We start from the raw sequence: 109,589 nt of genomic DNA, 5'->3' as shown, positions 1-109,589 counted from the left end.
TCCAACATCAATTGATGACCAAGATGCTGATAAGATAAGAGAAAAAACAATTTTTAGTGTTTTTTTTAGTGAAGATAGTTTATTGAAAAGCAAATATCACATAGATGAATTTCATACTTGGAAAAATGGTAAAATGATTGTTAAGTAGTAAATAAAAGTTATCAGGAAAATACCCTCCCTTTGGTCGTTGGTTAAGCGAAGCGTTCCTACGCTCCAAAAGATAGAAGAGCATCACGCATGTGATTGGCAAATTCAACATGAAGTGGAGAGTTAAGTGTAAGTAATTATACCCCGTTGGCAGTTGTAGGTCAACGGGGTTTTGTGTATAATTGTTTGGGCTTACGAATACAATATCAAAGACCATCTAGGTAATGTACGAGTATCATTCAAGAGTAATTCAGGTGTATTACAACAGGTAGAAAGCACCAATTATGACCCATTTGGTATAGAACTCAATGGTACAGGAACGGCAAATAGTGTTGAGAACCGCTTTAAGTATCAAGATAAAGAAAGCCTAACGCTCTTTGGATTAAGTGGCATCAATGATTTTGGAGCGAGGTATTATGATAAGACTGTTGGTAGATGGTGGGGAGTTGATGCATTGGCGGATATGATGCCAGATTGGTCTCCTTATAATTATGTGTTTAACAATCCTGTTCAATTTATAGACCCATTTGGATTAAGTCCAACAACAGGAGCAGATGGACTAACCAATGACCAATGGATGCAAGCTTCCAATCCTGCCAACCATGGTAGTGAAGCGTTTGGAGGAAGTGGGCTAACCACTCAATACAGACAAGATAATTGGTATAATGAAATCCATGAAAAAAGAAATAAGTTTCCCGAAGGTGAATGGGACTGGAATGCTCCAGGAGCTACTGATGAAGAGGTATTTAGGATTTATGGTATCAATAATATGGTACATATTTATTACAATAATGGCTTAAAAGCTAGATTTAAGAAAAATCAATTAGACCCATCTACCATTGGACATAATATTTTTGGTTTGACATATCCTGGCGGTAATAACCCTATGACCTATGGTACGAAATACGACTATTCCTATGTTCCAGAAAGTGCATCAGAGTATCCAGCGATTGGACACGATAGAAGATATGATAGATTAGGTACAACCGGGGGAATAGGATTAGCTACAGATACAAGAGCGATTGGTGCAGATTATAGATTTGTGTATGAAGAGGCTGTTGTTTATAACGCTAGTATTCTAAGGGGTAAATATAAGGATGCAGGCTATTCACTGTTGTTAGGTACAGGCTTAGGGTTATTTGCACTTCCCAAAACACTATTTAAATTGATGAGTCACGGGGTAGGTCCAGGCTCAATAAATAAAGCAATGTCTGAAATTATAATTTGGTATAATTATAGTAGTATAGACGTAACTAATAAACCATCTAAATAATGAAAAAGAATATTCTACCAATTATTGTATCAATCGCATTAGTGACCTTTTGTTTTTATAAGTTAGGGAGTTTATTTAGTCCAGGGTCATATCCATATGCTGAAGTTTATGAAATAGGAATAAGGGACTCATTATTGATTGAACGCATCAAAACATTCAAGATAAATAATCCCTCTTATGATATTTCCTCAAAAATAGGATTAGCAGACGATATTTTAGGACAAGAAAAAAAGTGGGTTATGTGTTATTTTTATTATAAAGAAGAGAATCAAATTATTGCAACATGGGTAAGAGAATTGGATAATAATCATTGTCAATTTGCCCTTGTAAGTGTGAATAATGGGATAGAGTTAGGAAAATGGAAATATGTAAATCATGATTATGGTTTTTTTGACTCTATCACCGAACGAGCAAAATTTGAAGACAGAATTCTAAAACCTTTAAAAGTAAGTTATAAAAGGCGTTCATTTTTTTAATTTGAGAATTGTAGTATACATAAAAATACGGTTATACACTACAACACAAAATAAGCTGATGCTTTTATCACTTCAGTTAAACCACAAGAGAGACACCATCACCCGTTGGCTATAAAAAAACGGGTGATGGTGTCTGTAAGAAAATGCGTCCTCTATCTAAGTAAAGTATATGTTTCAGGTAATACTTTTGCTTCTTTAATTGGAGCGGTATCAAACTCAGGGACAAACGATTTAACTATAAACCAATTTAGTAAGTCTGATGGAACTTCTCCTGACCCAAGCAAATCACATAAAAGTGGTCGAAATGGAGATCTACGGTATTTAAGGACTGATGAAGGTGGCAGTGCGGTTATTCTTGGAAGCCCTAATGTAGCTGTTGGGAGACAAAATCAGCTAAATAATTCATTACATTTATTTGGATGGAAAGATATGATTTCAGGAAGGTTTAACGGAGGTTTATTAAATCATATATCATCCTCAAAAGAACGTGGAATTAAATCAGACCATTCTAATCATCTCCATTTACAAGGCTATTCTCCCAATGTCCAGGTTGATTATTTGGGAGGGACATTACCAGAGGTAGTTGTTAAACCCAATAACGAACAATGATAAAAATATTTAGGTACTTACTTTTTTCTTTATTTGCTTTTATACTATTTGAATGCCAATCACAAGATAAGGTTTTAATACTTTATCAAGGCAACTACACAGAAGAGACAAAGTATAAAATTCTAAATTCTGACAAATCACAATTTGCTGAAATCAAATCTGTTGATGGAAATGAGCCATCTTGCTCAAAATTAAAAGGGAAAATATTAGCGTACTTTGATGATTATTATATTTTTCATTTTCGAGCAAAGCAAAGTATTCTGCCTAATTACTTTGAAGTTCAGATAGGTTCTGTTCTTAAATTAATAGAAAAGTCTAATACAATGATGCTTCTATCCTTAGAAGATTACATTTTGAAATATTATTGTAGTGCATCAAAGCAAAATCCTTTGAAAATCTCTCCAAATGAAAAATCTAAATCCATATCCGTCAATTTTGAAGATGTTGGTTTTATCTGTTTAGAAATAAAGGGGGATTGGGTAAAAGTTAAATGTAATAAAGAGTGCGAAAGTTGCCCCAATGGTAAAAACATTGAGGGCTGGATAAGGTGGCGAAGAAATGATAAAATAATTTTGAAACAATATTACAACTGCTAGTTAAAAAGCCCCAAATAGGGGCTTTATGCTTACTCTAACTCTTCAGTATTTCCTTCAATTCCTTTTCAGAAATATTGTCTTTTACTTGCTTGTCGTAGATGGTCAGTAAGATAACTTCCTCATTATCAGTAATTAATTAGATAATCAACGAAGCTATATTTTAGTTATGATTATGCCAAACGCCTTAAATCAGCCGTTTACACAGGTATTGGCCCCGAAAATTATGGAATATCAACAATTACCTATGATAAAAATGGAAATATTACTACCTTACAACGCAATGGCAAGGTAGGTAGTAGCTATGGCCTAATGGACAATCTGACCTATACCTACACTGGCAATAAGTTATACAAGGTAGAGGATGCCATCTCGGGTGATAATATTGTAGATTTTGTAAATCGAAATGCAGTTACCAACGATTATGATTATTATAGCGACGGCTCGTTAAAAAAAGACCTTAATAAAGAGATAAGCCAAATAGACTATGACCCGTATTTAAAACTTCCTAAGCAAATCAGCTTAACGAATAATCGATGGATAAAAATAACTTATGCTGGTGATGGAAGAGTCTTAAAGCGAACCTACTCGACAGGCGAATATTGGGAATACGACGGGTCGATGGTTTACAAAAATGGGCAACCGTATCAGTTATCTACGCCCGAAGGGAGAGCTACCTATGTGAGTAATGCTTGGTTTTACGAATACAATATCAAAGACCACTTAGGTAATGTACGAGTATCATTCAAGAGTAATTCAGGCGTATTACAACAGGTAGAAAGCACCAATTATGACCCATTTGGGATAGAGTTGAATGGCACAGGAACGGTAAACAGTATTGAGAACCGCTTTAAGTATCAGGATAAAGAAAGCCTAACGCTCTTTGGATTAAGTGGCATCAATGATTTTGGAGCTAGGTATTATGATAAGACTGTTGGTAGATGGTGGGGAGTTGATGCATTGGCGGATGTATCAAGAAGGCATTCGCCATACCAATATAATTACAATAATCCTTTAAGATATATAGACCCTGATGGGATGGCAAGTGAAGAGATGGTTGGGGCTGATGGATTGACTAATAGCCAATGGGCGGCGGCAGGTGGCAATTTTCAAGAAGAACAGGAAGCCAAAAAGGAAAACCAGAAAACGGAGAGACAACAAAGAATTTATACTTATAAAATTGGTTCGCTTTTAGGTAGTGATGGAGATTTAAGTCGTAGCCCTATAGATGGTGTTGCAGGAGATGAGGAAGATGAAGATTCTGCCTTATCAACTTTTCTAAGAAGTTTTAACACTGGAACACGTTTTGAAAATACATCTGATGGACAAACACTACTAAAACATTTTTTGAATGGAGGTGGTTCTCAAATGAATTTCCATACAAATTCCGACATGGCAAGAATTATCTCATATAACAATACATTTAAAGAATTTATTGCTAATTATGGAAATGTAGCAATAAATTATTTTATAGTTAAGGGTTCAATGGAAGGGTTTAAAGGTAATGATTATCTAACTGCACTTAAACCTAGTTATATGAGTAGTAATTTGTTTTCGTGGACAGTCATGGGAGGTTGGCAATCTCTAAGAGTTGATATTTTAAAAGTAACAAAGAGTAGTGTGGTAATGGATGTTATTATCGGAGATATATTTGGAGCAGGTAAAGGTGATGCTAATAGTAATTTGCCTGGGTTATCTGAAATGTACAACTTACAACATAATTACTCCAAAGGAAGTAAATATAATCCTTTTCCTTGGACAGTTAAAATTCATACAAGTCATTCTAAATAATAATAAATATGAAATTACAACTTGTTAAGTTTTCCTTTTTCATTCTTTGTATTTTGTTAATTCAAAACTGTAAGGAAGATAATAGAGAAGGTGTTAGTAAAAGTAGGACTTTTATTTTTCACTATGATATAGAGACAGAGCATCTCATAAAATCTTATATGCATTATATCTATATTGGCAATTACACCGTAAAAACAAAAGCTGATACATTATTTTTATTAAATAAGGCAATGGAGTATGTTGATAGTGTTCGATATGCAACACCAGTAACCGGGATAGTGTTTGTTAATAGTATAGATGATTTTCCAACATCAATTGATGACCAAGATGCTGATAAGATAAGAGAAAAAACAATTTTTAGTGTTTTTTTTAGTGAAGATAGTTTATTGAAAAGCAAATATCACATAGATGAATTTCATACTTGGAAAAATGGTAAAATGATTGTTAAGTAGTAAATAAAAGTTATCAGGAAAATACCCTCCCTTTGGTCGTTGGTTAAGCGAAGCGTTCCTACGCTCCAAAAGATAGAAGAGCATCACGCATGTGATTGGCAAATTCAACATGAAGTGGAGAGTTAAGTGGAAGTAATTATACCCCGTTGGCAGTTGTAGGTCAACGGGGTTTTGTGTATAATTGTTTGGTTTTACGAATACAATATCAAAGACCACTTAGGTAATGTACGAGTATCATTCAAGAGTAATTCAGGTGTATTACAACAGGTAGAAAGCACTAATTATGACCCAGTTGGGATAGAGTTAAATGGTACAGGAACGGCAAATAGTGTTGAGAACCGCTTTAAGTATCAAGATAAAGAAAGCCTAACGCTCTTTGGATTAAGTGGGATAAATGATTTTGGAGCGAGGTATTATGATAAGACTGTGGGGAGATGGTGGGGTGTTGATGCTTTGGCGGATGTATCAAGAAGGCATTCGCCATACCAATATAATTACAATAATCCTTTAAGATATATAGACCCTGATGGGATGGCAAGTGAAGAGATGGTTGGGGCTGATGGATTGACTAATAGCCAATGGTTGGCAGCAGGTGGGGATGCTGGTAAAGAGAAAACATTTAATCAAGAAAATAAAAAAGAAGAAAAGAGTACTCAAAAAAATACAATACAAATATATAACAGAGACGATGGAGGTCAAAATTCAAAATTATTTTCAAATGAGACAGAAGCCTATAGGTATATGTGGGCAATTGCTTTGTTAAAAAAATGGGGTATTAGAGGAAGAGAGGTTGGAGCTATTTTAACTAATAAGGGAGTTTTAGTAACTCCATATGCAAACAACGAGTATGCAGATTCTGGTTCCGGTTTTTTAGAAGCAGGACTTAAAAAAAATAATGATTATATCTCATTTGAGGGTGGACAATTATTTATGTTAGGTGTTATTCATACTCATCAAGCACTTAGTTTAGATGGTTCTCCTTGGGCACTAGGTTATAAACTTTCTGGTGAAGATAAAGATTTTGCATATAAAATGATTCCAGGGAAACCAATTTTTGCAATTGGTAGGGATGGTAATTTGTATGGATATGCTTGGGCTAATTATGGAAAAAAAATAATGAAAGGGGATGAAGGTTTTTGGACAGGTCATAATACAGCAGAATTATTTGATGGAAGTTTTAGATTAATACCGTCATTAAAACAAATATTTAACAAACCATGAAACAATTTAAAGTCGCAGTCTTTTTTATGATGGTTTTATCATGTCATTCTAAATATCAATGCCAAAAAGATATTAATCCAATCGTGGTAAAAAAAATAGATGAGCATATTAAGTATATTCAAGATGAAGTTAAACATAAAAAACAATCCAAAATGTTGATTTGTGTATACGAAAAGGTTGTTTTGGATACATCATTTGTTACTATTGAATACATAGATAAAAAATATTATTTAGATGATATTTTAAAAGAATTTCACCCAACTTGGCAAATAATATCAGATTCATTAGCAATTATTGGCTTTGAAAATAAAACTGTTATCCAAAGTAGAGAAAATAATAACCTTAATCTAACTGATTTTATACCAAAAGAAGAAGCGAAATATTTGACAAATGAGTACTACCCAGTTGAATTGATATTCGTAAAAGGGGAATTTGTCAGAACAAGGGTTTCAGACCTTCAATTCAACCCATTTTGGCAAGCTTTTGAGCGACATAATCCACCTCCTAAAAAGTTTTTTTGATTTTAGACGTTGTAGTACTTCACTGAGTCGTTGTGTTAGTAAATCTTATCTCTCTGGCCGTTGGTTAAGCGAAGCGTTCTTACGCTCCAAAAGATAGAAGAGCACGCTCGTGATTGACAAATTCAACATGAAGTGGAGAGTTAAGTATAAGTAATTATACCCCGTTGGCAGTTGTAGGTCAACGGGGTTTTGTGTATAATTGCTTGGGCTTACGAATATAATATCAAAGACCATTTAGGTAATGTACGAGTATCATTCAAGAGTAATTCAGGTGTATTACAACAGGTAGAAAGCACCAATTATGACCCATTTGGTATAGAGTTGAATGGCACAGGAACGGCAAATAGTGTTGAGAACCGCTTTAAGTATCAAGATAAAGAAAGCCTAACGCTCTTTGGATTAAGTGGCATCAATGATTTTGGTGCGAGGTATTATGATAAAACTGTGGGTAGATGGTGGGGAGTTGATGCATTGGCGGAAGCAGATGAAGACTTTTCACCTTATCTATACACCTCTAATAATCCCGTACTCAATATCGACCTTTTTGGTTTAACAGATGTTAATGGCGATGGTAAAGATGATAGTACGATATTACCTCAAGTTACCGTTATAGCCCAACGAGATGAAAGTACGCTCAATAATATACAGCTTACGCTAGATGGCATAGGTCTTTACCCTGGAGCAGGCACATTAGCAGGAGTTGTTAACGCAGGTATTGATATTTATAGGGGTAATTATGGTAGTGCAGGCCTAAATTTACTTTCAGCAGTCCCTGTTTTAGGAACAGCCATGAAGGGTACCAAGTTGGCTGTAATGGGGACTAAAGCCATTAGTAGTATGGCGAAGATGAAGGGGGTGAAAAGTGCATTGGTAGTAGTTAGGTGGAATTACAAAGGTATGCCATCAATATTTGGTATGGAGAAACATCATCTATTGCCTCAATCAAAAAGATTTATGCAAGAATTTGGTTCTGATTTAAAATCAATAAAATTTAATATTAATGAAGGCTACAACATCAAATATCTTGACAAAGCATTTCATGGGAATGCTCCCGAATATGAATACAGAGTTGCTGAAAAATTAAGAGAGATGCAAGCGAATAATACATTAACTAAACAGAATATTTTGGACTTAACCAAAGATTTACGTAATCTTTTAGATGAAGCTTACAACGATTTCAAAACATTAAATGGCCCTACCTTAAACGAAGCTTTTAGATGAAAATACCATTCAGAACTATTAATTACAGTATTGACCCTTCTATTGTAGGAGTGAAAGGAGGGATGGGTAATTCCTATTTATCCGACGATTTTTTTAAAAAAAATGTAGGTTATAGCTCTATCTTTTTAAGAAGGGAATCTAAGTGGTGGAATACATGGAGTAACTGGCAATTGTATGGGTCGGATTTGGTAGAAGTAGATTTGGAAAAAAGAGGGAGACTGACAGATTTTATAAAACCAGGAAAGCTTTTAAGAGGATTCTTTGTAAATAATAAACTTAGAAATATTTTAGAAAAATCTATATTGCCTAATCATCATTTTTTTGAGGTAACATTTAATCAAAGTGGGAAAATTATAGATGGTTACTGGTGGTTTTGTTTTGACTACGAGACAGGGGAACAGAATATTGATTTTTCAAAATGTGAATATGATTTATCGTTTCATCTGCGAAATATTAACAAGGATTTTAACCCCATAATCAATACTTATTCTGACTATATTAATATAGTATCAGAAACGGATGCAGCCATAAAAACGACGAAATTGGTATTTAATTCAAATTTTAATAGTGACATTGATATTTTTGGCACACAATTTCTAACTAATGATATATATATATCGGAAAAGTTATATCATAATTTGAGAGAACAAAATGTTACAGGTTACAGGGTTGAATACCCTATTGTAGAAATGGAGTTTAATTATCCCGTTCACTAGGTTTGCGACAGTAACTACCATTAGGATATTAATTTAGTATATCTCTCAGGTCGTTGGGTAAGCAAAGCGCTCTTACGCTCCAAAAGATAGAAGAGCATCACGCACGTGATTGGCAAATTCAACATGAAGTGGAGAGTTAAGTGGAAGTAATTATACCCCGTTGGCAGTTGTAGGTCAACGGGGTTTTGTGTATAATTGTTTGGTTTTACGAATACAATATCAAAGACCACTTAGGTAATGTACGAGTATCATTCAAGAGTAATTCAGGTGTATTACAACAGGTAGAAAGCACCAATTTTGACCCATTTGGCATAGAGTTAAATGGCACAGGAACGGCAAATAGTGTTGAGAACCGCTTTAAGTATCAGGATAAAGAAAGCCTGACGCTCTTTGGATTAAGTGGCATCAATGATTTTGGAGCTAGGTATTATGATAAGACTGTGGGTAGATGGTGGGGAGTTGATGCATTGGCGGATAGATATTTATCAAATTCGCCATACTCATATGTACTAAATAACCCACTTAGATTCGTAGACCCCGATGGTATGAAGGTAGATGTAAGTGAGTTAACAAAAACAAATGAGGGACTTTACACATTGATACAAACGATGTTAGACTTGTCTGATATTACTGGTACAAACATTTCGTACAACAATGGAATGCTTGATTATGCAAAAAATGAAGATGGCTCAATGAAAATAAATACTACCGATGATGGGAAAGAATTGGGAAGTAGTGGAGCAAGAAATTATTTGAAAGGACTTATCACTAGCGATTTGACAGTTAAAGTATCAAATGATAATTCACAGGGCACTAAGGGCGGTGGCGCTGGTAATGTTAATCTTAACTCTGACCAAATTGATAATAATACGTATGCGGTTAGTAATGCAGGATTAGATTCTCGTACATTTTCATATGGCTTTTCATTCTTGCATGAAAGTTTGCATACTGCTACTGGAACAAAAGTAGTTAATCCTAATGCCACAGAAGCATATGCAGACGCACCTAAAAGTGATGCTGGAGTAACAACAAACCCAGGTAGTGTGGAAAAAATATTAAATCAATACAGAAAACAGTTAGGCACATCATGGGGGCAACGTGTTGATTATTGGTGGCTATCGGAATGTTCCACTTGCCCCAAAAGTATGTATTGGAGTAAAGGTGGGCAAACAATAGGAGTTACGGAAGCTAAGATGCCAGATGGTCAAAAGCAAAAAGCACGAGAATTGATTCTCAGTATAGGTAGAAACATTCCATTTTTAAACTTACCAAAATGAAATATGTAGTCTTTTTTTTGATGTTTATTATAATTCCTGTTTTTGGGCAAAAAAAATGGATATATCCTTGTGCATTAAACAATATATTAAAGTCTAATCAATTAGCAGAGTATGTAACAAGTGAGAGTTCATCATCTAACAGACATCTTTGTTTCCAGATAGATACAATTAAATTAAACTGTAACTTTGCTGTTTTTGCAACTGAAATTTTAAAAAATAAGGGTAAAGACTTATGGAAAGAAAATGTAAAACCTGACTTGATAAACCAAATTGAAGATTCTTTAAGCAAAGTGTCTATCAAGTTTAACAGAGATACAAATGCACCATTTATTTTATCACAAAAAACTTTCGATTGCTCTCAAAAAACAGAATACTTGTTGATAACTTTTACAAACTATTCTAATGATTTAGGTATAGTGGCTAGAATTAGAATGATAAATAATAGAGTGGCAGAGATTCAGGGCAGAGATTTATTTATGTATATAGAGTTTGACAAAAAAAAACGAATAAAAAAGTACTCTCAGTACAAGTATTCAATGACTAAAATTTCAGGATATTCCTCTGGTCGCTGGTTAAGCGAAGTGTTCTTACGCTCCAAAAGATATAAGAGCATCACGCACGTGATTGGCAAATTCAATATGAAGTGGAGAGTTAAGTATAAGTAATTTTACCCCGTTGGCAGTTGTAGGTCAACGGGGTTTTGTGTATAATTGCTTGGGCTTACGAATACAATATCAAAGACCACTTAGGTAATGTACGAGTATCATTCAAGAGTAATTCAGGTGTATTACAACAGGTAGAAAGCACCAATTATGACCCATTTGGTATAGAACTCAATGGTACAGGAACGGCAAATAGTGTTGAGAACCGCTTTAAGTATCAAGATAAAGAAAGCCTAATGCTCTTTGGATTAAGTGGCATCAATGTCGCCTTACCAATATAACTACAATAATCCTTTACGCTTTATTGACCCTGATGGGATGGCAAGTGCTCTATTATCATTTATAGACTCTCTCTTTATCAGCATCCCCATGTGCTACCGCCCATTGGCTATTAGTCAATCCATCAGTCCCAACTATCAGAGATATTGAACTCAGTGAGACATTAATTGCACACTGGTGTAAATCTTAAAAAATTTAAAGGAGTAACTTGTACAAATTGTTCTGTTGGCAAAGACCACGCATTCGTAGTAAAAGCATTAGCATCATTTCTTTTAAATAAAATTAAATTTCGTGGTGTTGAGCCTGTATCTTGATATATCAGATATGACAAAATCAAAGCAAGTTATATTTTGGGAGTTTAAATAAAAAACACATGAAAAAAATATTAATCATTTTAGTTTATAGTATTATAATAACGTTATTAGTTTTGTTCATTTTGGTACAATTAAACCCTATTTATATAAAGCATATTTTGATTTTTTTTAGAGACCAAAGAGGAACTCTTCTTTATGAGGGAGAAACTGAAGGGCGGGAAAACATGACTATTTTTTTTGGAATAATTATACCTCTTATTTTTTCTATCTCGCTTGGTTTAGTCATTTCATGCTTATTCATAATACGGAAATTAAAAAAATAGAGTTTTTTGTCGTTGTTGGAGTTTTTTCGACTATCCTCGAAGGTTACAATTTCGTGGCATAAATAAAAATACAGTCTAAGACTGCAAAACAAAATGAGTGGATATTTTTGGGGATTCAACTAAACCTCCAAAGTATAATTACCAACCCGTTGGCTATATCAGATCAACGGGTTTTTCTGCATAATGCTTAGGGCTGGGAAATGTAAGAGTATCATTTAAAAACAATGCAGGTGTATTACAACAGGTAGAAAGCACCAACTACGCCCCATGGGACACAGAACTAAACGGAACAGGTTTAAACAATACAGTTGAGAACCGCTTTAAGTATCAAGATAAAGAAAGCCTAACGCTCTTTGGATTAAGTGGCATCAATGATTTTGGTGCGAGGTATTATGATAAGACTATTGGTAGATGGTGGGGAGTTGATGCTTTGGCAGATGTATCAAGAAGACATTCGCCTTACCAATATAACTACAATAATCCTTTATTGACCCTGATGGGATGGCAGCGAAAGATAAGACCAAAGAAGAAAACATTGGAGCTGATGAATTAACGAATGACCAATGGTTAGCCTCTAAAGGTGATACTGATAGAGAAAACGAATTTAAACAAGATAATAAAGACAAAGATAAAAAGAAACAAGAATACAGTATTCAAGCTATCAGATAATGTAGTAAACATAGGTAGAGTCCATGAACCGCCATTTATTATCAAGTGATAGAATCTTTCAATATAATAAACATTAGACTTTTATGGACATTAGGAAAGCCTTACCCAAAGAAGAAAAGCTTTTGGAGTATTTGATTTTAAAAGCTTCTATAGCTATTCTATATGATTGGGAAAAAAAAATGTTAGTATCTCCAATGAATGATGGTGGAATGGGAAGCCTTAAGTTATATCCTGAAGGAGTAATGTCTGAACAACGTCAATTTGGGAAACAAGCTAGTGAATATATTTTCTTAGATGAAGATGGTATAACTGTGATAGCATCTTTGTATTTAGATAAAAAAGAAAGATTATTCGAACTTGATATTTGGAAAACAAATTATTCACCATTGATTAGTCTGCCTTCTAATTATGATGATGTTTTTTCATAGATGAACGGTACTCTTTCCATCTGGCGTTGGTTAAGCAAAGCGTTCTTACGCTCCAAAAGATAGAAGAGCATCACGCTCGTGATTGGCAAATTCAACATGAAGTGGAGAGTTAAGTGGAAGTAATTATACCCCGTTGGCAGTTGTAGGTCAACGGGGTTTTGTGTATAATTGTTTGGTTTTACGAATACAATATCAAAGACCACTTAGGTAATGTACGAGTATCATTCAAGAGTAATTCAGGTGTATTACAACAGGTAGAAAGCACCAATTATGACCCATTTGGGATAGAGTTGAATGGTACAGGAACAATAAATAGTGTTGAGAATAGATTTAAGTATCAAGATAAAGAAAGCCTAACGCTCTTTGGATTAAGTGGTATCAATGATTTTGGGGCAAGGTATTATGATAAGACTATTGGTAGATGGTGGGGAGTTGATGCTTTGGCGGATATATCAAGAAGGCATTCACCTTACCAATATAACTACAATAATCCTTTACGCTTTATTGATCCAGATGGGATGCAAAGCTAAGCCATTTATGATTTTAATGGGAATGCACATGAGATTGGAAATGCTGATAAGACTACCATTTATCAAGCAGCTGATGAAACTCAACAGCTACAAGACGATGGCAATGGCGACGGAGGTAGTAAAACTGTGATGGTTGTATTTAGTGGATTAGATGCAAAAATGAAAGGTAAAAAAGGTGTTGCAGGAGAAATAGTCGAAAATCTAAATCAGTGGTCTAAAAAGAGTAAAAAATCTTTTATAGGGAAAGCCATTTCATCCTCCTGGAGTGATTCTAAAAATTTACGTGAAGCTATAGAATTTATTCGTGCAAACTATACAATAGGTTCAAACGATAAACTCATAATATACGGTTTTAGCTAGGGAGGGGATAATGCTATGGAATTATCCCATATTTTAGATGAGTTGGGTATAACTGTCGAACAGTTAATAACAGTAGATGCTGCTATTGGTTTTGCTTCTGATGTAGCAGGAGCATCAACAGATTTTGTTGATAGAAATAATACTTCAAACGTAAAAATAAATTCTAATCATTATCAATCAAATTCTAGTTTTCCAGTATGGTCTCAAGGTGGAAAAAATACAGCTAATGGCTCAACAATTATGTATAATATACAGGAACAGGTGTTAATCATTATAACATAGATATATTGACAACGCAAAAAATTATAAATTATTTAAAAACATGGATAAGCAATCAAAAATAAAACTTATGAAAATAGGCATCATAACTAATTTTATAGCAAGTCTATTTTTTGTTTATTACCCATCTGGAAGCATTATTATAAATAATGTTTTTATTTCAATATTACTATTTTTTATTCTATGGTTATTACCTATTATTATTTTGCTTTTTGTAGTGTATATAGTAATCAATAGCTGGTTTAAATATAAAAAGGAAGAATTATTTTTTTTTGGATGGGTTTTATTTCATATCATAGTCGTCTTTGTATGGGTTATTCATATTGCTGAAGATGTATAAGAATACCTCTATGGCGTTAGTTAAGCGAAGCGTTCCTACGCTCCAAAAGATATAAGAGCATCACGCACGTGATTGGCAAATTCAATATGAAGTGGAGAGTTAAGTATAAGTAATTATACCCCGTTGGCAGTTGTAGGTCAACGGGGTTTTGTGTATAATTGCTTGGGCTTACGAATACAATATCAAAGACCACTTAGGTAATGTACGAGTGTCATTCAAGAGTAATTCAGGTGTATTACAACAGGTAGAAAGCACCAATTATGAACTATATAGTGTTAAATATAGATTCAAATATTGGAATAGGGAGATGGTAGTGAACGGTCAGTATTGGATATAAATATATAAGATTTTTGGATTAGAAGAATTGAGTGAAAATATGATCTTCTAATCCTTTTAATCTTTTCCTGTAAATCTAAATTTTTAGAAAAACCTTATTTTTATACAATATATACAGCAAAATAAGCTGAGTGATCGTTACTGAACATGCTGTAAAAACAGGTTGCCATATCTCGGGAGTATGGGCAATAAGACCTCCAAAAAGAAAGTTGGCTGTAAATCCAAAGTTTACCATTCCTTCAGATGCCATATAAATCAAGATTGAATTTGAGCCAATCCAGATAAATGGCAAAGCCCATTTCTGCCAACCCCAAAGGTCGATAATGAGGTAAAAAATAGCCAAAAATAAAACACAAAATCCTCCTACAAAGCATACAAATGAGCTAGACCAAAGACGTTTGTTGATAGGGAATGAAATGTCCCAAAGCAAACCTAAGCCTATGAGTGTTAAACCCGCCACTAGCATTATTGCTATTTTCTGATAAGCCGAAAATGTATGATTCCCTTTGAGAAATGTAGCCGTAAAGGTGCCCAACATGGCTGTGCCGATGGCAGGGATTGTCGACAAAATTCCTTCTGGGTCGTGTACTTTGCTGTGGAGTCTTCCTGGCAACAAAATACGGTCGATATACGATTCTAGCGAACCCTCTTTGGTGAGTACGCCTGCTCCAAAGCCCGGAACTGGTACGTATTTCATGATCAGCCAATAGCCTACCAGAATAAAAATAAACCAGTAAATCTGTTTGGTAGTGTCAAAATTCAGGTAAATAATGCCTGCAAAAAACCACGCCAAACCAATACGCCCTAGTACACTTGCTATACGGGTTTGTTCGTAGCCATTCCACTTGAATAGACCATTGACTACAACGCCTAGTAATATCAAAATAATAGTTCGCTTCAACATGCTTAGATACAGGGACTTCTTTGCTACATGAGGTAGTTGGTAGGCGGCCTTTACCGATGATTCGCTTACTTTTTTTTGCATAGAAAAAGGCATAGAGGCTCCTGCAATAAAAAGAAAAAGCGGGAATATCATATCGTAAAAAGTAATGCCATTCCAAGCTGTATGATGTAGCTGTTCTGACATCCATTCAAACAAAGGAATATGTGTTGTTTCGGCCAAAGCATGAATAATATGCTCGCCACTCATAATCCAAAACATGTCAAAGCCTCTGAGTGCATCTAAAGAAATAAGTCTTTTGGGGGGCATAGTTTTATGTAGTTTTGAGTTTAGAATGAAGAGAAACTTTTGTTGATGAGTTTATTAATTGATAATGAAGTTGGTAATTGAATAAAATCTTTGTTTGAAACTATTTTGGCTTAGGAAAATACGTAAGAGTGCAAAATACTTTTAAGCGTTATGTTTTTTAGTCAATCACTTAAAATTATCACTTAGCACTCTTACAGTGCCATCATTCATTTGCTCAATGACTCAATTTTCTGTATTTATTATACATTTTTTGGGCTACCAGATGACTATTACCTTTGGTGGCAACAGGGAAGTTTTTTTGTGTTTTTACCCAATTCCATTCCCATTCACGGATTTTTTGGTCAAATTTTACTAAATCGGGTTCGTTTTGGTTGCTCAAAGCCATACTCAATTCACTGAAAAATTGTTGCCATCTTGGTTTGTAGAAATCATTGAGTAAGCCACTCCACTGGCGGTTGGCATATTCGTGCAGAGGACTATTGGCATCGCCCCAAAGCGTAATAATATCTCTGGCATTTTGTTCGTAAAGAGCTTTTTCTTGGGCTGTATTGCCCCAGCTTCTTGCCGAGCTTATCCATGGCCCAAGCATAAAATCTTTGCGTGTAGCCAGAAGTTCATCCATATCGGCTATCAAATCAATAAAAGCCTGAGCGTCTTTTTTGAATTGAGCTTCGTCTTTTGCTTTATACGAAGTTTTCCATTTTTTCTGTAAAACAAGAGCATAATTGGCCAAAACTTGTCGGGTAATGTCGACTAAATCATATTGAAAGCCATCTGAATCAATGCCTTTTTGCGACGCTTGCACAAATAAATCCCAAGCCTTTAACAAATCCTTGGGGGCATAATTCAATTTAGTTCTTGTCCAAACCGTAGTAGAATCAAAGGTTGGTCGACCTGTAACAATAGACTCAGCACCATCACGTATATCCTTGCCGTTATAAACGGTTTGTCTGAGTATCTGCCAAGCATCTACCAATGATTTGTCAGCTGTTTTGTAGCGATTTTTGGTATATTTGGCCAACCAATCGTTCAAATCAATGGGCGTATTTTGCCAAGTATGTTGCATCATCAACTCATAGATAACAGGGTTTTGTTCGATGGCCTCCATTGTGAGTCCTATACCTTGTAAATTCTTTGAGTTGGGGTCATTCAAGGCCATAGCTGGGCCACTGGCCACGCCGTCCATACGGCCAAATAAATTAACATTTCCTCCAAAGTTATTGAGCATATTCCAGATCCAAGGCTTGCCATAAAAAGCCTCGGTTCTTTTCCAAACGGGTTCAATTTCGGTAGCTAGGTCGAGTAGCAACATTTTGTTGTTGGGTACAGCATTGAGCAAAGCCTCAATTTGGGGGGCTTTCCAGAATTTTCTATCGCTATAAAAAAGCCATCCCTGCATCACCCAAATAGCTTCGGGGTCTGCTTGTCGCATACCTTCATAAATCCTGGCACTAAGCTTTGATAAATAGGCTGGCTCATCGGTTGGAGGCTCGTTTTCGTTGAAAGTATCGGCCGAATATAGGTGGTCAGAGCCAAATAATACAGTTTGTTTTTTGATAAATCGTTTCCCTATTTCAGCAAAAAGAGGGTCTTCCGAATCCAAAATATAAGTATCGCCAAAACCATTAGTCCAGTTGGTTGCTTTTAGCTTGGCTTGTGGGTATTTCTTTTTAAAAGCCGAAGGTACGTGTCCTGTAAAGGCAGGCAAGACGGGTTTCATCCCCAAAGCACGTTCTCGTTGTAAAATTTTCACCTGTAAATCTTTGTGCGACTTCATCCAGCTCACTGGCAGAGGGCCGCCCCATCCGTCGAGATTTCCCATCCAAAACCATGAAAAATAAGCTGGACCACTAAAAAAATCCGATAAATCATTGTCCGAAAAGCCCATTTCGTGGTACACTTCTCGCCAAGTAAACTCTTCTCCTGTAATGGCCAAGGGCATATTGATACCGTGCATAGCCATCCAGTCAATTTCTTTTTGCCATCTTTCCCAGTTCCACCACGACATACTGTAGTTGAAAGTACAATAGTTGAGATAATAGCGATATTGGTAAGGAGTTTGTTTGATAATTTTGGTTGAAAGTTGAGGAAGTTTGGAAGGCAAAGCCAAATTGCTACCATTCCAAGTAATTTGACAGTGGCAGTATTCTGTTAAATAATAATAAAGTGCAGAGGCCACAGCAACACCGTTGTTACCTCGTAGAATGATTTTTTGATTTTTACTTTCTATTTCAAAAAGGTCTTTAGGAGCAGTATTGTCGAGAGCCTCTACCACAAAAAAATGTGCTTTTTGAGGAATTACCCGTCCAATAAGTGCGGTTGCTTCTTGTTTATTGAGCTGGGCATCGACCCAATGGCTACAAAAAAGCCCGATAATGGCCGTTATGTACCGAATGTGGTGAGAGATTTTTTTCATAAATAAAATGCGTTTTGTAATGATGAGGTAGTGTTGTTAGACACTACCTCACAAAGAAATAAAAGAAGCGTAATATAATATTGCTATTAACGATATTAGGTATACGTTGATGGCCTATTGCTGTTTTTCAAAGAATGAAGGTTGACAACCAACACGAGTACTAATACCCTGGATTTTGTTTCAGGTTTGGATTAAGTTGTAACGCAACACGTGGAATTGGGAATATTCTGCGATTGGTATTTGCATCGGTTTTGTATCCCCATTTACCTTCAAATTTTCCGAAGCGAATCATATCATTTCTGTGCCATCCTTCATACGCAAATTCTCTAACTCTTTCTGCATAAAGACCTTCTAAATCGATAGAAGTAAAAGCCGCAGAAGTAGTTCTTTGTACTTTTATTTGATTAACCAAAGAAAGAGCCGTGTGTCCTAATGTGGCTGCACCACCTCTTAGAATGGCCTCTGCCTTCATTAATAGTACATCAGAATAACGGAAAACAGGAATATCATTATTTTGATTTCTGCTCAACGAAGTGCCATCTGCATAAAACTTGTTGTTACGATAGCCCATATTCCAAGCAATTTCGTCGTTTCCTGCATCAAAAGCTGCTACATCTTGGCGAAGAATTACCTCAGGAGTTAGGTTTACATGATAAGTAACCGATGCCGAAGGGTCGCTTCCTTTATAAAATTGGTCAACACCTAGTTTGGTAGTTTTTACAGTAATGGGCGTACCATCGTCCATATATTGTAATCCTGTAAGCCACTGACCATTTCTTACGTCGTTGGCATCGTTGAAATAAGCGTAGTATTCTGGCAAAGTACTTTCGGGGCCACTTGGCGTAAATGGTAGCTTAAATTTGGCACGCATACTTCTTGGAATAGCATAACGAGCGTGCAGGTTGGTTGACCTAAACGGGAAGCTATTGGCCGAAGTTGCATCGTAAGGAATTGCAAAAATAAATTCCTTGATTTGAGGGCCATTGTCAGGATAAAACATTTTCAGATAAGTACTGCGAGGCTCAATAGCATATAATCCAGAACCAATAATTTTGTCGACAGCAGCAATACACTCGTCGTATCTTTTAGTACCAGTATAATACTCGGCATTCAAATACATCTTTGCCAACAAAGCATACGCTGTCCATTTGTTTGGTCGTCCATAAGTAGCTACTCCCGAAAGTTCGCTCAAATATGGTAGTGCAGTATTAATTTCTTTTTCGATAAACTTAAATACATCGGCTCTGGGTACATTGGTTTTTGGACTAAAATCACCGTAAAGGGTATCAATAGGTACATTTCCGTAATTGTCCATCATCCAGAAATAGGCAAAAGCACGTATCATTTTGATTTCGGCAATATTGGTATTTTTGGCAGAGCCAGCAGGCATCGTAGTCGACAAAATATTGATAGTCTGGTTAGCAACCCCAATAGTAGTTGACAGCCATGTCCAGTTACCATTGATAAAGCCGTTGTCTTTTGTCCAAGTGTGATAGTGCATGGTTTGGCACTGTCCACCATCAAACCAGTTACCACCTCTTGCGGGCATAATCGACTCGTCGGTACTATATGATTGTTGCTGAAAGTGTTCAACGGCGTAATTGCCTCGAAGAGCAACATAAACAGGCCCAGAAGCCGAAATATACTGTTCGGGGTTGGTTGGAAATACATCGGGGGTAAGTTCCGTAGTGATTGGAAGAGCCAAGTCGTGGCAGGAAAATAGTACCCCCGAAAGTAATACTGATAATAGTATATGTAAATATGATTTTTTCATGATTTCAAAATTTAACAATTAGAATGAGATATTAACACCTAATAAGAAAGTACGGGTTTTGGGATAGAAGTTGTTGTAATCTACCCCTGGCGCAATACCACCTTGATTTACTTCTGGGTCAACGCCTGTGTATTTTGTAATCACAAAAAGGTTGTTGACAGAAGTGTACACCCGTAGTGTTTTTACTGAAGAACCCAACTTTTTGAAGTTATAGCCCAATGTGGCGTTATCAAATCTAATAAAACTTCCATCTTCGATAAAGCGAGAAGAATAGAAATAAGCGTTATAGTCGGAAGGCGATTCATTGGCAGCATCGGCAAGAATATTGGCATACTGAACGGTGTTGGGTCTAAACAAATCTGCCCGAGTTGCGTTGAAAATTTTGTTGCCAAATACCCCTCTGATAAAGATATTCAAATCAAAATTCTGATACTTAAATGTGTTGTTCCAGCCTAATAATAATTTGGGCTGAGCATTGCCTAAATAACGATAATCAACGCCTTCTACTGGTGTTGTTGTTAATGAGCCATCGGCACTTACAAACTGCGAAACACCTCCAGCGTTTTTGCCTGCATATTCTAATGCAAAAAATTGTCCAAGAGGTTTGCCTGCTTTAAGAATTTGTAATGATCTACCCGACTGGCCACCACCTTCGGGGCGAGACAAAAGTACTGAGTCGCCACCTGCAAATAATGGGTTGGTCAAACTGGTAATTACATTGGAGTTATGAGCAAGGTTGACTGTTGTCCCCCAATTAAATTTACCTTTATTAATTACTTTAGCATTTACTGTTACCTCAATTCCTTTGTTGTTGATACTGCCACCGTTGGCTACAATATTGCCTGTGGGTACTAAAATAGGGTCGACACTATACGAATAAATCATGCCAGAGGTATTCTTGTTATATAATTCTATCGAACCACTTATTTTGTTATTGGCTGTGCTAAAATCTAGACCAATATTGGTAGTAGATGTTTTTTCCCATTGCAAATCAGGGTTGGCGGCTTTGGTTGGGCCATTGGCCGCTACCAATGTACCATTGTAATAGTATGTACCCAAGCCTCCAGAAATAAACTGAGCCGTATAAGCATTAAAGCCCGAAGCATTACCTGTTACACCGTAGCTTGCTCTTAGTTTTAGGTCGCTAAACAATACTTGGTTGTTCATAAAATCTTCTTGGCTGATTCTCCAAGCACCACCGATTGAAGGAAAATACCCCCACTGATTATTGGCACCAAATACCGAGCTACCGTCTTTTCTGATAGAACCTTGTAATAAGTATTTGTTTTTGTAATTGTAGTTAAATCGTGCAAAATCTGAAATCAATCGGGTTTCTTGAAAAACACCATCTGGCCCAAAGCTTATTTGATACCCCGAAATAGCATAAGGGTTGCTCAAAGCCAAGTTGTTATAACCGATATTATCAACAGGTAAATTGCTGGTAGTTACCTGAAAGCCGTCGCCGATTCTGTTGTTTTGCCATGAATATCCAATTACAGCATTGATAGAGTGGTCGCCAAATTCTTTGTTCCAAGTTAAATAGGTTTCCAAAATCTTATTGGTATTTTGGTACGAGCTTCTGCTTGCTTGTCCATTCGAGCCAAATGATTGTTGGTAGTGAAACCCTAGCCCTGGGTCGGGGTTATCGTACATGTTGTTGTATGTACTGGTATAGTATTTGGTATAATATGTACCCTGCAATGTATTATAGTTCATATAAGAAAGGTCCAAATTATAGGTCAGGCCAAAAGGTAATTCGAGTTGTGTTTTAAAACTACCAATAAGGTTGCTATACTTAGTTTTGCGTTGGCTGTTGTTAATCATAGCAACAGGGTTGTAATAGCCTGAGTTTTCTAGGTTTTCAAAATAAGTTCCGTCAGCATTTTGGATTGGCGATACAGGCAAATAGGAAGTTGATTGCAAAAGCACTGTGTTTCGGTAAGGAATATCCTCGGCATCGCTGCTTGAGTTAGTAATAGAAAATCCAAACTTTAGTTTGTCTTTCAAAGCACGTTGTTCAATAGACAAACGGGCGATTACTCTTTCGAGCGAGCTATTCAGCAAAATACCGTCTTTTTTAACGTAGTTTAAACTAGCACTATAGGTAGTGTGCTCGCTACCACCACTCACAGAGAGGTTGTGGTTGGTCGAAATAGCTGATTTTTTTTGAATAGCCGATTGCCAGTCTGTTTCTGCATTTTTATCATCTTTAGGCGAAAATGCAATGTTCAATTTTTGCATATAAGCACGCAATTCTGAGGCTGTCATCATATCTAGTTTGTTAGATACCTTTTCTAAACCAACAAATGAGCTATATGCTACTTGAATTTGGCCTTGCTTACCTTTTTTGGTAGTTACCATAATTACGCCATTGGCGGCACGGTTTCCGTAAATAGCGGTTGCGGCTGCATCTTTGAGTACGTCAATAGAGGCAACGTCGTCTGGGGCAATTGTCGAAATATCAGCACCTGGCACACCATCAATTACATAAAAAGGGCCTTGCGAGCTATTGAGGGTAGACGCACCTCTCAGTATCACTGCAGCGGGTTGGTTGGGGTCGCCATTGGCTGTAATATTTAGGCCTGGCACTTTACCTTGTAGCAATTGCCCAAGGTCTGTAATAGCACCTTTGTTTAGCTCTTCGGTTTTGATAGTACTTACGGCACTCGAAAGGTTTTTGCGAGATTGATTTCCATAACCTACTACTGCAATTTCGGTTAAAGAAGTGGCCATTTCTTGGAGTGTTACCGAGATAAAGGTTTGGTTACCTACCGATATTTCTTTGGTATTGAAGCCAATATAAGAAAAAACAAGGGTTTCGTTTTTGGTGGCATTCAACGAAAACTCGCCATTGCTATCGGTTGTTGTTCCTCTGTTTGTACCTTTAATGGCAATATTTACGCCTACCAAAGGCTTGGAGTCGGTTGAGGAAATAACCTTACCTTTTACTACTTGTGCAATAATTTCTACAGGAGGCTGAAGAACTGGGGCTACTTTTTTGGGCTTTAGTACAATCGTTTTGTCAACGATAGAATAATCTATGGGTTCGTTGATAAAACAATTTTCTAATACTTCTTCAATTTTAGCATTTTTAAGATTTACCGATACTTTATCTGTTTTGAGCAAAAGCTCGGATTTGTACCAGAAAGTATAATCACTTTGCTTTTCAATTTCTTTGAATACCTGAGTAATTGTAGTGTTTCGGAGATTGATATTAAACCTCTGTGAAAATCCTACAGCACTTACCTGTAAGCATATCGTTAACGATAAAATAAAGGTTAGTTTCATGACCCTGAAAAGTTTAGTGGAAATTTGTCCACGACAGGAAGCCGAAATACACGGCAAGCCCAGCCTAATTTGGAAAATAGGATTGCGATTCATACTTTTGTTTTGGGGTTTAAAATAAGATACTTGGAAAATTTATTTTTATCAAACTCCGTTGTGAAGCGAAAACGTTGCCGCGTTTTCGCTTTTTCGTTGTTTAATGCCTGCTAGTGGTATTAGTGCCACCATCACTGAAAAATGTTTAAGGTTTTATAGGTACTCAGTATAGTAATTATGATAGTGTGTTAATGATATTATCAATGTGTTGGATAATCTCTTGGCTCAGTCACGCTATAATTTAGGGTGTTATAATGATTTTTTTGCCCTCAATTTTAAATTCTACTTCGCTCATCGATAATATTTTGAGAACATTCGATAAATTGGTATTGCGTTGAAGTTTACCCGTAAAATGCTCGTCTGGAATTTTGCCGATATATTCTACTTCTACGTCGTACCATCTTTCTATTTGTCGCATTACTTGCTCTAAACTGGCATCATTAAATTGAAAAAAACCGTTTTTCCAAGCCAATTCTTCTTCCAAATTTACATCGCTCAGTGTTCTAAAAACGTTGTTGTTGATGCCCACTTTAGCTTGTTGGCCTGGTTGTAAAATAGCCGAACGCTCGTTGCGACTCACTTTTACCGAACCTTCTAGTAGTGTGGTTTTTATGGCTTTTTCGTTTTGATAAGCCATTACATTAAAATGTGTGCCGAGTACTTCTACTTCTTGCCCTTGACTAATTACTTTGAATGGCATTTTGGCATTCTTGGCAACTTCAAAATATACCTCGCCCGACATTTCTACTTTTCGTTCTGTTCCTATAAATACTGTCGGAAATCTTAGGCTTGAGGCTGCATTTAACCAAACCTTTGTACCGTCTGACAACACTACATTGTACTGACCACCTTTGGGGGTTGTGATGGTATTGAACATGGGGCGTGCATTGGTAACCTGTGCTGATTCGTAAATCAATTTGCCTGTTTGTGGTTTACGAATATCTGTTTGTCCTTGTTTGCCCAAACTGCCGTTTTTAGAATTGTCCAAAACTACCTGCGAACCGTCGTCGAAGGTTAAAATAGCTTTGTCGCTACCAGGTAAAATATCGTGCTGTTCAAATTCTTTTACCTGAACAATTCTTTCTTCGGTACGCTTATCGACGGTACGATACTGAAACCATGCAAATAACCCTATCGAAACAAGCAAGGCAACCGATGCGGCCATTCCGTAGCTTACACGCCAAAATTTTGGATTAGGCTTTGGGGGTTCTGTCAAAAAAAATGTATCTTCCTCACTATCAGTAAAGATAGAAGAAAGGATTCGTTCAGATACCTCTTCTGGCATCTCTATTTCGGGTTCATAGCTTTTCCATGAATTATGTAAAATTTTTTCTAGCTCATCTTCCGAATTGGCATTGACCCATTCCATGAGTTCGTACAATTCGGTTTCAGTATAGTTTTTACTGAAATATTTTTCAACTAACAAGTTGACTCGTTCTGAAGGCATATCACATCAATGGGGTATTCTCCCTTTAGGATTACAAGACTTGGGGTTAATCCTATAGGCGTATCGGTATTGGCCGATTGGGTATCCTTTGAGGTTAACTAAATAGAAGACATCTGTGAAAAGCAATAGGACTAGTGGCTAAGTAAATTTTTTTAATTATTTTTTGAAAACACACCAAAATGCCCAAATCATATACAATACGGCTTGGTATTTGAGGCTTCGTTTAATGGTATTGAGGGCTTGAATGATATGATTTTTGACTGTTAGGGGCGATATTTGAAGCATTTCAGCAATTTCGTCATGCTTTAAATGTTGTTCTCGACTAAGCTTAAAAATAAGTTTTTGTTGGGGAGGAAGATTTTCTACTATTTGCGTCAAGAGTGTTTGGGTTTCGTCAAACTGTACTTTATGGTCGGTTGAGCAGTCTTCCAGATGGAGGGTTTCAAAATATTCGGCATAGAGTAGTGTTTGTCTAGCTTTTGCCTTAAAAGCATTGATGGCATAGTTTTTGGCCATTCTGAACAAATAAGCGTCGAATGTAGTGATATTTTCTAGTTCGGTTCTATCTTTCCAAAGCTTCAAAAAAATTTCTTGGATGATATCTTCTGTTGTATCGGTCGAATCTGTTACCCTCATCAGATAACCATAAAGCTTGTGTTTATACTTGTGAAAAAGTAATGAAAAAGCGTATTCATCACCAACAGAAGCTAGTGAAAGTAATTCTTTTTCATCATATAACAACTTGGTCGTCATTCAATCTAGTTTATTAAGGATACTTCGTCAAAAGTGAATAAACAGTCTAAATCTACTTAAAAAATATGATAAATTATAACTTTTCTATACTAATATCATGAAAACGTTATGGTTATATAATATTTTGTAGGCCAAATCGGTATTATATTGCTAACTTGTATATCAAAGATTTGTTTAAATTATGAGCGTTTATGTTAGTAAAATAAGGTTTTAAGCGGTTATTTTTTTCTCTTAGCAGGCAAATCGATTTGCCTGCTAAGGGCTTTTTTTAATCTACTAATGGTAATGCTTCGTCGTCTTTTACCAGTTTAATCTGTTCAACAAGTTTCTTTTTCAAGTCGTTAATAACCTTGGCGTAACGTTTGTCGTTGTATAAATTATGAAGGTTTTTAGGGTCATTTTTAATATCGTACAGCTCCCAAAAGTTTTTTGTACCATAAAATTTGGCTAATGTATAGCGGTCGGTTCGGATACCAAAATGGGGGTAAACATGATGTGGCTCTGGATATTCGTAATAATGGTAATAGGATTCGCTTTTCCAGCCACTGGTTTTTCCTGTCAAGAGTGGCAAAAACGAATGCCCTTGAAAAGTACTTGGTATTTTTGTGTTCATAATATTGAGCAAGGTTGGTGCCCAGTCAACATTTGAAACTACCTGATTAACTTTTGTACCTGCTTTGATTACGCCGGGGTATCGAATTACAAAAGGGGTTTTTAGGGATTCTTCATAAATAAATCGCTTGTCGAACCAGCCATGTTCGCCCAAATAAAAACCTTGGTCGGAAGTATAAACAACTACGGTATTTTTGGATAAGCCCGTTTGATCGAGGTACTCAAGGAGTTCTCCGATATTGCGGTCGAGCGATTTGGCAGTGGCCAAATAATCTCGCATATAACGCTGGAATTTCCATTCGGTAAGGGCTTTGCCTGTTAATTTTTTTTGTGTAAAATCGGCTTCAACTTTGTCATAATAAGCTTTAAATTGGGCTTTTTGCTCAGGGGTAAAACGGTTGTACGACGACCACCCACTTTTGCTATTATAATCAGGATTTACTTTTAAGTCTTCGGCAAGTAACATCGTTTTTTCGATACTCATATCTTGGTCGTGTGCAGCAATACGGTCTTGGTAGGTATCATAGAAGGTGTCGGGTATAGGAAATGTTACGTTGTCGTAAGCTCCCAAATCTTGAAGTGAGGGCAGCCACGAGCGGTGTGTAGCCTTATGACCAACCACTATAAAAAAGGGTTTATTTTTATCTCTTGACTCAAGCCATTCTTTCGACAATCGAGTAATTACGTCGGTAACATAGCCTTCGTAGCGGTGCGTTTCGTTTTTTGAATTAACAAAATCAGAATTATAATAACTGCCATGTCCGGGCAAAATATTGAGGTAGTCAAAGCCATGTGGAAGCGAACCCAAGTGCATTTTTCCAATCCAGGCGGTTTGATAGCCACTTTTTTGAAGCTCTTCTGGAAAAACAGGTTGGCTAATATCAAATTGCCTTTCATTGAATTTGTAACCATTGACGTGGCTATATTTCCCTGTAAGTAAGGTGGCTCGGCTGGGGCCACAAATAGAATTAGATACAATGTTGTTGTACAAAATAGCTCCTTCTTTGGCAATACGGTCAATATTAGGGGTTTGGGCTAGTTTGCTTCCGTAGGCACTAATGGCTTGTGACGTATGGTCGTCGGAAATAATAAAAATTACATTGGGCCGATTTTGAGCCAATAACAGGTTGGGTAATAAAGCAATCAATGCCAGCAGGATAGTTCTCATTGTTTAGAATGGTATTTGAATACGTAAGTAATAAAATGGATTCGGTTAGTAAATATGTCATCAAAACCCTGATAATCAGGCATGCCTTTGGGTACACTTATTTCATTCAGAATCGCCGTGAATATAGCATTTTTTGGTATGATATATATACGTCGTTATAAGTATTTTTAACTATCATTTATAATTAAACTATTTTGCCTGTAGATTTTGTAGAAAAAAATTTTATATACACAACAAATAGAATATTTTTTATAACAAACCCTTTGTTTTCAGTTCATTCAGTGTTCTATTGAGGCTTCTTGTGGTAATACCTAAATAATTGGCAATTTCTTGTTTTGAGATAAGATGTGTAAAGTCTGATAGGTAATCTTTTAAGCGTAGCAATTTTGCCTCGACAGTATGCGACTGGTTGTAGGAATGACGGATGGCTTTATAATAAACCTTATTGGATAGAGCCTTTAAGATTAATTGATTGAATTCGGGGTTTTGTTTGAGCAAATGCTGAAAATAAGCAGTAGGTATTTTATAAACTACCAATTGCGATAGGGCTTCGACCGAGCAAAAACTGATTTCGTCTCTGATAGCTTCTATTTCGCCAAAAATTTCACCTTCGCTAAAAAACTCCTGAATAAAGTCGATGCCTGTGTCTTCTGTCAAATAGCATTTGGCTATGCCACTTTTGATGATATATACCGAAAAAACCTTCTTCTGCTCTTGAATAATCAAGTTTTTAGGCTCAAAAGTTTGTTCTACGATGGGGCTGTCGGTACATGATTGGTATAATGTACTAACACAATGTAATAATTCTTTGTTAATTCTAATCATTTTTGGGGTGTGAGACAAATGTCCTTTTATCTAGCCAAAAGCTATTTTTTCTTTGCAAACATAAAGAAAACAAAAAATATATTATCATGCAGCTCAACCAATTGTTAAGTCAACTAGAATTTATTAAAGAGATAGATCGCTTAAAGTATATTCAACGCAAAACAAAATTATTTAATAGCGACAGGCACGAAAATGATGCCGAGCATAGTTGGCATTTGGCCATGATGGTTTTGGTATTGGCCGAACACTCCAATGTTTCCGTTGATATATTGAAGGTATTGAAAATGGTGCTGATTCACGATATTGTTGAAATTGATGCTGGCGATACTTTTTTGTACGATACTTCAAAAAGCCACGTAAACACCGATGAGGAGTTAGTGGCTGCCGAGCGAATTTTTGGTATTTTACCTGCCAATCAGGCAAGAGAATACATTGCTATTTGGCAGGAGTTTGAGGAAGGGCAAAGTAATGAAGCCAAATTTGCTAAGGCTATCGACCGACTAGAGCCTTTATTACAAAACCTTTCAAATAATGGCGGCACTTGGGCTGAATTTAACGTGAGTTATGACACCGTAATTAGTAAGGCCAACGTGATAAATTATGGTTCGGAAATGCTTTGGCAGTATTTAGAAAATGAAATCAACAATGCTTTTGCCAAAGGTTTTGCTACTGTTGAAGTTGTGTAGAGGTTGCTGTTTTTCTTATTAGCTGACAAACAAAAGCCGTCAGCTAATAAGAAAAATGTTGATATTTAGCATGCTGATAATCAATGGTTTATTTTTTGATATTTGTGTTTATCGTTCTTACCCATTACAAATATTGATTTCTCATTATTTCGTGGCTTTGTACTACGATATTCCTCACAATTGCGTCTAGCTCATGTGTCGACTGCCTCAAATGCTCCAAGTATGTGTCAAATGGGATATTTTGTTTTTCGCCATTGAGTAGTTCTATAAGTCCCATGATATTGGCTAGGGGCTTTCTGACCTCGTGCGACTGCTGCCACGCTATTTTTTTGAGTATCTCTATTTGTCTGTTTAATTTTATTTCATTTTCAAGAATCTGTGTTACATCCTGAACCGTCAGGACGATTATTTTATGTGTATTGACCCGATATGAGTTGATCGATACATCTACGGTAATAGGTTTGCCTGTTTTGTGATAGGTCGTGGTGAATCTACTGGAAATTAGATTTTCGGACAGAATACCTTCGGAATCGAACTCAAAATAAGCATGATTAATGAAACGCCGAATATCACATCCTATTAAATCGGACTGCTGATAACCAAAAAGTTTTTCGGCTCTTGAATTACATATTTCAATAGCAAGATTTTTGTTTAAGGTAAGAATCGCGACAGGGGTATTTTCAATAATATTTCTAAATTTTACTTCGCTTTGCTGTAAGGCTAATTCTGTTTTTTTGCGATGGTCGACATCCTGCGATAAAATTGTTACACCCAATAAATCATGGTTGCTATTATAAACAGGAAAAAGCTTTACCCAAAACCAGCGTGTATTTCCTGTAGAGTCGTTTATGGGTACTTCTCGCTCAAAACAAGTACCATTAAGTGCTATATTAACGATAAACAAAAATTGGTCTTTTTCATCTGGACGAAGATACTCTGTGATTTTTGTACCTGTTTTGAACGGCTTTGTCGATTGTGTAAATGAGGCTTTATTGAAGTGTTTAATTGATAAGTCAGGATTAAGGAAAATAATACCTTCTTGGGTATTAGCAATAATCGTTTCAAAGGTATTTTTTATTGTACTTTCTATTTCTTCTTTTAAATACAATATAATAGCTTGTAAAACACCTTCTTGATAAATGGGTAAGGCTTTGACAGTCATCCAAAAATATTCTTGATTTCTAATGATGGTCTCTTGAAATATCAATGTGGTTTTGTGATCTACTCGCTCAAAAATTTCTAAATATTTACGCTGTTTTATGGGGGGCACATACGCTAGAAAGGAGTCCCCGACGCAAGCCGAGCGACCATTTATCGGAGGTAATAGCTCACTCATACCCTTGTTGATTAGGAGTATTTCATGGCTCGTAGACACAACTAAAATGCGTTCATCGGAATAATCAATAATTGTTTTTAATAATTCTATTGTATTAAAGTTGGATTGAGAGTTCATGGTGTTCTACAGTAATGTGTTAGTAAGGAAATTAAAATATATATATATGCTTTTCAGGAGAAAAGCAAAACTAATGAATGTTTCAGACTGATACAATATCAATGCCAAAACAGAAAGGCGTTTTAAAGGGCTAAAAAGGCTTTAGGAATAATTATCTAGGAAAACAAACAGGCCAATTTACCTAAGAAAAGTAAACTGGCCTAGAAAAGTACTGTATGAATATCGTGGACAAGAAAAATATATATCCTTTCACTGACAAAATCATAACTGGAGCTTGAGCTGGACAAGGTATTATGAAGCTTTCAGACTGATAATTTGGATGAACGTTTTAGCTCATGTATTCAAATGCGGCAATCGTCAAGAGCAATACTAACTCGATACTTGCGATTCATCTTGATTATTTTTGGCCTCGTATGTTTTGGTACTTATTTCCATAATTAGCCCGTCGAGCTCGTTGGCAGAGCTAATTATGTGAGGGATAAGCTCTTGTATTTCATCATTAGAATATACACTATTTTTTAGAAGGTTTACAATGCCCATAATTCTGGCCAATGGGGCTCTTACTAAGTGCGACTGAATCCAGGCTATTTCGCTAAGCTGTTTGTTTTTTGCCTCTATGGAGTGAACGTATTTTAGTTTTTCTGTAATATCATTGGCCAATACAATACGTGCTTTTCGCCCTTGATAAATAATAGGATTAGCTCTGATTTCGACCATGATAATATCCTTATTTTTATTGTAATGCCTAAATATGCCTTTTGTAAACAAAGGGCTTTCTTCTCTTGATGATGCTATGGATGCTTCAAGAATTTCAAGGTCTTCGGGTGGACGAATATCTTTGAGCGTCATATCCATAAAGTCTTGGTAGCTAAAGCCATAGTGTTTTATGGCGGCCAAGTTTACATCAAGAAAACGATACGTTTCTAAATCGTATACCCACATAGGTTGTGGGCTTAAATCAAACAATTGGCTATATCTTTGTTCAGACTCTTTTAAGGCCAATGTTTGTTTACTTCTTTCAATACAATAAATAATACTTTTATAAAGCGATGTTGGTCGAATATCGTCTTTGAGCAGATAATCAGAAATTCCTAGTGTAATGGAGTGTACACTAAATTCAACATTGTTATTTCCAGAAAGAATAATAACAGGGCATTCGAGAGAAAGCGATAATATATCATAAACGAGTTTTTCGCCACTTTTGTCGGGTAGAGTTAAATCTAGTAGAATTACGTCCAATGCAATGGATGGATTCTTGATTACATCAACCGACTGCCTAAAAGTTTGACAGTGGATAATCTGAGGGTTTTCAATAGTTTCATGAAGGTAATCATCAATTAGAATAAAATCCCCCATGTTATCCTCAATGACCAGAATATGATATGGTCGTTTATCTATAATCATGATGTTGGGTAGGAAATGGTAGTTGTACAAGGTTGAACCAAAATAGTTCAATTTGAGTTAAAGTATCCTGAAAAGACTTTACGTCTATCGGTTTAGTTACATAGCAATTAGCATGTAGTTCGTACGCAAGATTAATATCTTTTGGAGTTGATGATGTGGTAAAAATGGTTACGGGAATATGCCTAGTTTTGGGGTTGGTTTTGATATGTTTTAGTACCTCATGTCCATTTTTTTTGGGTAAATTAATATCCAGTAAAACAAAGTCGGGAAGCTCTGCATGGAGGAACGAACCGATTTGACTCAAAAAGTCAATGGCATCTTTGCCATTTTTAACTACACTGATTTTGCGAATCAATACAGAGTTCTCAAAGGCTTCTTTGGTAAGAAGAATATCCCCGTCATTATCTTCAACTAATAAGATGTGTTTTGTTTTCATGGTAATTTTTTAAGTGTAAAATAAAAAGTACTCCCAAGGTTTTCCTGAGATTCTATCCAAATCTTACCGCCTAATAATTCGACTATTTTTTTGACGATTGCAAGTCCAATACCCGTTCCCGAATATTCTTCCCGAGTATGTAGCCGCTGGAATATAGCAAAGATAGTGTCAAAGTATTCTGAATCAATACCAATACCATTATCATTTACCGCAAATTTCCAGTGGGTAGACGATTGACTTGCCTCTATTCTGATAATAGGGACTTCATTAGGCTTTCTGTATTTAAGGGCATTACCAATTAGGTTTTGAAAAATCTGTTGTACTCTTATTTTACTAGTGGTTATTGTGGGTAAATTTTTATAAGTAATTTCTGCTTTTGTTTCGGTTATGACTTCGCTGTAAATGTCCATAATTTCATTAATTAAGGTATTGAGATTTACGGCTTGGGTATCGTCTTGTATTCTTCCTATCCGTGAAAAATCTAGGAGGTCCAATATGATTTGACGCATTCGCTTGGCACCATCTACTGCGTAGTAGATATACTGTTTGCCTTTTTCGTCGAGTACTGATTCGTACTTTTTTTCAATTTGTGAAAGAAAACTCGTAATCATTCTAAGTGGCTCTTGTAAGTCGTGCGAGGCTACATAAGCAAATTGTTCTAGCTCGATATTAGAAAATTCTAGCTGTTTGACATACTCTTCTAGTTCTTTGTTCAGTGCTAGGAGTTTTTCTTCGTCTTGTTTGCGTTCGGTAACATCTCGTCCAATACCCAGAATACCGATTACTTCATTTTTTTCATTTTTAAGCGGAATTTTGGTAGACTGTAGCCAGATGGGCTGTCCATCTCGAATATATATCTGTTCGTAATTGATAAGAGGTTGGCCTGTAGCAAGAATAGTCATATCATGCTCGTAACCTATTTTGCCCAACTCTCCATCAAATAATTCAAGGTCGGTTTTACCCAACACTTCTTGTTCGGAGCTTGTACCGATGAGTGCAACGTCAACCTGATTACTAATCATTTTTCGGGCATTTATGTCTTTAAAATACACCGTTTCGGGCAGGTTATCTATCAAGGTTCTTAACAGATTTCGCTCTTCTTGAATCCGTTTTTGGGTATTATAACGCTCGGTAATATCGCTAGCATAAATACTTACCCCTTGCTCGGTAGGATATACCCGAATTTCTATCCATTTATTGAAAGGGACATAATACGTTTCAAAGTTGACAATGGTATGGGAATTGGCCGCATAAAGGCATTTTTCGTATATCTCAGTATTAACACTTTCGGCAAATACATCCCATATAACTTTACCCATAGTGTGTTGTTTGGACACACCCGTGAGTTTTTCTATTTGCTGATTCCAGTAGGTAATAACCCAATTTTTATCTAGTGTCAAAAAGCCATCGCCAGTATTTTCAAGAATCATATTTTTTTCCTTGATTACTTCACGCAACTCTAACTCAGCTTTTTTGCGTTTATCAATATCCTGAATACTACCATATAATCTAATACACTTACCATCTTTAAATTCTACTTCACCGATTGTTCTTACCCAGCACTCACGTCCTGTTGTAGTTACAACAATAAACTCGGCATCCCAAGGCTTACCTTTGGTAATAGCATACTGTACCAATGCCACGATTGTGTCGCGGTGGTAGCCTTCTTTATAAAATGTAAAGCTATTTTCTAAAGAAGGTACTATGTCGATGGGGGCCTCCAAAATTTGCTTTGTAAAATCCGACCAATAGATAGTATTATGTTCAAAATTAACCTCCCAGCTACCAATTCGAGCCATACGGTAAGTTTTATCTAGTAGGTTTTCGAGGTTTTTCTTTTCGGTAATATTTCTGCCTATGGCCAATAAATACTGCTCATCAATAGAGGCAGAGGATGTCCAAGCTATCCATTTAATTTTGCCAGATTTGGTAACAAACCGATTTTCAAAATGATATACTTTTGTAAAGCTATGGAGGCTTTTGAAAGATTGGTAGGTTCGTTCACGGTCTTCGTGAAATAAAAAATTAATAAAAGGTTGGCTGAGTAATTCTTCTTGTGTGTATTCGAGGGTTTGGCAGGTCATGGGGTTTACTTGCTTGAAATAGCCGTCCATGCCCAACAAACAAATAATATCTGGAGCATGATTAAATATCTGATTAAAGGCATCGTCATGCTGTTTTCGTTTAATTTCTGCCCCCAGATAATTACATATTTCTTCAATCCAATTTTTTTTGCGTGCCTTGGTATATTGTGTACTGTGGTATTCTAATACCATTACGCCAACCACTTCATTAAGGTCAATAATAGGATAGCCAATTGCTGTAGCCTGCTCAGTATTATTACTTGTTGGGAAGTTGTTAGATGTCCATTTTTGTACTTTTTTCGATGCCCATATTTGTCCAATTGGCCCTTGCCCCATTGGTATATCCAGCACTGTTGCGGGGCTTTCATTTGCAGGATATTCAACAAAGTGCTTTAGGGTATTTTTGTTGGTTTCGACAAGCCAAAATTCTGCCGAAAGTAAACCTTTGGCAGTGACAATACTTTCGAGGATATTGCGTAAGGTAATAGATAATGTTTGAGTAGTATGAAACTCGTGGCTAATACTTGTCAATAATTGCTTTTGTAATTCTGCTTCTTTTTGGACAGTAATATCTCGTTCAAGAGCTATCCAGTAAATCAGCTTGCCAGCATGATTATACACGGGGCTTATCGAGATATGTACCCAATACTCATCTTGATTTTTTTTGTAATTAATAATATCAACTTCACAGGGTTTTTCTTGAATCAAGGCCTCTTTGATAGCCTGAAGAGCCTTTGGGTCGGTATTTTTACCATGCAGTATTGCGGGCGACTTACCTATTGCTTCGCTAGGTCGATAGCCCGTCATATTGGTAAATGACTTATTAACAAATACAATTTTGGGTTCTAGTCCTTCTACAGGATTTGCTTCGGTAATAATAACAGCTTCGGTAGTATGTACAATCACAGACTCAAATAGATACCGTAAACTATCGTTGCTTTCTGGCTGTGTAGCAATGGTACTATTGTTTTCTACCACAATTAAATGAGCTACATAAATACCCGAATTGTCAGTAAAATACTTGTTTTCGACTTCAATTGTTGTATAGTTATATTCCGAAATACTCTTCCAGTAGCTTACATATTTTTCGGAATGATGATTCTGTAAAATACTTTCTATTGAATGCCGTAGTTGGGTTGCATATTGAGTATTATGGTTCAAGAGCAATGAAAAATCGTCAAAAGAAATTCCTTGTATATTTGCTAAACAAAGCCCAGTAAAATCAAGATAAGCCTGATTGGCAAAGCTTATACTCAACCCCTGTTCGTTGAAACCAAAAATCAAACTTGGGTTTGGTACTAGGTTTAAAAGAGAAAATTTTTCATTACTCATGACGTAAGTTCTTGTTTTTGGAGATTTAATGATACAGCAAAAAAGGTGCTCAATCTACATATTTTAAGAATCTACATTAGGCTATGTGTAATATATGTCCGATTAATTTATGAGCAAAATAGCCCTTAAATTCCAATTTGGAAAATGTTTTTTTCTTCTAAAATGCCCTCTAAAATCGGCATTATAATACGGATTTTGAGCGACTAGCGTTTAGCCCTGATTTATTTCTCTTATAAGTATTATCCCCCTTTTTTAGTGAAAATATATTGTTATACTTTTTTTAGCACAATTTTGGTTTTTTTCATAAAAAAGTCAACTTGAATAAAAAGCTAGTTTGTTGTCAGAAACCAAAGGCATAAAATATAGCTAAAAAACGGTTACTTATTAGCTTACATTAGTTGTTGGGCAAGCGAGTTAATTTGATATATTCTTTGGGAGTCATGCCCGTAAACTTCTTAAAGGCACTTAAGAATGTAGTTTTATTTTTGAATCCCGACTCAAAGGCAATTCCCTCGATAGTCATATTCTCGTACTCTTTGGCCAAAAGCCTTTCCTTAATCGTTTCAATCCGATATTGATTGATAAAATCATTAAAATTGGAATTGGCAAGTGTGTTGATAGCAATTGAAATTTCGTAGGGCTGGTAACCTGTACTAAGGGCAAGTTCGGCTAGGGTATATTTGGGCTTTAGATAAGGCTTTTGGGTTTCTAAAAAAAGCCTAATTGTATTTATATCGACATCGTTGGCAATAAGATTTTCATCGTTAGATTTTGTTTTTTTGATAGGAAGTATTGGCAAAATAGCCTCCTGTTCTAGGCTAAATACATCTCTATTCTTATACCAAAAAAGTAGCCACGATACCAGCAAGAGAATCGTATAGACAGCGTGCATTTCTAAAGCTTTATCAAAAAAGGGGGTTTTGATATTGGTTTTTAACAAATCGTTACCAATAAAAAAGAATAGAGCTTCGCCTATTACCAATGCCAAGATTGAATAAACAAAAGCTCTGCTCCAATCGTACAGAAAAGAAGGCTTTGGATTAAAATCAGCATTTTGCTTTGACAATATCATCCAGATTTTGGTAAAATATATAATGCTTAGAGAGCTTGCCAAATAGGGTTCGTAAATAAAAGGAATATACCCAAATTTTTCGATAAGAATACGCTGAGGTAATAAGTGTATTGTAGTTAATATCTGTTGCTTGGCCATGAGCGGAAGGCTGTAATATTTTACCAAATCCAATCCAACGAGTACACATGGCAATAGATTAATAATACTTTGGGGAAAAGTAAAAACCTTGCCTTGAATTTTTCCTGAAATAGAAGCAATATAAACGTAAACTAGATAAGGACTAAGAATATACACGGGGCGACCTACCAGAAACAAAGGGGTAACGCTAGCAATATCAGTTAGCCCAGACCATATCAATAGGTTCATCGTTAAATACCAACCCCAAATAAGAAAAAGAATACCAAATATTTTATTATGAATGACCGAAGGAGATAATATCGACTTCAAGCCCCAAAAGAATGAAATAACAATTGCAATAACTTGTAAGGTAATACTCATATTATGATGTAAATTATTCAAGCACTCATTGTACAATTAGGTTTTCTCAACTTGTTGGGTTTGTGAGTTCAACTTTTAGTTACCAATAAAACGCCAACCTTTAAGTGAAGAAATTACCTTATTTTTGAGACAAATGAGGGAGAAACAAAGTGGATACTCAGCAAAGATACAATTGTATAATAAATAAATCCTAATTTGGCCTCAAGAACATTGGTGAATATATAGCCTATAGATCAAGAAAGGGGCAGTATTTTTGGACTTATTGTATCTTTGTAAAAATAGGAGAAAAGAATATGTCAAAAGCAGAGCGAACCAAACAATTTATCATAGAAAAAACGGCATCATTGTTCAATACCAAAGGATATGCCGTAACGTCACTTTCTGATATTACCGAACTTACGGGACTTACCAAGGGAAGTATTTATGGAAACTTTAGTAATAAGGATGAAGTCGTAACTGAGGTTTTTAAGTACAATGCCGATAAGCTAATGAAAGCAATGGAGCTGGCCATTCATGAGAAAAAAACACCTCATGAACAGTTACAAGCTATGGTAGATTTTTATAGAGCAATGGGCGAAAAAACAGTTATGTTTGGCGGGTGCCCTTTACTGAACGCTGCAACAGAAGCCGACGATAATTTATTATTTCTGATGCCTGCTGTTCAAGCCAGTTTTTTGATTTGGCAGAAAAGATTGGTTGAAATTTTAAAGCGTGGAGAGAGTAATCAAAGCTTTAAACCCAATTTAGATACCAATATGTATGCCAGTACCTTTATCATGCTGATTGAAGGCGGGATATTACTTAGCCGTAGCTTACACCAATCAACGCCATTAAATACTGCCTTGGATAGGATCAGTAAAATTATTGAAGAGGAAATTCTCCAATAATTTTACGTTCCAATGGATGAATAAAGTATTACTCTGCCTACAATATTGTAAGAGTTTGACAGTCTTTTCTATTTTAGCCAGAACAACGTTTGTCAAAAAGCCTCTCAAGGGTTATGTACTTTGCTTGGTTTGGTATCTTTCTCAAAGTCTAAAGCAACAGAATTGAGGCAATACCTAAGCCCTGTTGGGCGGGGGCCATCATCAAAAACATGCCCTAAATGAGCCCCACAACGACTACAAAGTATTTCGGTGCGTTCCATACCAAAGCTATCATCAGGTATTTCTAAGATAGCATCTTTGTGAATAGCTTGATAAAAAGAAGGCCAACCCGTACCCGATTCAAACTTCGTTTGTGAATCGAATAACGGTAATTTACAGCATACACATTTGTAGATACCCTTTTCGTGGTTTTTCCAATATGCCCCTGAGCATGCCAGCTCAGTACTTTTGCGTCGTGTAACCTTGAATTGTTCGGGCGTTAAAATTTTACGCCATTCGTCGTCTGTTTTTACAACAGCAAATTTGTGTTGGTGGTTTTGTGCCATACTTTTTCCTGCAAAGAATAAAGTTAATACACAGAGGATTAAGGCTTTTTTCATTTCTATTTCAACTTGGTTGTGTTGTTGTTTAATGGCTTTATAGCAGTGTAATCAACAATCGTTGATTCTGTATTACTAACCATATTAATAGATACGAATAATATTACCTAAAAGTTTTGTATTGGCTCAAATTACTATTTTGCCATACACTATTTTACATATTTCTCAGGTTTTTTATCGAACATTTCTTTACAAACTACACTACAAAAGCCATACTGTTTTCCTTTGTAAGTACTTACTGTTTTTGTGCCTTTGCTTACGTGCATTTTGCAGACAGGGTCTTTGGCATCTGCTACCAAGGTAGTTTCCTTTTCTTTTGTTTTAGTATCTTTTTGGGGTGTTTGTAAACCCGAAAATAAAGCAATAGTAAAAATGATAATTGTTTTCATGGCTTGAAATTGTTTTAAATAACCTTACTAAAATAAGAACGTTAGATGTACGTTGGTTCTTGCATTGGCTCTTAGCTCGTTTTTAGATAACTCCTGAGCAAAGGGTGACTGGTGGGTAATACCGATACTAAACTTTTTGAAGAAAGTTTCTAAACCAACATTGGCCGTGGCGAGGTATCCACCTGTGTTACTATTAGAAACACCGTGGTCTTTGTCCATTACGGCATTCTCAAAATATACACCTGCATTGGGCATTACGGTGACTGAATTGGAAAGTGTTTTTGTATAAAACAAAGAAACAGAAGAGCTGATTTTGTTTCCAAATTTGTAATTATTGCTATTTTGAGAATTGATTTTATAGGTCAAATCGGTATTAAGTCCCCAAGAATCATAGCGAATAGTATAAATAGCATTCAATAAAATATCGACACTTCCTGTACCTAATTGAAAGTTGGGATTGGCTACTTCTTCGGTACTATTTTGGTCATAACGATAATGCCCTAATGGTAATTTTGTACCTATTCCAAGCATTATGTTATGGTTGACAACATGTGTTGTAGAGTCCCAAAAAGTATTTAAAATATTGTAGTGAGCTAATATGGTGGCATCGCCCAAGCCCTCTATACTAGTAGTTTGTCCAGTATTTTTAATCGTCTGACTATTGAAGCTATAAGGTAGAAAAGCTAATATTTGTACTTTTTTTAAGGGGTAAAATCGTCCCCAAAGCTCGGTTGTATGAAATGATTCTTGTGTTTTTAGCAAAAGGCTATTCAGGTGCGAATCGTAATTGGCATAACGATACCGAACCCCAAGGAAACTTCTATGAGACTGAGGCAAAATACCAAAAAAAGAGTTTCCATTGGAACAACCGCAGATGTCGCAAGCAAAACTAGTATTGGCCTGAATAAATAATAAGAATAATAGTATTTTTTTCATATTGATATACTAATTTAAGTAATAGCCACCAAGCCTGTAATAAAGGTAGGTGGTCAAGTCTCTAATTAGAAAGTCGTTTGTCTTTCAAAAACTGTTCGTCGGTAAGTGTTTTCAAAAAAGCAACAATCTGTAGCTTTTCCTTGGCTGTCATAGGGATTCCATTTTGCAAAAGAGGGTCTAAATTAGGCGTTTGCTGAACACCTTCGGCATAATGGTCAAGAACAGTTTCTAAAGTATAGAATCGGCCATCGTGCATATAGGGTTTTGATACCTCGATATTCCTTAAGCTAGGAACTTTAAACTTATATTTATCTTGTGGCTGTTCTGTAATTCTAAACCTCCCTGTATCCATATCGCCCTGAATTGTTAGGCCATTATTGCGATACGACTGGTCGGTAAAAAGCTCACCTTTGTGGCACGAAGCACATTTTTGTTTGAACAACGACAAGCCCGCCAACTCATCGGCTGTCAGTATTTCGCCTTCGTTTCGTACATATTTATCATATCTTGAATTGGCCGAAACCAAGGTTAGCATATACTGAGAAAGAGCTTTTAGAAAGCGTTCGGCATTAATTTCATTTGTGCCAAATGCTTTTTTGAATTGAGCAGGATAATACTGTGTTTTACGAAGTTTTTCTAATACATTTCCCACCTTCTCGTCCATTTCTACAGGGTTTTCGATAGGAGCAAGTGGTACAAAATCCAGATCGCCAACACCACCATCCCAGAAAAACTCAGATTGCCAAGCCAAATTTTGCATTGCTAGGGCATTGCGTGTACCCTTTAGGTTGTCGATACCATGACTTACATCGTGGCCATGATGGGTAAAAGCATAGCTTTGGGCGTGGCATTCTGAGCAACTAATAGAGTTATTTCTGGATAAAATAGGGTCGCTGAACAAGGCTTTTCCTAGCTCAAAACCAGCTTTGGTAATAGGATTGCGAGCTAAGTTATAAATGGGTTGTGGAAAATTCTTGGGTATCTGAAAGTCCACATTTGGTTCTGTAATTTCTTGCGTACTTGAACAAGCCAAAACTACGCTAAGTATAATACAGAATCCGATGGTTTTTTTTTTCATAATATCATTGTTTTCAGAACCATAAAGCCCAAAATAAACCGCCCAATAAGCTTGGCATTGCCAAAATATGAAGCACAATTAGGACTTTAATAAACTGCTGTTCAGAATAAAACTGAAGAGATTCTTGTATTTTCTCGCTCAGAGAAAGTGGTGGTGGAAGGACAATTCCTGTACCTTCCAGCCACTTTGCTAATTCGTTTCGCTTTAGCATATTGCTTAGTCGTTGTGAACGTGGTCAACTACAAACATATTTTTGTAATTATTGGCAATAGGAGTTGCCGCCGCAGGAGCCATTATGACAGCCGCCGTTGCAATTTTGAGAGGAGTACCTCCGTCAAAAATTTTGGCAACATCTGTAATAAGGTGTACTGTAGGCGAAATACTCTTTCGCACGGTAGCTGTTCCATTCAGCGACAAAGTAACGGTTCTGAGGTTGTTGGCAGTAGCACTTGTTCTACCTCCAAAACCCCCAACATGGTATTGGTATTTATTCAATCCTGCCGAGTTTTTAGGTGCAGCCGACGAAATACCTTCTAGTTTCATGAAAATATATCCAGAGTTCCAAGCCCAATACATATTGTCGTCGCCATAAGAAGTAGGGTCTAAAACACCTGTACGTTGCTCTACAGGCGATATGCTTTTTATACTGTCAACGCCAATGGTAAAGGTTATGTCGGTATAATCGGCCGCTGGAACGTCTTTCAAAAGCTGTTCGGTAGTTTTGCTATCAGCTTGACGAATCAAGAAATATTGGTCTGGGAATTTTACGGTTGTGCCATCGGCTTTTTTCAACGCAACATTGCTGATAAAATAATTTAGGGATGTAACTGTAAAATCTTCGCCTGAAGCATTTTTGTAAGTAGTTGTGCCTAATGCCAATTTTTGTCCGCCAACACGGTTGTCAAATTCTAATGTAATATTGTTTTTATCATTTGCACCAATAGGCTCTACTTCGACTTTGTTACAAGCCAATACTACAGCAAGCATACAGGCTAAAATTGAAAACGATTTGAATAAAGATTTCATAATAAAATTTGTTTTTTTACCTTACAGGAAAGCCATCTGGCTCTGCAAAGCGTTTGTCTTTTAAAAATGTTTCGTCTGTGAGTGTATTCAGGAAGGCAATAATCTTCCTCTTTTCTTCGGCACTCATCGGTATTCCTAAACGGGCATTTTTGCGAAAAATCGGGTCGAGATTGGGTACTTCTTGCATACCAGCATCATAAAAGTCGAGTACTTCTTGAAGTTTGGCAAAACGGCCATCGTGCATATATGGCGGCGAGGCGGCTACGTTGCGTAGGCTTGGTACTTTAAACCTAAAACGGTCTGTATCTATACCTGTTACCCTGTATCTGCCCTCGTCAACGACAATGCTCAATACGGGCTTGCCATCAAGATAATCTACTTTGGTTCGTTCAAACCTCGATAATCCTAAACTCCTAAATGACTCATCACTAAATAGTTGACCTGCGTGGCAGCTTTTACAACCTTTGCTTTCAAATAAGCTCATACCCTCAAGTTCGTCGGCTGTAAGATTTACACCAGCTTCTTTTCGTTGGTATTTATCATATTTGGCATTGGCCGAAACAAGGCTTAGCATAAATTGTGAAAGAGCTTTTAACATACGTTCGGCATTAATTTGCTCTGTACCAAAAGCTGCTTTAAACATATTCTTGTAGCCTTGATGTTTGCTGAGTTTTGCTACTACGTTATCTAATTTATCATCCATTTCGTCGGGATGTTCGATAGGCAATATGGGCTGTGTATCTAGTGTGGCTGCTTTGCCATCCCATTGAAAGCGTTCACGCCAAGCCAAATTTTGTAATGGCTGGGCATTGCGTAGGCCGATTCTTCCCTCAATACCATGACTCAGGTCGTGCATGTGATGCGAAAACGCATAGGTTTGCCGATGGCACTCTCCGCATGCAATAGTGCTGTCTCTTGACAAAATTCCATCGTAAAACAAATTTTTACCAAGGTCAAATCCTGCTTGTGTTACAGGGTTGCTATCAATCGGATAGATAGGTTTTGGAAAATTGCTTGGAATACTAAACAGAGGCTGAGGTTCAGGGGCTGGCTCGGTATCTGTAGTATTATTCTTTTTACAACTTTGTAGTCCTAACAATAGAATTGTGGCAAAAATTAGCTGTTTCATGTACGTATTTGAACAAAATAAAAGTGAAACGATTCAAAATATGTGAAAATCAAACGGTGTCACTTTTCATGTCGAACGTTATGGGCGATGAAAGGTTGTCTCGTTTTGATGCAAGCATAAATGCTCCAAACCTGATATTGGTTTGAAAATATGGGTATAATCAATAGCCAATACTCAGGCGTATTGTTGTCTGGAATAACCTATACCAAATTTTATAAAGCAATTATTACTTGCTCTGAACTAGAGCAGGTTTACCAACATGATAGAGAAAATGACCTATACCTTGGGAGGTTGAAAAAAACCTAAGAATGGCGAGCTATAATGAGGCTCGATATAAGAAAAGGAGTGAAGTGGGGGGAGTTCTTCAATAGAACTATTGCCCAGAAAGTCAACAGTATTATCGGACCAGAAGAGTGTAATTTCGGGCATTTTTTCGAGTTTTTCCGAAGTTGCCTTTTGTTCTTTTTCTTCTGCCGCTTTGAGCTTTTTCGCTAAAAAACATTTACCATCGCAATGTAGCTGTGGTTTGTTGCGATTAATACAAAGTTCTTTGGCAATATAACTTTTGTTGACTTGGTAATACACCACAAAACTCCACTTGCTGAATAATGGAATATTCAGTAAAATGAGTAGAAGAATTGCTATGAGTTTATTTACCATGCCACAAAGATAGGTCTGAATGTCTTTTAAACGAACAAATTTCCGTTTTATTGATAAAAATCAATTTTTTGGGCTAAAAAAAACTGGGTCAACTATTTGTTTTTTTTCAAAATAGCTAACCCAGTTTTTGGTATAAATAATGGCTTATTAAACCTTTTTCTGATCTAATTTATTTCTATTGATAGTCAAAAGTAATGCTGGAAGCAAAATAAGGTTGGTACACATGGCAATCAAAAGTGTGATAGAAACCATAACCCCCATGGCGGCCGTACCTCCAAAGCTTGATGCTGCAAATATAGAAAATCCACAGAATAAGATAACAGCCGTGTAAATCATACTTAGCCCTGTACCAAAAATAGTGTTGGTAATAGCTTCACGAACGGTATGCCCTTTTTCTTCTAATTCCTGACGATAACGTGTTAGGAAATAAACCGTTCCGTCCGATGCAATACCAAAGGTAATACTAAAAATAAGGATGGTTGAAGGCTTGAAGTGAATATCAAAAAAGCCCATAATACCAGCCGTTAAAGCCAATGGAATTAAACACGGTAGTTTTGATAAAATGATGATTGGAATAGACCTAAACAGAATCATTCCTACCAAGGCTATCAATACTATGGCAATCAACAAACTTTCGTAAAGGTTGCCTAACAGATAGTCATTACTTTTGAGGAATACCAAACTATGACCTGTTAAACTCACTTTGTACTCGCTTGGAGGAAAAATAGCATCGACCTGTGGCTGTATTTCTTTCATCAACTCTTTGATACGAACAGAACCCACATCGGCCATTTGAAAACTGATACGAGTAATACTTTTATCGGCATTCAAGAATGGCTTGATTTGCTTAGATGCCGAAGTAGAATCAGATTGTAAGTATTCCGAAAGTTTTGACAATTCAAAAACACTTGGCATGATATAATAGCGAGCTTCGCCACCTTTGTAGGACTGATACAAAAAGCGAGTAGCCTCTACGATCGACAAAGGTTTTGAGAATTCTTTGTATTGTTTTAGCTTGTTTTGCAACGATTTAATTTTGTATAAAGCCTCGGCTTGATTATCAAACACTCCATTGGGGTGCTTGGTATCTACCATAATTTCAAAAGGAAGTACACCATTAAAATTGGCTTCAAAGAAACGCAAATCGGTGTAGATAGGGTCTTTTTTGGGCAAATCGTCAACAACATAACCAATCACATTGATTTTGGTAATACCATAAGCCGATATCAATACTACAATCAACGAGGTTAGGTATATCGCTTTGCGGTTGTTATGTACTAATTTGTTGATTAAACCCAAGAAATTTTTGGCCCATTGGCCTTCTAAGTGCTTGAGGTGCTTTACTTTTGGCATACCCATATAATACACACAAATAGGAATCAACAAAAGGCATAACACATAAGTTACCATTACATTGAGGGCGGCTACTACACCAAATTCTACTAAAAGGCTACTGTTAGTAAAATAAAATACACCAAAACCAATGGCTGTTGTGAGGTTGGCCAAAAAGGTAGAAAGGCCAATACCCGATACCATATTTTGAATGGCCAATTGCTTATCGCCATGTGCCAATAATTCGCCTTGGTATCTATTAATCAAGAAGATACAGTTGGGTACACCAATTACGATGAGTAATGGAGGAATAAGCCCCGTTAACATAGTGATTTTATAACCAAACATTACCAATGTGCCTACCGAGAATACTACTCCAATAAGTACTACCAAGATAGAAACAACAGTAAAACGAACAGAACGGAAGAAAAACCATAAGATAATGGCTGTAACTACTACGGCCAATCCCATAAATAATTCCATTTCTCGTGATACTTTTTGCATTGTTGCCGTTCTGATAAATGGCATACCCGAGAAATGCAATGTAGTTTGGTGCTTTAGCTCAAACTCATGAGCTAAGGCTTTGATTTCACCTACAATTGCAATTCTTTTCTTGGAATTTAAGGTTTTTTCATTGAAGGTGATGGCCATCAATGTTGTATTGGTGTTCGAGTTGAGAATAGTTCCTTCGTAAAACTTGAGGTTACTGATTTTTTCTCGAACAGAATCTAATTCAGTTTGTGATTGAGGTTTTTGGGTCAATACAGGCTTTACGTCAAAACGTTTGGTAGATTCATTAACTTTTAGGTCTATCAGATTGGCTAAAGAAATAACGTTTTTGATACCTTCATGTTTTTTAATTTGCTGGGTTAGGTCGTACCAATCGTTGAAATTTTGAAGCTTATAAATATCAGGCGACTGCCATCCGATTACCATGAGGCTACCGTCTTCGCCAAAAAGCTTTCTAAAATTTTGGTATTCTTTTTCGGTTGGGTCGTTGGCAGGCAAAATTCTGGCAAATTCATACGAAAGCTGGATTTTACTGGCTTGATAACCCATAAAAATGGTTGAAACTAAAATAAATCCAATCCAAAATAATCTATTTCGGATGATTATATTCGCAATTTTATTCCACATTATTTATAAATTTTAAATGACTTTGATGATTGGATGAATAATTTGGACAATTTGTCGAGTGAGTAATAGCTTTGGTATAAAAGCCCTATATCGACTCATGGGGCATTAATGGCTATATAATGTTTAAATAATGTTTTTTGGAGAGAGTATGCGAAGCGGTGGTTGCAAGCACAACGAATTTGTAGAGTTGTATATTTTTCAATAAATAAATAGACAATAAAAAAAAAGCCTAAAGGCAAACTATCAATATAATATTGTGATACAATGGGCAGAGTTCCCTTCAAATCTCCATTGATTTCATCAAAATACGCATCGGCTTGTTCAAGGCTCAAATGACTAATTAACCCACTTTCGGCTTCATGCTGGAGTAATACTCGTCCCTCAATGGTAAAAAATACCACAGCATACGTCATGAATATGCAAATGAAGGCCAATATGTTATTTTTAGGGATAGTCATCAGTAGCTACAAAATTAGTGTAGAATGATGGAGTTGCCCAAAAAAATACGATAAATCCAATAGACTTACTGTTTTTGTGTAAAATTAAATACAAATAGTTATATTATTGAAGAAAGCTTTTTCTACGAAGTACTATAAAAAAAGTCAGACTTGGTAGGCCTGACTTTTTTGAGAAAGAATGTTGGTTTTATTTTTTTACCGAGAATTTATAAACGGTAGTAGTCTGATACGTTTCGCCAGGTTTTAGTACTGTACTTGGGAAGCTCGCTTGGTTAGGAGAGTTTGGATAATGCTGAGTTTCTAAACACAGCCCATAACGATGTTTGTAAACCGCTCCACCTTTTCCGACAATAGTACCGTCCAAGAAGTTTCCAGTATAAAACTGAATAGCAGGCTCGGTTGTGAATACTTCTAAAAATCGGCCACTAGTAGGTTCAAGTACACTTGCTGCCAATTTAAGGTTTTTGCTAGAATCGGCCAAAACCCAACAGTGGTCATAACCACCCCCGAATTTAATTTGCTCGTCGCTGGTGTCGTTGATTCTAGAACCAATTTTAGTAGATTTTGTAAAATCAAAAGGTGTGCCAGCAACTGCCTTGAGCTCTCCTGTAGGAATAAGCGTTTTGCTAACAGGCAAAAACTTGTCGGCATTCAAAGTAACCTCGTGGTCGAGAATATCGCTATTAAAGCCTCCTTTTAGGTTAAAATAAGCATGGTTGGTCAAGTTGATTACTGTTGCTTTGTCGGTAGTAGCTTTATAATCAATTTTGAGAGAATTATCTTTTGTCAAAGTATAAATTACCTCTACCGAAAGATTGCCTGGATACCCTTCTTCGCCATCTTTGGCAGTATAAGTTAATTTTAGGGCTGGCTCATCACCATCTATTGGAGTGGCTGTCCACAATACTTTGTCAAAACCCTTCAAGCCACCATGTAAAGCATTGGGGCCATTGTTTTTGGCCAACGTATAAGTAGTACCGTCGAGTTGGAACTGACCATTGGCAATACGGTTTCCGAAGCGGCCAATCAATGCACCAAAATAAGGAACACCTTTTTGGTAGCCCGCCAACGAATCGCAACCCAATGTAATATCTTCAAATTTTCCGTTTTTGTCGGCAGCAGTCCACGATACAATTGTACCACCAAAGTCGGAAATTTTCACTTCTGTTCCTGCCTGATTTTTAAGCGTATACAAAGTGGCATTAGTACTATCAGATACCTTACCAAATACAGATTGTTCGATTTTCAATGTGTCGTTAGTTTGAGTGTTTTCGGCTTTTTTAGATTCGCAAGCAGTTAGCATAGCACCAGCTAATAAACCTGCGACTAAGAGAATGTTTTTTTTCATAGTTAGTTGAGTAAACGTATTTTAGGTAACAAATTTAAAACGCACTATTGTTAGCAACATTAGGTTCTATACAAAATTATCTTGTGATTGATAAACAACAAGGCTTATTTACCAATCACAAGATAAAGTGCTTAGTTCCATTTACCAGCCATATCTTTCATAAATTTCTCCAAACCGATGTCGGTAAGAGGGTGTTTTAAAAGAGCCAACATGGCACTCAACGGCCCTGTCATTACGTCTGCTCCAATTTCGGCACACTTAATAATATGAATAGGATGACGAATAGAAGCTGCTAGAATTTCGGTTTCAAAGCCATAATTATCATAAATCGTTCTGATTTGTTCGATCAGCACAGTGCCATCAAACGAAATATCATCTAAACGACCTACAAATGGCGATACATACGAAGCTCCAGCTTTGGCAGCCAAAAGGGCCTGACCTGCCGAGAAGATAAGCGTACAGTTGGTTTTGATACCTTTTTCAGAAAAGTATTTAATTGCTTTGATACCGTCTTTTATCATCGGTATTTTCACTACAATTTTTGGGTCGAGGGCAGCCAAAAGTTCACCCTCTGCAATCATACCCTCGTAATCGGTAGCAATAACCTCGGCACTTACATCGCCTTCTACAATTTGGCAGATAGCTTTGTAATGATTAAGTACATTTTCTTTGCCACTGATGCCTTCTTTTGCCATCAGCGAAGGGTTGGTAGTTACGCCATCTAGTACCCCAAGGTCTTGAGCCTCTTGGATTTCTTGTAGGTTGGCGGTGTCGATAAAAAATTTCATAATTAGCGTTGTTCTAAGGTTGAAAACAGATTAAAGGAAACATAATTTGGGGTACATAATATAATATTTGGGTACTGGTCAAATTCTTCTTGGGTATGTGTTGTGGTAATAATCACGGCTTTCATGCCCGCATTTAGTGCTGTTTTTGCTCCTGTTGGTGAATCTTCAAACACCAAGCAATCAGTATAATTGGTATGGAGTAAATCGGCTACTTTAAAAAACACAGCGGGATTAGGTTTGCCAAGCTCTACATCTTTGTCGCAAACGATGGCCTGAAAATAATGACGTATTTGGAGGTTATCCAATACATAATCTACATTTTCGGAACGAGCTGCTGTACCAATGCCCATCGGAATACCCGCTTTGTATGCTTCTTCAAGCAACTCTGGTAGTCCATCAATCAATTTGAGTTCTGGCAAAAAAACTTCTCGGTAAATCGCTTCTTTTTCAGACGAAATACGGTCACGTTCTTCAAAGGTATATTTGTCACCAAAAATACGTTGTAGAATTTCATCGTTTTTGCCATGACAGGTAGCTATTACTTCCTCCAATGACAGTACTAATCCGATTTCGGCCAGCTTTTTTTGCCAAGCACGGTGATGAACCATCATGTTGTCCACCATAGTTCCGTCCATGTCAAATATCAATGCTTTTTGCATATTTATGGATTTTGATAATTGGGGATTTAGCTTAGTCAAATTGCTTTAACTTTTGAAACTCCTTTTGAGTAATAGTAAAAACTGTACCATGTCTTGTTCCATTGGGAAAAGTTATTTGGTCAGAAATATCCGTCCAATTTTTTAAATCAGGCGAACTTACAGCACCCATTTTGTGGCGAGTATATTGGTCAAAATATACCACCCAGTTGTTTCCTACCTTGGTAGCAGTGGGGCCTTCTATCCAGTTTAAGCCTAAAATTGGCTCAGAAGCAGGAGAGAACCCCGTGGATAACTGCTGGCTAAGAGCTACTTTTAAGTTTTTCTGAACGGGTTCTTTGGTTTCGTCTTTCAAAAACATTACATATTTTTTACCAGCTTTAATAATTGTAGCATCAATTACATTAAAGCCAGGGTCATAGAAAAGCTTGGTGCTACTAAATGATTTAAAATCCTTTGTTGTTACCGAGTACATTCTATGATTGTATTTACCGTCACCTTTTTGCCCATCGTTTTTAAATCGGTCGGGAATGGTAGTGGCCCAATAAATAAAATACTCTTTGGTTTGGTTATTATAATTAATTTCGGGAGCCCAGCAGTTGAGAGCCGTGGGCTCGTTGGCCATTACTGGAATAAACTGCTGTTCTGACCAATGGATAAGGTCTTTTGAGCGAGCATACCCAATACCACGGTCGTTCCAAGAAACTGTCCATACCATGTAAAAATAGCCATCTGGCCCCTTCAAAATACAAGGGTCACGCATGAGCTTATCTTTGCTAACCGTAGGAGTCAAGAAAGAACTATCTCCTTTGAGGGCTTTCCACGATAGCCCATCATTACTGTAGGCTAGATGTAGGCCATCTTCGCCATTACCTTTAAAATAGGAAAACATATAGACCTTTTTCTGAGCTAGTAGTCCAATAGATAAAAGTTGTAAACAGAGGAGTAATCCAATTCTTTTTTTCAAAAACATATTCAAAAACGTTTTACTATCGTAAGAAATACTATTGGTAAGCCTTTGAAATATTCCTATTAGAGTACAAATTAATGTATACTCTAATAGGACATAGGCTCAATTTTTTAGAAAAATATTAAATAGTGTTGATTATCAGCTTTTAATGAGTGTATTTTACCAGAAAATGGTATAAATAGCCAATACTACTAAAGTTACCAATATTGCACCAACTCGGAAAGAAGAATTGGTTTTAAACCATGAACTATCAACAGTAAATGCTTTTTCACTATCTTTTCCTTTGCCTTCAATAAGACTAATCAATACAACAACTACTGCACAAATCCAGAATACTGTACCCATTCTATTCAAGAAAGGCATATCTGGTATTTGTACTTTGAGTAATGCCGACAATGGAATACTTAGTACTGTTGCAGCCAAAGCACCATTAGCTGTAGCTTTTTTCCAGAAAAACCCTAATAAGAAAATCGCTAAGATACCCGGAGAAATAAAGCCTGTGTATTCTTGAATATACTGAAAGCCTTGTCCCAAATTTTTTAACAATGGGCTAATCGCCAAAGCAATAACAAATGATACTACAATAGAAACTCGACCTAACCATACCATTCGTTTTTCGCTGAGGTCTGGAGCAAAGAATTTCTTATGAATATCTAATACATAGATGGTCGAAATACTATTGGCTTTTCCAGCCAATGAAGCTACAATAGCAGCTGTTAAAGCAGCAAAAGCCATTCCTTTCAAGCCCGTAGGCAAAATATTTAACAATACAGGATAGGCGTTGTCAGGTTTTACAATACCCCCTTCTTTGATACCTTCAACGATAGCTAAATCGGCATTTTCTTGGAAAAGTACATAAGCTGCCAAACCCGGTAATACCACAATAATAGGCATGAGCATTTTGAGGAACGAGGCAAATAACAAACCCGAACGAGCTGTTTTTAAGTCGGCTCCCAAAGCTCTTTGTGTGATATATTGGTTGCATCCAAAGTAATTGAGGTTTACAATCCACTGTCCACCCACAATAAACATCAACAAACCTGGCAATTGATTGTAGGCATCTATCATACCACCTTGCCCGTCATGGACTTGGTATTGTCCTTTGGCAAAAATCATGTGTAAATGACTATCGGCTTTGTCTTTTACCAAAGAAAGTCCTTCAAAAATACCTGCTCCTGTACCCACTTTATCTGACAATAAATCAAGAGCCAGATAAGTTGTTGCCAAGCCACCTACTACCAAACAAACTACCTGAATTACATCGGTATATCCAATTACTTTCATACCACCAAGCGTAATAAAAATAGCAAATACTGTTAGAAATGTAGCACAAGCCATGAAGCTAAAGCCTGTCATTGTTTCGAGGCTCAATGCCCCCAAGTAAATAATAGAGGTAAGGTTCACCAAAATATACAAGAACAACCAGAATACCGCCATAATGGTACTAATACGGTTGTCGTAACGACGTGCCAAAAACTGAGGCATCGTATAAATATTGTTGCGGATATACATTGGTAAGAAAAAAACTGCAATCAAAATCAGCGAAAATGCACCTACAAGTTCATATACCGAAATAGCAATACCTAATTGAAAAGCTTGCCCACTCATACCAATGAACTGCTCGGCCGAAATATTAGAAGCAATAATAGATGAACCAATAGCCCACCAAGTAAGCGAACCTTCTGCCAAAAAGAAATCTTTTGAGTCGGCTGTTTGTTTGCCTTTGTTTTTGTACACCCAAAAGCCATAAGAGGCCACAATGACAAAATAGACAAAGAATATGATATAATCGAGGGATTCGAGTCCTAATTTCATAGTTAATAGAGATTTAAGCAATACGCTCGAAACAATAGCCCTAAAGGGAGGATTTAGTGATAGTTGATTTTAATGTATAGCTGAGTGTATTGATTATAGTGTTTGAGTACTCAGCTACACAGGTTTATGGGTTAGCATCCTTGTCCGTAATAAGCATTTTTGCCATGCTTTCTTTCGTAATGCTTCATACGCAAAGTATCTTTGATACGTGGTGTTGCGGGGTTAATTTGCAGGGTCAGATACGCCATCCGAGCTACTTCTTCTAAAACGGCAGCGTTATAAACCGATTTTTCGGCATTTTTTCCCCACGTAAATGGGCCATGATTTTGTAACAAAACCATTTCCATTTCTTTGTGCGATAAGCCTTTGGCTGCAAAGCAATCAAAAATCTGGTTTCCCGTTTCATATTCATAATCACCCTGAATCATTTCATCGGTCAATACAGCCGCACAAGGAATATCTTGATGGGTGTGGTCGGCATGAGTTGTTCCAAAAATAGGAATATCTAAGCCTGCCTGAGCCCACGCTACGGCATAGGTACTATGTGTATGGGTAATGCCACCTATGTCGTCCCAAGTTTTGTAAAGCAAGGCATGCGTTTTGGTGTCGGAAGAAGGACGCATTGCACCTTCTACAACTTTGGCATCATAGTCCATGATGACAATATCTTGGGGCTTCAAAAATTCGTAAGGAACACCACTTGGCTTAATCGCAAAAACACCTGCCGAACGGTCAACGGCACTTACATTACCAAAGGTAAATAGTACCAATCCAAGTTTGGGAAGTTGCATATTAGCTTCAAAACATTCCTCTTTAAGTGATTGATAATTCATGATTATTTGTATTTGAATATTTTGGGAGAAATAGGCTACTAGCAATAAGGCTATTACCAGTAACCTATCTTTTTTATTTTAATTCTAATACTACTACCGATGTAGCAGGAAGTTTTACTTTGAGCGTACTGCCAGTTAGAGTAGCCCCTGAGAAAACAGTAGGTTTTACTTTTTCTGGTTGGTCAAAAGTATTGTGGTCTTGTACTTTGGCAGAAGTCAATACACGGCCTGTTACCGATTTTCCAGCAATTCCTTTTAGGTTGATACTCACTTCTTGAGCTTTATTGATGTCGACATTGGTCAAAGAAATGTGTACTACTCCTGCTTTATCTTTCGATGCCGAAACCGATACCGCAGGTAATTTTTCGGTACCATACGTATAGCTATTCGTTTTGATTTCGATAGGCAAGTTGGTGGCATCTTGATGTACATTGTACATTTCAAGCACATGATAGGTTGGTGTCAAAATCATTTTTTCACCATTGGTTAGTACTACAGCTTGCAAAACGTTGACAACCTGAGCCAGGTTGGCCATACGAACTCTTTCAGCATGTTTGTGGAAAATATTAAGGGTTGCTCCAGCAAGAATCGCATCACGCATAGTGTTTTGCTGATACAAGAATCCTGGGTTGGTATTAGGTTCTACTTCATACCAGCCACCCCATTCGTCGACGACCAATGCTACTTTTTTCTTAGGGTCATATTTGTCCATAATATCAGTGTGTTTTTGGATTAACTCATCCATAAACAACGCCTGTTGCATAGTTTTGAAATATTGCTCTTCTGTAAACGTAGCTGCTGGCCCTTTTTTGCCCCAGTCTATTACCGAATAATGATGTAGTGCAATTCCTTCCAACATATTGTGTGGAATATCTCTCATCAATACCTCTGTCCAATTAAAATCATTTGAGTTTGCCCCAGATGCAATACGGAAAAGTTTGCTATCGTTGTCCCAGTTGGTCATAAAGGTAGCATACTGGCGATAAATATTGGCGTAGTATTCGGCACGCATATTGCCACCGCATCCCCAGGCTTCGTTACCTACGCCCCAGTATTTTACGCCCCAAGCTTTTTCGGCTCCATTTTCTTTACGCAAATTAGCCATCGGACTTACGCCATTGTGGTTGACATACTGAACCCAGTCGGCCAATTCTTTTACAGTACCACTACCTACGTTTCCTGCCAAGTAAGGTTCTGTACCGAGTTCTTTGCACATATTCAAAAAATCGTGTGTTCCAAAGCTATTGTCTTCGGTAACACCACCCCACCACGCATTTACGATAGACGGACGCTGAGCTTTTGGCCCGATACCGTCTTTCCAGTGATAAGTATCAGCAAAACATCCTCCTGGCCAGCGAAGGTTGGGGATTTTCATTTTTTTGAGAGCTTCAATAACATCTTTGCGTACGCCATTTACATGAGGGATTTTGGTATTACTTTCGCCCACATACAAGCCTCCATAGATACACGCACCAAGGTGTTCGGCAAAGTGGCCGTAAATATGCTTATTGATTTGATGTTTGGCTTGGTCTGCATTGATTGTTACTTCGTTTTGGGCAATACCCTGCAACGACAAGCAAGCAAGAGCAACTAAGGTTATGATTTTTTTCATGACTGCTTTTTGGGATATATTTTACGCTTGTTAAATAGTCATGGCTGTAAGTTTTGCTCAAAACTCACAGCCACCAAGAGGGTTTGTTATTTATAGTAAATTTCGTTCCAGCGAAGTTCACTTTTCAATTGACGCAACTGCGTATTTTTGTCAATTACGACTAATTCAACACCAAACAATTCCGCAAAATCTTCGATATATTCGGTTGTTAGGTTTTGGCTATATACTGTATGGTGAGCACCACCTGCCAAAATCCAAGCAGCACAGCCTGTTTGCATATCAGGTTGTGGCTTCCATAATACACGGGCTACAGGTAGTTTTGGTAAATCTTCAACTACATCGACAGCTTCTACTTCGTTTACCAAAATTCTGAAGCGGTTGCCCATATCTATCAATGATACGTTCAAGGCCGAGCCAGCCGCACCATTAAATACCAAACGAACAGGGTCTTCTTTGCCACCAATTCCTAATGGGTGTACTTCGCATGAAGGAGTATTGGCTGCTATAGAAGGGCAAATCTCTAACATGTGAGCTCCTAATACCAAAGGATTACTTGGGTCGAAATGATAGGTATAATCTTCCATAAACGAGTTACCACCTTTCAAGCCACTTGCCATGACTTTCATGACACGTACCATCGCCGAGGTTTTCCAGTCGCCTTCGCCACCATAACCATAGCCAGCGGCCATCATTCTTTGTGAAGCAATGCCTGGCAGCTGACGCATACCGTGTAAGTCTTCAAAAGTATTGGTATAAGCCGAATAGCCACCATCTTCTAAAAAGGCTTTCAAGCCTAGTTCGATACGAGCTGCCTCAATCAATGAAGAACGCATAGCACCGTTGGCTTTCAATGAGTCCATCAATGTGTATGTATCTTCATATTCTTTTACTAAGGCATTGATTTCGGCTTCTGAAAATTGATTAATAACTTTTACCAAATCGCCAACACCATGAGTATTTACCGAGAATCCAAAAGTCATTTCAGCTGCTACTTTGTCGCCTTCAGTTACGGCTACCTGACGCATATTGTCACCAAAACGAACTACTTTCATTGTTTGCATTTCGTTTTTAGCAGCAGCTACACGAGCCCAAACACTGATTTTTTGTAATACATCTTCTTGTTGCCAAAAGCCTACTACTACTTTGCGGTTCAGACGCATACGAGACATAATAAAACCAAACTCACGGTCGCCATGTGCCGACTGATTGAGGTTCATGAAGTCCATATCGATACTTCCCCAAGGAATATCACGGTTAAATTGTGTGTGCAGATGCAATAATGGCTTTTTCAAGCAGTTTAGACCTCTAATCCACATTTTTGCTGGCGAAAACGTGTGCATCCAAGCTACAATACCGATACAGTTTGGGGTTATGTTAGCTTCCTGACAAATATTAAAGATTTCGTCTGGTGTTTTTACTACAGGTTTGAATACCACATTGACAGGAATAGTCGGGGAGTTATGCAAAAACTCTGCAATAATCTTTGAATGTTCGTCTACTTGGCGAAGCGTTTCTTCACCATACAAATGTTGACTTCCTGTTACAAACCATACTTCAAGCGGAGCACCGCCAAATGTTTTTAGATTACTCATTGTAAAGTGTTTTTGATAGAATTATCTATTAGTTATTTACTTTTGCTACCAAAATTATTTCGGCTACAATATTGGGTTATGCTAATTAAGGAGGTAGTCGTACAAAAATGAAAGTTTAAATACGACAACTACCTAATAATCAATTTTTTATTCTTAAAAAATACTATATGCTAAGTCGATGCTAGTTTTCGATAAAATTACCTAAACGAATATATTTTTGATACAATATTTCGTATACTGGAACTACCTCGGGACGTGGTGTATAAGTAGCATCAAAACCCGAAGCCATTACTTTTTGTGCCGAAGCAAAATCTGGATAAATACCCGCTGCTACCGCTGCACAAATGGCCGCACCCAATGCACAAGCTTGGTCTGAACTAGCTACTTTGATAGGCATATTCAGCACATCGGCAAGGGTTTGCATAACAAATGGCGATTTTTTGGCTACCCCACCAATAGCAATTACCTCTTTGATAGGTACACCTTCTTGTTGGAAACGGTCAGAAATAGCTCTTGCTCCAAAAGCAGTAGCTTCTACCAAAGCTTTGAAAATTTTGATAGCATCGCTACCCAAATTAAGCCCCACTATACCCCCTTTTAAAGTATGCTTAGCATCGGGAGTACGACGGCCATTGAGCCAGTCAATCGCTACAATATCGCTTTCTTTTATAGGCAGCAAAGAAGCCTGTTCTGACAAATAAGGAATCAATTCATTACTCAATTTTTCGGCAGCTTCATGGCCTAATAAAGCTCTTACAGGCGATACTATCACCTTCTGAAACCATGCGTAAATATCACCAAAAGCTGATTGTCCAGCTTCCATACCCAGCATACCCGGCACAATAGAACCGTCTACTTGTCCACAAATACCACGAATTAATAAATGTCCGATTTCTTCGTTGGGTGCTACAAGCATATCGCAAGTAGAAGTACCAATTACTTTACACAACGAATAAGGCTGAATATCTGCTCCAACGGCTCCCATGTGGCAGTCAAATGCTCCGACCCCAATTATAGTATTGGTAGAAATACCCAGTTTTTCGGCCCATTCAGCCGAAATAGTACCCATTGCATGGTCGGCAGTGTAGGTATCTTTGAAAAGGCGATTGCGAAGCCCTGATAAAAGTGGGTCAAGTTTTTGTAAAAACTCTTCTGAAGGAAGACCTTCAAATTCGTCGTGCCAAAGGGCTTTATGACCTGCCGCACAGCGACTTCTGTGAAGTGCCAATGGATTGGTATTGCCCGTCAACACTGCCGATACCCAGTCGCAATGTTCAACCCAAGAAAACGCCTTTTCTCTTACTTGCTCATCTACACGAAGAGTACGAAGAATTTTTGCCCAAAACCATTCAGACGAATAAATCCCACCTACATATTTGGTAAAATCGGTATCCCAATGATGAGCCAATGTATTGATTTCTTCGGCTTCGGCGTTGGCAGTATGGTCTTTCCAAAGAATAAACATGCCGTTCGGATTTTCTGCAAACTCTGGCAAAAGAGCTAGCGGAGTACCGTTTTCATCGACAGCAACAGGCGTTGAGCCAGTGGTATCTACCGAAATCCCCACTACATTTTGTTTTACTTCGTTGCTCAATCCAACTAATGCTCCTTTGATTGAGTTTTCGAGTCCTTCTAGGTAGTCGAGGGGGTGTTGCCTAAACTGAGAAATGGAAGGGTCACAAAAAAGACCTTCTTTCCAACGGGCATAATAATGAACGGCTGTGCCAAGCGTTTCTCCTGTTTGAGTGTTTACAACTAATGCTCTTACTGAATCAGTTCCGTAATCTACACCGATTACATACTTATTTTCCATGGTTTGATATATTAAAGGCAATGGTCAAAATCTTGATTGTTTTTAGATACTGTCATCTAATTATTCCTTGATATTGATTAAATGCGTTATGTTGACACAATTGATTAGTTAAAAAAAAGTCAAACTTCCCAACGAATGACTATTTTTTAGAAATTATCACTAAAATTTTATATCAGAAACAAAATAATGGAAGGCATTAAATTGTTTTTGGTATTTCTCTTGGTCTAAGCGGTACAAAATAGCTTTTTTTGTGGCCGAATTTTCGTTTTTTTCACCTGTATCTAACAATAACTTGGTTGATAAAATTTTACGACTAAAATTACGTCTATCGAGTGGCGTATCATAGATAGCCTCGTACAATTTTTGTAATTGAGGAATCGTAAATTTTTCGGGCAAAAGCTCAAATCCAATCGGGTGCAATGCAGCTCTGTAGCGAAGTCTTTCTAAAGCCAAATCAACCATTTCGCCGTGGTCAAAAATCAAATCTGGTCTATTTTTGAGGTTAATCCAAAAAGCGTTTTGAGCTTTAGCAGCATCCTGACTATGAGCGTGAATATTAATCAAAGCAAAAAAACATACGGAAACGGTTCTTTCTACAGGGTCACGGTCTATTTTACCAAATGTTTTGATTTCTTCAAAATAAATATCTTTTAAGCCCGTCAAATCGTACAAAATACGGTTGGCTGCTACTTCTAAGTCTTCATCTTCATTTAAAAAACCACCCATCAGCGACCATTTGCCAAGCTGTGGCTGAAAATTCCTTTTGATTAATAATAACTTCAACTCTTCGCCATCGAAACCAAAAACAATACAGTCAAGAGCGACTAATATACGTGTATTGTGATTATACTTTGCTAACATTCAATTCAGTCTTTTTATAGGCTATATGCTTATATAATAGTTAAGGTAAGTACTCTTACTGCTCAAAGCATACGGCAAATGATATATTTTATTTCGATAAATATAAGCAATTATCTGAAAAAAACTGCTATTGTATGGAGTGATGGGGAATTAAAAATTCCCCCACTATTGTACTATTTATGAAATACAAATCACTTAGATTTCTCAAAACGTGTTATTGTGACACAATTTTAAGACAAATATTTGATTAATACAAAAATTAATAGGAAAAATTAGAAAATTTTCAAAGATAGTCTTCTAAGTCAGGATTTTGGTATAAAAATCGAGCTATAAAGTACTTGTCAAGAAAGCAGTAAGGTGTTATAAGTGGGTGTATTTCAATGCCATTTAGGGAAATGCTATCCAATTTTTTCGTGTAAAAATCAAGAGAGTAATTGGTATTTTAACCAATTACTCTCTTACAACAATTATTAACAAACTCGTAGTACTAAGCTCTTACTATAGTACTTTAATTCTTACTACCGAAAATGAGTTTGGAGCAGCCGTAAAATTCAATTTTTTAGCTTTTGTATTTACATCAAGGCTTTGTTCAATAGGACTTACATTGGTGGCATTTTCAAAAGTATTAACAGCACCTAAGTTATCATTTTTCAAGATAGTCCATTTAGCTTTTGCCTCAATTTTCTTAACACCATCCAATTGAATATCACGTGTTTGGGCATTGATTGATGTATTGGCAATTTTCAAAATAATTTCATTCGTTGCTTTATCAAAACTCGCCGAAGCATACAAGTCATCTTGTCCAGCTAAAGCCTGATTATTTTGTAACATCGACAAAACGTGTGTTCCTTTGTTGGTAGAATAGAGCTTTTGTACATAGTAATTTGGTGTACCATAAGTAGTTAAGTTATCTACCCAAATCAAATCGGGAGTCCATTGCCAGCCTTCTGCATGAGCAAATAATGGGGCATACGAAGCCATTTGAACTACAGCCGCATTACGCTCTAGCCCAGTCATAAAGGCAGCTTCTGCCAATGCACATTTCCAGTTATTTTGATTGTCAATGCTTACGGTTTTGTCGCTTTGTGCAGCATATTCACCAGCAAAAACCTTCGAGCCATTTCTGTCATAAGAATCGTAACGGCTAGCATTTTTCAAGAACCAATCGGGTGTTCTGTAGTAATGCTCGTCGATAATATCGGCTTTCATTGTACGCAATTCGTTATTCAAATAATCAAATCTCTCGCCATTAGGGTCTGTTCCTGAGCTATTAACTAGACGAATATTAGGGTATTTGGCTTTGATAGCTTTTGTAAATAATTGCAAGCGTTCTATATACTGAGGGCCCCAGTTTTCGTTACCTACGCCCAATAGTTTCAAATTAAAAGGAGCTGGATGTCCCATTTCAGCACGTACTTTTCCCCATTTAGAATTGGTATCTCCGTTTGCAAATTCAATCAAATCAAGAGCATCTTGAATATATGGGTCTAATTGACTCAAAGGCACTACTTCGGCTGTATTGAACTGACAAGCCATACCACAGTTAAGAATTGGGAGGGCTTCTGCTCCAATGTCTTCGGCTAATTGAAAATATTCAAAGAACCCTAATCCAAAAGTTTGAAAATAGTCTGGCGATGGGCGGTGAGCAAACTCAACGTTCCAGCGGTTAATAATCAACTGGCGGTCTTCGATAGGGCCAAGTGTTTTTTTCCATTGGTAGCGGTTTTCTAGGTTAAAACCTTCAACAATACATCCTCCTGGAAAACGAATAAACCCCGGTTTTAAATCAGCCAATCGTTGTACCATATCGGCACGCATACCTCCAGGGCGTTTTTTCCAAGTATCTTCTGGAAAAAGCGAGATAATATCAAGGTCAATCTGACCAGAACCTTCTATCCAAATTCTGAATCTTCCTTTGGCTTCTGTAGCTTTTGCATAAAAACTAATCGCTTGCTTGTGCCACTGATTATCTGTTTGGTTAGGTTCTAAAATACCCTCGCCAATTACTTGGTTTTTAGCATCAAGTAATTCAGCATGGATTTTTACACCTGTATTTGCTTGGCGATACATCACTGAAAAGTCATATCGTAGGTTATTTTTGATACCCATACCCTTAAAACCTTCGTTGACCAGACCAAGGTCGCCTTTAACTGCATTTTGTACTTTTGCAGTAATATAGCGAGGATTAGTAATATTATTGTCTTGACGATTTTGAACTAAAATATCACCTTCGTTAAATTTCTTCCTTTCTATTTTCCATCCCATTAGTGGCTTAGAAAACTCAAATGAGCGGTTTTTTATTAGCTCGGCATATAAACCACCATCGGCACCCATATTAATATCCTCAAAAAATACGCCCCACATTGTAGGCTGAATTTCGGAAACTGGCTGGGCTACATTCACTTTAATTGGACTCGGGGCTTGCGCTTCGGCCAATAAAGTTGTGGCTAAAAATAAACTAACGGTTTTTATTATACGATTCATTTTTTGTAATAATTTTATTTCACAGAGGGGACATATTTATTTTTGATTGCCAAGAATCTGTTCTACATTGACTGTAGTTTAAATTAAATATGTGTTATTTTGACACAATTTTAAGACAAATAGTTAATTAATACAATAAATCATAGGAAAAATTTTAGAATTATTGATTTATTTCTGAACGATCTCAGTACTACTTTTCATAGCTGTGTACTATTAATGATAATAAACGGATTAGTATTTTTCAAAGAAGCTATCTATAATATCATTAAAAAGCATTTTGAAATTGGAGTCTGTTAGGTCAAATTTTGACGAAAATTTGACCTAACAGACTTTTCAAAGTTTAAACAGCTTCCTGATAATTGTCAAATCACTAGCTTCATAGTAATTTATGGATGTTTTTTTGATTCTTCTTCTAAACGAATTCTTCTTTTGCGTGCCAAATAACTTGCTCCAATCAATTGCCCAGCATGATAAATCATCAGTGGCAAAAGGTAAATTCCCACAGCGGTATTGGCTGGAAACAAAACCTTACTCATAACAGTACCATGCACCAACGATTTCTTTGAACCACAAAATATAGCCGTCGAAATCTCTGGCTCGCTAAATTGCATCCATTGGGCTACCCACTTAATAAGCTGATAAATAGCTTGAAAAAGTACAATCATGCTTACAGCCAAAAGAAATATAGAAGCAAGTGGCAAGGTTTCAAAAATACGTTGGTAGAAAGATTCACAAAATGATTGATATACAATAAGGATAATCACGGTTTGGTCTAGTAATTTAAGATAATTCTTATTCTTTTGAGCCCACGCTCCCCAAAATCTATGTAAGAAAACGCCTATTGTTACAGGAACAATTACTTGTAAAATTAATTTGAGAAATACTTCTTGTAAGTCAAAATCACCATTGGTTGATTCAAGGAACAACGACATCCAGAGTGGTGTAATAATTATGCCAAGTAAACTTGAAAGAGTAGCATTGAAGATTGCGGCCACAATATTACCGCCAGCCAAAGAGACCATCACTACCGACGACGATACTGTAGAGGGTAGGGCTGCCAAATAAAAAATCGCTAACCAAAGTTCTTGATTGATAGTACCAGCAAAAAATGGCTTTATAGCCAAGATTAGCAACGGAAAGAAGATAAAAGTAGTGGCCTGAATCAATAAATGAAGCTTCCAATTACGTACTCCTTCTTTGAGTTGTTGCATACTTAGTCGTAAACCGTACAACAAAAAAGTAAGGCTTACCCCATAAGTAGTGGCGTAGTGAAGCGGCACTGATATTGTAGATGCTCCTAAAACAGGCTGCATATATGCTAAGACAATGGCTAAGACAAGACATAAAATAAATCCATCAATTCCATATTGGGCGAGTAACGCTAAGTTTTTTTTTAACATAATACGATTTGTTGATATACCATGACTCCTACAAAGGTAATCATTGAGCCTATATAAAAAGAATGATTGATTTTGAAAATAAATTAACTATTTCTTGCAATTAAATTGTGTACAATATAATTTTGTCAAATCAAAAAACAGGTAACCATGACTTATCTAAAACTAGAACAACAGCTTTGCTTTCCTTTTTATGCCATCTCTAGGCAGCTAACAGCTTTATATAGGCCATTATTGGAAAAAATAGGCTTGACCTATCCTCAGTATTTGGTAATGATGGTGCTATGGGAGCACGAAGAAGTAGCAGTAAAGTTTTTAGGTGAAAAATTACTATTAGACAGTGGTACACTAACCCCATTATTGAAACGATTAGAACAAAGCGGTTTAATAACTCGTAATCGAAATAAGTTAGATGAAAGAGTTGTTCTGATTGCTTTGACTTCGGAGGGTAAGGCTCTTAGGCAGCAAGCCGAAAGAATTCCAGAAACCATGATTTCGTGCATGGCACTAACCGAACCAGAAGCCGTATCTCTTAAAACACAGTTAGATCAGCTATTGGCTAATACAACAGCTTTATTGAACGAATCTCAAGCATAGTTTTAAAAAACAATAATATGAACACATTATATCAGGCAGAAGCTACTGCCACAGGTGGTCGTAATGGCCAAGTAAAATCATCTGACAACGTCTTGGATTTAGAAGTAAGAATGCCCAAAGAATTAGGTGGAACAGGCGGTGCATTCACTAATCCCGAACAACTATTTGCGGCTGGTTATGCTGCGTGTTTTGATAGTGCCTTGAATTTGGTTATTAAAATGCAAAAAGTAACTACAGGCACTACCACTGTGACAGCACAAGTTGGTATTGGTAAAAACGATGCTGGAGGGTTTGGTTTATCTGTTAGCCTAAAAGTTTATGTGCCAGGTGTAGAACAAAGCGTAGCAGAAGCCTTAGTAGCAAAAGCCCACGAGGTTTGTCCATATTCAAATGCTACACGTGGTAATATTGATGTAAAGTTGGAAGTTGTAGCATAATACATTGGTTTTTGTAAAAAGGTGCTTTTTATTGTTGAGAAACAACCCAAAAGTACCTTTTGTATTTTTAGATTATTAAAATACCATAAATACTTTGTTTATAATACCTTGTTTCATTGAACTTGCCAGAACATTTTAATAATTTCGTAAAAAGGAAGTAAACCCGTGTTCGATGAAAATTATTGGTAGAAGAAAGCCACACTTACAAGAAATAGATAGGGTATCCTTATACCTCAAAAATATGAGGGATGCCGAGGGGAATTTTATACCTGTAACCGACGATGAACTAAAATATATTGTACAGGCAATTGATGCAGGCACTTGTGTTTTTAAATTAGCCGATACCAAAGTAGAGCTTTTTCATATTACACAATTTGCTTTGAGTGCCGAAGTAAATTCTATTTTACAAAAAAACCAAACCTTTCGTTTGTCGCATTATATGTATTTTATCTACCAAGACTTTGTATTGCCCGTAGAACTGGTAAGCGATCAACATGGGAATGTACATAAAGATTTTTTTATAAACCCTCAGCTCTATGTAGACAGACTATTGGCGGGGAAAAAAATAGAGCTATTCCGAAAATAAAATACCGTATTTGTATAGAAGCCCTCTTGATGAGGGCTTTTTTTGTGGAATATCATTATTTTATGAAAATTTCTGCTATTTTTACAAGGCAGTAACGAGCATTTTAGCCTTGTAAAAAATCTATTAACCCAATCATGAAGAAGTATATTGCGTATTTGCGTGTTTCAACAAAAGGGCAAGAGCGTTCAGGTTTAGGACTTGAGGCACAGCGAGCAATCATTTATCATTATGCCAAAGTTGATAATGTAGAAGTGGTTCATGAATTTATTGAAGCCGAATCAGGAAAAGATATTGATAACCGCCCAATGCTTAGCAAAGCGATTGCCAGTTGCCTAGACCAAAAGCATTATTACTTGATTGTAGCCAAGCTTGATCGTTTAAGCAGAGACGTAAAAGATACTTTTGATATTCTGGAAAAGGTAAAAGGTAAATTTATTAGCTGTGACATTCCAACTCAAAATGGTGTATTAGACACTTTTACATTGGCGGTATTTGCTGGGTTAGCACAAAGAGAACGAGAATTAATTAGTATCAGGACCAAAGCCGCTTTGCAAGCCAAAAAGAATCGGGGTGCAAAATTAGGAAAACCTGAAAACTTCACAAACGAAACTAGAGCCGTGGGAGCTTCATCAACAAGACAAAAAGCATTGAAAAATTTAAACAATCGTTTAGCATCTGCCTTAATTGAACGTTTTGACCGTGAGTTACATACGCTTCAACAGATTGCAGATGAGCTAAATTCAAAAGGATTCCGAACCTCGAAAGGTCGGCTATTTCATCCAACTACTGTAAAAAGGCTAATTGAAAGGCGAAGATTTCCGATTTCGTAGCTATTTGAACAGCTTTAGAATACCGTATTTGATTAATATTGCAGACAAACACCCAAATATTCGATTCTCGATGGCTTGGATTTTGTTCATCCTTACCTCTACTATCATGAGTAAGGATGAACAAATATTGATATAAAATTAATGATCAAAAAACAATAAAACTGCTTTATTGTCTTATAATCAGACAGTTAACTTAGAAAAGTGATAGCTGTGACGATGTCAAATACTGTATTTGAATTTGTCGATTTCGTTCAAAATATTCTAATGCTCTTCTCAACTCCTTTCTATTACGACAAATCAAATAAGGTTTTTTATTTTGAGGTTTTACCAAGCGTACATCCAGCTTAAAAACTGTACCAACACCATACTTTTTCCGCAGCTTTCGACTACACTCTATCCTGAGTGAGCTATCTGCACTTTGGCCATCAAGAGGTTTTAGCCGAATTCTACCTTTTTCAAGAATAGATTCGGCATAAATGTCTAAATACCAAATAGGATTTTCTTTAAAAAGTGAATATTTCATGTTGTTTTGTACCTTAAATCGTAATAGCAATTTATAAAATTTATGTACAAAAAAGAAATACTGCCTTTGCTGAAGTGTGAATTTTTATAATGGTCTAAAAAAGGTAGATAAAGTACAATAATTTGATAAAATAGTATTATACAGTACATACATGGAAAAGCGAAATTTGTAACCATAACCTTTCAGAAATTATTTCATAGTTGAAAGCTATACTAAGAGATAATCACAATTATTCATAATAAATTTTGCTAAAAGTTTTAAGAAACACCCTACTGCAATTTGTGGTAGGGTGTTTTGTGTCAAAAAAACAAAAAATATCTATATCTAAAATTGATTAAATAAAAAATTTGTTTTGTACTATTTGTAATATTACCGAGAACGATTGCATAAAAAAAATATCAAACTTGATAGGAATAATTTGAATACTCTCCTAATTTAGTTGTGATTTTAGCGGTAATATATTACTTTTAGGAAATTGTAGTTTGTTTTTGATATTTAATATTGAGTATATATTCTTATTTAGCAGCTTTAGCTAATAGAACTTGATACTCTTTAATATAGCATTATCATAGTTTTTATAGAAAATTGGGTGTAGTTACTGGCACTATAATATTTATAGTGTCAGTTTTTTTTCTGCTATTTCAACAATCATTACTATTTTTGGGAATAAGAATTATTTTATAGATAAACTGTGAAATAATAGGATTATTATACGGTATTTTTTACTATTGTATCATAGTAAAACAAATTACTTCTTCAATAAACCCTAACCGTTTTCTATGAATTTTAACCATTCTCCAAAAACTGCTCAATTGATTAAGCAAGTCCAAATCTTCATGAATGACTATATATTTCCTCTGGAAGAGGAAATAATGAACACGCATGAGCTACAGCAACCCAACTGGAAATTATGGCAAGTGAATCAGCAAATAGAAGTGCTAAAAGCAAAAGCAAAGGATGCTGGACTTTGGAATCTATTCCTCCCCGAAATCAGCGGATTGTCGAATACTGAGTACGCCCCTTTGGCCGAACAAATGGGTCATTCCTTGATTGCCCCCGAAATATTTAATTGTAATGCCCCCGATACAGGCAATATGGAGGTTTTATGGAAATATGGCTCGGATTGGCAAAAAGAAACTTGGCTTCACCCTTTATTAGAAGGTTCTATTCGCTCGGTATTCTGTATGACCGAACCAGCAGTGGCCTCAAGTGATGCTACCAATATGCAGGCTACAATTGTTGAAGACAACGATGAGGTTATCCTAAACGGTACAAAATGGTGGAGTACTGGTATTGGACACCCAAATTGCAAAGTAGCCATATTTATGGGATTGTCCGATGCCAATGCCAGTAAGTATTTACAACATACTATGGTAATAGTACCTTTAGCTACACAAGGTGTAGAAATTAAGCGAATGTTGCCTGTTTTTGGTACTTACGATGCTCCCTATGGGCATGGCGAGGTAAGTTTTACCAATGTACGTGTACCCAAAACACATATTATTGCGGGCTTAGGGCGTGGTTTTGAAATAGCTCAAGGTAGATTAGGCCCTGGGCGAATTCATCATTGTATGAGAGCATTAGGGGCATCTGAACGAGCATTACAGTTACTCATTGAGCGTTCATTGACACGTGTGGCTTTTGGTAGGCCATTGGTAAAACTGGGAGGCAATGCCGACATTATTGCCAATGCTCGTATCGACCTAGAAATGGCTCGCTTGCTAGTTATGAAAACGGCTTTTTTGTTAGACACCGCAGGGGTAAAAGGTGCTATGAGCGAGGTTTCTCAAATCAAAGTGATTGTGCCAACAATTGCTTGCAGAATCATAGACCAAGCCATGCAAATACACGGGGGGATGGGGCTTAGTAACGACACCCCTCTGGCAGGCTTATACGCTTATGCTCGAACCCTAAGGCTGGCCGATGGCCCCGACGAAGTTCATAGAGGTGTTGTAGCTAAAATGGAGGTAAAAAAATATAGCAACTATGTCAATGATGGAATACAAACACTTGGTAGATAAACCACGGACTGTTCGGGATGAAGATCGTCTGGACAATGATAAGATACGTATTTTTATAGAGCAATATCTTCCAAACTTAACTGGAAATATGACCATAGAACAGTTTAGTGGTGGGGCTTCTAACTTAACTTATCAGATAAGTTTTGGCCAACAACAATATATATTAAGATGTCCCCCCAAAGGTACAAAGGCTAAGGGTGCTCATGATATGGCACGTGAGTACAAAATTATGCAAGCACTTAAACCTTTTTACCAATATGTGCCTCAAATGATTGCCTATTGCGACGATACGTCGTTGATAGGACGCGAGTTTTATGTTATGGAAAAACTCGTTGGCATTATCCCTAGAGCTAATTTACCCAAAGAAATGACACTCAACAACCAAGAAACCAGACATTTATGCCTAAATGTATTGGATAAAATGGTGCAATTACATCAAATTCCTATTGAAAAAACACCTTTGAGTACTTTTGGAAAGGGGCAGGGCTATTGCCAGCGACAAATAACAGGCTGGACCGAACGTTATAAAAAAGTAAAAACATGGAATGTACCTTCATGTCAATATATTATGGACTGGTTACAACGTAATCAGCCAAGCGAAGAACGTTCGTGTTTTATTCATAATGATTTTAGGTTTGATAATGTTGTACTTTCACCCGATAACCCATTGGAAGTTATTGGGGTTTTAGACTGGGAAATGGCCACCATTGGCGACCCACTTATGGACTTGGGTAATTCTTTGGCGTATTGGGTAGAAGCTAATGATGATTTTATGTTTAAAATGGTGAGGCGACAACCTACTCACCTAAAAGGGATGCTTACTCGAAAAGAAGTTGTAGCTTATTATTGTAACAAAATGGGTATTTCATTGCCTAGCTTTACTTTTTACGAAGTATATGGCTTATTTAGGCTTATTGTGATATTACAACAAATCTATTTCCGTTACTATCACCGACAAACCACCAATCCAGCCTATAAGAACTTTTGGCTACTGGTCAATTATCTGAATTGGCGTTGTAAAAGAATTATTACCAAAATATAAAAAGGGCATCCAAGGAGGTTTTATATGCTTGGATGCCCTTCATATCTTTTTTAACCCAAAAGGTATATCCCTAGCAATATGTTATGGTAACTACCCTGATACTCACATATTGGTATTATTTTTTCATACTTTTTTTCCTTAATTCACTCAAATATTCAGGTGTGAAGCCCAAAAAAGAAGCCAAGATTTTTTGTGGAATACGTTGAATAAATTTAGGATATTTAGTACTAAACATCTGATAGAAAGCTTCTTTTGACAAAGTAAACACATATTTCACCCTCAACAAAGAAGCGGCATAAGCTCTTTGATAGATTTTATTAAAATAGCGTTCCATCTGCGGAAACTCTTTTAGCAATTCCTCCAAGCTATTTCTATCAATCTCCATTATTTCGGTAGCCTCAATAGCTTGAATACTGAATTCTGCCAATTTCTCACTATGAAATGCCGTAAGGTCGGTTATCCACCAGCCTTCAAGAGCAAATTGTATGGTTTGCTCATTCCCTTTTTCATCACAAAAAAATAGTCGTAAGCATCCTTTATTGACAAAATATAAAGACTTACAAAGTTGATTTTCTTTAAGTAAGCAAGCTTTTTTATCAAAGAATTGAGGTTTAAAGTACGTAACTATTTTTTCAATATCATCTGTTGAAATAGCAGTATGTTGAGCGATATGTTTCCCTAATTCTGACATGGGTTTGTTTTTTATTTTGTTAAAATTAACAAAATAGTAGCAGACACAACTACCAAGTATAACCATTTTGACAAACATATCTAACTGGCCATATTCACCAGAGTTACTTATAAGAATTTTGGATTGGTTTAGGGTATAAATATTTTATAAACAAGCCATTCAGGATTTTGAGAGGTATAAAGACAAAAAGAATAGAAATGGAATACTAAGACAGCGTTTTAGCTATTGCTCAGCCTTTCTTTCGTACAGTAACGATGAGATGCGTTGAACAATAGCTAAATTAAAAGTAAAATAGCTAATTCTGGGAATATGAATCCTTCTAGCAATATTTTGACTTACAGATACTTCCCTAAATTAAGTTCAGCATCGCTATTCTGTTGCAACCCCTTAGCAAATAGGTTTTTCATTCTAATAGCCGCTTCTGGTTGTGCCAAGGCTTCAAAAAAGCGAGTTTGGGTATCCATAATCTGTTCATTTTTAGGATTTACCGCTCTTTCATTGATGATTGATTTGATTTCTGCAATTACTTTTTTATCAAAAGATGAAATGCGTTGAGCCAAATTTTCTACAAAAGCATCTAATTCGTCGTCGGCAATAGCACGGTTTACCCAGCCATAAGCGGCGGCAGTTTCGGCATCGAAATCACTTCCACTCAAAATAATTTCTAATGCTTTTGCTTTGCCAGTCAGTAAATGTAATCGTTCCATTCCGCCACCACCTGGGAAGATACTAAAGCCAATTTCTGGCTGACCAAAAATCGCTTTTTCTTTACTCGCAAATCGCATATCCATTGCTTGGGCAAATTCACTTCCTAAACCTCTGGCTCGTCCTCTGATAGAGGCAATACTGACAAAAGGAGCTTGTTCAAAGCGTTTGGCAATATCTGGCCAAGATTTTGAAAGTCCTGTTTTTCCAGCACCTTTTGGGAAGCCCGTTGCTTTTAACACGTCTAAATGAGCAATAAAAAAGTCAGGATTGGCACTTTCAAAAACTACGACTTTTAGGTTTTCAGCTGCTTCAAATTCATCCATCAGTACAATCAATTCTTCTGACATTTCAGGGCCAAAAAGATTGATTGGCGAATTGTCTATAATTACTTTCCAGTAACTATCGCTTACTTTTTGTGTTGTTAAAATCATGGTATTACGTTTTTTCTTGCAAAGTAGAACGCATTGCTTTATTTTTGCAAGTAGTTACTAACATGTGAAGTAATAACAAAAAGTAAACTATTATTGATAATCATTTACTTATGTCTGAAAAAAAATGTAATTATATTGAATGTCCTATTACCAGAACTGCTGATGTCATCGGTGGTAAGTGGACTTTGCCTATTATTTTTGCCCTGATATACGAAACCAAACGTTTTAAAGAGTTGGAAAGAAGTATTGAGGGCATTAATACCCGTATGCTCGTGAAAGAACTCAAGCAATTAGAAGACAATGGTCTTGTCATTAGAAAAGTCTATGCTGAAGTTCCCCCACGAGTTGAGTACTCGTTGACAGAGAAGGGAAAAGCCTTAAAAAACGTACTTATCGAAATGCGAGAATGGGGTAACCAATACCTCTCTTTACCAACCGCATAGTTAAATTAATTGAGATTAAAACTCATTTTCCTAAATTCAACAGGCGTCATTCCTGTCTGCTTTTTGAATAATCTGGTAAAATAAGATGGACTTTCAAAACCCAATTCATAAGCTATTTCGGCAACGCCTTGCTCTGCAACTTGTAAAAGATTTTTAGCTTCTGAAATAAGCGAAATATGAATTAACTCCATGGCGGTTTTGCCCGTTTCTTGTTTCAGTAAATCACTTAAATAGCGTGGAGAAAGATACAGTTGCTCCGCCAGTTTGTTGACGGATGGTAGCCCATTTTCTTGCAATTCTCCACTTTTGAAATATGTTTTTAATAAATCTGTAAACTTCGTGGCAGTTTTGCCCGTTACCTCTGCTCTATTGATAAACTGCCTCTTGTAATACCGTTGAGCATACATGAGTACCGACGCTACATGACTCAAAATAATCTCACGACTGTACTCGTCGGTATTATTGAGATATTCGCCTTTTATTTTGTCGTGAAGTTCCCACATAATCGCTTCTTCTTTGGGCGAAAGATGCAAAGCTTCGTTTGTTTCATAGTCGAAATAACCGTATTTCTCAATACTTTGATGCAATTCATGTCCATTCAAATAATCCTCATGAACCAATAACATAAACCCTTTTTCTTCAAATTGCAGGTTTTTCATTTCGATTATTTGTCGTGGTTTTACAAATATCATTGAGCCATTGGTATGGTCGTAAGGAGTACGACCATACAGTATTACACCCGATTTTATCTTTTTAAAACCAATCATATAACAATCACTTGTAAACTCTCGGTCGCCCAATGGACAATTCGACTGGCAACCAACTACACTGAAAAGCGGGTGTTCGGGCATTGCCCAGCCATTGCTACGATGCAATTCGCTAAGGGTTTTGTAATGTTTCATGGTATTTTTGAAAGAAAATTTCTAACGCATTCATTTATACGAAATACTTTCCTTTAAGCTTTTTGGAGGAATAGATTAATATAAGCACTCACCAACGTTGGATATTGATGCTGAGGGCCATGTCCAGTTTCGTGCAAAATAAGATGCTGGATGGTAGGTGCATTTTTCAATAACGGAAACCAGTTTTCAACGGCAAAACTTATATCATTATCACCCGAAACCACAAAGACTGGTGTTTGTAGAGTTTTATAACGTTCTCTTAAATTGAGCTTGTCTTCTCTAAAAGCTATCGAACCCGCAAAGTATCGTTGTAGAATCTCCTGAGTGGCAGGTATAAGACTACGGTCTAAACGTTGGGCAATACGTTCGTGCGAAGCCTGAGCCAATTGTTTGCTTTTTTCAGAAGATGGTTCAAAGAATAATACATATTCGTCTTCTAAATCGTTGGTAGGCTTCAAGGCTTTTTCAAAAAAGATAGGCTGAATTGGAATTTCAGTATTGCCTGGAGGGTTTGTACCCACCAAAACCGTTTTCAACACTCGGTCGGGATACTGAAACATAAGACTTTGAGTAACCAAACCTCCATACGACCAACCCAATACATTAAACTGTTGAATGCCCAAATAATCAAGGAGTTGGATGATTTCTTTGGCTACATCAATGGTATTTAAAGGAAGTTCGCCTTCCGAAAGACCAATACCCGAATAGTCGAAAATCGTAACTGTATTTTGAGACGCTAATCCGTCTAAAAAAAGTGGGTCCCAAGTGTCTAAAACACCTCTAAATCTGTTCACTAAAACAAGGTGTTCACCAGTACCAAACTGACGGTATGCTCTTTTTTTACCATCAATTGTGGCAAATTGAGTTGCTGCGGTTAATGCTAAAGATTCCATTGGAATACATTTTTTATGTTAAAAATTATTGAGGGAAGGAAAATATTTAAAAAGAGTTTATTCAAAACTTACATCCTGAATATCAATTGATACCAAAACAGGGTCTAAGAAATAAGTATTATCGGCATCATTCAGAATATAGATTTTTCTTTTTGTTCCGATTTGAAAGCCTGAAAACGATTGGTAACCTTCAATAATCTGCGTAGCCGACGAACCACCCAATACTTCTGGCCAATAATCGTGACGCTTTAATAAGCCCTCGGCATTGAAGTAAAAAACTTGACGTTTGCTATGGGTAGCAAAACCATCAGGATAAATTACTTCTAATCTTCTGAACGTCTCGCCATTTTCTTCCCAAGCATCTAATTCGTTTAATTGAACGCCAGGTATCAAAAAGTTGAAAGGCGTTGTTGCGTAATTCCAAGTAGCGTAGCTTGAAAAATAAGCCAATTGAGCTTTTGTCCAAGGAGTTTCTACACCATGTCCTTTGAAAGACTCACGAGGATTGATGAGTTCTTCAATCAATTTGCCGTTTTCATCAAACAATGCTACTTTATCGGGCGTAAAACTTGAAGTATAGCCTTTTTGAAATAGATTTTCCCAAGTACTTTGTTGTTCCCCTAATGAACCTTTGAATTTTACATCAGCCATCGCATTTTCGTGTCCTTTGATAGCCCAAATAGCTCCGCCAATATTGGCGTGTAAATTTACAGATTGGTACAAAGTAGCGTCTGCTGTTCCGCTGTGTGCTTTCAAAGCTTTATTGAGTAATTCTTGTGCGTTTTTCATCTGAGTTATTTGATTTGAGAATAAGGTTATATAATAAGATGATTCTTTCGTTTTATTCACTCTAAGTGGCAACCGCATGGCAAAATCAAAGCCAAGAAGGAAGTATTCCGTTTGATTTATCTGGCAACCGCAAGGTAAAATCAAAGCCAAGAAGGAAGTATCGCGTTTGATTTATCTGGCAACCGCAAGGGTTGCCACTACATGGAATTATTTATTAGGATGATAAATAGATTAATGTCCATGTGCAGCAATACTTACCTCTTTCCAAGCTTCAATTTCTTCAAGGCGATTTTTATATACTTGATTCACAACATGGTAAGCGATTTTGCCCAGTAGTAATCTTTGTGGTGGATTTTCGCTGTTGACTACTTTCAAAATGGCTTCTACGGTAGCTGCTGGTTTTCCCCAAGTGGCTGGATTTTCGCCAGAGGCTGCAAAGGCTGCACGTACTGGTGCATAATCTTCGATACTGTCGGTAGTTTGAATAGCCGAAGCTCCTGCCCATTCTGTGGCAAAACCGTTTGGTTCAATGAGTGTAAATTTGATTCCTAAATGAGCTACTTCCGAAGCAATGGTCTCGCTAAGTCCTTCTACGGCAAATTTTGAAGCATTGTACAATCCCAACATTGGCAAAGTCGTAAGTCCCAAAAAGCTGGATACTTGAATAATATGTCCACTTTTTTGTTGACGCATAATGGGCAAAACTGCTTGTGTCACCCACAAAAGTCCAAAGAAATTAGTTTCCATTTGGTCTCTGGCTTGTTGCTCGGTCGTTTCTTCTACTGTACCGAATAAACCATAACCAGCATTGTTAATTAAAATATCAATGCCTCCAAAATGGCTAACTACTTGACTCACAGCATTGGTTACTTCTTGACGGTTGTTTACATCTAATTGTACGGGTAAAATATTATCGCCATAGGTACTTACAAGGTCGTCTAAAGCAGCGATGTTGCGGGCTGTTGCGGCTACTTTATCGCCACGTTTCAAAAATGCTTCTGCCCAAAGTTTTCCAAATCCTCTTGATGCCCCTGTGATAAAAATTGTCTTGCTCATGATGTCGTTCGTTTTTTGTTTATTTTGATATGACAAAGTTAATCAGCCCCCTTGGCGAACGACTAACCCATTTCAGCGGAAGAATAGCACAGAAATACGAAAGAGGGAGATTTGTGGTAGAATCGTTGATTTGTGCTACAAAAAAAACTGCTGCCTCAGCTTTTCAACAAACCTACATTGAGCTTTCTAACAAAGAAGTCCCGTGACCTTCGGGAGAATTTTGCAGAAACAAAATTTAAGAAAAATGACAAAAGTTGGGTTTATCAAAAATCCTTGCTTTAAATTATGATAGACTTTTCTGGATTAATACGTATAGTAACCTTTTTTATATAAGAACCTGTATCAACAATAGTTGATACAGGTTCAAAAAGGTATTAATCATATAGAATAAAACATCAACTTTTACTATTCTATATAAGCAACGGTACTTCAACTATTTATTAGAAGGCGATGTAAACTTCTTCACTTCTACCTTCCTTTGCTTTACTTTTATAATAAAATCGGTTGTCATAATTTTTCCATCAATAATTTTTACTTCTTTCGCATTCTCTGGCACTTCAAGTTCAGACGGCAACATTGATGTATCAATACTAATTTTGTATTCGCCCACAGGCATATAAAACGTATAGCGACCGTCAGAGGTTGTTCGGGTACGAAATATCTTCCCCGTTTTATCTACTGCCAACATAACAATACCAAACAAATCTATTTCTGTTTCGTAACTAAACTGACTACGGCTATAACTAAGCTGCCCTTTCAGTGTGCCTGTTATCTGCAAAGGAATGGCTATTTTTGTTTTTTTCTGAAGAATAATATTTTGTTCGGGAGCGTGCCATCCTTGCTGAAAAGGTACAGAAATAGCCATTGTACCGTCTGGTAAATTTTTATAGCTTACCTTTCCTGATTTGTCAGTAGTAAATATTTTTTTCTCAATATTCACCATAAAACCTCTGGCGATAGAATCTGTTTTGCTATAGATTCCATCTTGATTTAGGTCTTTATAGACAAATACTTCTAGCAGGTTACTTTTAACATTGGCTTTAATTATGGGAAAATGATGAATAAGCCCAAGCTCTATGATACTTCTTTGGCGATTGTTATATTGATTCCAATTGAGGTTGGTATAAATACTTGTCTTATCGCCAGCCACATATTCCATTCTTTCTGTCAAAAATTGGCTGAACCCAAAGTTAGAATGATAGGTAAACGATACTCCTGTATTTGTTTTTAGTTTTTGGGAAAACCAATTTTTCTGAATAAAAGAAGCAAAATTGAAAATATTGCTCTGACTGTTTGAACCCATAACACTATTGGGGATTTCACTCAAGTAAAAAGCACCCAACTGGACAGAACCATTCAAATTTAAAAGCCCTTTTCTATAATATAGATTTGTTCGTAAATGTAGATTTGTGGTGGAGTCGTTACTGAATGAATATGCTCCCATCTCCGAATTCATGAAAAAACTTTCGTCTTTCGCAGAAGGAAGTGAAAAATTAAACAGGGCATTCCATGCGTTGAGCAATTGTTGCCTCGCTTCACCAGTCAAAGAGTACAATGGATTACCCTTTTCGTGGGTAAACACAGGTGCAACCGAAATGGCTACTTTTTTACTTTTTAAGGATACTCCCCACTCTGCTCTTAAATTCCTTGTGGCAAACACAAATTGGTCTGGCGAAACTTGTTTTGGAGCAAAGTTCCGATAATTAAAAAGCCACCAGATATTTGCTTTGGGTAATGACCAGCTCACTCGTTCAGTCATATTCAAAGCTCCTCTTTGCTGACCAGGGTAGTAGCCTGTACTCATGTAATTAGAGCTACTAAGGTTTACTTTTCCAAAAGTTCCATTTACTTTTGCACTCACCGACACTCCATACTTCTCTATTTCATTGTTGAGCAAAGACGATACTCGTCCACCATTGAGGCCAAAGGTATAAACCACTTTTCTACTGTTGGTGTACTGCATTTCATTTCCCAAAAGCTGATTCTGAACGCCCTGTATTCGGTCATAATCTAATACAAAAAAATGATTGATTCGCCATTGCTTGTCTTGATGCTTGTAGGCAATCCAAGCAGCTCGACTACTTTCGATATTTATTTGATTGTTTTGACGACCCAATAAGTTATTTTCTTTATCGATAAATCCAACCTCCCAAGTATCCGTTTTGGAAGTACTCAGGAAACCTGTTATGCCCCGACCCGTTAAATTAAGGTCGAGTGAACGAAAAATATTGCCAACTTTTATTCCTCTTTGCTTATTGATGTACTCTAGCCAAGTGTTTTGAATCAAGATTGGAGAAGTACTATTTTGCCAACTGGTAAGGTTTAAACTATAATTCAGGCGGTCTTTTCCCAGTTCAAAACCACCATGACCTCTTACTAAATATGACTGATTGTTATTGAATAAATTTTGTGAGCCTACCTGTAAAGTATTGTCTACAAAGGCACTGCTACTTAATTCATCACGATAATTTCTGTTACTTCTGGCATTTTGTACTTGTATCTGAGCCCCGCCCAATACATCGCCATTTGAATAGACACCCGTAATATTAATATCAAAGCCTTCAATATTGAGCATACGTTTGGTGATAAGCTTTGAAAAAACAAAAGTAGTATCGGCTGATGGTTGCAGGGTCAGCTTTGTGTTTTGATGAAAGCCTTGCTCATCAACACTTAGCGGATAAGCACATACCAAAGTAATGGTTTGTACGGTATTGCCCGAGTTGAAAACCTGTACGGGAATGATAATGGTATCACGAGGGTTATCTAGCAAAATACTGGAGACTACCGTATATAGGTTTACATTGCGTTTGGGCGAAATACTGACTTCAGAAACTGCTTCAGCAAGTATATTTTTGTGTTCATCATACAGTACAAATTTGATGGCATTTGCTACACCTGCTTTGGCTTTCTTGGTTACAAAAAAAGAGACAGAAATAAAGCTACTATCATGTTTTGCAACATTGACACGCATATCATTTTTAGAAATAAGCGTCAATCCAGCATCGGCAGTAATAGCAATGCGTCCGTTCAAAGTACCTTCTGAATAGTTACTCAGTTTTAATAGTATTACAATCCGTTCTTCATTGTTGGCAAGTATTTTTGTATTGGCTGTGGTTAGTCCAAACAATTTTCCTTGCTGAGCATGAGCAACAGAACATCCCAAAATGAGTAATGCTAGTATCTTGATATATTTACTCATTTTATTATTGAGGCAGAACTACAAAAATAATATTTACACTGTACCTTCCGCTGGGTTGCATAAGGGTAGTTGTATTGGCTGATATAGCATATCGCAGGTTATATTCAACCATTTGCTGACTGGAATCTAAAGGGTTTGTTGTATTGATAAGTACTTGTTCGTTGACAGATAACTGCCTAGTATAAACCGAAATACCTGCACTTGTGGCTGTACTTTGAGTCGCTTCTATACTTATCGTATTAACAGGAATTGTAGCCGAAGATGTACTAGAGGTAAGAACATCCGTACTGGTTTTTACAATCACCTGATAGGGGGCAGAAGCCAGCACTTTCAAACCGTTGGCAATATTGACCGATTTCTCTGAACTATAATCATTTACAGTATTGAATACCATATTGACCATTTCTGCACCATTTTGCAATAACATCGTAAAGCTATTATTTGTTGTGATTTGAACCTGAAATGCAACTGGTATTGTGACTGTTGAGACGGCCTGATTATTTTGGTTATACAGCGTAAAAATAAGGCTACTGGTATAAGTGCCACTAGGAACGAGTAAATGGTTTCCACCTTGAATAACCATATCAAATTTATGTTCTGTATAATCGCTGAAAGCTGCGTTTGAATTACCGATGAGTGTTACGTCGCTTGTATTTAGCGAATAATCGGTATTGCTAACGCCTATTTCTGAGGCAGTTGGCGAACCCTGACTCACCCGATTGAAACGCAACGAAATATACTGAGGTGCCACAAAATTAGCTCCATTAGTAAAATTATCTGTAGCTCGTACTCGCAGACTCCAACCACTACAAGTGCTTGAATTAGGATTATATTGTACAGCTAGGGCATCTGTAATCGTTGCACCTGTCATTTGGCTTTCGTAGTCACTAAAACTATAAATAGCACCGGTATTCCCAGAAATGGTAATACCATCACAGTTATTTACAGTTTGACTATAACAGAACAATCCCTTCGCACAAAGCAATATCACGAGCAAGGTGCAATACAATAATCTATACATTGGTTACTGGTTTTACCGCTCGCTATCTTACAAATTCAAGTTCGGCTATTTTCAATTCATCTTTATTCCCGTAGTTGACGATGGCTGTAGCCATATATTTCCCTTTGGCTAGTTTTGCGGGTAAGGGTTGTTTTAAGATACGGTTGTCGCCTGGCAACGAATAAAAGTTTAAATCTTCAAGCTTTTGTTTTTCGCCTGTTTGTGTATTCAGTAACTCCCAATTTACTTTACCTTCCACCCAAACTTTACTTTTATTTTGAAAAGCTAATTCCAAACGACCAGCACTGGCTTTGGTGCTGTCTGCCACATCCTTAAAATCGGTAATATCAATGTCTCGTTCTTCTTGTTGACTAAATGAATGATACAATTTTATGCCTATACGCATACTTACTTTCATCATTGTACCACTAGGAGTTTTGCTATCGACAGGGGTCAATTGGGTAAAATACAGCATCGCCGTATGAACAGGAATATCATTATTGACATTTTTTGGCACATTGAGCATAATGCTGACTTCTTTTTTTTCTTTTGCTTGTAAAGTAAAAAAAGCCCCTGGCAAAATCTGAATCCAATCTGCACAAGTAGTTGGTTGTGTACCCGGATTAAAGCTAAGATTATCACCATTAGCATTATAAGCCCAATCGTTGATAGCAATACCAACATCCATGGCTTTATCACTTGGATTAGTTACCGTTACTTTTTGCGTACCTGTGCCCCCAACCCCAACTTTATAGTATATTCTGCTAGGGCCAACCATGATACCATCTTGGGCAAAAAGCGGGATATTGGATAACAGCAGAATTACAACAACTGTAAAAATGTATTTTCTGATTTTCATAGAAACTGTCATAACAAGGTAATCTCAACAATACTTTATAATAAGATTACCCCTAAAATATCAACAGTACTCAATAGAAATAACTTTCTACTGAGTACTGCTGATTGATTACTTGTATAAAGAGTATTTAAAATTTATAGCGATAATGAATTAAGGTGCTGCAATCGTAAATACAACAGGAATAATATTCGTACCTGCTGTTTTATCAAACACCTTACTACCTCCATAAAGGTGATAATCAATATCGAATAGTGCTTCTGCACTTTGTTCCATGCTACTGAAGGTACTTCCACTAGCCAAGATAAAATTTCTTTCTGTACCATCAATAGATGTACCTGACCTATCTGTCACGTTATCTGTTCTACCTCTAGAATTATTACTTGGAATAGCAGCTAAAACTATTAAGTGCTCTTCTAGTTCTGACGGATTAGTCGAAACAGTTCCTAATTTAACGGTTACTTTGTAAGCCTTTGTACTTATTACTGTCAGATAATCAGTAAGTGTACCATCTTTACCTCTTACATAAGCATCTATGTCATTATAAGTAACATTGGTTGTAGTACTACCATTGATTCTCAATGACATTACATCTTCTAAGACAACGTTAAATGTACTGGTAGCTGTAGACTGAGCTGAAGATTGGTTTGTTGTGAATAGGCCTAATGCTAAGGCCGCTGTAATAAATAGTTTTTTCATACTTTTAATTTAATAAGTTTTCAACTAGTTCGATGTGTAATATACGACGGCCAAGTTATTGCATTTATCAATGCTTTACAAGTTTTGTATAGATATTTTTTTTAGCCCTATAATCAAAAATAATAGGTTCAATTTCTTGGTAAAGTCTCATTTAATAAAAAAATACTCAAATCAGGTATCGCTAAACTCAAAAATCTATAAATATCTAATGCTTGAATCTAAATTGTCAAAAACCTATTAGCCTTCATTCTCAAACTGATAATACAGTAGGAAATGAAGGCTAATACTAAAGCAAAGTATCACTATGCAATTGATTCAATCGCAGGAAAGTCTACAGGAATTTTCGTATTGGCATATACATAATTAGTAAATGTTCTTAAAGTGATTAATCCGATAAGCTCAATAAGGGCTTTTTCGTCGTAACCTACCTCAAAAAATTGCTCCAAAGCTTCTTCACTGGCGTTTCCTTTGTTGTTGGCAATAGATGCTGCTAAAGAAATAATAGCACTTAGTTTTGAGTCGCTTACTGTACCTTTTCTAATGGCAAGGGTATCTTCTTTGCTAAAACCTTTCAACTGAGCCAACATCGTATGTGCTGACAAACAGTAATCACAATTGTTCACTTGCGAAACTATCAGGTTGATAGCTTCTTTTTCTTTTCCCGTAAAAGAGGAATCCTGAGAAAGTGTAGCTTCAAAATCAAGCATTCCTTTAAGGGCTTGACCCGAATACCCGATGGTGGCGTATAAATTGGGAACTTTGCCCATTTTTTTCTGTACCTGTGCTAAAATTGATTGAGATAAGGTACTTAATGCCTCATTAGCAGGAACTTGAATCGTTTTCATATTAGTTTAATTTAAAAATTTTGACTGTGATGATGAAGTGTAATCTTTGATAAATACTTACCCGTGAGCTTCTACCGAAACATCATTCCACTCTTTCCAAGTTTGAAGTTTCTCGGCATACACTCTTTGGGTTTTCTGATAACCTACTTTTCCTAGGAAAAGGCGTAATGGAGGATTTTGGCTGTCAATTAATTTTAAAATAGCAGGAACTGTGGCTTCTGGTTTGCCGTAATCTTCTGGTAATAAGCCTTCGGTAGTCGCTAATCCTGCTTTTACTTCATTATAAGCTTCGATAGCCTTACTCTGAACTGCCGAACTTCCACCAAAGTCAGTTGCATAGCCGTTTGGTTCTATCAAGGTTACATGAATACCCAAACCTTTTACTTCACTTGCCAAAGATTCTGTTAAGCCTTCTACCGCAAATTTTGTGGCGTTATAAATACCCAAAGTTGGCAATGTCCAAATACCTAATACGCTTGAAAGCTGAATGATATGTCCGTGTCCTTGTTCTCTGAAAATGGGCAAAGCCGCCTGAGTAACCCAAAGAGTACCAAAGACATTGGTATTAAAAACATCCTTCACATCGTCTTCTGCTACTTCTTCGATTGCTCCAAATACGCCATAGCCCGCATTGTTAATGACTACATCGAGTCCGCCGAAATGCGTTTTAGCTTTATATACTGCTTCGATGCTGGCGTTTCTGTCTGTAATATCTAATGCAATCGGTAAAAATTGTTCTCCGTATTGCTCTACCAAATATTGTAATCCGCTGATATTGCGTGAAGTTGCAGCTACTTTGTCGCCACGTTTCAAAAATGCTTCTGTCCAAAGTTTTCCAAATCCTCTTGATGCTCCTGTAATGAAAATTGTCTTGCTCATGATGTCGTTTATTTTTTGTTTATTTTGATATGACAAAGTTACTTCAGCCCCTTGCCGAACGACTAACCCATTTCAGCGGAAGAATAGCACAGAAATACGAAAGAGGGAAGTTTGTGGTAGAACCGTTGATTTGTGCTACAAAAAAAACTGATATCTGAGCTTTTCAACAAAGCTACATTGAGCTTTCTAACAAAGAAGTCCCGAGACTTTCGAGAGAACTTTGCAGAAACAAAATTCAAGAAAAATGACAAAGGTTTGGTTTATTACAGGTAGCTCAAAAGGTTTAGGCAAAAGCCTTGCTTTAGAAGCACTAACAAACGGTGATAACGTAGTTGCCACCGCAAGAAATGTTTCACAACTAAATGATTTGGTAGTGCAATTCCCGAATCAAGTATTGGCTCTTCCGCTGGATGTAAGCAACAAGACCCAGATTGACACTGCCGTTGCAGAAGCAGTAAATCATTTTGGTAAAATTGACGTATTGGTCAATAATGCAGGATTTGGTATCACGGGTGCAGCCGAGGCATTCACTGATGAACAAGTTCGTAGTCAGTTAGAAGTAAACTTATACGCTCCTATCGAAATCACTCGTGTTGTTTTACCTATTATGCGTAAACAACGCTCTGGACGCATCCTTCAAATTAGTTCTATTGGTGGGCGTGTTGGCAACCCAGGGCTAACCATGTATCAAGCCGCTAAATTTGGTTTGGCTGGTTTTACCGAAGCACTAAGCAAAGAAGTAGCACCTCTGGGCATCAAAGTAACGTCTATTGAACCGGGTGGTTTTCGTACCGACTGGGCAGGCGCATCCATGAGCTTTGCCGAAGATATAGAGGGTTATGAAAGTACTGTTGGTGGTATGAAAGGATACATTTTATCAGGGAAATATGTACCTGTGGGAGACCCAGCCAAAGCTGCCAAAGTAATGTTTGAACTGGCATCACATCCAGAACCACCTGTGCATTTGGTATTGGGAAGCGAGGCAACGGCTATTTTAAGAAGTGCTGATGAAAACAGAAAAGCTGAGTTTGAAAAATGGCTTGCCGTAAGTAACTCTACCGACCACGACGAAGCGGAAAATATCTTTGAAACAGAAGAAGGTAAAAAGTTTTTGAGCAGTAAAGGAATTATTGAAAAAGCATAATTTCTTGTATTACCATTAACGGGCGAGTTGATTCGCTCGTTAATGGTAAACTCAAAGCTTGTGAAAATTGTATTGATACTGTAAACAGACAAATTTGAGCCTGATATGAAAGCGGAAAACGAAAATCAAAAACGTGCGAGTATTACCTATTCTTGCTATTACAAACAAAGCAGAGAAGGTGAGCAGTTTGTGGCTGACCATGTATTAAATTATCAAATTACAGGTACTTCTTTTCTTAGCGACGGAAATAGCCAGTATGAATCGGAGGAAGGAACTTTTCGTTTTATCAGACGCAATCAACTCCTAAAATTCAGCAAACATCCTCCTGCTGATGGCGAGTACCAATCCTTGAGTATTTTCTTTACGCAAGAAACTTTAAAAAGTTTTAGTTTAGCCTACGAAGTACTCTCTGAACAAAAGCCACACGAGCAGTTTATATTTAGCTTACAAACCAATTCGCTACTCGAAAGCTATGTCAATTCTTTACTGACCTATCGCCAAAGTACCATTTTGGGAAATGCCCAAATGGTTGATATAAAACTACATGAAGGAATTTTGCTACTATTACAAACCAATCCAGCCTTAAAGGATATTTTATTTGATTTTAATGACCCACACAAAATTGATTTGGAGTCATTCATGAATAAAAACTATCATTTCAATGTTCACTTAGAACGTTTTGCCTATCTTACTGGTAGAAGTCTGGCGACTTTTAAAAGAGATTTTGAGAAAGTATTTGGTGTTTCTCCAAGGCATTGGTTACAACAAAAACGCCTAAAAGAAGCCTATTATCTTATCCATGAAAAGGGGAAAATAGCCTCAGACATTTACCTCGATTTAGGCTTTGAAGACTTATCCCATTTCTCTTTTGCCTTTAAAAAAGCGTATGGAGTTGCTCCCACTAAACTAATATCCATTCAAGACAAGAGCCTTCATTCTCCAAACTAATAATAGAGTAGGAAATGAAGGCTAAAGCAAAGTATCACTACGCAATTGATTCAATCGCAGGAAAATCCACAGGAATTTTCGTATTCGCAAATACATAATTGGTAAATGCTCTTAAAGTAATTAACCCAATAAGCTTGATAAGGGCTTTTTCGTCGTAACCCACCTCAAAAAATTGTACTAAGGCTTCTTCGCTGGCATTTCCTTTGTTATTGACAATAGGTGTAATCCGAAAAAGCTCCATTTCCGTCAGAATTTATTATCTTGTAGTCTCATTACTTATCTCTTTTTACAACAGCCATGGACAAACTGACCCATTACAAAAGCGTTTCAGAATTGCACGAAAAAAGTGGTTATCCGCCTCCTGCCAATCCTTTAATTAGTCTAATGACTTGTAAAGAACTGATGAGTTATTCATTAGGCGAATCAAGATTTACGGGGGATTTTTATATGATTGCCTTGAAAAAAATTAAATCAGGCTACGTTTTGTATGGCAAAACCAAGTACGACCACGAGAATGGCTCAATGGTTTTTATGAAACCGAGGCAAATCATAGAAGTGAGCAATGTACAATTTGCCGAAAAAGGCTTTGTAATTTTTGTGCATGAAGATTACTTAACGGGTCATAACCTGCACAGTCTTATCAAAAAGTATGGCTATTTTGAATACGAAATCAATGAAGCCTTGCATATTTCGCCTGCCGAAGAAAAGATTATGTGGGAGCTTTATGATAAAATCAGAACTGAATACGACCAAAATCAGGATGAATTTAGTCAGGAAATTATCCTTTCGCACATTGATGCAATGTTGAAGTACTCAGATAGATTTTATAAAAGACAATTTATCGACCGCAGTAACAACGTTTCGGGAACTACCGTAAAGAAATTTCAAGAAGTACTGACGCATTATTTTGAAAAAGGTATTCAAAAAACAAAAGGATTACCAACCGTCAATTATTTAGCTGGCGAATTATCGCTTTCAACCCGCTACTTGAGCGATGTGCTAAAACAAGAAACAGGCAAAGCAGCTTTGGATCATGTACATCTATACCTTGTTACAGAAGCCAAAAATCAACTATTAGGCACAGGCGATAATATTTCGGAAATAGCTTATCAATTAGGTTTTGAAAGTCCTTCTTATTTTACCCGATTATTCAAAAAAGTAGTGGGTGTTACTCCTATGCAGTACAAAGAACAATTTGTAGCTTAGTAAAATATATCATCTATGTCCACCTCACAACATAGTTTTGTTTCTACAACCAAAATCTGCGAGGCTCTAAAACCTTGTAGATTTTGGCAAAAAAAATACATTCGGCATTTGTACGCCAACCATTTATAGCTTCTCCTGATTCGTGATTTTACAAAAAGCCACACCACAAATTATCCTTTCTTTGAAAAATTGACAAAATACATTTTGTTATTGTACTATTTTGCCAATCATTTATAATAAATTTCGACTTATTTGTTCTCTAAGAAGTTGATAGACGAACAGAGTATTTCCTTTTATTATCCAAAATATCTGATTATTGAATAAAAATTATGAAAAAAATTACTGTTTTTGTAGGGTTTGTAGTGGCATTATGTGTACTTATTCAGTGTAATACCCAAACCAGTACAGCCACCTATACCCCACCAAAACCTAGTGGGCTTTCTGGGGAAGAATTAGCCAAACAGCATTGCGGTAGTTGTCATCAATACCCAACCCCCGATTTGGCCGAGCAACGTATCTGGGAGAAAAGTATTTTACCAAAAATGGCTTTAAGACTTGGAATGGCCGATAAAATGACCTATTTCACCTCGCTCGAATACGAAGATATGATGATGCTGAGTGTTGCCAATATTTTTCCTGACAACCCTGTAATGGCAACCGAAGATTGGCAAAAAATCATTGATTTCTACGTAAAAAATGCTCCCGAAAAACCTATCCCTCAGGGTAAGAAAGTGCGTCCAACTGTTGGTTTGGCCAATTTTGAAGCACATTCGATTTATACTACGGGCGAAATCCCTTTGGTAACAATGGTAAAGTTTCGTCCTGAACAAAAATCACTTTATGTGGCTTACCGAGGACATAATCATGTCGATATCTTTGATAACCACTTATCCAAAACAGATAGCTTTCCTACCCAAAGCCCCGTATCGGATATGGTTTTTCTACCAAATAAATCCTTGCTTGCTCTAAACATGGGTATTATGGACCCCAACGAGCAAAGACGAGGCACATTGATAAAACGAGATTTCCTAAAAAAGGAAACAATACTGATGGATACCCTTCGACGACCCGTAGAAATAACCCTTGCCGACCTCAATCAAGATGGCAAGCAGGATGCGGTAATCTGTCAGTTTGGTAATGAAATAGGCAAACTAGCATGGTACGAAAACAATTTTAAAACCGAACATGTTTTGAAATATGCCCCAGGAGCAAGAAATGCCATTGTACAAGATATTAATGGCGACAATCTGCCCGATATTACGGTACTCATGACCCAAGCCCGTGAAAGTGTTATTCTGTTTATCAATAAAGGTAATGGCCGTTTTGAGGAAAAACCTGTACTGTTTTTCTCTCCAATTTATGGTTCTAGTCATATCCAATTAGTCGATTTTGATAAAGACGGTTTTCAAGATATTCTTTATACTAATGGCGACAATGCCGACCTTTCTATGTCGCTAAAGCGTTTTCATGGGGTGCATATTTTCTTGAACGATGGTAAGCAGCATTTTACCGAAAAGTATTTTTACCCGATGTTTGGTGCATCAAAAGCAATGGCTGCCGATTTTGACCTAGATGGCGATTTGGATATTGCGGCTATTTCGTTTTTTACCGATGCCCAACAAATGCCCAATGAAGGATTTCTGTACTTTGAAAACCTAGGTAATTGGCAATTTAAACCTTCGACCCTAAAAGAAACGGCAAAGGGGAAGTGGATGGTAATGGACGTAGCCGACACCGACCAAGACGGCGATGCCGATATAGTGCTGGGGTCGTTTATGCTAAAAGAAAGAAATGTGACCGACAATAAGCAAAAAGCTAGAAAAGTAAGCGTACTTGTCCTTGAAAATAAAACTAAATAAACCGATTTATCATGAAAATATATTCTTTTAAAAGTCTTACTCGTATCATAGGCTTCTGTTGTTGTACCATTTGGGGATATGCTCAAAACAACCCTATTATTACATCTTTGCCCGAAGGTACTCGCTTATTAGGCAATATTGCCTATGCCAACGATACCCTCAAAAAGCATCAGTTAGACATCTACCTACCCCAAAATGCCCCTAAAAATATACCTTTGGTTGTATGGGTGCATGGTGGTGCATGGATGCTCAACGACAAATATGCCGATATGGGGTATATGAAAAACACCTTGAATACGATACTAAGCAATGGCTTTGCCTTGGCTTCTATCGACTATCGGCATAGTACTACTGCTCCATTTCCTGGGCTGTTACAAGACTGTTATCAGGCATTAGAATTTTTGAGCCGACATGCTTCCGAATATGGGTTTGATAAAAATAATATTGCCCTAATGGGTTTTTCGGCAGGAGGGCATTTGGCAAGTATATTGGCTTTGTCCAATAACAACCATGTTGCCGATTTTTATCCCAACAACAAGCCTACCACTTTTAGCATAAAGGCAGTAGTGGATTTTTATGGCCCTGCCGACTTACAGGCTATGCCTAGCAGCCTAGATATCAACAGCGTAGCCACCGACCCCATAACGCTTTTGTTAGGAACACCACCTTTACAAAGGCCAGACTTGGCCAAAAAGGCAAGCCCCGTAACTTATATCGACAAAAATGACCCTCCGTTTTTAATCATACATGGCGAAAAGGACGAATCTGTACCACAAGCCCAGTCAATACTACTAAGCTCGTGGTTGAGTCTTGCTGGTATTCCCAACGAAGTGATTATTGTAAAAAATGCACCACATTATGGCGTTATGTTCGACGAAGCTTCGATTAGGGAAAAAATTAAACTATTTTTGACGAAACATTTAAAATGAGTAGCAATAAACCGTAACCTATTACTTGCCGCTCCATAAAAACCTATCCATGAATAAAATATTAGCCATAGACGATGATATTGCCGTTCAAACCTCACTTTCTTTGATGCTTCGGCAAGAAGGCTTTCAGGTAAAAACCTGTTCTTCGCCTGTATTAGCCATGGACATTATCGAAGCCTACAAACCTGATTTAATTATTCTTGACCTCAATTTTTCGATAGAAACATCGGGGGAAGAAGGAATGAAGGCTCTTAAGATGATTCGTGGGGCTTTTCCAGATATGGCTATTATTTTACTAACTGGCTGGGGTACAATCAATTTGGCAGTAGAAGGCATGAAGCTAGGAGCCAGAGATTTTGTCACAAAACCTTGGCAAAACGACTATATCGTTCAGTCAATAAATACGATTTTGAACCTATCTCAACAGAAAGTTCAGTCGCCCAACCGCCGAAAACTTGACCAACAATATCAGTTTGAGCATATCGTGGGCGATGACCCCCAACTTCTGGAAATACTAGAAACCATTGGCCGTGTAGCCACTACCGATGCTCCTGTACTAATAACAGGTGAAAGTGGCACAGGAAAAGAACTTATTGCAGAAGCTATTCATCAAAATAGCAAACGCCGAAACCGCCCGTTTGTCAAGGTAAATTTAGGCGGAGTATCGGCTACATTGTTTGAAAGTGAATTATTTGGACATACACGCGGGGCATTTACCGATGCTAAGTCTGACCGAGTGGGGCGTTTTGAACTTGCGAATAAAGGCACGATTTTTTTGGATGAAATTGGCGATTTGGATTTGTCGAGCCAAGTAAAATTATTACGAGTATTACAAGACCGAACCTTTGAGCCACTCGGCAGTAGTAAAAGCAAAACCGTAGATGTTCGGGTGATTTGTGCTACCAATCGAAATTTGGAGGAAATGGTAGCACAAAATACTTTTCGAGAGGATTTATATTATCGAATCAATTTGATAACCGTCAAACTGCCCGCCTTGCGTGAGCGGCCAGACGATATTGCGGCTTTGGCCTTGTATTTTGTCAATAATCTCAAAACAATTTATGAACGTCCTCATCTCAAAATTCACCCCAAGGCAATTGCTTGGCTAAAAGGACTGCCTTTGCCCGGTAATATTCGCCAGTTAAAAAATTTGGTTGAGAAAACCATATTGTTAAGCCCCAACGATGAATTAGAAATTGCTGATTTTCAAAAAAATATCTCGGTCAATACCCAACAAGTTAGTAAAAACAGCTTGCCCGAAGTAGGAACAATGACTTTGGATGAAATGGAACTACTCATGATTCAACGAGCCATGGCATTTCATCAAAACAAAATCTCAAAAGTAGCACGGGCATTGGGTATTACTCGTTTTGCCTTATACCGTAGGCTCGAAAAGTTTGATATTCCTTTTAGCGAATAGCCCCCATTTCTGTATGAAAACTCCTGATATTTTTCGCTCTGTGTCGCTCAAAACAAAATATATTCTATTTGTTAGTATTATTCACGGAGTCATTATTTTTTTGACATTTAGGCTACTAAGGGAGAATAAATTGTACTTTATTCTGTCTGAGCTGTTTATATTAATTTCTTTGGGAATTTCTATTAAACTTTACCAAGATTTTATTCAGCCCTTGAAGTTTCTATTGATGGGAGCTGAAGCCATTAAAGACCAAGATTTTGCCATAAAATTCAGACCCATAGGGCGGTACGAAATGGACGAGCTTATCAATGTGTACAATAGCATGATTGAGCGTCTTAGGGCAGAACGCCTTCAAGTTGAAGAACAACATTTTTTTCTGGAAAAACTTATTCAAGCATCGCCAATTGCTATTATTATTTTAGATTTTGATGACAATTTGCTCAAAACCAATCCCAAAGCCCAAGACCTTTTGGATTTACCCGAACAGTTTGCGGCTATGCCTTTGGCCCAAATCAACCATCCTATTATTCCTCATTTGTTGTTGCTTGAGAACGGAACCGCCAAAACTGTTCAGCCCAATGGCTTGGCAACATTCAAGCTCCAACGTTCTTTTTTTATGGACAAAGGGTTTGCCAGACCATTCATTATGATAGAAGAGCTAACAGCAGAAATATTAGAGACCGAAAAAAAAGCTTATGGAAAAGTAATTAGAATGATGGCTCATGAGGTTAACAATTCGATAGGGGCAGTCAATTCAATTTTGGAAGTAACCAAAAAATACATCAATAACGACGACCTACTAAACGCCCTACAAGTAGCCAGCGAGCGAAACCACCGCCTTAACTATTTTATGAGGCGTTTTGCCGATATTGTACGTTTGCCTTTGCCTCATAAAGAAAACAAGAATATTGCAGATGTAGTAAAAAACGCTGTATCTTTCATGAAATTACAGGCCGAAAGTAAGGGTATTAGTATGCAAATGGACGGTGAAAAAGAAGTAATGCTTTTGGCCGATATAGGGCAAATGGAACAAGTATTGGTGAATATTCTGAAAAATGCTATTGAAGCCTGCGAAGCAGAAAACCAGATTTTAATACACATTGACTCTTCAAAATTAGTGATTAAAAACAACGGAAAACCTATTCCTGCCGACATAGAACATCGTTTATTTACACCTTTTTTTAGTAATAAACCCGATGGGCAAGGCATTGGCTTGATGCTGATTCGAGAAATATTGAACAATCATGGTTTTGATTTTTCGCTCCAAACTCATGCCGATAATTGGACGGTTTTTGAAATATCACTGGTAAATCATTTAGCAAATCACACAAAGTTTTACCCCGTAAACCAACAGTATAGTTCTTGATAAAACCTTGTGTAATAGGCATATCCTATATTAAAACCATTAGAAATTTTGTTTTTTCTTATTGGCTGAAGTCAATACAAAATAAGTTTTTGTTATTTTATGATAGCAACCTTATGACTAATGCTATTTTGGTTATATCACACCATAAGAAAAATTGATATGTTCAATAGCTTTATTCATCAAACTTTGGCTGGCTGGCTGGCTTAAATTTATATAAATATGGAGCTTTGTTGGCAGCACCCGTATAAAGCTTTTCGATTCTTTCAAGAATATCCATATTCAATATCTTGCGTTGAAAGTTATTCCTACGAAGCGATACATCCAGAATGGTTTCGTATAAGCTCTGGAGTTCGGGCATAGTAAAGGTTTCGGGCAAAAGATTAAAACCTACCAGTTTGCGGTCTAGGTTGAGCCTTAAAGTAGCCAAAGCTTTCTCAATAATATCCTTGTGGTCGAAAGCCAAACAAGGCAATTGCTTCAATTCAAACCAAGCATATTTTTCTGTTAGGTCGTCAACAGTAGGATTCACTTTTGAAAAATCAACCAAAGCATAATATCCTATCGAAACAAAACGCTTAGAAATCCACGATTTTTTGTAAGCTTCGTACTGGTCGATACCAAGTAAATTGCCAAGGGTATTTTCTTTTGAACGATTCTCCTGACCAAAAGTATAGAATTGTTCCAAGTAAATATTTTCTAGCCCTGTCCTTTCTTTCAAAATTCTAAAAGCAGCTTGGTCAATCCCTTCGCTCATACCAACAAATCCTCCAGGCAATACCCACGTATCAATATTTTTTATCTTCAATAACAAAACTTTCAACTCATTATTGTGAAAACCAAAAACAACACAGTCTATCGAAAGGTGTGGTATATAATTTTGCTTATTCTCCAAAAAATCAATAAGGTCTTCTTGTTTTTCCATAAAGTCAGTCTCTTTTAGGGCAAAAATACATAAAAATTTGCTAGCTATGATAAAATCCATTATTATTGTCCCATAATAAGACAATAATAAAAATATACCTTTTAATTTTTTAATAAATCCAAGTAAACAACTCTTCAGCTTACAATTATCCCCATGAACAAAATTTATAAAACCCTGATAAAAAGCACCTTTGCTTTTTTGATGACACTAATAGGATGTCTTTGGCATTCTAGTATGATATTTGGCCAAGCTAACCCAGCACGTGTTTTGGTTTTTAGCAAAACCGCAGCCTTTCGCCACGCCTCTATTGAAGTAGGGAAAGTAGCTTTTCAAAAAATGGCGAAAGAAAAAGGTTTTGCTGTTGACTTGAGCGAAGATGCTTCCGTATTTTCAACCGAAAACCTCAAGAAATACCGTGCAGTAGTATTTTTGAGTACTACTGGCGATGTGCTAAATTCTACTCAACAAGCTGAATTTGAACGATATATTCAGGCAGGAGGTGGATATTTAGGGATTCACGCCGCTACTGATACCGAATACGAATGGCCTTGGTATGGTCGTTTGGCTGGTGCATATTTCCTCGACCACCCAATGGTACCTAGCAATGTACAAAAAGGGAAATTTTTTGTGACTATGAAAAACTGGGCAACCAAAAATATGCCTGATACTTTTGAGCGTTCGGATGAATTCTATAGTTTTAAAGACATCAATCCCAACATCAATGTTGTATTAAAAATTGATGAAAAAACCTACCAAGGAGGTAAAAATGGTGATAATCATCCTATTAGCTGGTATCATGAATTTGATGGTGGCCGTTCGTTTTATACCGCAATGGGACATACCGACGAAACCTTCTCCGAGCCACTTTTTCTTGACCATATTTGGGCAGGTTTGCAATACGTAATGGGAGGCGATGCACCCAAACCATTAGATTATTCTAAGGCTCGTCCTGAAGAAAATCGCTTTACAAAAGTGATATTGGAAGAAAAATTGAATGAACCAATGGAATTGAGTGTTTTGAACGACGGCCGTATTTTGTTTATCGAACGTCATGGAGCAGTTCGTTTGTACAACACCAAAACCAAACAACTCAAAACCATTGCTAATATTCCTGTAAGTACCAAATATACCGACAAAGACGGAAAAGTAACCGAAGCAGAAGATGGATTATTAGGCTTGAACAAAGACCCTAATTTTGCCCAAAACCACTGGATTTATTTGTATTATTCTGACCCAAATGCTTCTCAAAATATTTTAACTCGTTATGAACTGCGTGGCGATGAGCTAGTAATGGATTCTAAAAAAGTATTGTTAGAAATTCCTACTCAGCGTGAACAATGCTGCCATACAGGCGGCTCGATTGCATGGGACAAAATGGGCAATTTGTATCTATCGACTGGCGATAATACCAATCCACATGGGTCTAATGGCTACAGCCCAAGCGACGAACGCCCTGACCGTGCTCCTTGGGATGCTCAAAAATCATCGGCCAACACCAACGATTTACGTGGTAAAATCATCAGAATTAAGCCTACTGCCAATGGCTCTTATACCATTCCTGAAGGTAATTTATTTCCAAAAGGTACACCACAAACCCGTCCCGAAATTTATACAATGGGACACCGCAACCCTTTCCGTATTTCGGTAGATTCTAAAAAAGGTAATTTGTATTGGGGCGAAGTAGGCCCAGATGCCAATAAACCTTCTGCCGACCGTGGCCCAGAAGGACACGACGAGGTTGGGCAAGCCCGTAAAGCAGGTAACTTTGGCTGGCCTCATTTTGTAGGCGACAACAAAGCTTATAATAAATTTGACTTTACGAAAAATATTGCTGGCGAAAAATGGGATGCCAACGCTCCAACCAACAATTCGCCCAACAACACTGGCTTGAAGGTATTGCCTCCTGCACAAAAAGCACTTATCTGGTATCCTTATGCAGCCTCTAAAGAATTTCCATTGGTAGGTAGTGGCGGTAGAAATGCTATGGCTGGGCCTGTATTTTATAGCGATGAATTTAAAAATGCTCCACGTGCTTTTCCAAAATACTATAACGACAAATTATTGATTTATGAATGGATGCGTGGTTGGATTATGGCCGTAACCCTCGACAAAGACGGTAATTATGTATCGATGGAGCAGTTTATGCCAAGCTACAAATTTAGCAATCCTATGGATATGGAATTTGCCGAAAATGGTGATTTATATATGTTAGAATACGGCTCAGGCTGGTTTACAGCCAACGACGACGCTCGTTTAATCAGAATTGAATACAATGGCGGTAACCGTAAACCTGTTGTACAAATGGCTGCTAATCAGATGGGAGGAGCATTGCCATTCAAATTGAGCTTAACCTCAAAAGGTACAAGCGATGCCGATGGCGATGCCTTGACGTATTCTTGGAAAATTTCGTCTAAAAATGGGTTTAACAAAGTAATCAATCAACCCAACGCAGATTTGACATTGACTAAAGCTGGTATTTATAAAGTAACCTTGTCGGTAACAGATGCCAAAGGAGCTGTAAATACACAGTCTATGGAGGTTTCGGCTGGAAACGAACCTCCTGTTTTATCATTCGATATGCCAAAAAGTAATAAAACCTTCTTTTTCCCTAACAAATCGTTTGACTACGAAGTAATGGTCAACGACAAAGAAGATGGTAGCTTGGCCAATGGCAAAATCAAACCCGAACAAGTAGCTGTCAATATTGACTACCTAGCCGAAGGCTTCGACAAAGTGGCTATTGCCCAAGGTCACCGCTCGGCCGATGCCAGTGCTAGCCTAAATACAGGCCGAAAATTAATTGAAGCTAGCGACTGTAAAGCTTGCCACAGCGTAGATAAAAAATCGGTAGGCCCAATGTACCGTGAAGTTGCCCAAAAATACAAAGGCGACGGTACTGCACTCGAAAAACTCACCAAGAAAGTAATTGCTGGTGGTAGTGGTGTTTGGGGAGAAGTAGCCATGGCAGGACACCCTCAACTTTCTACCAACGATGCTTCTGAAATGGTAAAATATATTCTGAGCCTAGCCAACGAAAAAGTAAAAGAAAGTATCCTCCCAACCAAAGGTACATTTACAGCTAAATTACCCGCCAATGACAAAGGGCAAGGCGTTTATATTTTGCGTGCATCGTATCAAGATCAAGGAGCAAACGGAATTCCTTCTTTGGGTTCGGAACAAACCTTTACGCTTCGTAATCCAAAAATAGGGGCACACTCATTCGACAAATTTGAATCTGTGTCTAAAATGTCCTTTGGTGGCAACGAATTGGCTATCCCTGGCAAATCTGGTGCGTATGTAACGTTGAATAAAATTGATTTGACCAATATCAGACAAATAGAATTGTCGGTAATAGCTCCTAAGCCACAAGTAAATGCCCAGGGCGGAAAAATTGAATTTAGATTAGGCTCACCAACAGGTAAACTTATAGGCGAATCGGCCTTTGTAGAACCAAGCGAATCTTTGGGCTTCGCCGGAAAACCTGTAACCATCAATATTCCACCAACCGAAGGAATACACGATGTATATTTAGTTTTCCAGAACCCTAAAGCTGATTCACAAACGTTGATGATACTTATGGGGGCACAATTTAAAACAGAAATTACGGCTTCTGAACCTGTACAAGAAACGGCAGCTCCTAAAAATGATATGACCATTTATACAGGAAAGTATAAAATGACAGGTTTACCTTTTGACTATATTGAGGTAAAAGCACAAGATGGAAAGTTATTAATGAATGCTATGGGACAAGAAGGCGAATTGAAAGCCCTAAACGAACCAGACAAGTTTGATGCCGACGGCAAAGCCACTATCATATTCATTAAAGACGATACGGGCAAAGTAACAAAAGTAAAACTAGAGGCTATGGGCATGGGATTTGATGGAAAAAAAGAGTAATAACTAGCTATTTTCTCAAAAACAGTTTATAGTTAGTCTGGGTTTTGTAGGCTTATTCAAGCTAATACAATAATCAATAAAACCAGTCGTAGGATTAATGAAAGTAAATATTTCTTAGTCGTACGGCTGTTTTTTTTATATAAAACAAATTAGATTATCTCAAAGCATTTAGCTCATTTCTAAGAATTAGGATATGCCCCACAAAAACCCCTGCAGGAATAATAAAGCTTTTGAAGCTAAAGATAAATAGGAAAAAAATTACCGTATAAAATATATTTCTGATTGTCAACTTAGTCATAGCTTCGTCCGACAACCTATAGCGACTAATATGAAACACCTGATATAAAGAATACCCAAATCCAGCCCAGTCAATCATTCTGAAATAATCGTATATGGTAGGAGTAGTTCCTTGTTGGATAAACGATATGATATCGACAAAAATTAATATAATTCCAATAAGAATAATAGCTCTAAGTATATAAGTTCTGGTCATTTTTCTAGGGATATATTTTTAGTTTAGATTGACAAATTAAGAAAAAAGCCAGCAAACGCCAAATTTTGTCCAACAGCACCAATTCTCTTCCCTCAATATGCGATTAAAAGCTGTGTTTTATTAGTCTTAAATACTCGTTTTCTCGAACATACAATGAAAAACCCTTGAAAGGAAAGGATATGTTTTCACCTGTTCACGACTACTCATAATCTAAACGCTTATGTTATTAATAGGCTATTTTTTATTGATGAATAGCAGGGTTTTAATACGCTTTCTGTAGAAAGAATTTACTTATATAAATATACGTTAGTATGGTTTACAAAAAACTATCGGTTGTTCATGTAGCTGTACCACAAAATATCTAAATCACTTCGGCACAAATATAGGGGTTTTATTTTTTCGATGCCTTTGTTCACTATATCAATGGGGATTCGAAATATATACAACCTATTTATTGAAAACTAACGATAACCTTGTATGTTTGATTTTTATAATTATACAATATGAGCCAAATACATACTTTAGAGGATTTATACAAAAGCCGTTTAAACTTTGTACCTGAGAATCTTAAAAATGACATTGGGCATTTTAATGTATTTCGGGTTGAAGATTTTATTGGAAATTCCAGAAAGCCTATTCCTTATAGCCGTAAAGATTATTACAAAATTTCGTTGGTAATTGGTCAAAACCATTATCATTATGCCGATAAAAGCGTGGAAGTACAACAGGCAGGTATTTCATTTGCCAATCCGATGATTCCCTATAAGTTAGAGCGAATTGGCGAACAGCAATCAGGTTATTTTTGTGTATTTACAGAAGCTTTTCTTCAACAAATTCCTAATATCAAAGAATACCCTATTTTTAAATTAGGCTCTTTTCCTATTTATGAGTTAGAAGAAGGCCATATTGCCGAATTTCGCTATATTTTTGAGCAAATGCTTACCGAAATCAATCAAGATTATACTTATAAGTACGATTTGCTACGGGCATTGGTACAGCAACTTATTCATAAAGCAATGCGTTTAAAGCCCAACGAAACGGTTATTGCTTTACAAAATCATTCGGCTAATACCCGTATTACTTCGCTTTTTGTAGAGTTGCTCGAACGCCAATTTCCGATTGAGTCACCTTCGCAAACGATGAAACTCCGAAACCCAGCAGATTTTGCTACGTATCTTTCTGTACATATTAATCACCTTAATAGGGCTTTGAAAACGGTTACAGGAAAAACTACGTCTCAATTAATCGGAGAACGGGTTTTGCAAGAAGCCAAAACTTTGTTGAAGCACACCGACTGGAATATTGCCGAGGTTGGGTTTAGTCTTGGTTTTGACGACCCTTCGCATTTTACTTCCTTTTTTCGGCGGGCTACTCAAACCACCCCCAAGGTGTTTCGGGCTTAGTAATACAATTGTTTGATTTTTTATATTTACTGTTTCTTGTGGGCTATATATTACTCTATGATAGTACCGACCTTTGCCACGTATTCAATTTTGTGTTTATATAAAAAATCAACAACTATGAAGTATAATTATGTAGGCGAAACAGGTTTGCTAGTTTCGGAACTTTGTTTGGGTACAATGACTTTTGGTGGTCAAAATGCTGGAATGTGGGACAATATTGGTAAACTACAACAGCAAGAAGTAAACGAGCTGATTAAAGTGGCTACTGAGGCTGGAATCAATTTTATTGATACTGCAAATGTCTATTCTTATGGTCAATCTGAACAGTTATTGGGACAGGCCTTAAAAGATTTGTCTATTCCTCGTGACCAAGTAGTGATTGCAACTAAGGTTTTGGGCAGAATGGACGAATATCCCAATAGCACTGGCTTATCGAGGTATCATATTTTTAATTCGGTAGAGGCAAGTTTGAAGCGTCTACAAATGGACTATATCGATATTTTGTATGTACATGGCGTTGACCCAAAAACATCTGTCGAGCAAATAGTACGTACTCTCAACGACATCGTCAATACAGGAAAAGTGCGTTATATCGCTATTTGTAACTGGCCTGCTTGGATGGTAGCCGAGGCTCAGACAATTGCCAAATACAATGGTTTGCACCGATTTATTGGCTTACAATATTATTATTCGGCTGTAAGCCGCGATATTGAACACGAGCTTGTACCAATGGCAGCACATCATCAGTTAGCTATTTTTCCTTGGAGTCCATTAGCGGGTGGTTTTTTGAGTGGAAAATATACACGTGAACAATCCGCGGCTGGTTCGAGAAGAGAAAATTTTGATTTTCCTCCTATCAACAAAGAAAAAGGTTACGACTTGGTCGATGTTTTGGGAAATATTGCTACAGCCCATAATGCTACTATAGCACAGATTGCTTTGGCTTGGGTAAGGCAACAAAACGGTATTACAAGTACTATTATCGGAGCCAAAACGGTAAGGCAACTCGCTGATAATCTTCGTTCTATCGAAATTCAGTTATCGTCTGAAGACTTAACAAAAATCGATGCGGTAAGTCCGTTATCTATGCTATATCCTGGCTGGATGGTAAACCGACAAAGTAGTTACAGAAACTAGATTACCTACCCTGAAATATAGCAATTGTATATGATAAATAAGTAGTGTACGAAAGTTCGATAATTTTATATATTTGATTTCGGGATTATTTGCCTTATTCTTCTCTTGTAAATGAAGCATAAAGTCATTTTAATTATATTCCAAAGTCTGATATAATATATTTCATTTCGTACACTTCACCATGATGAATTAGCTATTAGAAGAAGAATCCGAGCTTTACGGTTACGATTTTATCCTCTTCCGACATAGCGTAAGTACCCGAAATTACCGCCATTTGGAATGGAGCTAGCCAAATTCCCCCACCATAGCCATGATGCCACTTGTCTGATTTTTCGTTGGGATTCCATACACGACCTACATCGTTGAATGCCAAAACACCTAAGTTGGCTGGAAATAAATAACTTTTTAGAGTAAGAAGTTTTACCCGCACTTCGGTATTATTATAAAACGAACTTTTGCCTGAAAAGCGAGTGCGGCGAAAGCCCCTTAAATTGCTAAGACCTCCTAAACTATTGGCCTGATAAAATTCATAATCGGCAAGATTGATCCCCCCACCAAACCGCGTACCAAACGATACAGTTGCAGGGAGCTTGAAGGTATGATAAAAAGCAATATCCGATTTCAGATTAAAATATTCGTCTTTGTAATTGTTACTAATACCATGCTGATATGTACCCGAAATATCCCAACGTAACCCTCTTGTTGGAATAACAGGATTGTTGCGGGTATCTATAGTAAGTCCTGTTTTTATGCCTAGATAGTCTTTTTCTGCATAAAGCTCTGAGCCTGCAGGAGCAAAATCATTGATAAAACGATTGGTATTTTCAGAAACATCAAAACCTGTAAATACTACACCATAATACAAGGTAAGTTTATTAAAATGATTTTTAAGAATAGCCGAGTTTTCGTAATTACTCAACTTGGTTCGGTAATACCGAATGCCCTTTTCTTTTAAGTAAACTGATTCGTTGCTCAAGCCAAAAAAGTTATCGGTAATGCCTTCTTGCTGTAAGGTAATCTTCAGTTCTAGGTCGGCCTTTCCGATCAAGTCAACAAAATTTCCTACATAGAATAGATTGAAAGCTTTGGTAGAAAAAGCATAATTACCCGATAAATTGTGTTGTGTTTTGTAAGGGGTTTTTCTAAAGCCTTGCTTGGTTAACTGTACACCACCACCAATAAAAATACCGTCATCGGGGTTATAAGCAAACGAGCCAAGCGGAGCTATTCGGTCATACACAAAAGCAAATCGGTCTAGGTCATTTATACGCTTATCGCTATCACTTGTTTTATCGGCGGTTTCTTCGCTTCCCTGAATCAGTGTATTTTTAGTTTTGTCGTAAATCAAAGTTTTTTTAGCTCCTCGTGCTACTTTTGAGCTATCAACAAAAGCATCTTTCCCTTTTCCGCCAATAAGTCGTACTCTAATTCCTTTTTCGGCCTGTCCTTTTACGCTAAATTTATCGTCGCCATCGAGCCCCCAAATACGTATTTCTTTGGTTATAGTTGGTTGAAAAATACGATGATACGTTTGCTTCCCTTTTTCGTCTTTTTTGTTTTTGTCAAAAATAGAAACTTCTGTTTGGCCATCTTCCTGACGAATAACCTCAATAAACTCGTCTTTGTCTGATGCCACAATATCTACCTCTTTGGCCAAAAACTGATAATAAGCCTGAGCATACTGAACCATATCTTTTTTGCGTTGCTTCAGCTTATTGATAATTTCGGTTGCATGTGGGTCATTCTGAGGCAGTTTGGCAATAGCCGAATCTATGGTTGCCTCTGTCATATTTTGTTGAAAAGCTTTTGCTTCATCGAGCCAATCCTGTTCGCTAAGTTCGGTCAAAAAAGCTCGGTCAACGTATCGAGCATTGTAGTTGAAGGTATTGATGTCTCGAATCTGATAATCAAATCCTTGAATTTTAGGTAAAATCCATTTGCGTGATATAATACGAGGAAGCAACCCTTGGCTAACAAAATAGGCTTGGTCACGGTCACGAGGAATAGGCTGATAAAGGGTATTTTTGCCGTTGTCATAAGCAGCCCAACGCCATTGGTCTTCGTGTCTGTCCCAGTCACCAATAAACATATCTAATAGCCTTGCCCGTAAAGTAGCTTTCTGGTCTACTTTATTTTTGTTGTCTTCTTCTAATTTATCAAATAATTTTAGTGTCGAAAGGGTCTTTTTTGCTCCTGCAAAACCTTCTTCGGGTCTTTCCTCAAACAATGCCAATTGGCCTGCAAAAAGTCGTTGGTATTTGCCCAAAGTTGTATCGTTCGGAATTGTCACAAGTCTTGGATTGGTATGCAATACGCCTGCTGCATCGGCCAAAGTAGGTACTGTAAGTGCCGCAAATGGGTGAGACGCCGATATTTGGTCACCCACAATTTCGACCGTAAACTTGCTTCTAATAGACTCTGGCACAGCACTTTCTGGGTATTTCTCTACCGAACGAGTCACGTATTGCCCTCCATCTTTGGCTTGGTATCTGAGCGACAGCGTTTGTTGCCCACCACCACGCTGAATAATTTTTAAGCCTCCTTTTTCATGCTGAAAATCAAGAATAGGAGTTACGATAGGCTTGGTCCAAATATCTCGATAATTACTACCCAATAACCATGTTTTAAAGGTATTAGCTTTAAAATGAGGATTAGGAATATTCGCTTTTTTGTCGTTGATAAGTAAATTGGGAGCTTGAAAAGCAGTAGTTTTTAAATGTATTTCTTTTTGGAAAAGGACTTCATTTTTTCCTGAAATAAAACTTAATAAAAGTGTACCATCTTCTAAATATTCTAACTGAGCAAAGCCTTTGGTTTCGGCTGCAAACTCAGAATCTTTTCCTTTTTTTACAGGAGTATGCTTTGACCCCGACCCAGACGTAATATAATTGATAGAGTCTCGTACAATGAGCTGTAAATTATGCTCGTGTCCATTGGCATAAATCACATTGGAATACTGTTTGAAAATACTGGTTAACCCATTGCTCATTTCTTTATAAACGGGATTGGGAATATCCTGAATATTACCAATCATTGAGCGAAATAGTGGATAAATAGAACCTATTACGGGCAACGGAATATTTATTCCTAATTCATGCAAAGGCAACAGATGGTCTTTTACCGTAAAATACCCCCCATGCGAGCCATGCGAATACATAGGATGATGCCCAAGCACTATTACTTTTTTGTCTTGATTACGGAAAATAATATCATCGACAGTGGTTAGCATACCTGCCAGACTTTTTACCTCACAGTCCGAATTGTCTTCGGGTTTTTTCCAAGGGTGCAAATACCATTGGGTATCTAAAAGAACAAGTGTTAAATCGTTGGAAACATGAATCTCTTGAGGAGTTGGACATCCGCCTTTAGGATAAAAAACATCGTTGCGTTGAAGATAATCGGTTACAAATTTTTCTTGGTTTTTGATATATTCCCAACCATTTTTTCCACCTTGTTGCCAATCGTGGTTACCAGGAATCACAAAACCTTGTCCTGAAGAATTTTTGATAATATCAAGTTGTGCTGCAAAGCGTGCTTCGGCTTGTTTTCTATTGGGGTGGTCTTCCGAGACCATTCCGATAGGGTATATATTATCGCCTAAAAAAATAACACTACTATTTTTCCCCGCAAGATTGATACGTTGCTGGAGTGTCGAGAGGACAGCGTCGCTACCATTGAGTAGAGGCTCGCCAGCATCGCCAATCAGAAAAATAGTATGTTGTACCTTTTTACTTTGTGCCAAAAAAGTAAAAGGCAAAAAAATCGAAAAAATGATAAGTATAGTTTGCTTCATAATGGTATGTTTTGCAAAAGATATACTGCTGAATCAATACATAGGCTAAAGGTAATAGCTTACTGTTGTATCATTTTGAGTACACTAAGGGCGAAATAGTGATTGGTACTCAATAAAATAGTCTGAATAATATTGGATAAGAAACAACCCAAGCTGTCAAAATAGATTGCCTAACGTTGGGTTGTTTTTTGTCCAAAATCATATTGTTTCTGTTAGCAATAGCTAATTATTGGCCTGCTAATAGGAAAAAGCTAATCGAGGAAACTAGCGTATTTTTAAAACAACCTCAAAAATCCTTTTATCTTAATAATTGAATAGAGATTCAGGGGTTTCTCAACTATTTTATGAATCCAACTTAAAATAAGTCTCTAATTATCAATCAATTACTTTACTTTCGTTATTTAATACGTTTACGCATCTATCAAAATCCAATAGTAAGGCTTCCGCCAACGGTACGGCCGTCGTACACAGGAATAACGGTTACATTGGTAGGTACTTTTTTCATGAGTTTTTGCTTAATCCAAGGATATACTACGTAGGTAGCCTTGGCCGATAAAATACCAATACCCGCACCAATCAGCACATCCGAAAGCCAATGGCGATTATTGAGCATTCTAAAAGTACCCGTTGTGGTAGCTACAGTATAGCCTCCAATAGTATACCAAACGCTTTTATCGCCATACTCTTCGGCAAGTACGGTTGCTCCAAAAAAGGCATTAGCAGTATGCCCCGACGGAAAAGAATCATTGGTAGAGTCGTCGGGACGTTGAATTTTTGTAATCTTTTTAAGTCCAAAAACAGTTCCAAGCATAATTGCACTTCCGAGCAATATAATACCACCTTTATCTACAAACGAATGTTTTCCATGAACGCCAATAATATCTAAACCCATTACAGCTGCCTGAGGTGTTACCTGCAAGTAATCGTCGGCATTGGTACGAAAACTACTTAAATATTTGGTATGCCATTCTTTTTGTTCGGCTTTGGTGCTGTTATTAATAAACACCATACCTGTAGCAATTAGTACGGCTGGGGCAATGAGTTCTTTTGTTTTTTGTTTTCTATAGGTAGAGTCTCTTTCCTGCGAAAAAAGACAAGTACTGCTCAACAGAAAACCTACTATTACTAAAAGGCAAATGATGGTGTTTTTTGACATAAACGATATACAATAGTGATGAACAGGATTATTTTATATTTTGAAGTACTGCCGCTACACCAAAAGCAACCACAGATATTACAAAACCATACATGAAAATATTATAAGCAATACGCAACATTTTGTATTTCTTGCCCAGTACTTTGCCCAAAAAGTATATGTCACGGGTCATCGACGAGTACAAAAATTCTGAATCGTTCATCATTTCTTTCATTCCTGCCTGATAATCTTCTAGTTCCATTTCATGGAAGTTACCAAAAAATAATAGATTGGCACTTCGGTTGGCAATGTCTTCTTTTGAAAATTTACCTTTAGTAACATTAGGAATCGTAGCTAGTACAGCAAAAACAGTAGCCAGCATGCACACTACTGTAATCATAATAGTAGGAATAACCAAATAAATATTCTCTTCCAATTTTCTAATCAATATACTGATTATCAATGAAATAATAATGGTATTCACCGAAATCATGATATTAGCCTTGTTGTCGGCCATAGCCGATAGCTGAAAGTGATTGGACGAAGTAGTACGAAACATCGTTTCGATACCACGGTCGGGGCGTTTGGTCTTATTTTCTTTTGATAAAAGAACAGTATCTAAGTTGGCTAAATTGTCTTCTCTCTTGGCTTTCTTGATTTCCTTGAGTTCAACAAGTCGGTCTTCTATTTTATGAAGATTAATTTGCTTTTTAGGTTCTAATACCCTTTTGCCATACGAAGTAAAATACCGATGATTTTGTAATAATTGTAGGGTACTTTTTAGCCATTCACGTTCGCTACATTCTATTTTGGTCAGCGAAATTTCTTTTCTTAGTTCTTCCGAAATACTCAAAAAATTATCGGCGGCCATGTGCGACAAATCAGCATCGCAGATAATCATTTGTTTTTCGTTGTGGGGTGTTTGTGGCATACGAGTGGCCTCAATATATTCCACAACTTTCTCGATTCGTTTTTCTGGGAAATTAAGCTTTGTCAAAAAATCCCTCGCCATATTGGCACTATGGGTTTCGTGGTCGGTGGTGCTTTCGGCATAGCCAATGTCGTGCATCCATGCCGCAATAAGCAGATTTTCTAAAGTTTTTTCTTTTACGCCCACTTCTTGGGCAATCGTAAGAGTCGATTCTACAACATGAGCCGTATGTTGTGCATTATGATAGCAAAATTGAGCAGGCAAATTTTCTAAAATAGATTCAGAATATTGCTTTACGGCTTCAAGTAGTTCGGTTTGCATATTGCTTCGCTATTGAGTTTTTGAATATAAACGTGTACCAATGGCAGCTAATAGCCCTAGGCTACTGATTTTCAACGGTACATTTGTGTGATAGCTATCTGTTAAAGAGTTTTTCTTAGGTAGAAAGTTCCAAATGGAATAAGAGACAGCAAAAAAGCTAGTATTGCATTTTTTATGGACATTCCTGCTTTGAGTATCATAAGCAATATTATACCTACAAACGCTACAAAAAGAAAGCCATGAATAGAACCCGCAATGCGTACTAATTCGGGTTTTTGTAGAAGATATTTGGCAGGCATAGCTACAAATAGTAACAAGAGGTAACTATATCCTTCGGTTTTTCCTATTAATAAATAGTACTTTGTTAGTTTTTGTACTAATGTATGTGATTCTGACATAAACAATTAAGGTAAATAATATGGAAAATAAATGACTATTTGTCTCAGAAAAGCGTCCAGTTATTTGGCAAAATAAAATAGCAACTTTATTATATACCTTATCGACAACTCGCTCTTTATCAAATAATTATATTTAATTATTTCTATTTTTCATTTAGTTTATCAAACACTATATCAACTTTACGTTACCGTAAGAAAATTATTTTCTTAACTCAAGGGTAAGGTTTTTGGGGACAGCCTAAATATTAAACGACTGATTTTATGTTTGTATTTTAACAAGATAATAAGTTTTGTTGATATTCTATGTCAATTTTGCATTGGAAAAACAGCATTTATTATCCTAAATTGTTTTTGGGGTATTTATTTGGCAAAATATACAACAAACGTCGTGCCTTTGTCTACCTCGCTTTGTACTTCGATTTTGCCCCCAAGAGCTCTGATTTGCGAGCTTACAATATATAGCCCCAACCCCTTGCTTTCTGGGTAATCATGGAATCGCTGGTACAAGCCAAAAATCTTGCTATGATGGCGTTTTAGGTCTATACCAATACCATTATCCATAAAATACAATTCGATATATTCGGGGGTATCTTTGGTGAAAATATTGAGTTCAAGCGAGCGTTTAGGCGAACGGTATTTGATGGCATTGGTCAGCAAATTGAGCAAGATACTTTCCAAATAGGTACTGTCAAAACTAACCGTATTGATAGCCGTAAAATCGGTTTTCAACAACGCACTGGCCTCGTTGATTTGGTACTGAATAGAGGTTTTTACTTTTTCAAATTCTGTTTCAAACTGTAAAGTTTTTCGTTCCAAATTTACTTTGTTTTTGATAACAAGTACATTGAGTAGGTCGTTTACGGTTTGGTTGAGTTGTAAAGTAGATTCTTTGAATTTTTCAATAAGGAATAACGTCATTTCGTCTTGAATGACACTTGGCTCTATTAAATCCAAAATTCCCAACAAATTAGACAACGGAGCTCGCAAGTTGTGCGACGTAATAAAAGTAAACTGCTTTAAATCAGTATTGCTATCGGTAAGTTCTTTAATAAGAATTTCTTTTTCTGCTTCCCCTTTTTTGCGGGCGGTAATATCTCTAAAAATCGAAATCCAGTGAGTAAACACTCCCGTTTTGTCAGGTACTGGAATTACCGATAGGTTTGTCCAAAACTCTTCGCCTGTTTTTTTATAAATAATAACTTCTGCTTCAGCGGGAGTCCAAGTAGCCATAGCCTCGTTGATTTTTTCGAGTTCGGCTATGTTGGTATTTGCACCTCTGAGTAGTTGAGTAGGGTTTTCGATTATTTCGGTTGCGTTATAGCCTGTTAGCTGCAAGAAGGATTTATTGAAATAAACCACTTTTTGTCCGTTCTGTTTGGACAAAATAGGCTCAGTAATTACAATGGCATCGTTGCTGTTGGTAATTACCGATTCTAGTAATCTTAATTGAAGTTCTTCTTCTTTTTGCTTGGTAATATCACGCCCCGAGGCAAATACCAACTTTTCGTCGGGCAGGAATGTAACCGACCACGAAACCCATTTGGTATCACCATTTTGGGCAATAAACCTATTTTCCATAAAGGAAACCGCCTGTTTTTCGGCAAGTCCCTTAACTACTCTGTGGGTTTCTTCTTTGTCTTCGGGATGCACGTAGTCGAGCAGGAGGCTTCCATTAATGGTGTTTTCTTGGTAGCCCAAAATCCTCGAAAAGGAGTTATTGACCCTTACAAAATAGCCGTCGAGAGTGGCAATTCCCAGCAAATCGCTACTGAGCATAAAGAAATGATTGAGCTGCTCGTCGGCGTTACGTTTTTCTATTTCAGAACCAAGCTGCTTACAGACGCTTTCTAAAAAATTGATAATTTTTATATCAGGGTTGCCCGTTTGTCGGCTAAATAGCAAAATCCATCCAATTATTTTTTCATTATACATAATTGGTACAGATACAGCGGCTTTAATATCAAGATTTTTGGCTTGAGCTTTTCGGATAAAATATGGTTCTATCTGAACGTTATTTGACCAAAAGGCAAATTTTTGTTTTTCAACAATTTGGTAAATTGATTCCTTGAATGGAATATTTTGTTCAATAATACTCATCGCCATTGCTGTTAGTTCGGGAAACGACGAAGAGGAATCAAAGGTTTGTAAGCGAATATGTTCTTGGTGATAATCAGACAACCAAATTTCGCCGTATTCCCAGCCCGCAAAATCACGAATACATTTGAGGCTTTCGTTGAGGCCAATGGTTAGCGACGACGCATTTCTGAACGACTCAATTGCCTGCACTACCACTTGTTTTTCTTTTTGATTTCTAACTTTTTCGGTTACATCATTGATAAGCGTTTGCATAGCCTGCTTACCGCCAAAATCAATCGGATAGGCTGTTATTTCGACAATAATTTTTTCTCGATTTTTCTTTTGATGCACAACAAAAACCTCCTTTGTACCTGCAATTTGCTGTGTAATAAGCTCTTGTGTAAAAAAAATGGCAGCATCTTCTTCTGGCCGAACGTCTGAAAGGGTAATAGACAAAAATTCTTCACGGGTATATCCGTAGTGTTTAATAGCCGCAGGATTGACTTCTAAAAAAGCCAGTGTTTCGGCATCATAAATCCACATGGGATTAGGGTTGTTGAAGAAAATTTGTCGGTAATTATGTTCGGAAATACGTAAAAGCTCTTCTGAGGTTTTGCGTTCCGAAATATCCATCATAGTACCAATCATTCTAGCGGGTTGACCATCGGCACCAAAGATAGTTGAACCACGGTCGTGTACATAAAAATATTCACCATTGCCATTTTGGAAGCGGTATTCGCTTTCCCAGAATTTGGTTTCGGCTTTTTCTAAATGCTGATTAATCCGCTGATTTAATTCCAAATAATCGTCGGGGTGAACACGCAACCCCCAAAAGTCAAAATTGCTAGTAAATTCGTGTTCGTCGTAGCCGTGTTGTTGCAAAAAAGCATCGCCTGAACGAACAACCTCGCGGGTAATCAAGTTGATGTCCCAAACCATCCCAATTGTAGCATTCGACACAAGGGTATACCGTTCGTTACTTTGCTTAATTTTTTCGAGATTTTTTTTACGTTCAATACTATAACGAATCGTTTTTGATAGCAATTTGGCATCTAGTTCACCTTTAATCAAGTAATCCTGTGCACCATTTATGATGGCTTGTGTGGTGGTTTGGGTTTCTTCCATACCCGAAAGTACCACAATCGGGATATGAGCTATTATATGGTTTAGGTCAATTAATGACTGAATTCCAACGCTATCAGGCAACGACAAATCTAGGAATACCAAGTCGAAATCCTGTTGAGCTAATATTTTTTTAGCCTCAGCAACAGAAATAACATTTTGGACATCCTTTACATCTAATCCTGTATCATGCAAATACTCTTCAAATAAAATATAATCTCCTAGGTTATCTTCAACAACAAGGATTTTTAGTTGTGGTGCTATATGAATCATCTATTTGGTTGTGTTGAAATCAAAAAAGTTTGCCTTTTTAGATTTATATATGTACTTCTACTTAGCTATTATATGACTGACGGTGAGAATAGTATAAAATTATTGAAGGAAAAGGCGAAAAACCAGAAAGCCTGAGCAAATACCCTGAAACTGATGAAGATACGATATTGTGTTCATCAGTTTCAGTACAATTAATCATATCAAATATCTAGCCAATTCGT

At 37.1% G+C, this 109,589-nt stretch carries 97 protein-coding genes; 41 read left to right on the top strand and 56 right to left on the bottom strand.

The features are described 5' to 3' along the window. The first annotated feature begins 319 nt into the window (after positions 1-319). From FLEMA_RS0166355 to FLEMA_RS0166250, 20 genes are all read left to right on the top strand, one after another. On the top strand, positions 320-1,420 hold the full coding sequence (locus tag FLEMA_RS0166355) for an RHS repeat domain-containing protein (RefSeq protein WP_026998141.1): 1,101 nt from the start codon (positions 320-322) through the stop codon (positions 1,418-1,420). Next, positions 1,420-1,896, top strand: coding sequence for a hypothetical protein (locus tag FLEMA_RS0166350; RefSeq protein ID WP_026998140.1), 477 nt, complete (start codon positions 1,420-1,422; stop codon positions 1,894-1,896). Before FLEMA_RS0166355 ends, FLEMA_RS0166350 begins: the two co-directional genes overlap by 1 nt. Before the next feature lie 105 nt (positions 1,897-2,001). Further along, on the top strand, positions 2,002-2,505 hold the full coding sequence (locus tag FLEMA_RS0166345) for a hypothetical protein (protein WP_144080210.1): 504 nt from the start codon (positions 2,002-2,004) through the stop codon (positions 2,503-2,505). Beyond that, entirely contained in the window at positions 2,502-3,101 is a 600-nt protein-coding gene (locus FLEMA_RS0166340) for a hypothetical protein (RefSeq protein ID WP_026998138.1), read from the top strand. Before FLEMA_RS0166345 ends, FLEMA_RS0166340 begins: the two co-directional genes overlap by 4 nt. Before the next feature lie 309 nt (positions 3,102-3,410). Further along, positions 3,411-4,889: an RHS repeat domain-containing protein gene (locus FLEMA_RS0166330; protein WP_026998137.1), complete on the top strand. Its 1,479-nt coding sequence runs from the start codon at positions 3,411-3,413 to the stop codon at positions 4,887-4,889. Positions 4,890-4,897: 8 nt separating this feature from the next. Beyond that, positions 4,898-5,341: a hypothetical protein gene (locus FLEMA_RS0166325; RefSeq protein ID WP_026998136.1), complete on the top strand. Its 444-nt coding sequence runs from the start codon at positions 4,898-4,900 to the stop codon at positions 5,339-5,341. A gap of 171 nt (positions 5,342-5,512) precedes the next feature. Then, positions 5,513-6,562 carry an RHS repeat domain-containing protein gene (locus tag FLEMA_RS0166320; RefSeq protein ID WP_026998135.1) on the top strand — a complete coding sequence of 350 codons (1,050 nt, stop codon included), beginning with the start codon at positions 5,513-5,515 and terminating at the stop codon, positions 6,560-6,562. Continuing rightward, positions 6,559-7,083 carry a hypothetical protein gene (locus FLEMA_RS0166315; protein ID WP_026998134.1) on the top strand — a complete coding sequence of 175 codons (525 nt, stop codon included), beginning with the start codon at positions 6,559-6,561 and terminating at the stop codon, positions 7,081-7,083. The genes FLEMA_RS0166320 and FLEMA_RS0166315 overlap by 4 nt, the downstream gene beginning before the upstream one ends. Before the next feature lie 189 nt (positions 7,084-7,272). After that, positions 7,273-8,304, top strand: coding sequence for an RHS repeat domain-containing protein (locus FLEMA_RS0166310; protein ID WP_026998133.1), 1,032 nt, complete (start codon positions 7,273-7,275; stop codon positions 8,302-8,304). Further along, positions 8,301-9,020, top strand: a complete 720-nt coding sequence (locus FLEMA_RS0166305; protein ID WP_026998132.1) for a hypothetical protein — start codon at positions 8,301-8,303, stop codon at positions 9,018-9,020. The genes FLEMA_RS0166310 and FLEMA_RS0166305 overlap by 4 nt, the downstream gene beginning before the upstream one ends. Positions 9,021-9,205: 185 nt before the next feature. After that, the gene (locus FLEMA_RS0166300; RefSeq protein WP_026998131.1) at positions 9,206-10,297 is read left to right on the top strand and encodes an RHS repeat domain-containing protein; all 1,092 of its coding nucleotides are present in this window, start codon (positions 9,206-9,208) and stop codon (positions 10,295-10,297) included. After that, the gene (locus tag FLEMA_RS0166295; RefSeq protein WP_026998130.1) at positions 10,294-10,962 is read left to right on the top strand and encodes a hypothetical protein; all 669 of its coding nucleotides are present in this window, start codon (positions 10,294-10,296) and stop codon (positions 10,960-10,962) included. The genes FLEMA_RS0166300 and FLEMA_RS0166295 overlap by 4 nt, the downstream gene beginning before the upstream one ends. A gap of 35 nt (positions 10,963-10,997) precedes the next feature. Next, a complete protein-coding gene (locus FLEMA_RS0166290) occupies positions 10,998-11,240 on the top strand; it encodes a hypothetical protein (protein ID WP_026998129.1) in 243 nt (80 codons plus the stop codon). 828 nt (positions 11,241-12,068) lie between these two features. Next, positions 12,069-12,428: an RHS repeat-associated core domain-containing protein gene (locus tag FLEMA_RS77410; protein ID WP_081681444.1), complete on the top strand. Its 360-nt coding sequence runs from the start codon at positions 12,069-12,071 to the stop codon at positions 12,426-12,428. Next, on the top strand, positions 12,377-12,544 hold the full coding sequence (locus FLEMA_RS77025; protein WP_159102748.1) for a hypothetical protein: 168 nt from the start codon (positions 12,377-12,379) through the stop codon (positions 12,542-12,544). The genes FLEMA_RS77410 and FLEMA_RS77025 overlap by 52 nt, the downstream gene beginning before the upstream one ends. An 83-nt stretch (positions 12,545-12,627) precedes the next feature. Next, the gene (locus FLEMA_RS0166275) at positions 12,628-12,972 is read left to right on the top strand and encodes a DUF6984 family protein (protein WP_044175609.1); all 345 of its coding nucleotides are present in this window, start codon (positions 12,628-12,630) and stop codon (positions 12,970-12,972) included. Positions 12,973-13,130: 158 nt separating this feature from the next. Beyond that, positions 13,131-13,502, top strand: coding sequence for an RHS repeat domain-containing protein (locus FLEMA_RS76685; RefSeq protein ID WP_026998126.1), 372 nt, complete (start codon positions 13,131-13,133; stop codon positions 13,500-13,502). A gap of 126 nt (positions 13,503-13,628) precedes the next feature. Beyond that, complete coding sequence (locus FLEMA_RS0166260; protein WP_144080209.1) at positions 13,629-13,862, top strand: hypothetical protein; 234 nt, start codon at positions 13,629-13,631, stop codon at positions 13,860-13,862. A 15-nt stretch (positions 13,863-13,877) separates the two neighbouring features. Then, a complete protein-coding gene (locus FLEMA_RS0166255) occupies positions 13,878-14,144 on the top strand; it encodes a hypothetical protein (protein WP_026998124.1) in 267 nt (88 codons plus the stop codon). Between the two features lie 40 nt (positions 14,145-14,184). Continuing rightward, positions 14,185-14,481, top strand: coding sequence for a hypothetical protein (locus FLEMA_RS0166250; protein WP_026998123.1), 297 nt, complete (start codon positions 14,185-14,187; stop codon positions 14,479-14,481). 412 nt (positions 14,482-14,893) lie between these two features. Here the strand turns inward: FLEMA_RS0166250 and FLEMA_RS0166245 are convergent, their stop codons facing one another. From FLEMA_RS0166245 to FLEMA_RS0166205, 8 genes are all read right to left on the bottom strand, one after another. Then, positions 14,894-16,027 carry an acyltransferase family protein gene (locus tag FLEMA_RS0166245; RefSeq protein WP_026998122.1) on the bottom strand — a complete coding sequence of 378 codons (1,134 nt, stop codon included), beginning with the start codon at positions 16,025-16,027 and terminating at the stop codon, positions 14,894-14,896. A 214-nt stretch (positions 16,028-16,241) separates the two neighbouring features. Continuing rightward, positions 16,242-18,443, bottom strand: a complete 2,202-nt coding sequence (locus FLEMA_RS0166240) for an alpha-N-acetylglucosaminidase (protein ID WP_026998121.1) — start codon at positions 18,441-18,443, stop codon at positions 16,242-16,244. A gap of 160 nt (positions 18,444-18,603) precedes the next feature. Beyond that, positions 18,604-20,217 (bottom strand): RagB/SusD family nutrient uptake outer membrane protein, encoded by a 1,614-nt coding sequence (locus FLEMA_RS0166235; protein ID WP_026998120.1) that lies wholly within the window; start codon positions 20,215-20,217, stop codon positions 18,604-18,606. Between the two features lie 18 nt (positions 20,218-20,235). Beyond that, a complete protein-coding gene (locus tag FLEMA_RS0166230; RefSeq protein WP_026998119.1) occupies positions 20,236-23,505 on the bottom strand; it encodes a TonB-dependent receptor in 3,270 nt (1,089 codons plus the stop codon). Between the two features lie 334 nt (positions 23,506-23,839). Beyond that, positions 23,840-25,045 (bottom strand): FecR family protein, encoded by a 1,206-nt coding sequence (locus tag FLEMA_RS0166220; RefSeq protein ID WP_026998118.1) that lies wholly within the window; start codon positions 25,043-25,045, stop codon positions 23,840-23,842. 156 nt (positions 25,046-25,201) lie between these two features. Beyond that, positions 25,202-25,798 carry an RNA polymerase sigma factor gene (locus FLEMA_RS75730; protein ID WP_052354453.1) on the bottom strand — a complete coding sequence of 199 codons (597 nt, stop codon included), beginning with the start codon at positions 25,796-25,798 and terminating at the stop codon, positions 25,202-25,204. Positions 25,799-26,066: 268 nt separating this feature from the next. Next, a complete protein-coding gene (locus FLEMA_RS0166210; protein ID WP_044175603.1) occupies positions 26,067-27,578 on the bottom strand; it encodes a sulfatase family protein in 1,512 nt (503 codons plus the stop codon). A gap of 249 nt (positions 27,579-27,827) precedes the next feature. Beyond that, positions 27,828-28,403: a Crp/Fnr family transcriptional regulator gene (locus FLEMA_RS0166205; protein ID WP_026998116.1), complete on the bottom strand. Its 576-nt coding sequence runs from the start codon at positions 28,401-28,403 to the stop codon at positions 27,828-27,830. Positions 28,404-28,489: 86 nt separating this feature from the next. Here FLEMA_RS0166205 and FLEMA_RS0166200 point away from each other — a divergent pair, with 86 nt between their 5' ends. Continuing rightward, entirely contained in the window at positions 28,490-29,089 is a 600-nt protein-coding gene (locus tag FLEMA_RS0166200) for an HD domain-containing protein (RefSeq protein ID WP_026998115.1), read from the top strand. Positions 29,090-29,213: 124 nt separating this feature from the next. Here the strand turns inward: FLEMA_RS0166200 and FLEMA_RS0166195 are convergent, their stop codons facing one another. The 5 genes from FLEMA_RS0166195 to FLEMA_RS0166175 all read right to left on the bottom strand — a co-directional run bounded on the left by FLEMA_RS0166195 (position 29,214) and on the right by FLEMA_RS0166175 (position 37,368). Then, positions 29,214-30,542, bottom strand: coding sequence for a PAS domain S-box protein (locus FLEMA_RS0166195; protein WP_081681443.1), 1,329 nt, complete (start codon positions 30,540-30,542; stop codon positions 29,214-29,216). A gap of 369 nt (positions 30,543-30,911) precedes the next feature. Next, complete coding sequence (locus tag FLEMA_RS0166190) at positions 30,912-31,946, bottom strand: PAS domain S-box protein (protein ID WP_026998113.1); 1,035 nt, start codon at positions 31,944-31,946, stop codon at positions 30,912-30,914. After that, complete coding sequence (locus FLEMA_RS0166185; protein ID WP_026998112.1) at positions 31,933-32,382, bottom strand: response regulator; 450 nt, start codon at positions 32,380-32,382, stop codon at positions 31,933-31,935. Before FLEMA_RS0166185 ends, FLEMA_RS0166190 begins: the two co-directional genes overlap by 14 nt. Then, complete coding sequence (locus FLEMA_RS76460; protein ID WP_026998111.1) at positions 32,379-35,798, bottom strand: PAS domain S-box protein; 3,420 nt, start codon at positions 35,796-35,798, stop codon at positions 32,379-32,381. The genes FLEMA_RS0166185 and FLEMA_RS76460 overlap by 4 nt, the downstream gene beginning before the upstream one ends. Before the next feature lie 394 nt (positions 35,799-36,192). Further along, positions 36,193-37,368, bottom strand: a complete 1,176-nt coding sequence (locus tag FLEMA_RS0166175) for a helix-turn-helix domain-containing protein (RefSeq protein ID WP_026998110.1) — start codon at positions 37,366-37,368, stop codon at positions 36,193-36,195. A 293-nt stretch (positions 37,369-37,661) separates the two neighbouring features. Here FLEMA_RS0166175 and FLEMA_RS0166170 point away from each other — a divergent pair, with 293 nt between their 5' ends. Next, positions 37,662-38,255, top strand: a complete 594-nt coding sequence (locus FLEMA_RS0166170) for a TetR/AcrR family transcriptional regulator (RefSeq protein ID WP_026998109.1) — start codon at positions 37,662-37,664, stop codon at positions 38,253-38,255. A 104-nt stretch (positions 38,256-38,359) separates the two neighbouring features. Here the strand turns inward: FLEMA_RS0166170 and msrB are convergent, their stop codons facing one another. The 22 genes from msrB to FLEMA_RS0166060 all read right to left on the bottom strand — a co-directional run bounded on the left by msrB (position 38,360) and on the right by FLEMA_RS0166060 (position 63,171). Further along, positions 38,360-38,854, bottom strand: a complete 495-nt coding sequence (msrB, locus tag FLEMA_RS0166165; protein ID WP_026998108.1) for a peptide-methionine (R)-S-oxide reductase MsrB — start codon at positions 38,852-38,854, stop codon at positions 38,360-38,362. A gap of 149 nt (positions 38,855-39,003) precedes the next feature. Next, a complete protein-coding gene (locus FLEMA_RS75720) occupies positions 39,004-39,243 on the bottom strand; it encodes a YHS domain-containing protein (RefSeq protein ID WP_044175598.1) in 240 nt (79 codons plus the stop codon). A gap of 27 nt (positions 39,244-39,270) precedes the next feature. Continuing rightward, a complete protein-coding gene (locus tag FLEMA_RS0166155; RefSeq protein ID WP_026998107.1) occupies positions 39,271-40,179 on the bottom strand; it encodes a transporter family protein in 909 nt (302 codons plus the stop codon). 61 nt (positions 40,180-40,240) lie between these two features. Then, on the bottom strand, positions 40,241-41,257 hold the full coding sequence (locus tag FLEMA_RS0166150; RefSeq protein WP_026998106.1) for a cytochrome-c peroxidase: 1,017 nt from the start codon (positions 41,255-41,257) through the stop codon (positions 40,241-40,243). Between the two features lie 13 nt (positions 41,258-41,270). After that, positions 41,271-41,468, bottom strand: coding sequence for a hypothetical protein (locus tag FLEMA_RS0166145; RefSeq protein WP_026998105.1), 198 nt, complete (start codon positions 41,466-41,468; stop codon positions 41,271-41,273). A gap of 5 nt (positions 41,469-41,473) precedes the next feature. Further along, entirely contained in the window at positions 41,474-42,283 is an 810-nt protein-coding gene (locus tag FLEMA_RS0166140; protein WP_026998104.1) for an MbnP family protein, read from the bottom strand. Between the two features lie 16 nt (positions 42,284-42,299). Beyond that, a complete protein-coding gene (locus FLEMA_RS0166135) occupies positions 42,300-43,412 on the bottom strand; it encodes a cytochrome-c peroxidase (protein WP_026998103.1) in 1,113 nt (370 codons plus the stop codon). Between the two features lie 276 nt (positions 43,413-43,688). Further along, positions 43,689-44,072: a hypothetical protein gene (locus tag FLEMA_RS0166130; RefSeq protein WP_026998102.1), complete on the bottom strand. Its 384-nt coding sequence runs from the start codon at positions 44,070-44,072 to the stop codon at positions 43,689-43,691. A gap of 147 nt (positions 44,073-44,219) precedes the next feature. Next, complete coding sequence (locus FLEMA_RS0166125) at positions 44,220-46,541, bottom strand: efflux RND transporter permease subunit (RefSeq protein ID WP_026998101.1); 2,322 nt, start codon at positions 46,539-46,541, stop codon at positions 44,220-44,222. 95 nt (positions 46,542-46,636) lie between these two features. Next, positions 46,637-46,954: a hypothetical protein gene (locus FLEMA_RS0166120; protein WP_026998100.1), complete on the bottom strand. Its 318-nt coding sequence runs from the start codon at positions 46,952-46,954 to the stop codon at positions 46,637-46,639. 232 nt (positions 46,955-47,186) lie between these two features. Further along, a complete protein-coding gene (locus FLEMA_RS0166115; RefSeq protein ID WP_026998099.1) occupies positions 47,187-48,347 on the bottom strand; it encodes an aldose epimerase family protein in 1,161 nt (386 codons plus the stop codon). 131 nt (positions 48,348-48,478) lie between these two features. After that, positions 48,479-49,135 (bottom strand): fructose-6-phosphate aldolase, encoded by a 657-nt coding sequence (gene fsa / locus FLEMA_RS0166110; protein WP_026998098.1) that lies wholly within the window; start codon positions 49,133-49,135, stop codon positions 48,479-48,481. A 2-nt stretch (positions 49,136-49,137) separates the two neighbouring features. After that, on the bottom strand, positions 49,138-49,794 hold the full coding sequence (locus tag FLEMA_RS75715; protein WP_044175594.1) for an HAD family hydrolase: 657 nt from the start codon (positions 49,792-49,794) through the stop codon (positions 49,138-49,140). 31 nt (positions 49,795-49,825) lie between these two features. After that, positions 49,826-50,764 carry a glycoside hydrolase family 43 protein gene (locus tag FLEMA_RS0166100; RefSeq protein WP_044175592.1) on the bottom strand — a complete coding sequence of 313 codons (939 nt, stop codon included), beginning with the start codon at positions 50,762-50,764 and terminating at the stop codon, positions 49,826-49,828. A gap of 156 nt (positions 50,765-50,920) precedes the next feature. Next, positions 50,921-52,576, bottom strand: a complete 1,656-nt coding sequence (locus FLEMA_RS0166095) for a sodium/sugar symporter (protein WP_026998096.1) — start codon at positions 52,574-52,576, stop codon at positions 50,921-50,923. 131 nt (positions 52,577-52,707) lie between these two features. Continuing rightward, positions 52,708-53,409, bottom strand: a complete 702-nt coding sequence (locus tag FLEMA_RS0166090; RefSeq protein ID WP_026998095.1) for an L-ribulose-5-phosphate 4-epimerase — start codon at positions 53,407-53,409, stop codon at positions 52,708-52,710. Between the two features lie 73 nt (positions 53,410-53,482). Then, entirely contained in the window at positions 53,483-55,021 is a 1,539-nt protein-coding gene (locus tag FLEMA_RS0166085) for an alpha-N-arabinofuranosidase (RefSeq protein ID WP_026998094.1), read from the bottom strand. A gap of 86 nt (positions 55,022-55,107) precedes the next feature. Beyond that, positions 55,108-56,613 carry an L-arabinose isomerase gene (gene araA, locus FLEMA_RS0166080; RefSeq protein WP_026998093.1) on the bottom strand — a complete coding sequence of 502 codons (1,506 nt, stop codon included), beginning with the start codon at positions 56,611-56,613 and terminating at the stop codon, positions 55,108-55,110. A gap of 181 nt (positions 56,614-56,794) precedes the next feature. Further along, positions 56,795-58,426, bottom strand: a complete 1,632-nt coding sequence (locus FLEMA_RS0166075) for a ribulokinase (protein ID WP_026998092.1) — start codon at positions 58,424-58,426, stop codon at positions 56,795-56,797. A gap of 159 nt (positions 58,427-58,585) precedes the next feature. Beyond that, positions 58,586-59,287 (bottom strand): NUDIX hydrolase, encoded by a 702-nt coding sequence (locus FLEMA_RS0166070; RefSeq protein ID WP_026998091.1) that lies wholly within the window; start codon positions 59,285-59,287, stop codon positions 58,586-58,588. 498 nt (positions 59,288-59,785) lie between these two features. Beyond that, positions 59,786-61,771, bottom strand: a complete 1,986-nt coding sequence (locus FLEMA_RS0166065; protein ID WP_026998090.1) for an alpha-L-arabinofuranosidase family protein — start codon at positions 61,769-61,771, stop codon at positions 59,786-59,788. A gap of 386 nt (positions 61,772-62,157) precedes the next feature. Continuing rightward, positions 62,158-63,171 carry a bile acid:sodium symporter family protein gene (locus FLEMA_RS0166060; RefSeq protein WP_044175589.1) on the bottom strand — a complete coding sequence of 338 codons (1,014 nt, stop codon included), beginning with the start codon at positions 63,169-63,171 and terminating at the stop codon, positions 62,158-62,160. A 147-nt stretch (positions 63,172-63,318) separates the two neighbouring features. Here FLEMA_RS0166060 and FLEMA_RS0166055 point away from each other — a divergent pair, with 147 nt between their 5' ends. The 4 genes from FLEMA_RS0166055 to FLEMA_RS0166040 all read left to right on the top strand — a co-directional run bounded on the left by FLEMA_RS0166055 (position 63,319) and on the right by FLEMA_RS0166040 (position 65,618). After that, on the top strand, positions 63,319-63,765 hold the full coding sequence (locus FLEMA_RS0166055; protein WP_026998088.1) for a MarR family winged helix-turn-helix transcriptional regulator: 447 nt from the start codon (positions 63,319-63,321) through the stop codon (positions 63,763-63,765). Between the two features lie 17 nt (positions 63,766-63,782). After that, a complete protein-coding gene (locus tag FLEMA_RS0166050) occupies positions 63,783-64,202 on the top strand; it encodes an organic hydroperoxide resistance protein (protein WP_026998087.1) in 420 nt (139 codons plus the stop codon). 172 nt (positions 64,203-64,374) lie between these two features. Beyond that, positions 64,375-64,788, top strand: coding sequence for a hypothetical protein (locus FLEMA_RS0166045; protein ID WP_026998086.1), 414 nt, complete (start codon positions 64,375-64,377; stop codon positions 64,786-64,788). A gap of 134 nt (positions 64,789-64,922) precedes the next feature. Beyond that, positions 64,923-65,618: a recombinase family protein gene (locus FLEMA_RS0166040; protein WP_026998085.1), complete on the top strand. Its 696-nt coding sequence runs from the start codon at positions 64,923-64,925 to the stop codon at positions 65,616-65,618. A gap of 193 nt (positions 65,619-65,811) precedes the next feature. Here FLEMA_RS0166040 and FLEMA_RS75710 read toward each other — a convergent pair whose 3' ends face one another. Next, positions 65,812-66,141, bottom strand: a complete 330-nt coding sequence (locus FLEMA_RS75710; RefSeq protein WP_044175587.1) for a hypothetical protein — start codon at positions 66,139-66,141, stop codon at positions 65,812-65,814. A 779-nt stretch (positions 66,142-66,920) separates the two neighbouring features. Between FLEMA_RS75710 and FLEMA_RS0166030 the strand changes: the two genes are divergently transcribed. After that, on the top strand, positions 66,921-68,162 hold the full coding sequence (locus FLEMA_RS0166030; RefSeq protein WP_026998084.1) for an acyl-CoA dehydrogenase family protein: 1,242 nt from the start codon (positions 66,921-66,923) through the stop codon (positions 68,160-68,162). Beyond that, positions 68,134-69,204 (top strand): phosphotransferase family protein, encoded by a 1,071-nt coding sequence (locus FLEMA_RS0166025; protein ID WP_026998083.1) that lies wholly within the window; start codon positions 68,134-68,136, stop codon positions 69,202-69,204. The genes FLEMA_RS0166030 and FLEMA_RS0166025 overlap by 29 nt, the downstream gene beginning before the upstream one ends. Before the next feature lie 115 nt (positions 69,205-69,319). Here FLEMA_RS0166025 and FLEMA_RS0166020 read toward each other — a convergent pair whose 3' ends face one another. Both FLEMA_RS0166020 and FLEMA_RS0166015 read right to left on the bottom strand, forming a co-directional pair. Beyond that, complete coding sequence (locus FLEMA_RS0166020; RefSeq protein ID WP_026998082.1) at positions 69,320-69,895, bottom strand: Crp/Fnr family transcriptional regulator; 576 nt, start codon at positions 69,893-69,895, stop codon at positions 69,320-69,322. A 335-nt stretch (positions 69,896-70,230) separates the two neighbouring features. Continuing rightward, on the bottom strand, positions 70,231-71,034 hold the full coding sequence (locus tag FLEMA_RS0166015; RefSeq protein WP_026998081.1) for an enoyl-CoA hydratase/isomerase family protein: 804 nt from the start codon (positions 71,032-71,034) through the stop codon (positions 70,231-70,233). Between the two features lie 110 nt (positions 71,035-71,144). Between FLEMA_RS0166015 and FLEMA_RS0166010 the strand changes: the two genes are divergently transcribed. Next, complete coding sequence (locus FLEMA_RS0166010) at positions 71,145-71,477, top strand: winged helix-turn-helix transcriptional regulator (RefSeq protein WP_026998080.1); 333 nt, start codon at positions 71,145-71,147, stop codon at positions 71,475-71,477. 5 nt (positions 71,478-71,482) lie between these two features. Here FLEMA_RS0166010 and FLEMA_RS0166005 read toward each other — a convergent pair whose 3' ends face one another. The 4 genes from FLEMA_RS0166005 to FLEMA_RS0165990 form a co-directional block, all read right to left on the bottom strand. Next, positions 71,483-72,379 carry a helix-turn-helix domain-containing protein gene (locus tag FLEMA_RS0166005; RefSeq protein WP_026998079.1) on the bottom strand — a complete coding sequence of 299 codons (897 nt, stop codon included), beginning with the start codon at positions 72,377-72,379 and terminating at the stop codon, positions 71,483-71,485. 53 nt (positions 72,380-72,432) lie between these two features. Further along, a complete protein-coding gene (locus FLEMA_RS0166000) occupies positions 72,433-73,272 on the bottom strand; it encodes an alpha/beta fold hydrolase (RefSeq protein WP_026998078.1) in 840 nt (279 codons plus the stop codon). A gap of 57 nt (positions 73,273-73,329) precedes the next feature. Then, a complete protein-coding gene (locus FLEMA_RS0165995; RefSeq protein ID WP_052354451.1) occupies positions 73,330-74,061 on the bottom strand; it encodes a hypothetical protein in 732 nt (243 codons plus the stop codon). A gap of 231 nt (positions 74,062-74,292) precedes the next feature. Beyond that, positions 74,293-75,117: an oxidoreductase gene (locus tag FLEMA_RS0165990; protein ID WP_026998076.1), complete on the bottom strand. Its 825-nt coding sequence runs from the start codon at positions 75,115-75,117 to the stop codon at positions 74,293-74,295. 29 nt (positions 75,118-75,146) lie between these two features. Here FLEMA_RS0165990 and FLEMA_RS77020 point away from each other — a divergent pair, with 29 nt between their 5' ends. Further along, complete coding sequence (locus tag FLEMA_RS77020) at positions 75,147-75,323, top strand: hypothetical protein (RefSeq protein ID WP_159102747.1); 177 nt, start codon at positions 75,147-75,149, stop codon at positions 75,321-75,323. Positions 75,324-75,550: 227 nt separating this feature from the next. On the opposite strand, the gene FLEMA_RS0165985 is transcribed toward FLEMA_RS77020, so the two are convergent. From FLEMA_RS0165985 to FLEMA_RS0165960, 6 genes are all read right to left on the bottom strand, one after another. Continuing rightward, positions 75,551-78,316 (bottom strand): hypothetical protein, encoded by a 2,766-nt coding sequence (locus FLEMA_RS0165985; protein WP_026998075.1) that lies wholly within the window; start codon positions 78,314-78,316, stop codon positions 75,551-75,553. A 4-nt stretch (positions 78,317-78,320) separates the two neighbouring features. Continuing rightward, positions 78,321-79,337 carry a hypothetical protein gene (locus tag FLEMA_RS0165980; RefSeq protein WP_026998074.1) on the bottom strand — a complete coding sequence of 339 codons (1,017 nt, stop codon included), beginning with the start codon at positions 79,335-79,337 and terminating at the stop codon, positions 78,321-78,323. A gap of 22 nt (positions 79,338-79,359) precedes the next feature. Next, positions 79,360-80,187, bottom strand: coding sequence for a fimbrial biogenesis chaperone (locus tag FLEMA_RS0165975; RefSeq protein ID WP_144080208.1), 828 nt, complete (start codon positions 80,185-80,187; stop codon positions 79,360-79,362). Positions 80,188-80,325: 138 nt separating this feature from the next. After that, positions 80,326-80,871: a hypothetical protein gene (locus tag FLEMA_RS0165970; RefSeq protein WP_026998072.1), complete on the bottom strand. Its 546-nt coding sequence runs from the start codon at positions 80,869-80,871 to the stop codon at positions 80,326-80,328. Positions 80,872-81,173: 302 nt separating this feature from the next. Continuing rightward, complete coding sequence (locus FLEMA_RS0165965) at positions 81,174-81,716, bottom strand: carboxymuconolactone decarboxylase family protein (protein WP_026998071.1); 543 nt, start codon at positions 81,714-81,716, stop codon at positions 81,174-81,176. A gap of 57 nt (positions 81,717-81,773) precedes the next feature. Further along, a complete protein-coding gene (locus FLEMA_RS0165960; RefSeq protein WP_026998070.1) occupies positions 81,774-82,595 on the bottom strand; it encodes an SDR family NAD(P)-dependent oxidoreductase in 822 nt (273 codons plus the stop codon). A gap of 29 nt (positions 82,596-82,624) precedes the next feature. On the opposite strand from FLEMA_RS0165960, the gene FLEMA_RS77310 reads away from it, so the two are divergent. The 3 genes from FLEMA_RS77310 to FLEMA_RS0165950 all read left to right on the top strand — a co-directional run bounded on the left by FLEMA_RS77310 (position 82,625) and on the right by FLEMA_RS0165950 (position 84,687). Further along, positions 82,625-82,753: a hypothetical protein gene (locus FLEMA_RS77310; protein WP_262486539.1), complete on the top strand. Its 129-nt coding sequence runs from the start codon at positions 82,625-82,627 to the stop codon at positions 82,751-82,753. Positions 82,754-82,839: 86 nt separating this feature from the next. After that, positions 82,840-83,739 carry an oxidoreductase gene (locus FLEMA_RS0165955; protein WP_026998069.1) on the top strand — a complete coding sequence of 300 codons (900 nt, stop codon included), beginning with the start codon at positions 82,840-82,842 and terminating at the stop codon, positions 83,737-83,739. A 105-nt stretch (positions 83,740-83,844) separates the two neighbouring features. Further along, complete coding sequence (locus FLEMA_RS0165950) at positions 83,845-84,687, top strand: helix-turn-helix domain-containing protein (RefSeq protein WP_044175582.1); 843 nt, start codon at positions 83,845-83,847, stop codon at positions 84,685-84,687. Between the two features lie 37 nt (positions 84,688-84,724). Here the strand turns inward: FLEMA_RS0165950 and FLEMA_RS0165945 are convergent, their stop codons facing one another. Next, the gene (locus FLEMA_RS0165945) at positions 84,725-84,928 is read right to left on the bottom strand and encodes a carboxymuconolactone decarboxylase family protein (RefSeq protein ID WP_026998067.1); all 204 of its coding nucleotides are present in this window, start codon (positions 84,926-84,928) and stop codon (positions 84,725-84,727) included. A gap of 56 nt (positions 84,929-84,984) precedes the next feature. Between FLEMA_RS0165945 and FLEMA_RS0165940 the strand changes: the two genes are divergently transcribed. The 5 genes from FLEMA_RS0165940 to FLEMA_RS75705 all read left to right on the top strand — a co-directional run bounded on the left by FLEMA_RS0165940 (position 84,985) and on the right by FLEMA_RS75705 (position 91,467). Then, the gene (locus tag FLEMA_RS0165940; protein WP_081681442.1) at positions 84,985-85,893 is read left to right on the top strand and encodes a helix-turn-helix domain-containing protein; all 909 of its coding nucleotides are present in this window, start codon (positions 84,985-84,987) and stop codon (positions 85,891-85,893) included. A 329-nt stretch (positions 85,894-86,222) separates the two neighbouring features. Further along, positions 86,223-87,752 carry an FG-GAP repeat domain-containing protein gene (locus FLEMA_RS0165935; protein ID WP_026998065.1) on the top strand — a complete coding sequence of 510 codons (1,530 nt, stop codon included), beginning with the start codon at positions 86,223-86,225 and terminating at the stop codon, positions 87,750-87,752. Positions 87,753-87,763: 11 nt separating this feature from the next. Then, positions 87,764-88,681, top strand: coding sequence for an alpha/beta hydrolase (locus FLEMA_RS0165930; RefSeq protein ID WP_081681441.1), 918 nt, complete (start codon positions 87,764-87,766; stop codon positions 88,679-88,681). A 49-nt stretch (positions 88,682-88,730) separates the two neighbouring features. Continuing rightward, positions 88,731-90,101, top strand: coding sequence for a sigma-54-dependent transcriptional regulator (locus tag FLEMA_RS0165925; protein ID WP_044175580.1), 1,371 nt, complete (start codon positions 88,731-88,733; stop codon positions 90,099-90,101). A gap of 13 nt (positions 90,102-90,114) precedes the next feature. Beyond that, the gene (locus FLEMA_RS75705) at positions 90,115-91,467 is read left to right on the top strand and encodes a sensor histidine kinase (RefSeq protein WP_218918581.1); all 1,353 of its coding nucleotides are present in this window, start codon (positions 90,115-90,117) and stop codon (positions 91,465-91,467) included. Between the two features lie 172 nt (positions 91,468-91,639). Here the strand turns inward: FLEMA_RS75705 and FLEMA_RS0165915 are convergent, their stop codons facing one another. Next, positions 91,640-92,389, bottom strand: a complete 750-nt coding sequence (locus tag FLEMA_RS0165915) for an NUDIX hydrolase (RefSeq protein ID WP_026998062.1) — start codon at positions 92,387-92,389, stop codon at positions 91,640-91,642. A gap of 153 nt (positions 92,390-92,542) precedes the next feature. Here FLEMA_RS0165915 and FLEMA_RS75700 point away from each other — a divergent pair, with 153 nt between their 5' ends. After that, complete coding sequence (locus FLEMA_RS75700; RefSeq protein WP_044175579.1) at positions 92,543-96,286, top strand: ThuA domain-containing protein; 3,744 nt, start codon at positions 92,543-92,545, stop codon at positions 96,284-96,286. A 154-nt stretch (positions 96,287-96,440) separates the two neighbouring features. On the opposite strand, the gene FLEMA_RS0165905 is transcribed toward FLEMA_RS75700, so the two are convergent. Continuing rightward, positions 96,441-96,779 carry a hypothetical protein gene (locus FLEMA_RS0165905; protein WP_026998061.1) on the bottom strand — a complete coding sequence of 113 codons (339 nt, stop codon included), beginning with the start codon at positions 96,777-96,779 and terminating at the stop codon, positions 96,441-96,443. Positions 96,780-97,282: 503 nt separating this feature from the next. Here FLEMA_RS0165905 and FLEMA_RS0165900 point away from each other — a divergent pair. Both FLEMA_RS0165900 and FLEMA_RS0165895 read left to right on the top strand, forming a co-directional pair. Next, on the top strand, positions 97,283-98,182 hold the full coding sequence (locus FLEMA_RS0165900) for a helix-turn-helix domain-containing protein (RefSeq protein ID WP_026998060.1): 900 nt from the start codon (positions 97,283-97,285) through the stop codon (positions 98,180-98,182). Positions 98,183-98,299: 117 nt separating this feature from the next. Beyond that, a complete protein-coding gene (locus FLEMA_RS0165895) occupies positions 98,300-99,319 on the top strand; it encodes an aldo/keto reductase (protein ID WP_026998059.1) in 1,020 nt (339 codons plus the stop codon). Between the two features lie 196 nt (positions 99,320-99,515). Here FLEMA_RS0165895 and FLEMA_RS0165890 read toward each other — a convergent pair whose 3' ends face one another. From FLEMA_RS0165890 to FLEMA_RS76455, 5 genes are all read right to left on the bottom strand, one after another. After that, positions 99,516-103,112 (bottom strand): BamA/TamA family outer membrane protein, encoded by a 3,597-nt coding sequence (locus FLEMA_RS0165890; protein WP_052354447.1) that lies wholly within the window; start codon positions 103,110-103,112, stop codon positions 99,516-99,518. Between the two features lie 421 nt (positions 103,113-103,533). Beyond that, the gene (locus tag FLEMA_RS0165885; protein WP_026998057.1) at positions 103,534-104,268 is read right to left on the bottom strand and encodes a phosphatase PAP2 family protein; all 735 of its coding nucleotides are present in this window, start codon (positions 104,266-104,268) and stop codon (positions 103,534-103,536) included. A gap of 28 nt (positions 104,269-104,296) precedes the next feature. Then, positions 104,297-105,499 (bottom strand): Pycsar system effector family protein, encoded by a 1,203-nt coding sequence (locus tag FLEMA_RS0165880; protein WP_026998056.1) that lies wholly within the window; start codon positions 105,497-105,499, stop codon positions 104,297-104,299. Between the two features lie 101 nt (positions 105,500-105,600). Next, on the bottom strand, positions 105,601-105,897 hold the full coding sequence (locus FLEMA_RS0165875; RefSeq protein WP_081681439.1) for a DUF3817 domain-containing protein: 297 nt from the start codon (positions 105,895-105,897) through the stop codon (positions 105,601-105,603). A gap of 360 nt (positions 105,898-106,257) precedes the next feature. Continuing rightward, the gene (locus tag FLEMA_RS76455) at positions 106,258-109,368 is read right to left on the bottom strand and encodes a PAS domain S-box protein (RefSeq protein WP_052354439.1); all 3,111 of its coding nucleotides are present in this window, start codon (positions 109,366-109,368) and stop codon (positions 106,258-106,260) included. Between the last annotated feature and the right edge of the window lie 221 nt (positions 109,369-109,589).

Origin of the sequence: Flectobacillus major DSM 103 (assembly GCF_000427405.1) — a bacterium.
In the GTDB taxonomy this organism is placed as follows: domain Bacteria; phylum Bacteroidota; class Bacteroidia; order Cytophagales; family Spirosomataceae; genus Flectobacillus; species Flectobacillus major.
Note: the sequence above shows the minus strand (reverse complement) of the source record. Positions and strands in the feature narration are given on the sequence as shown.

What these genes read in the sequence shown, in the direction of transcription:
- FLEMA_RS0166135 (WP_026998103.1), bottom strand. Translation starts at nt 43,412, where the DNA reads ATGAAACAGCTAATTTTTGCCACAATTCTATTGTTAGGACTACAAAGT.
- FLEMA_RS75705 (WP_218918581.1), top strand. Translation starts at nt 90,115, where the DNA reads ATGAAAACTCCTGATATTTTTCGCTCTGTGTCGCTCAAAACAAAATAT.
- FLEMA_RS0166155 (WP_026998107.1), bottom strand. Translation starts at nt 40,179, where the DNA reads ATGAAAAAAATACTATTATTCTTATTATTTATTCAGGCCAATACTAGT.
- FLEMA_RS0166330 (WP_026998137.1), top strand. Translation starts at nt 3,411, where the DNA reads ATGGACAATCTGACCTATACCTACACTGGCAATAAGTTATACAAGGTA.
- FLEMA_RS0166090 (WP_026998095.1), bottom strand. Translation starts at nt 53,409, where the DNA reads ATGAATTATCAATCACTTAAAGAGGAATGTTTTGAAGCTAATATGCAA.
- FLEMA_RS0166255 (WP_026998124.1), top strand. Translation starts at nt 13,878, where the DNA reads ATGGAATTATCCCATATTTTAGATGAGTTGGGTATAACTGTCGAACAG.
- FLEMA_RS75730 (WP_052354453.1), bottom strand. Translation starts at nt 25,798, where the DNA reads ATGACGACCAAGTTGTTATATGATGAAAAAGAATTACTTTCACTAGCT.
- FLEMA_RS0165880 (WP_026998056.1), bottom strand. Translation starts at nt 105,499, where the DNA reads ATGCAAACCGAACTACTTGAAGCCGTAAAGCAATATTCTGAATCTATT.
- FLEMA_RS0166240 (WP_026998121.1), bottom strand. Translation starts at nt 18,443, where the DNA reads ATGAAAAAAATCTCTCACCACATTCGGTACATAACGGCCATTATCGGG.
- FLEMA_RS0166025 (WP_026998083.1), top strand. Translation starts at nt 68,134, where the DNA reads ATGATGGAATACAAACACTTGGTAGATAAACCACGGACTGTTCGGGAT.
- FLEMA_RS0165995 (WP_052354451.1), bottom strand. Translation starts at nt 74,061, where the DNA reads ATGAAAAACGCACAAGAATTACTCAATAAAGCTTTGAAAGCACACAGC.
- FLEMA_RS0165990 (WP_026998076.1), bottom strand. Translation starts at nt 75,117, where the DNA reads ATGAGCAAGACAATTTTTATCACAGGGGCATCAAGAGGATTTGGAAAA.
- fsa (WP_026998098.1), bottom strand. Translation starts at nt 49,135, where the DNA reads ATGAAATTTTTTATCGACACCGCCAACCTACAAGAAATCCAAGAGGCT.
- FLEMA_RS0165955 (WP_026998069.1), top strand. Translation starts at nt 82,840, where the DNA reads ATGACAAAGGTTTGGTTTATTACAGGTAGCTCAAAAGGTTTAGGCAAA.
- FLEMA_RS0165935 (WP_026998065.1), top strand. Translation starts at nt 86,223, where the DNA reads ATGAAAAAAATTACTGTTTTTGTAGGGTTTGTAGTGGCATTATGTGTA.
- FLEMA_RS76460 (WP_026998111.1), bottom strand. Translation starts at nt 35,798, where the DNA reads ATGAGTAATGAAAAATTTTCTCTTTTAAACCTAGTACCAAACCCAAGT.
- FLEMA_RS0165925 (WP_044175580.1), top strand. Translation starts at nt 88,731, where the DNA reads ATGAATAAAATATTAGCCATAGACGATGATATTGCCGTTCAAACCTCA.
- FLEMA_RS0166220 (WP_026998118.1), bottom strand. Translation starts at nt 25,045, where the DNA reads ATGCCTTCAGAACGAGTCAACTTGTTAGTTGAAAAATATTTCAGTAAA.
- FLEMA_RS0166000 (WP_026998078.1), bottom strand. Translation starts at nt 73,272, where the DNA reads ATGGAATCTTTAGCATTAACCGCAGCAACTCAATTTGCCACAATTGAT.
- FLEMA_RS0166100 (WP_044175592.1), bottom strand. Translation starts at nt 50,764, where the DNA reads ATGTTTTTGAAAAAAAGAATTGGATTACTCCTCTGTTTACAACTTTTA.
- FLEMA_RS0166245 (WP_026998122.1), bottom strand. Translation starts at nt 16,027, where the DNA reads ATGCCCCCCAAAAGACTTATTTCTTTAGATGCACTCAGAGGCTTTGAC.
- FLEMA_RS0165885 (WP_026998057.1), bottom strand. Translation starts at nt 104,268, where the DNA reads ATGTCAAAAAACACCATCATTTGCCTTTTAGTAATAGTAGGTTTTCTG.
- FLEMA_RS0166075 (WP_026998092.1), bottom strand. Translation starts at nt 58,426, where the DNA reads ATGGAAAATAAGTATGTAATCGGTGTAGATTACGGAACTGATTCAGTA.
- FLEMA_RS0166210 (WP_044175603.1), bottom strand. Translation starts at nt 27,578, where the DNA reads ATGAGAACTATCCTGCTGGCATTGATTGCTTTATTACCCAACCTGTTA.
- FLEMA_RS77310 (WP_262486539.1), top strand. Translation starts at nt 82,625, where the DNA reads ATGACAAAGTTACTTCAGCCCCTTGCCGAACGACTAACCCATTTCAGC.
- FLEMA_RS0165915 (WP_026998062.1), bottom strand. Translation starts at nt 92,389, where the DNA reads ATGGAAAAACAAGAAGACCTTATTGATTTTTTGGAGAATAAGCAAAAT.
- FLEMA_RS77025 (WP_159102748.1), top strand. Translation starts at nt 12,377, where the DNA reads ATGGCAGCGAAAGATAAGACCAAAGAAGAAAACATTGGAGCTGATGAA.
- FLEMA_RS0166085 (WP_026998094.1), bottom strand. Translation starts at nt 55,021, where the DNA reads ATGAAAAAAATCATAACCTTAGTTGCTCTTGCTTGCTTGTCGTTGCAG.
- FLEMA_RS0165905 (WP_026998061.1), bottom strand. Translation starts at nt 96,779, where the DNA reads ATGACCAGAACTTATATACTTAGAGCTATTATTCTTATTGGAATTATA.
- FLEMA_RS0166095 (WP_026998096.1), bottom strand. Translation starts at nt 52,576, where the DNA reads ATGAAATTAGGACTCGAATCCCTCGATTATATCATATTCTTTGTCTAT.
- msrB (WP_026998108.1), bottom strand. Translation starts at nt 38,854, where the DNA reads ATGAAAAAAGCCTTAATCCTCTGTGTATTAACTTTATTCTTTGCAGGA.
- FLEMA_RS0166175 (WP_026998110.1), bottom strand. Translation starts at nt 37,368, where the DNA reads ATGAGTATTACCTTACAAGTTATTGCAATTGTTATTTCATTCTTTTGG.
- FLEMA_RS0166295 (WP_026998130.1), top strand. Translation starts at nt 10,294, where the DNA reads ATGAAATATGTAGTCTTTTTTTTGATGTTTATTATAATTCCTGTTTTT.
- FLEMA_RS0165930 (WP_081681441.1), top strand. Translation starts at nt 87,764, where the DNA reads ATGAAAATATATTCTTTTAAAAGTCTTACTCGTATCATAGGCTTCTGT.
- FLEMA_RS0166170 (WP_026998109.1), top strand. Translation starts at nt 37,662, where the DNA reads ATGTCAAAAGCAGAGCGAACCAAACAATTTATCATAGAAAAAACGGCA.
- FLEMA_RS0165980 (WP_026998074.1), bottom strand. Translation starts at nt 79,337, where the DNA reads ATGTATAGATTATTGTATTGCACCTTGCTCGTGATATTGCTTTGTGCG.
- FLEMA_RS0166250 (WP_026998123.1), top strand. Translation starts at nt 14,185, where the DNA reads ATGGATAAGCAATCAAAAATAAAACTTATGAAAATAGGCATCATAACT.
- FLEMA_RS0166195 (WP_081681443.1), bottom strand. Translation starts at nt 30,542, where the DNA reads ATGAACTCTCAATCCAACTTTAATACAATAGAATTATTAAAAACAATT.
- FLEMA_RS0166010 (WP_026998080.1), top strand. Translation starts at nt 71,145, where the DNA reads ATGTCTGAAAAAAAATGTAATTATATTGAATGTCCTATTACCAGAACT.
- FLEMA_RS0165960 (WP_026998070.1), bottom strand. Translation starts at nt 82,595, where the DNA reads ATGAGCAAGACAATTTTCATTACAGGAGCATCAAGAGGATTTGGAAAA.
- FLEMA_RS75715 (WP_044175594.1), bottom strand. Translation starts at nt 49,794, where the DNA reads ATGCAAAAAGCATTGATATTTGACATGGACGGAACTATGGTGGACAAC.
- FLEMA_RS0166120 (WP_026998100.1), bottom strand. Translation starts at nt 46,954, where the DNA reads ATGACGTATGCTGTGGTATTTTTTACCATTGAGGGACGAGTATTACTC.
- FLEMA_RS77020 (WP_159102747.1), top strand. Translation starts at nt 75,147, where the DNA reads ATGACAAAGTTAATCAGCCCCCTTGGCGAACGACTAACCCATTTCAGC.
- FLEMA_RS76455 (WP_052354439.1), bottom strand. Translation starts at nt 109,368, where the DNA reads ATGATTCATATAGCACCACAACTAAAAATCCTTGTTGTTGAAGATAAC.
- FLEMA_RS0166315 (WP_026998134.1), top strand. Translation starts at nt 6,559, where the DNA reads ATGAAACAATTTAAAGTCGCAGTCTTTTTTATGATGGTTTTATCATGT.
- FLEMA_RS0166235 (WP_026998120.1), bottom strand. Translation starts at nt 20,217, where the DNA reads ATGAAAAAATCATATTTACATATACTATTATCAGTATTACTTTCGGGG.
- araA (WP_026998093.1), bottom strand. Translation starts at nt 56,613, where the DNA reads ATGAGTAATCTAAAAACATTTGGCGGTGCTCCGCTTGAAGTATGGTTT.
- FLEMA_RS0165975 (WP_144080208.1), bottom strand. Translation starts at nt 80,187, where the DNA reads ATGACAGTTTCTATGAAAATCAGAAAATACATTTTTACAGTTGTTGTA.
- FLEMA_RS0166060 (WP_044175589.1), bottom strand. Translation starts at nt 63,171, where the DNA reads ATGTTAAAAAAAAACTTAGCGTTACTCGCCCAATATGGAATTGATGGA.
- FLEMA_RS0165970 (WP_026998072.1), bottom strand. Translation starts at nt 80,871, where the DNA reads ATGAAAAAACTATTTATTACAGCGGCCTTAGCATTAGGCCTATTCACA.
- FLEMA_RS0166325 (WP_026998136.1), top strand. Translation starts at nt 4,898, where the DNA reads ATGAAATTACAACTTGTTAAGTTTTCCTTTTTCATTCTTTGTATTTTG.
- FLEMA_RS0166275 (WP_044175609.1), top strand. Translation starts at nt 12,628, where the DNA reads ATGGACATTAGGAAAGCCTTACCCAAAGAAGAAAAGCTTTTGGAGTAT.
- FLEMA_RS0166030 (WP_026998084.1), top strand. Translation starts at nt 66,921, where the DNA reads ATGAATTTTAACCATTCTCCAAAAACTGCTCAATTGATTAAGCAAGTC.
- FLEMA_RS0166340 (WP_026998138.1), top strand. Translation starts at nt 2,502, where the DNA reads ATGATAAAAATATTTAGGTACTTACTTTTTTCTTTATTTGCTTTTATA.
- FLEMA_RS75720 (WP_044175598.1), bottom strand. Translation starts at nt 39,243, where the DNA reads ATGAAAACAATTATCATTTTTACTATTGCTTTATTTTCGGGTTTACAA.
- FLEMA_RS0166055 (WP_026998088.1), top strand. Translation starts at nt 63,319, where the DNA reads ATGACTTATCTAAAACTAGAACAACAGCTTTGCTTTCCTTTTTATGCC.
- FLEMA_RS0165985 (WP_026998075.1), bottom strand. Translation starts at nt 78,316, where the DNA reads ATGAGTAAATATATCAAGATACTAGCATTACTCATTTTGGGATGTTCT.
- FLEMA_RS0166125 (WP_026998101.1), bottom strand. Translation starts at nt 46,541, where the DNA reads ATGTGGAATAAAATTGCGAATATAATCATCCGAAATAGATTATTTTGG.
- FLEMA_RS0166350 (WP_026998140.1), top strand. Translation starts at nt 1,420, where the DNA reads ATGAAAAAGAATATTCTACCAATTATTGTATCAATCGCATTAGTGACC.
- FLEMA_RS0166205 (WP_026998116.1), bottom strand. Translation starts at nt 28,403, where the DNA reads ATGATTAGAATTAACAAAGAATTATTACATTGTGTTAGTACATTATAC.
- FLEMA_RS0166020 (WP_026998082.1), bottom strand. Translation starts at nt 69,895, where the DNA reads ATGTCAGAATTAGGGAAACATATCGCTCAACATACTGCTATTTCAACA.
- FLEMA_RS0165890 (WP_052354447.1), bottom strand. Translation starts at nt 103,112, where the DNA reads ATGAAGCAAACTATACTTATCATTTTTTCGATTTTTTTGCCTTTTACT.
- FLEMA_RS0166190 (WP_026998113.1), bottom strand. Translation starts at nt 31,946, where the DNA reads ATGATTATAGATAAACGACCATATCATATTCTGGTCATTGAGGATAAC.
- FLEMA_RS75710 (WP_044175587.1), bottom strand. Translation starts at nt 66,141, where the DNA reads ATGAAATATTCACTTTTTAAAGAAAATCCTATTTGGTATTTAGACATT.
- FLEMA_RS0166045 (WP_026998086.1), top strand. Translation starts at nt 64,375, where the DNA reads ATGAAAATTATTGGTAGAAGAAAGCCACACTTACAAGAAATAGATAGG.
- FLEMA_RS0166050 (WP_026998087.1), top strand. Translation starts at nt 63,783, where the DNA reads ATGAACACATTATATCAGGCAGAAGCTACTGCCACAGGTGGTCGTAAT.
- FLEMA_RS0166070 (WP_026998091.1), bottom strand. Translation starts at nt 59,287, where the DNA reads ATGTTAGCAAAGTATAATCACAATACACGTATATTAGTCGCTCTTGAC.
- FLEMA_RS0166185 (WP_026998112.1), bottom strand. Translation starts at nt 32,382, where the DNA reads ATGAAAACAAAACACATCTTATTAGTTGAAGATAATGACGGGGATATT.
- FLEMA_RS0166150 (WP_026998106.1), bottom strand. Translation starts at nt 41,257, where the DNA reads ATGAAAAAAAAAACCATCGGATTCTGTATTATACTTAGCGTAGTTTTG.
- FLEMA_RS0166065 (WP_026998090.1), bottom strand. Translation starts at nt 61,771, where the DNA reads ATGAATCGTATAATAAAAACCGTTAGTTTATTTTTAGCCACAACTTTA.
- FLEMA_RS0166200 (WP_026998115.1), top strand. Translation starts at nt 28,490, where the DNA reads ATGCAGCTCAACCAATTGTTAAGTCAACTAGAATTTATTAAAGAGATA.
- FLEMA_RS0166115 (WP_026998099.1), bottom strand. Translation starts at nt 48,347, where the DNA reads ATGAAAAAAAACATTCTCTTAGTCGCAGGTTTATTAGCTGGTGCTATG.
- FLEMA_RS0165945 (WP_026998067.1), bottom strand. Translation starts at nt 84,928, where the DNA reads ATGGAGCTTTTTCGGATTACACCTATTGTCAATAACAAAGGAAATGCC.
- FLEMA_RS0165895 (WP_026998059.1), top strand. Translation starts at nt 98,300, where the DNA reads ATGAAGTATAATTATGTAGGCGAAACAGGTTTGCTAGTTTCGGAACTT.
- FLEMA_RS0166145 (WP_026998105.1), bottom strand. Translation starts at nt 41,468, where the DNA reads ATGCTAAAGCGAAACGAATTAGCAAAGTGGCTGGAAGGTACAGGAATT.
- FLEMA_RS0166040 (WP_026998085.1), top strand. Translation starts at nt 64,923, where the DNA reads ATGAAGAAGTATATTGCGTATTTGCGTGTTTCAACAAAAGGGCAAGAG.
- FLEMA_RS0166015 (WP_026998081.1), bottom strand. Translation starts at nt 71,034, where the DNA reads ATGATTTTAACAACACAAAAAGTAAGCGATAGTTACTGGAAAGTAATT.
- FLEMA_RS0166130 (WP_026998102.1), bottom strand. Translation starts at nt 44,072, where the DNA reads ATGGTAAATAAACTCATAGCAATTCTTCTACTCATTTTACTGAATATT.
- FLEMA_RS0165950 (WP_044175582.1), top strand. Translation starts at nt 83,845, where the DNA reads ATGAAAGCGGAAAACGAAAATCAAAAACGTGCGAGTATTACCTATTCT.
- FLEMA_RS0166140 (WP_026998104.1), bottom strand. Translation starts at nt 42,283, where the DNA reads ATGAAATCTTTATTCAAATCGTTTTCAATTTTAGCCTGTATGCTTGCT.
- FLEMA_RS0165875 (WP_081681439.1), bottom strand. Translation starts at nt 105,897, where the DNA reads ATGTCAGAATCACATACATTAGTACAAAAACTAACAAAGTACTATTTA.
- FLEMA_RS75700 (WP_044175579.1), top strand. Translation starts at nt 92,543, where the DNA reads ATGAACAAAATTTATAAAACCCTGATAAAAAGCACCTTTGCTTTTTTG.
- FLEMA_RS0166230 (WP_026998119.1), bottom strand. Translation starts at nt 23,505, where the DNA reads ATGAAACTAACCTTTATTTTATCGTTAACGATATGCTTACAGGTAAGT.
- FLEMA_RS0165965 (WP_026998071.1), bottom strand. Translation starts at nt 81,716, where the DNA reads ATGAAAACGATTCAAGTTCCTGCTAATGAGGCATTAAGTACCTTATCT.
- FLEMA_RS0166005 (WP_026998079.1), bottom strand. Translation starts at nt 72,379, where the DNA reads ATGAAACATTACAAAACCCTTAGCGAATTGCATCGTAGCAATGGCTGG.
- FLEMA_RS0165900 (WP_026998060.1), top strand. Translation starts at nt 97,283, where the DNA reads ATGAGCCAAATACATACTTTAGAGGATTTATACAAAAGCCGTTTAAAC.
- FLEMA_RS0166305 (WP_026998132.1), top strand. Translation starts at nt 8,301, where the DNA reads ATGAAAATACCATTCAGAACTATTAATTACAGTATTGACCCTTCTATT.
- FLEMA_RS0165940 (WP_081681442.1), top strand. Translation starts at nt 84,985, where the DNA reads ATGGACAAACTGACCCATTACAAAAGCGTTTCAGAATTGCACGAAAAA.